This window comes from Psychrobacter sp. 1Y11 (assembly GCF_052259045.1).
Classification (GTDB): Bacteria; Pseudomonadota; Gammaproteobacteria; order Pseudomonadales; family Moraxellaceae; genus Psychrobacter.
Genome location: NZ_JBQQER010000007.1, coordinates 1 through 115,343 on the forward strand (window position 1 = coordinate 1; position 115,343 = coordinate 115,343).

General features: G+C 44.6%; 84 protein-coding genes, 1 tRNA gene and 1 pseudogene. 59 read left to right on the top strand and 27 right to left on the bottom strand.

The genetic code is table 11. The features are described from left to right. Nucleotides 1–386 precede the first annotated feature (386 nt). The 7 genes from ACTXGJ_RS07605 (at nucleotide 387) to ACTXGJ_RS07635 (ending at nucleotide 10,473) form a co-directional block, all read left to right on the top strand. Complete coding sequence (locus tag ACTXGJ_RS07605; protein WP_439243163.1) at nucleotides 387–2,033, top strand: cardiolipin synthase; 1,647 nt, start codon at nucleotides 387–389, stop codon at nucleotides 2,031–2,033. Between the two features lie 36 nt (nucleotides 2,034–2,069). Further along, entirely contained in the window at nucleotides 2,070–3,632 is a 1,563-nt protein-coding gene (locus tag ACTXGJ_RS07610; RefSeq protein ID WP_443565572.1) for a tetratricopeptide repeat protein, read from the top strand. A gap of 76 nt (nucleotides 3,633–3,708) precedes the next feature. After that, complete coding sequence (locus ACTXGJ_RS07615) at nucleotides 3,709–5,160, top strand: 3-deoxy-D-manno-octulosonic acid transferase (protein WP_443565573.1); 1,452 nt, start codon at nucleotides 3,709–3,711, stop codon at nucleotides 5,158–5,160. After that, nucleotides 5,153–5,911: a 16S rRNA (uracil(1498)-N(3))-methyltransferase gene (locus ACTXGJ_RS07620; RefSeq protein ID WP_439243157.1), complete on the top strand. Its 759-nt coding sequence runs from the start codon at nucleotides 5,153–5,155 to the stop codon at nucleotides 5,909–5,911. The genes ACTXGJ_RS07615 and ACTXGJ_RS07620 overlap by 8 nt, the downstream gene beginning before the upstream one ends. Before the next feature lie 178 nt (nucleotides 5,912–6,089). Continuing rightward, entirely contained in the window at nucleotides 6,090–7,205 is a 1,116-nt protein-coding gene (locus ACTXGJ_RS07625; protein ID WP_439243155.1) for an extracellular solute-binding protein, read from the top strand. Nucleotides 7,206–7,254: 49 nt separating this feature from the next. Then, nucleotides 7,255–8,919: an ABC transporter permease gene (locus ACTXGJ_RS07630; RefSeq protein WP_443565574.1), complete on the top strand. Its 1,665-nt coding sequence runs from the start codon at nucleotides 7,255–7,257 to the stop codon at nucleotides 8,917–8,919. Nucleotides 8,920–9,084: 165 nt separating this feature from the next. Continuing rightward, nucleotides 9,085–10,473 (top strand): ABC transporter ATP-binding protein, encoded by a 1,389-nt coding sequence (locus tag ACTXGJ_RS07635; RefSeq protein WP_443565575.1) that lies wholly within the window; start codon nucleotides 9,085–9,087, stop codon nucleotides 10,471–10,473. 26 nt (nucleotides 10,474–10,499) lie between these two features. Here the strand turns inward: ACTXGJ_RS07635 and ACTXGJ_RS07640 are convergent, their stop codons facing one another. Together ACTXGJ_RS07640 and ACTXGJ_RS07645 are read right to left on the bottom strand one after the other, a co-directional pair. Then, a complete protein-coding gene (locus ACTXGJ_RS07640; RefSeq protein WP_443565576.1) occupies nucleotides 10,500–11,363 on the bottom strand; it encodes a methyltransferase in 864 nt (287 codons plus the stop codon). 70 nt (nucleotides 11,364–11,433) lie between these two features. After that, nucleotides 11,434–11,709: a hypothetical protein gene (locus ACTXGJ_RS07645; protein WP_439243147.1), complete on the bottom strand. Its 276-nt coding sequence runs from the start codon at nucleotides 11,707–11,709 to the stop codon at nucleotides 11,434–11,436. Between the two features lie 304 nt (nucleotides 11,710–12,013). Here ACTXGJ_RS07645 and ACTXGJ_RS07650 point away from each other — a divergent pair, with 304 nt between their 5' ends. The 9 genes and pseudogenes from ACTXGJ_RS07650 to ACTXGJ_RS07690 all read left to right on the top strand — a co-directional run bounded on the left by ACTXGJ_RS07650 (nucleotide 12,014) and on the right by ACTXGJ_RS07690 (nucleotide 22,829). Beyond that, nucleotides 12,014–13,657 (top strand): alpha/beta hydrolase family protein, encoded by a 1,644-nt coding sequence (locus tag ACTXGJ_RS07650; protein WP_443565578.1) that lies wholly within the window; start codon nucleotides 12,014–12,016, stop codon nucleotides 13,655–13,657. A 252-nt stretch (nucleotides 13,658–13,909) separates the two neighbouring features. Next, nucleotides 13,910–14,017, top strand: a pseudogene (locus ACTXGJ_RS07655) (DNA gyrase subunit A); the annotation flags it as partial. Between the two features lie 135 nt (nucleotides 14,018–14,152). Beyond that, a complete protein-coding gene (locus ACTXGJ_RS07660) occupies nucleotides 14,153–14,851 on the top strand; it encodes an SDR family NAD(P)-dependent oxidoreductase (RefSeq protein ID WP_439243143.1) in 699 nt (232 codons plus the stop codon). A gap of 463 nt (nucleotides 14,852–15,314) precedes the next feature. Next, nucleotides 15,315–18,140 carry a DNA gyrase subunit A gene (gene gyrA / locus ACTXGJ_RS07665; RefSeq protein WP_443565579.1) on the top strand — a complete coding sequence of 942 codons (2,826 nt, stop codon included), beginning with the start codon at nucleotides 15,315–15,317 and terminating at the stop codon, nucleotides 18,138–18,140. Nucleotides 18,141–18,340: 200 nt separating this feature from the next. After that, nucleotides 18,341–19,009, top strand: a complete 669-nt coding sequence (locus ACTXGJ_RS07670; RefSeq protein WP_443565580.1) for a glutathione S-transferase — start codon at nucleotides 18,341–18,343, stop codon at nucleotides 19,007–19,009. Nucleotides 19,010–19,235: 226 nt separating this feature from the next. Then, complete coding sequence (gene rarD, locus ACTXGJ_RS07675; RefSeq protein WP_439243137.1) at nucleotides 19,236–20,306, top strand: EamA family transporter RarD; 1,071 nt, start codon at nucleotides 19,236–19,238, stop codon at nucleotides 20,304–20,306. A 232-nt stretch (nucleotides 20,307–20,538) separates the two neighbouring features. Then, complete coding sequence (locus tag ACTXGJ_RS07680) at nucleotides 20,539–21,207, top strand: glutathione S-transferase (protein WP_439243135.1); 669 nt, start codon at nucleotides 20,539–20,541, stop codon at nucleotides 21,205–21,207. A gap of 162 nt (nucleotides 21,208–21,369) precedes the next feature. Then, on the top strand, nucleotides 21,370–21,597 hold the full coding sequence (locus ACTXGJ_RS07685; RefSeq protein WP_443565581.1) for a hypothetical protein: 228 nt from the start codon (nucleotides 21,370–21,372) through the stop codon (nucleotides 21,595–21,597). A gap of 29 nt (nucleotides 21,598–21,626) precedes the next feature. Continuing rightward, the gene (locus ACTXGJ_RS07690; RefSeq protein ID WP_443565582.1) at nucleotides 21,627–22,829 is read left to right on the top strand and encodes a ribonuclease Z; all 1,203 of its coding nucleotides are present in this window, start codon (nucleotides 21,627–21,629) and stop codon (nucleotides 22,827–22,829) included. Nucleotides 22,830–22,854: 25 nt separating this feature from the next. On the opposite strand, the gene ACTXGJ_RS07695 is transcribed toward ACTXGJ_RS07690, so the two are convergent. Next, complete coding sequence (locus ACTXGJ_RS07695) at nucleotides 22,855–23,823, bottom strand: ATP-binding protein (protein WP_443565583.1); 969 nt, start codon at nucleotides 23,821–23,823, stop codon at nucleotides 22,855–22,857. 65 nt (nucleotides 23,824–23,888) lie between these two features. Here ACTXGJ_RS07695 and ACTXGJ_RS07700 point away from each other — a divergent pair, with 65 nt between their 5' ends. Then, a complete protein-coding gene (locus tag ACTXGJ_RS07700) occupies nucleotides 23,889–24,845 on the top strand; it encodes a serine/threonine protein kinase (protein WP_439243127.1) in 957 nt (318 codons plus the stop codon). A gap of 79 nt (nucleotides 24,846–24,924) precedes the next feature. Here ACTXGJ_RS07700 and ACTXGJ_RS07705 read toward each other — a convergent pair. From ACTXGJ_RS07705 to ACTXGJ_RS07715, 3 genes are all read right to left on the bottom strand, one after another. Next, a tRNA-Leu gene (locus ACTXGJ_RS07705) sits at nucleotides 24,925–25,009 on the bottom strand. A gap of 206 nt (nucleotides 25,010–25,215) precedes the next feature. Continuing rightward, the gene (locus tag ACTXGJ_RS07710) at nucleotides 25,216–26,937 is read right to left on the bottom strand and encodes a sigma 54-interacting transcriptional regulator (RefSeq protein WP_443565584.1); all 1,722 of its coding nucleotides are present in this window, start codon (nucleotides 26,935–26,937) and stop codon (nucleotides 25,216–25,218) included. A 16-nt stretch (nucleotides 26,938–26,953) separates the two neighbouring features. Then, on the bottom strand, nucleotides 26,954–28,216 hold the full coding sequence (locus ACTXGJ_RS07715; RefSeq protein WP_443565586.1) for a two-component system sensor histidine kinase NtrB: 1,263 nt from the start codon (nucleotides 28,214–28,216) through the stop codon (nucleotides 26,954–26,956). A 373-nt stretch (nucleotides 28,217–28,589) separates the two neighbouring features. Here ACTXGJ_RS07715 and rimO point away from each other — a divergent pair, with 373 nt between their 5' ends. The 12 genes from rimO to ACTXGJ_RS07775 all read left to right on the top strand — a co-directional run bounded on the left by rimO (nucleotide 28,590) and on the right by ACTXGJ_RS07775 (nucleotide 43,293). Next, nucleotides 28,590–29,966: a 30S ribosomal protein S12 methylthiotransferase RimO gene (rimO, locus tag ACTXGJ_RS07720; RefSeq protein WP_443565646.1), complete on the top strand. Its 1,377-nt coding sequence runs from the start codon at nucleotides 28,590–28,592 to the stop codon at nucleotides 29,964–29,966. Between the two features lie 190 nt (nucleotides 29,967–30,156). Beyond that, complete coding sequence (pyrH, locus tag ACTXGJ_RS07725) at nucleotides 30,157–30,882, top strand: UMP kinase (protein WP_439243121.1); 726 nt, start codon at nucleotides 30,157–30,159, stop codon at nucleotides 30,880–30,882. An 82-nt stretch (nucleotides 30,883–30,964) separates the two neighbouring features. Continuing rightward, nucleotides 30,965–31,519 carry a ribosome recycling factor gene (gene frr, locus ACTXGJ_RS07730; RefSeq protein WP_439243119.1) on the top strand — a complete coding sequence of 185 codons (555 nt, stop codon included), beginning with the start codon at nucleotides 30,965–30,967 and terminating at the stop codon, nucleotides 31,517–31,519. Between the two features lie 303 nt (nucleotides 31,520–31,822). Continuing rightward, on the top strand, nucleotides 31,823–32,584 hold the full coding sequence (gene uppS, locus ACTXGJ_RS07735) for a polyprenyl diphosphate synthase (protein WP_443565588.1): 762 nt from the start codon (nucleotides 31,823–31,825) through the stop codon (nucleotides 32,582–32,584). Between the two features lie 133 nt (nucleotides 32,585–32,717). Then, entirely contained in the window at nucleotides 32,718–33,527 is an 810-nt protein-coding gene (locus ACTXGJ_RS07740; protein WP_439243115.1) for a phosphatidate cytidylyltransferase, read from the top strand. Nucleotides 33,528–33,599: 72 nt separating this feature from the next. Then, nucleotides 33,600–34,808: a 1-deoxy-D-xylulose-5-phosphate reductoisomerase gene (gene ispC / locus ACTXGJ_RS07745; protein WP_443565589.1), complete on the top strand. Its 1,209-nt coding sequence runs from the start codon at nucleotides 33,600–33,602 to the stop codon at nucleotides 34,806–34,808. A 37-nt stretch (nucleotides 34,809–34,845) separates the two neighbouring features. After that, the gene (gene rseP / locus ACTXGJ_RS07750; protein WP_443565590.1) at nucleotides 34,846–36,228 is read left to right on the top strand and encodes an RIP metalloprotease RseP; all 1,383 of its coding nucleotides are present in this window, start codon (nucleotides 34,846–34,848) and stop codon (nucleotides 36,226–36,228) included. Nucleotides 36,229–36,489: 261 nt separating this feature from the next. Beyond that, a complete protein-coding gene (bamA, locus tag ACTXGJ_RS07755; RefSeq protein ID WP_443565592.1) occupies nucleotides 36,490–38,955 on the top strand; it encodes an outer membrane protein assembly factor BamA in 2,466 nt (821 codons plus the stop codon). 142 nt (nucleotides 38,956–39,097) lie between these two features. Further along, nucleotides 39,098–40,114, top strand: coding sequence for a UDP-3-O-(3-hydroxymyristoyl)glucosamine N-acyltransferase (gene lpxD / locus ACTXGJ_RS07760; RefSeq protein WP_443565593.1), 1,017 nt, complete (start codon nucleotides 39,098–39,100; stop codon nucleotides 40,112–40,114). A gap of 129 nt (nucleotides 40,115–40,243) precedes the next feature. Next, nucleotides 40,244–40,753 carry a 3-hydroxyacyl-ACP dehydratase FabZ gene (fabZ, locus tag ACTXGJ_RS07765; protein ID WP_443565594.1) on the top strand — a complete coding sequence of 170 codons (510 nt, stop codon included), beginning with the start codon at nucleotides 40,244–40,246 and terminating at the stop codon, nucleotides 40,751–40,753. Between the two features lie 66 nt (nucleotides 40,754–40,819). After that, on the top strand, nucleotides 40,820–41,620 hold the full coding sequence (gene lpxA, locus ACTXGJ_RS07770; protein ID WP_443565595.1) for an acyl-ACP--UDP-N-acetylglucosamine O-acyltransferase: 801 nt from the start codon (nucleotides 40,820–40,822) through the stop codon (nucleotides 41,618–41,620). Nucleotides 41,621–41,940: 320 nt separating this feature from the next. Next, nucleotides 41,941–43,293 carry a sodium-dependent transporter gene (locus ACTXGJ_RS07775; protein WP_439274428.1) on the top strand — a complete coding sequence of 451 codons (1,353 nt, stop codon included), beginning with the start codon at nucleotides 41,941–41,943 and terminating at the stop codon, nucleotides 43,291–43,293. A gap of 135 nt (nucleotides 43,294–43,428) precedes the next feature. On the opposite strand, the gene tgt is transcribed toward ACTXGJ_RS07775, so the two are convergent. Beyond that, nucleotides 43,429–44,580, bottom strand: coding sequence for a tRNA guanosine(34) transglycosylase Tgt (gene tgt, locus ACTXGJ_RS07780; RefSeq protein ID WP_443565596.1), 1,152 nt, complete (start codon nucleotides 44,578–44,580; stop codon nucleotides 43,429–43,431). A 187-nt stretch (nucleotides 44,581–44,767) separates the two neighbouring features. After that, nucleotides 44,768–45,901, bottom strand: coding sequence for an aspartate-semialdehyde dehydrogenase (gene asd / locus ACTXGJ_RS07785; RefSeq protein WP_443565597.1), 1,134 nt, complete (start codon nucleotides 45,899–45,901; stop codon nucleotides 44,768–44,770). 307 nt (nucleotides 45,902–46,208) lie between these two features. Here asd and ACTXGJ_RS07790 point away from each other — a divergent pair, with 307 nt between their 5' ends. Further along, a complete protein-coding gene (locus tag ACTXGJ_RS07790) occupies nucleotides 46,209–47,363 on the top strand; it encodes an endonuclease/exonuclease/phosphatase family protein (RefSeq protein WP_439243093.1) in 1,155 nt (384 codons plus the stop codon). Between the two features lie 476 nt (nucleotides 47,364–47,839). Here ACTXGJ_RS07790 and ACTXGJ_RS07795 read toward each other — a convergent pair whose 3' ends face one another. The 3 genes from ACTXGJ_RS07795 to ACTXGJ_RS07805 all read right to left on the bottom strand — a co-directional run bounded on the left by ACTXGJ_RS07795 (nucleotide 47,840) and on the right by ACTXGJ_RS07805 (nucleotide 53,099). Beyond that, on the bottom strand, nucleotides 47,840–48,112 hold the full coding sequence (locus ACTXGJ_RS07795) for a hypothetical protein (RefSeq protein ID WP_443565599.1): 273 nt from the start codon (nucleotides 48,110–48,112) through the stop codon (nucleotides 47,840–47,842). Between the two features lie 525 nt (nucleotides 48,113–48,637). Continuing rightward, nucleotides 48,638–50,035 carry a peptidylprolyl isomerase gene (locus ACTXGJ_RS07800; RefSeq protein ID WP_439243089.1) on the bottom strand — a complete coding sequence of 466 codons (1,398 nt, stop codon included), beginning with the start codon at nucleotides 50,033–50,035 and terminating at the stop codon, nucleotides 48,638–48,640. Between the two features lie 100 nt (nucleotides 50,036–50,135). Then, complete coding sequence (locus ACTXGJ_RS07805; protein ID WP_443565600.1) at nucleotides 50,136–53,099, bottom strand: LPS-assembly protein LptD; 2,964 nt, start codon at nucleotides 53,097–53,099, stop codon at nucleotides 50,136–50,138. A gap of 468 nt (nucleotides 53,100–53,567) precedes the next feature. Here ACTXGJ_RS07805 and ACTXGJ_RS07810 point away from each other — a divergent pair, with 468 nt between their 5' ends. Then, the gene (locus tag ACTXGJ_RS07810) at nucleotides 53,568–54,731 is read left to right on the top strand and encodes an aminoglycoside phosphotransferase family protein (protein WP_443565601.1); all 1,164 of its coding nucleotides are present in this window, start codon (nucleotides 53,568–53,570) and stop codon (nucleotides 54,729–54,731) included. A gap of 67 nt (nucleotides 54,732–54,798) precedes the next feature. After that, nucleotides 54,799–55,527, top strand: a complete 729-nt coding sequence (gene murU, locus ACTXGJ_RS07815; protein WP_439243083.1) for an N-acetylmuramate alpha-1-phosphate uridylyltransferase MurU — start codon at nucleotides 54,799–54,801, stop codon at nucleotides 55,525–55,527. Nucleotides 55,528–55,618: 91 nt separating this feature from the next. On the opposite strand, the gene ACTXGJ_RS07820 is transcribed toward murU, so the two are convergent. From ACTXGJ_RS07820 to ACTXGJ_RS07850, 7 genes are all read right to left on the bottom strand, one after another. Further along, a complete protein-coding gene (locus ACTXGJ_RS07820; RefSeq protein ID WP_439257462.1) occupies nucleotides 55,619–55,738 on the bottom strand; it encodes a DUF2474 domain-containing protein in 120 nt (39 codons plus the stop codon). A gap of 19 nt (nucleotides 55,739–55,757) precedes the next feature. Then, nucleotides 55,758–56,774 (bottom strand): cytochrome d ubiquinol oxidase subunit II, encoded by a 1,017-nt coding sequence (cydB, locus tag ACTXGJ_RS07825; RefSeq protein WP_439243080.1) that lies wholly within the window; start codon nucleotides 56,772–56,774, stop codon nucleotides 55,758–55,760. Continuing rightward, nucleotides 56,774–58,282 carry a cytochrome ubiquinol oxidase subunit I gene (locus ACTXGJ_RS07830; protein WP_439243078.1) on the bottom strand — a complete coding sequence of 503 codons (1,509 nt, stop codon included), beginning with the start codon at nucleotides 58,280–58,282 and terminating at the stop codon, nucleotides 56,774–56,776. Before ACTXGJ_RS07830 ends, cydB begins: the two co-directional genes overlap by 1 nt. A gap of 400 nt (nucleotides 58,283–58,682) precedes the next feature. Continuing rightward, entirely contained in the window at nucleotides 58,683–61,121 is a 2,439-nt protein-coding gene (locus ACTXGJ_RS07835) for an esterase/lipase family protein (RefSeq protein WP_439243076.1), read from the bottom strand. 250 nt (nucleotides 61,122–61,371) lie between these two features. Further along, nucleotides 61,372–62,424, bottom strand: a complete 1,053-nt coding sequence (locus tag ACTXGJ_RS07840; RefSeq protein ID WP_439243074.1) for a tetratricopeptide repeat protein — start codon at nucleotides 62,422–62,424, stop codon at nucleotides 61,372–61,374. A 279-nt stretch (nucleotides 62,425–62,703) separates the two neighbouring features. After that, nucleotides 62,704–63,348 (bottom strand): 2-polyprenyl-3-methyl-6-methoxy-1,4-benzoquinone monooxygenase, encoded by a 645-nt coding sequence (coq7, locus tag ACTXGJ_RS07845; RefSeq protein WP_439243072.1) that lies wholly within the window; start codon nucleotides 63,346–63,348, stop codon nucleotides 62,704–62,706. A 93-nt stretch (nucleotides 63,349–63,441) separates the two neighbouring features. Further along, nucleotides 63,442–64,770 carry an MFS transporter gene (locus ACTXGJ_RS07850; protein WP_439243070.1) on the bottom strand — a complete coding sequence of 443 codons (1,329 nt, stop codon included), beginning with the start codon at nucleotides 64,768–64,770 and terminating at the stop codon, nucleotides 63,442–63,444. A gap of 441 nt (nucleotides 64,771–65,211) precedes the next feature. Here ACTXGJ_RS07850 and ACTXGJ_RS07855 point away from each other — a divergent pair, with 441 nt between their 5' ends. Both ACTXGJ_RS07855 and ACTXGJ_RS07860 read left to right on the top strand, forming a co-directional pair. After that, complete coding sequence (locus ACTXGJ_RS07855; protein WP_439243068.1) at nucleotides 65,212–68,949, top strand: autotransporter assembly complex protein TamA; 3,738 nt, start codon at nucleotides 65,212–65,214, stop codon at nucleotides 68,947–68,949. A 120-nt stretch (nucleotides 68,950–69,069) separates the two neighbouring features. Then, nucleotides 69,070–74,055: a translocation/assembly module TamB domain-containing protein gene (locus ACTXGJ_RS07860; protein ID WP_443565603.1), complete on the top strand. Its 4,986-nt coding sequence runs from the start codon at nucleotides 69,070–69,072 to the stop codon at nucleotides 74,053–74,055. 191 nt (nucleotides 74,056–74,246) lie between these two features. Here ACTXGJ_RS07860 and hemP read toward each other — a convergent pair whose 3' ends face one another. After that, a complete protein-coding gene (gene hemP / locus ACTXGJ_RS07865) occupies nucleotides 74,247–74,411 on the bottom strand; it encodes a hemin uptake protein HemP (RefSeq protein ID WP_084212668.1) in 165 nt (54 codons plus the stop codon). A 222-nt stretch (nucleotides 74,412–74,633) separates the two neighbouring features. On the opposite strand from hemP, the gene ACTXGJ_RS07870 reads away from it, so the two are divergent. From ACTXGJ_RS07870 to ACTXGJ_RS07960, 19 genes are all read left to right on the top strand, one after another. Beyond that, entirely contained in the window at nucleotides 74,634–75,902 is a 1,269-nt protein-coding gene (locus tag ACTXGJ_RS07870) for an NUDIX domain-containing protein (protein ID WP_439243063.1), read from the top strand. Between the two features lie 232 nt (nucleotides 75,903–76,134). Beyond that, nucleotides 76,135–77,406, top strand: a complete 1,272-nt coding sequence (locus tag ACTXGJ_RS07875) for a lipocalin family protein (protein ID WP_443565604.1) — start codon at nucleotides 76,135–76,137, stop codon at nucleotides 77,404–77,406. A 468-nt stretch (nucleotides 77,407–77,874) separates the two neighbouring features. Next, nucleotides 77,875–79,314 carry a glyceraldehyde-3-phosphate dehydrogenase gene (locus ACTXGJ_RS07880; protein ID WP_443565605.1) on the top strand — a complete coding sequence of 480 codons (1,440 nt, stop codon included), beginning with the start codon at nucleotides 77,875–77,877 and terminating at the stop codon, nucleotides 79,312–79,314. A 258-nt stretch (nucleotides 79,315–79,572) separates the two neighbouring features. Further along, complete coding sequence (gene cgtA / locus ACTXGJ_RS07885; protein WP_439243057.1) at nucleotides 79,573–80,796, top strand: Obg family GTPase CgtA; 1,224 nt, start codon at nucleotides 79,573–79,575, stop codon at nucleotides 80,794–80,796. A gap of 222 nt (nucleotides 80,797–81,018) precedes the next feature. Then, a complete protein-coding gene (gene proB, locus ACTXGJ_RS07890; protein ID WP_439243055.1) occupies nucleotides 81,019–82,191 on the top strand; it encodes a glutamate 5-kinase in 1,173 nt (390 codons plus the stop codon). Between the two features lie 173 nt (nucleotides 82,192–82,364). Next, nucleotides 82,365–83,501, top strand: a complete 1,137-nt coding sequence (gene hemE, locus ACTXGJ_RS07895) for a uroporphyrinogen decarboxylase (RefSeq protein WP_439243053.1) — start codon at nucleotides 82,365–82,367, stop codon at nucleotides 83,499–83,501. A 72-nt stretch (nucleotides 83,502–83,573) separates the two neighbouring features. Then, entirely contained in the window at nucleotides 83,574–84,641 is a 1,068-nt protein-coding gene (argC, locus tag ACTXGJ_RS07900; RefSeq protein ID WP_439243051.1) for an N-acetyl-gamma-glutamyl-phosphate reductase, read from the top strand. Nucleotides 84,642–84,794: 153 nt separating this feature from the next. After that, nucleotides 84,795–85,841: a hypothetical protein gene (locus ACTXGJ_RS07905; RefSeq protein WP_443565606.1), complete on the top strand. Its 1,047-nt coding sequence runs from the start codon at nucleotides 84,795–84,797 to the stop codon at nucleotides 85,839–85,841. Between the two features lie 120 nt (nucleotides 85,842–85,961). Continuing rightward, nucleotides 85,962–86,381 carry an ATP-dependent Clp protease adaptor ClpS gene (locus ACTXGJ_RS07910; RefSeq protein WP_439243047.1) on the top strand — a complete coding sequence of 140 codons (420 nt, stop codon included), beginning with the start codon at nucleotides 85,962–85,964 and terminating at the stop codon, nucleotides 86,379–86,381. Nucleotides 86,382–86,948: 567 nt separating this feature from the next. Next, complete coding sequence (gene clpA / locus ACTXGJ_RS07915; protein WP_443565607.1) at nucleotides 86,949–89,519, top strand: ATP-dependent Clp protease ATP-binding subunit ClpA; 2,571 nt, start codon at nucleotides 86,949–86,951, stop codon at nucleotides 89,517–89,519. A gap of 158 nt (nucleotides 89,520–89,677) precedes the next feature. Next, on the top strand, nucleotides 89,678–90,430 hold the full coding sequence (locus tag ACTXGJ_RS07920) for a uracil-DNA glycosylase (protein WP_439243043.1): 753 nt from the start codon (nucleotides 89,678–89,680) through the stop codon (nucleotides 90,428–90,430). A 12-nt stretch (nucleotides 90,431–90,442) separates the two neighbouring features. Further along, a complete protein-coding gene (gene tadA / locus ACTXGJ_RS07925) occupies nucleotides 90,443–91,072 on the top strand; it encodes a tRNA adenosine(34) deaminase TadA (protein WP_443565608.1) in 630 nt (209 codons plus the stop codon). 229 nt (nucleotides 91,073–91,301) lie between these two features. Then, nucleotides 91,302–92,078, top strand: coding sequence for a (d)CMP kinase (gene cmk / locus ACTXGJ_RS07930; RefSeq protein WP_443565610.1), 777 nt, complete (start codon nucleotides 91,302–91,304; stop codon nucleotides 92,076–92,078). Nucleotides 92,079–92,391: 313 nt separating this feature from the next. Beyond that, nucleotides 92,392–94,080 (top strand): 30S ribosomal protein S1, encoded by a 1,689-nt coding sequence (gene rpsA / locus ACTXGJ_RS07935; protein WP_443565612.1) that lies wholly within the window; start codon nucleotides 92,392–92,394, stop codon nucleotides 94,078–94,080. A 338-nt stretch (nucleotides 94,081–94,418) separates the two neighbouring features. Next, nucleotides 94,419–94,721 carry an integration host factor subunit beta gene (locus ACTXGJ_RS07940; RefSeq protein WP_439243035.1) on the top strand — a complete coding sequence of 101 codons (303 nt, stop codon included), beginning with the start codon at nucleotides 94,419–94,421 and terminating at the stop codon, nucleotides 94,719–94,721. Nucleotides 94,722–94,808: 87 nt separating this feature from the next. Beyond that, complete coding sequence (locus ACTXGJ_RS07945; RefSeq protein WP_439243033.1) at nucleotides 94,809–95,219, top strand: LapA family protein; 411 nt, start codon at nucleotides 94,809–94,811, stop codon at nucleotides 95,217–95,219. Between the two features lie 63 nt (nucleotides 95,220–95,282). Beyond that, nucleotides 95,283–96,017 (top strand): orotidine-5'-phosphate decarboxylase, encoded by a 735-nt coding sequence (pyrF, locus tag ACTXGJ_RS07950; protein ID WP_443565613.1) that lies wholly within the window; start codon nucleotides 95,283–95,285, stop codon nucleotides 96,015–96,017. 184 nt (nucleotides 96,018–96,201) lie between these two features. Then, nucleotides 96,202–96,996 (top strand): metallophosphoesterase, encoded by a 795-nt coding sequence (locus ACTXGJ_RS07955; RefSeq protein WP_439243029.1) that lies wholly within the window; start codon nucleotides 96,202–96,204, stop codon nucleotides 96,994–96,996. An 84-nt stretch (nucleotides 96,997–97,080) separates the two neighbouring features. Continuing rightward, on the top strand, nucleotides 97,081–97,917 hold the full coding sequence (locus ACTXGJ_RS07960; protein WP_443565614.1) for a histidine phosphatase family protein: 837 nt from the start codon (nucleotides 97,081–97,083) through the stop codon (nucleotides 97,915–97,917). A 179-nt stretch (nucleotides 97,918–98,096) separates the two neighbouring features. On the opposite strand, the gene rpsT is transcribed toward ACTXGJ_RS07960, so the two are convergent. Further along, nucleotides 98,097–98,363 (bottom strand): 30S ribosomal protein S20, encoded by a 267-nt coding sequence (gene rpsT, locus ACTXGJ_RS07965; protein ID WP_367103515.1) that lies wholly within the window; start codon nucleotides 98,361–98,363, stop codon nucleotides 98,097–98,099. 536 nt (nucleotides 98,364–98,899) lie between these two features. Between rpsT and ACTXGJ_RS07970 the strand changes: the two genes are divergently transcribed. The 6 genes from ACTXGJ_RS07970 to ACTXGJ_RS07995 all read left to right on the top strand — a co-directional run bounded on the left by ACTXGJ_RS07970 (nucleotide 98,900) and on the right by ACTXGJ_RS07995 (nucleotide 109,061). Beyond that, nucleotides 98,900–99,601 carry an NAD-dependent epimerase/dehydratase family protein gene (locus tag ACTXGJ_RS07970; RefSeq protein WP_439243025.1) on the top strand — a complete coding sequence of 234 codons (702 nt, stop codon included), beginning with the start codon at nucleotides 98,900–98,902 and terminating at the stop codon, nucleotides 99,599–99,601. Between the two features lie 120 nt (nucleotides 99,602–99,721). Then, nucleotides 99,722–100,237, top strand: a complete 516-nt coding sequence (rraA, locus tag ACTXGJ_RS07975) for a ribonuclease E activity regulator RraA (protein WP_443565648.1) — start codon at nucleotides 99,722–99,724, stop codon at nucleotides 100,235–100,237. A gap of 344 nt (nucleotides 100,238–100,581) precedes the next feature. Beyond that, nucleotides 100,582–104,280 (top strand): transcription-repair coupling factor, encoded by a 3,699-nt coding sequence (gene mfd, locus ACTXGJ_RS07980; protein ID WP_443565615.1) that lies wholly within the window; start codon nucleotides 100,582–100,584, stop codon nucleotides 104,278–104,280. Nucleotides 104,281–104,373: 93 nt separating this feature from the next. After that, nucleotides 104,374–104,805: an HIT domain-containing protein gene (locus ACTXGJ_RS07985; RefSeq protein ID WP_439243021.1), complete on the top strand. Its 432-nt coding sequence runs from the start codon at nucleotides 104,374–104,376 to the stop codon at nucleotides 104,803–104,805. Between the two features lie 311 nt (nucleotides 104,806–105,116). Continuing rightward, nucleotides 105,117–107,339: a neutral/alkaline non-lysosomal ceramidase N-terminal domain-containing protein gene (locus tag ACTXGJ_RS07990; protein ID WP_443565616.1), complete on the top strand. Its 2,223-nt coding sequence runs from the start codon at nucleotides 105,117–105,119 to the stop codon at nucleotides 107,337–107,339. Nucleotides 107,340–107,675: 336 nt separating this feature from the next. Further along, on the top strand, nucleotides 107,676–109,061 hold the full coding sequence (locus ACTXGJ_RS07995; RefSeq protein ID WP_439243017.1) for an adenylate/guanylate cyclase domain-containing protein: 1,386 nt from the start codon (nucleotides 107,676–107,678) through the stop codon (nucleotides 109,059–109,061). A gap of 144 nt (nucleotides 109,062–109,205) precedes the next feature. On the opposite strand, the gene fdx is transcribed toward ACTXGJ_RS07995, so the two are convergent. From fdx to ACTXGJ_RS08030, 7 genes are all read right to left on the bottom strand, one after another. Next, the gene (fdx, locus tag ACTXGJ_RS08000) at nucleotides 109,206–109,544 is read right to left on the bottom strand and encodes an ISC system 2Fe-2S type ferredoxin (protein WP_439243015.1); all 339 of its coding nucleotides are present in this window, start codon (nucleotides 109,542–109,544) and stop codon (nucleotides 109,206–109,208) included. Between the two features lie 83 nt (nucleotides 109,545–109,627). Continuing rightward, on the bottom strand, nucleotides 109,628–111,505 hold the full coding sequence (hscA, locus tag ACTXGJ_RS08005; RefSeq protein ID WP_443565617.1) for a Fe-S protein assembly chaperone HscA: 1,878 nt from the start codon (nucleotides 111,503–111,505) through the stop codon (nucleotides 109,628–109,630). A gap of 219 nt (nucleotides 111,506–111,724) precedes the next feature. Further along, nucleotides 111,725–112,315 carry a Fe-S protein assembly co-chaperone HscB gene (gene hscB / locus ACTXGJ_RS08010; RefSeq protein WP_443565619.1) on the bottom strand — a complete coding sequence of 197 codons (591 nt, stop codon included), beginning with the start codon at nucleotides 112,313–112,315 and terminating at the stop codon, nucleotides 111,725–111,727. A gap of 204 nt (nucleotides 112,316–112,519) precedes the next feature. Beyond that, nucleotides 112,520–112,840: an iron-sulfur cluster assembly protein IscA gene (iscA, locus tag ACTXGJ_RS08015; RefSeq protein WP_443565620.1), complete on the bottom strand. Its 321-nt coding sequence runs from the start codon at nucleotides 112,838–112,840 to the stop codon at nucleotides 112,520–112,522. Between the two features lie 183 nt (nucleotides 112,841–113,023). Beyond that, nucleotides 113,024–113,434 (bottom strand): Fe-S cluster assembly scaffold IscU, encoded by a 411-nt coding sequence (iscU, locus tag ACTXGJ_RS08020; protein ID WP_439243008.1) that lies wholly within the window; start codon nucleotides 113,432–113,434, stop codon nucleotides 113,024–113,026. Nucleotides 113,435–113,585: 151 nt separating this feature from the next. Beyond that, nucleotides 113,586–114,812 carry an IscS subfamily cysteine desulfurase gene (locus tag ACTXGJ_RS08025; RefSeq protein WP_439243006.1) on the bottom strand — a complete coding sequence of 409 codons (1,227 nt, stop codon included), beginning with the start codon at nucleotides 114,810–114,812 and terminating at the stop codon, nucleotides 113,586–113,588. Continuing rightward, a complete protein-coding gene (locus tag ACTXGJ_RS08030) occupies nucleotides 114,809–115,318 on the bottom strand; it encodes an Rrf2 family transcriptional regulator (protein ID WP_439243004.1) in 510 nt (169 codons plus the stop codon). Before ACTXGJ_RS08030 ends, ACTXGJ_RS08025 begins: the two co-directional genes overlap by 4 nt. Nucleotides 115,319–115,343 lie beyond the last annotated feature (25 nt).

Here is a 115,343-nt window from a genome sequence, read left to right on the forward strand (position 1 = left end):
ACTGAAATCCTTTAAAGGAAATTTTCTAGAAACTCTGCATCTAAATAAATGCTAATGAATTTCTTAGATCTAGCTAAGAAAGACTGTCACCTCTTAATCAACTTCTAACAACTCAGAACCAATAAAGCTCCTTGCTGTGGGTGTGTATTATATAGATTTAGACATGTCTGTCAAACACTATTTTATAAATCGGTGAAATAAATAATTTCGGTAGTCAAAAGTGCGTAGGAATAGAGTCGCGGCATTATAAAACAGATATAGTAGCACGCTGTAAGGGCTGTACTTTTTTATTTAAAATTGACTATAAAAGTTTATAGATAAATACTATTTGATAAATTATAGGATAGAAGCTTACTATAGCAGTTTGTCTTTTCACGCCCTAATCATTGGAGCCTACCATAGATCCTTTAGCGACACCACAAACGCTTGCACCCTGGTCTTGGATCGACTTAGCCGGTCTAGGCTTAGTATTGCATATTACTTTGATGGTAGTCATGACTTTGCGCATCGTCACAGTACAGCGCAATATTGGCGTATCTATTGCTTGGATTGCTATGCTCTATACGCTGCCTTTGGTGGGGTTTAGCGCTTATCTTTTATTAGGGGAGCCAATGATTGGGCGGCGCTATCGGCAGCGAGTCGATCAAGCGCAGCTATTGACTAACGACATGGCGGCTCGTGAGCGTTTGGTTTTTGATCAAGGCCAAGATCTATTGTCCAATCATTATCGCGGTGTTAGCTTGATCGGAACGCGAAAGACTGGGTTTGGAGTGTTTGCCGGTCATCAAATGCAGCTGCTGACAAGTCCAAGCGCTATTTTTGATCAGCTTATTACCGATATAAATAATGCTGCTCATACTATCTATATGGAATTTTATATTGTCTATCCTAAAGGCCAAGTGCTCGAGGTGTTGCAGGCTTTGATCAGTGCGGCAAAGCGCGGGGTAGAGTGTCACATATTAGCTGACAGCGTCGGTAGTCTAGCTTTTGTTAATCGCAAGCACCATGAAGCATTAGAAAAAGCGGGTGTGTTTGTCCATCAGTCGCTGCCAGTAGGGCTGTTTAAGACCTTATTTAAGCGCTCAGACTTGCGTAATCATCGTAAGATTATTGTCATCGATGAGTATATAGGCTATACCGGCAGCTTTAATTTGGTTGATCCCAATTTTTTTAAACAAGATAAAAACGTCGGACAGTGGATTGATGTGATGATTCGTAGTACTAGCGTGCAACCGATTAGTATCGCTACGGCTATGACTAAAGTGGTGGTCACCGATATCGGCGCTGAGAGTCAAGATAATCTTTATGAGCTTGATAAGCGGGTGAATAATTACACGCGTAAGCTCTATGTGATGCATCCTACTATTAATGATCTCAATAGCCGGGTGCAAGTGCTCGACGAGGAATCAGATGAGCAAGAGAGTGCCGTGCAGCCGCTAGCAGGAACAAGCTTGATAGATATTGCGCCCATGCCTGTAGTAGATAATGTCGTCGCTCAGCTGATTCCATCAGCGCCGCAGCTGACAGGTCATGTGATTTATAATACCTTAGTAACAGTCATTCACCGAGCCAATACCCGTATTCAAATTACTACCCCTTATTTTGTGCCAGACGAAGCCTTATCTGGCGCACTAACTACGGCTGCAAGGCGCGGCGTCGATGTGACTTTGATCGTGCCAAAAAAGGTAGATTCATTCTTAGTGCAGCACGCCTCGCAGGCTTATTATCAAGAGCTGTTGGAGGCGGGCGTTAAGATCGCACGCTTTGAAGGCGGTTTGCTGCATACTAAAACGGTGGTCATTGACGATGATTACTGTCTGTTTGGTACGGTGAATATCGATATGCGTAGCTTTTATCTGAATATGGAAGTGACTTTGGCGATTTATACGCCAGAGATGGTGGCACAAGTTGTGAGCTGCCAAAATGCTTATTTACAGAATTGTCAATTCTTAGAGCTGTCATATTGGCAGCAGCGCCCTCGTTCTAAAAGCTTGTTTGATAATGTGATACGCTTGTTTAGTCCCTTGTTATAATTAGCACGTTCATTCACCTACAGGATACGTTTCGTTATGTCTGCTAGCTCTGATTCTTTTGTAGCCAAAACTTCACTTGATTATATCGCTGAAGGGTACTGGCAAGACTTTTTAGGAGAGCGACCTATCGCCGGTGGTATCGCTTATGAGGCGCAGCTGCAGGCTTGCAAGCTAGATGAGACGCTAGCGAGCTTGCAGCGCGTGGACACGCTGTTATCGCAAATACGCCGAGATAATGCTAAGCATGTCACAGCAGAAGCTGACTTATTGGCTGACGATCGCTTTCGGCATTTATTATGGTTCCTTGCGTTTTATGTCGGACGTATTTTAGCCCGTGAGTGGAAAAGCCTACCGCATTGGTATAGTCAGTCTGAGCTGCGTCGCCGTTATCCTGATCTGAGCTTATCTGTTGCTGATTTTTATCAAGAAATGGCGGTGGCTTATCGAGCAGATAGCCTTGAAGTAGATGGCACTCAAGTAAATAGCCCTGAAGTAAATAACGATCTGAATGATGCGAACCCTCATTTCAGTGCGTTATTTTTTGCTTTAGAGCCAATCGGCTTACGACTTTTCGGTCATATTGATCGGCAGTTTGTCGCCGCTCAAGGTGGGCAAATTGCTAGTGGCCTATATCAGGCGGTTAAAGAGCGCTTGCCTCAGATCCGTTCTCAAACCTCTCAGATGGCTACTACCACAGCAACGATTCAAAGACCTCAGGCGAACACAGAAAACAAGCCAGAATATCAGCAAAAATTAGGGCGAGGTCAATCGGTAGATATAGACACTAAGCCGCCTACTCATACTGTCTTATCGTCAACCACAGCGCAGTTAAAGCCAACTGAAAGTGGTAATAATCCTGCAATGACGGCGGATATTAAGGTTGATAACCATGTTAATAAAAGCCCTAATAGCCAGACCAAAAATCATAAAGCTGCTAATAAAAACTCCCAACCAACTCCTGAGGTTTTTACTCGTCTATTAACTGAGCTGAATGAGATTGAAGTCCCACAAAATGCTGGTATCAAGGAATACGAGCAAGCTTGTCACATACTCGATCAGTTCGAGCGTCATATTGCTAAGCAAAATAAACCGCGCGCGCAAGTCAAGTTCTCTGATACTCATCAGGCTGCTCACCAGCAAGCATTAAGTTTATTACAGAAGTCAGCCAATGCAGGCCATACTGCCGCTATGTTACGACTGGCGATGTATGAGCTATTAGGCGAAGTCATGACTGAGCCGAGTATAGACACTGAGAGTCCGGCCCATAAAGACAAAGCGGCTATAGGCAAAGCTAGCAAAGACAAAGGCATAAGCTTAGTTAAGCAAGCGGCTGATGCCAATGATAGCCGTGCCCAGCGCTTGTTAAGTAAGCTGTATTATCAAGGGTTTGGGCTTACGCAGGATATAGCTATGGGCAAATATTGGCTAGAGCAAGCAGCCGCTAATGGTCATCCTGAGGCGATGATTATCGATAAACAATGGCAGCAAGCACAGCTCTTGATGACGACTAAAGCCCAAGAACAGCATAGCTTAAAACGCTATCAGCTATTGATTGGCATGGTAGTGCTAGTCGCCTTATTATTAATTATTTTTGTCTGACTAATAGCGTTATTCTAATCATTTGCAGTAAAATTACCGCTTTTTATATTATTCATTAACCCAAGCTGAACCTCTCATGTCCTCTTCTTTTGTAGCGCCACCTTGGTATTATCGAGTAGCTATTGCTATTCTCAAGCCCTTATATCGTATGCAAGTTTGGCACCGCTCGCACAAGCGTGATAATTATCAGGAGGAGGTCGCTCAGCGTTTTGGCAAGACGTATCCTGCGCCGCCGCAACCGTCACAGGTAATGACCTCTAAACAAGCGCCAACAGTGATTTGGTGTCACGCGGTATCTCTAGGAGAGACCAATACTGCCGCTCCTTTATTGGACGCTTTGATGGCAAAAGGCTACGCTATTTGGCTGACTAATACCACTCAAACTGGTTTTGCTCGCGGAGCCAAGCGCTTCGCTGATGATATCGCGCAAGGGCGTTTGAGTCACAGTTATGTCCCTGTTGATAGTCCTGTCGTTATTGAGCGTTTTTTGACGCACGTGCAGCCTATTGCCGCTTTATTTATAGAGACTGAGCTGTGGGCTACTATTTTGAGCAAACTATCTGAACGGCGCATTCCGAGTATTTTGGTCAATGGACGCTTATCTTTATCATCCTTTAACAGCTATCAAAAGATCGGCGCGGTAAGCGCTAGCATGATGCAAAACTTAAGCTTAATCATCGCGCAAGATAACCAATCGGCAAAGCGCTTTCGTCAGCTTGGTGCGTCAAGCGCGCAAATTCGAGTAGCTGGTTCGTTGAAATGGGTGATTAATACGCCTACCTCTGCCAAGCAAGCTGAGCCAGACGCAACTAACATTGTAGGGCTTAAAACGTTGAATCGACCGTTATGGGTAGCGGCTAGCACCCACGAAGGCGAGGAGGAGGCTGCCTTATCTATGCAGCAGCGCTTATTAGCGGATACCAAATTAGCCAATACTCTATTGATTATAGTGCCGCGGCATCCTGAGCGTTTTGATGAGGTCGCTGATCTGATCAAAGCTCGCAGTTTAACACTGGCTAGACGTAGCTTAGATGAGCCTGTTAGCGCCCAAACGCAAGTTTATCTAGCGGATACGATGGGCGAGTTGATGCACTGGTATCAGCAAGCCGATGTCGCTCTAGTTGGCGGCTCGTTAGTGGATATTGGCGGTCATAATCCCGTAGAGCCCGCGAGCGTAGCAACGCCTATACTGATGGGCCAATATACGCAGTCTTGTCAAAGCGTAGTGGATAAATTAGCAGAGGTAGGCGCACTATATCAGCCGAACAATGAGCATTATCACTCTGATAAAGGTAGTTTACCCGTTATGGATGCTGCAAATAATTCCATTTCAAACTCTAAAATGCTCAGTGATAATGAACTTATCTATCAGCAGCTAGCGTTTTGGTTGAATCATTTGTCATCTGCCAAGTCAGCTGGGCAAGCAGGAGCGCAGATGACAGCCGAGCAACAATCGGTGCTAGAGCAGCAACTAACGATGATTGAGCAGGTTGTTGAGCAAAGCATCGATAAGGCAGTTTATGAATAGTATTTTATTACCAGAGGCGCAGTTTTCAGGTACTTTTGCCCGCATTGTTTCGCCTCTACAAATCGCTCATATCGATAAAGTATTAGGGCTAAAAGTAGGCGACACTATAAAGATTGGGCAACTGGGTGGCAAGCTCGGTAGCGCTATCATCGATGATATAACACCGACGGTTATTCAACTGCGCGAGGTGGAGCTCGCTCTTGCACCGCCTGCTAAGTTGGATCTAACCGTTATTTTAGCGCTGCCACGCCCAAAGGTGCTGCGCCGTTTGATTATGGATATGACCGCACTTGGAGTGGCAAACATCATCTTAATAAATAGCTATCGCAGCCAAAAAAGCTACTGGCAAAGTCCAACGCTTAGCCGCCTTGATGAGTTTGTGCTCGAAGGTTTGCAGCAAAGTGTCGATACTATCGCGCCGTCTATCACTATAGAGAAACGCTTCAAACCTTTTGTGGAAGACAAGCTGCCAGGTTTGCTCACCGCCGCAAAGGGACAGGCGATTGTGGCTCATCCTTATGGCTCGTTATCGCTGTCAGCATACTTACAGCGAGCTTATATTGATGGCGGCTTACCTGAGAATAATGGCTTACCTAAGATAGTTTGTATCGGTAGCGAGGGCGGTTGGATCGATTATGAGATTGAGCTGCTAGCTACGCAAGGCTGCCAAGCGCTCACTATCGGCCCAAGAATATTGCGTACTGAAGCGGCGGTGAATGTCATTGTCGGACAGTGGATTTTACATCGCTAATAAATGCTGTAAAACCGAGCCTTTAATAGGATATACCTGACAGAGCGAGTCGCATAAAGTTATTGATAATTAATCTCATTTCTATTAGTATGTGGTTTCTAGTTTTAAGCCGTTTATCTCGTTTTATATATTCCTTTATTGATGTTCTTTTATTTATAATCCAGCTTTGGAGAAAGCCATGTCGTTACAAGCGCTCAATGACTCAGTCGCGGTAAGTCAACCCATAAGAACCACGTTATCTGTGGCTATCTTTAGCATGATGTTAGGTTTGGTCGGTTGTAATCAAGCGCAGACGCCTGAACAGACGGCTGAGGGTGAGACGCCAACGACTGAGACTGAGGCAGCAACGGCCAATAGCGATCAAACGGTGACGATTTATTCGTCGCGTAATGAGCAGCTGATTAAGCCATTATTAGATCGCTATACCGAAGAGACTGGGGTTAAGATTGAGCTGGTGACCGATAAAACGGGCCCACTGATGGCGCGTCTGCAAGCAGAAGGAGATAACACGCCAGCCGACATGCTCTTGACCGTTGATGCCGGTAACTTATGGCAAGCAGGGGAGCAGGGTTTATTGCAGCCTGTGGCCTCTACCGTGCTAGAATCTAATGTTCCGGCGAAGTACCGTGATCCAGCGGGCAATTGGACTGGTTTATCACTACGCGCTCGTACTATCTTTTATGATCCTAGCAAGGTTGATGCTGAGGAGCTATCGACGTATGCCGATTTGGCCGATCCAAAATGGAAAGGCAAGCTATGCCTGCGCACCTCAAAAAAGGTCTATAACCAATCATTAGTTGCCAGTATGATTGAGCATTTAGGCCCCGAGAAAACCGAAGAGATCATCCGCGGCTGGGTGGATAATTTAGCTACTGATGTGTTCAGTGATGATACTAGTATGCTGGAAGCCATCGCTGCTGGTCAGTGCGAAGTGGGTATTGCCAATAGCTACTATTATGGACGTATCCTTGATGAAAACCCTGATTTTCCCGTAGAGATATTTTGGGCCAATCAAGACACCACCGGTACGCATGTCAACATCTCTGGCGCTGGCGTGGTAGCGGCATCAGACAATCCAGATGGCGCGCTTAAACTGATGGAATGGTTATCTTCTGATGAAGCGCAAGGCATCTATGCCAGCTCCGATAAAGAATATCCGGTAAAAGAAGGCGTTGATCAGTCAGATATGCTGAGATCTTGGGGCAGCTTTAAACAAGATGACATCAATGTACAAAAATTTGGCTCGCTGCAAACTCAAGCTATCCAAATGATGGATAAAGCTGGCTATAAGTAGGCTTTAATCATTAGAGTCGCTATAAAGGGTACAAGATGGTAGTAAGGTTATGTTAACGATACCAAAAGCGTCCGAACATCAAGACAATATAGGGACTCCGGACCTTGTTGTTGTTAAGGACCGTACCCTTCTTAAGCGTGTTTTATCAAAATCAGTCTTAGGACTGATTTCGTTGTTTATGCTGATACCGATTTTGATCGTCCTACTATCATGGACACAGCCGATGGCTGATATTTGGTCGCATATGGGCGAGTATGTGCTGCCGCAAGTGCTAAAAAACACCGCTATTTTATTAGCGATGGTGACGATCATCTCCGGTAGCCTAGGCACCTCGCTTGCTTGGGTAACCAGTATGTACCGCTTCCCAGGGCAACGGTTTTTTTCTTGGGCGTTGATGCTACCATTAGCGATACCTGCGTATGTCTTCGCCTTTGTGACGGTGGGGATTGTTGATTTTAGTGGGCCTTTGCAGACCAGCTTACGAGAGTTTGGCATTAGCACCGCTATTCCTTCAGTGCGCAACGTTTGGGGCGCAGGCTTTATTTTATCGCTTGCTTTCTATCCTTATGTTTACCTATTAGCTCGGCAAGCTTTTTTGTCGCAAGGTCACCGCGCTATCGAAGCGGGGCAGATGCTTGGGCTCAGTCGTAGCCGCGTGTTTTTTCGTTTAGCACTGCCGCAAGCGCTGCCTTGGATTATTGGCGGCTTACTGCTGGCGAGTATGGAGACTCTAGCGGATTTTGGTGCGGTGTCGGTATTTAATGTCGATACCTTTACCACTGCTATTTACAAGGCATGGTTTGGCTTTTTTAGTTTGACCACCGCAGCGCAACTGGCGGCTTTACTCATTGGCGTAGTATTTATTGTCGTGATATTTGAGCAGTATTGGCAGGCACGTCGCGGCAAAGAAAGCGCGCAAAGTAGCAATAAGCGTCTGACTAGTAATGCAGCAGCTAAATGGGGCATGACGCTGCTCTGTAGTCTTATATTTTTGTTAGCCTTTTTAGTACCGTTCTTGCAGCTACTGTATTGGACGGCGATGAACTACCGCCAAGACTTTGATGCGCGCTATATTGATTTTGTCACCAACAGTCTGCTTATCGCTAGCATGACCACAGTGCTGATTGCTTTTCTCGCTATCATTATTGCTTGGATTAAGCGTCAGTATGCCGATAAAAGCACGAAACTGATGACCACTTTAGCTAATTTAGGCTATGTAGTACCGGGCACAGTGCTAGCGGTTGGGGTGTTTATTCCTATTGCTTGGCTGGACAATCAGCTGATTGCTTTTGGTATTACCTCCAAGCAAGTATTATCGGGTAGCGTGATTGTCATGTTATTAGCGCTTTCAACCCGCTTCATGACCGTAAGCTTTCAGCCGGTCGATCGGCAATTACAGCGCCTAACCGTCAATCAAGAGGCCGCCGCTGAGCTCTTGAGCGCCAGTCCGCTACAGCGCTGGCGGCAAGTGGTGTTACCGGTGCTCAGTCCTGGGGTGCTGACGGCCTTATTAATGGGCTTTGTGGAAGTGATGAAAGAGATGCCGATTACCTTAATGACGCGTCGCCAAGGCTGGGATACGCTTGCAGTAAGAGTGTTTGAGATGACTAGCGAAGGCATGTGGGCGAGAGCGGCGCTACCAAGTTTGCTGATTGTCTTAGTGGGGCTAATACCAGTATGGATATTACTGCGTCAAAGTGAAAAGTATAACTAATCCGCGTAAATGACTATGTTAAATGATTAAAGTTTAGTGTTAGCACTTTCAAATGTGACACTCTTAAATTTAGCACCTTTAAGTTTAGCCTCTTTAAATAGTAGTCATCACCCTTAATATTGATAGTCGCTAGTCTTATTTATTGATAGCTTACGAGTACCTTCTATGTATACTAACTTGACTAATAATGCTCTAGACAAAGAAGATAAGAGTCAAAAAGAGCCTTCTGTAAAAAGCAGTCAAAAATCTGCAAAAGGTCTAGATCCAAAGCTTACAAGAGCCAAAGCCAGACTAGAAGCGAGTAAAAAATCATCTGTGATTCCTCTATCAGTGTTACCTCAAAAAGGCCAATCTATGCAAAATGAGCAAATGCTTGGACAAGTTGATGCTAATAGTGGAAAGCGCGCTTTGGGCAGCAACACTGAGCCTTTTTTAAAGGTAGAGGATTTGATCGTTGGCTATGATAATTTAACTATTGTCAATGGCTTATCGTTGAGCTTACAGCAAGGCGAGATTGGTTGTTTCTTGGGCTATAGCGGCTGCGGTAAAACTACAGCGCTGCGAGCGATAGCCGGTCTTGAACCTACCCGTCAAGGTAGAATTGAGCTCAATCATCAACGCCTAACCGAACAAGATAAACGCCACTCATTTGCAGTAGCTCCTGCCAAACGCAGTATGGGCATGGTATTTCAAGACTATGCGCTATTTGGTCATCTCAGTGTCGCTAAAAACATCGGTTTTGGTCTCAATAAATGGTCTGCAAGCGACAAAAAAGCGCGCGTAGCGGAGATGTTAGAGCTAGTGGGATTGAGTGAGCATGCAGATAAGCGTCCCGCTGAGTTATCGGGTGGTCAACAGCAGCGCGTGGCCTTAGCTCGGGCGCTGGCCCCTAAGCCCAAACTGCTACTACTTGATGAGCCTTTCTCTAATCTCGATGTGGTACTGCGCGAGTCACTAGCGATGAGCGTGCGTGACATCCTAAAACGCACCAATACGACTGCTATCTTAGTGACGCATGATCAAAACGAGGCTTTTGCGATAGCGGATAAAGTCGGGGTGATGCATCAAGGTAAACTCGTACAGTGGGCAACGCCAAGTGAGCTCTATCATGAACCCGTTAGTCCTTTTGTCGCAGAGTTCGTTGGCGAGGGCGCGATGATAGATGGCATCATCAAAGAGGGTCATGTTGAGACGGCACTTGGCGATATCTATCGGCGCATGGAGGTCTATGATGCTTCAGGTCAGCCGCAATACTGTGAGTATGACTATCCTAATGGCACGCCTATTAAAGTCCTCGTCCGTCCTGACGATATTATTCATGACGATGATAGCCCGCAGACTGCTCTAGTGGTTGGACGGGTGTTTCGCGGTGCTAACTATCTGTATCGCTTGCAATTAGAGAATGGTCAAACGGTGTTGTCACTTGTGGCGAGCCACCATAATCATGAGGTTGGCAGCCATATTGGTATTTTGCCATTACTTGAACATGTGGTAGTGTTTGATGAAAAAGACGTCAATGCGACCACGTGGTCAGAATACGATAGATCACACTGAGCGCTGTAGTGGAATTGACTAAAGCTTTAAGTCCCAGCAGTCGCTAAGATATGTAAATATCGTCCTAGCCATTTATAAGGGGTTAGTTGTGAATAGCGTAGCTCCATCTTTATCACCGCTTCTGGGTCATTATGTCCGCCACGCTTGAGCGGTGCATAATCATGAAAAACGCGCAGGCCACTCTCTAGCATGATTTTATAGTGATGGTATTGTAGCCACGCTTGCACCTCTTGCATAGCGACCGGATGATTAGGGGTTAGGCTCTTTTTATTATCGGCAGCATAATCGCCTTCGAGCGTACGATCCAGTAGATTAAAATTACCCATAATTAGATTACGATAGTCAAAGCTTGCAGGGTTATAAAAGCATAGCGATATCGCACCTTGAGGGCTTAGCTGCGCATCAAAAAAGTCCATTATCTCAGCAGGTTTGGCCAGCCACTCAAGTAAGGCATGGCAGAGTATCAGGTCGAATTTATCGCTATGGTCTTCAGCAAATTTAGCGGGTAGCTGCTGATAAGGACAAACCATCCAGGTGATATCAAGCTTGGTGTTATTATCTGCCTCAAAAGTCGCTACTTGCGTCTGCGCCTTTGACAGCATACTAGCTGAGATATCATTGATGACGAGCGTATGACCTTGCGCTGCCAGCTCTATAGCAATCTGCGCCAGTCCTGCGCCCACATCTAAGATACGCAGCGGCCGCCCTAAGCTTTGACTTTTTGTCTGAGCATACTCAAAGATATCTCGGCGCAGTACCGCAAGCCTAATCTTACCTTTTAATCCGCCATAGACCTTTTTTTCGAAATGATCGGCAATCGCCTCAAAGCTGCGATCGGTGCGGGCTTGTGTCGTTATGTCAGCTGAATTATCTTGAGTATGGTCTGTCATATGAGCTTATATTTTATTATTAAGGTAGAGGTGAGAAGTTTGGTAAAGTGGATACGCTTGTGCTTACCCTCTAGCGACGGCGTCTTAGCACCCACTTAAAGACTAGTTTGGCTAACATAATGATGACGAAGACCACAATGACAAAGACCCAAATGCCAGTGCCTTGTAGGTGTTGTTGATAGGCCTGAGCAAGATAGGCCGATAGCGCCATCGCTAGCAATAATGATCCCCAGCGCACAAAGGGTAGGGCGCGGTTATTATGGTTGGGAAAGTACTGCGCGTAGTCACTAGAGAAGCTGTAGAGCACCATTGCCAAAATCCAAACGATAGCTAAAACGATATCCATAAAAATGGCCTGCAAAAATAATAAGTTGAGAATTAGTCTTGATAACTGGTGAGAGAAAATGTGTAGTCAGTTTAGCGACTAAGAATATTTTGTCTATAACTATATTGGTTTGCTTAAAACCAAAAGCTTATCCAAGAGCCTGAATTATAAATTTTAGAGTATCTTTTATGAGCTTTTTACGGTATAAACAGTAAGGTACAAGCAATATTGATTATTAATTATCAAAGTAGTTCAATTGATAAAGTGGCTGTTACAGCTCAATAAGATACTCAAACTCTGTTACTCAATGCTAAGGATAGCGAATATGTCTCTCTCCCATTCTAATTTCTCCAAAAAACCAATCATGAATCGCGGCTTATTATCAGTAGCAGTAGCAAGTAGTTTATTACTAACGGCCTGCGGCGATGATGATAATGACTTCAATAAGCAAGTGTCAACGCCATCCTCAACAACAACTTCTGAGTTTGTAAAGACATTAAGTCAAGAGCAAATCGACACTCTCATTGGAGATACTGCTGACACCCCTGATGCGGAGTGCGGGGTGACTATCGAAAAGGTCAGCTATGCGACAGTCGGCGCTGCGAGAGAGGCAACCAATGCTACCGCAGCTTTGATGATACCGACAGGGGATAGCGATAAGTGCCAAGGTGATCGTCCTGTCCTGCTTTATGCTCATGGTACCACCACCGATAAGGGTTACGACTTTACCCAAGTTGGTAATGCTAGTAACCCTGCGGTAGGCGAGTCTACCTTGATTGCTTCTAACTTTGCGGCGCAAGGCTATATTGTCGTTGCACCCAACTATGCCGGCTACGATGAGTCAAAGCTTGATTATCATCCGTATCTAGTCGCTGAACAACAAGCTCAGGACATGGCAGATGCGTTAGAGAGTGCCCGTGCTGTTATCGATGAGCAAAAGCTTGCGAACAATATCAATTATACCAATATCGATGATTCTGATAAATTATATCTCTCTGGTTACTCACAAGGTGGTCACGTCGCTATGGCGACTGCTAGATTACTTGAGTCACAAAATAAAAAAGTGACGGCAATCGCACCGCTCTCAGGGCCTTATGCGTTGGCAGCCTTTGGCGACGAGATCTTTAAAGGGAACGTTAATATTGGTGCTTCTAGATTTGCGCCACTATTGGGTATCGGGCTACAAGAGAAGTATGGCAATATTTATGAGCAACCCTCAGATATCTTTTTGGATAAGTACGCTGACGTACGACTACCTAGTAATACAGCATTTGGCGATTTAGTAACAGCGGGCGAAGTGCCTAATAATGCCTTGTTCCAAAATAACCCGAGCAATCCGGCGCTGGAAGGATTAGGTAAAGGTGCTATATTTTCAATTTTAGGCGGCTATGATGATAGTAACTATCTGATAAAATCAGATTTTCGCGCCGCTTACGTGACTGACGCTATTAATAATCCTGATGGCCTAAACGTGGCTAATGGTAATCTTTTACCAGCCGCCAACCCGCAAAACAACTTACGTAAAGCGCTAAAAGATAACGATTTACGTGGTTACGTGCCGACTATGCCCACCCTGCTTTGTGGTGGTAATCAAGACCCAACAGTCTATTTTGATACCAATACAGGATCTATAACTAAGTTGCTACAAGCGGCTAGTGCTAACACTCCTAATTCAAACCTTAACATTACTGTCCTAGACGTCGATAGAGATAACGCTGATGCACGCCCAAACAATACGACTTTGACCACCATTGGACAAGCATCGATGAATACGTGGGACATTAACGACGTGGTAGATAGCGTACAAACTAGATTTAGTAATAGCGTGCAAAAAGTCAAAGATGATGCTACCGCACAAGGTGCCAATCCTTTATTAGCATTTTATAGTAACTATCATGGCGTATTAGTGACGGCAGCTTGTACACAAGCGGCTCGCGAATTCTTTGAACAAGACTTCGATCAGTCTTAAGCTAAAAATAGTGATTTGTAATTAGCCAATAACGTAGACAAAAACTGCATTCAAGAGGGTGCAGTTTTTTTGATTGCTTACCGATTTCTTCACGAATAAAGGTCGTTTATGAAGAGCAAATAACCGCAGTTTTTTATTATAAAATAAAGCCTACTAATCAGTTGTTTTGATTGATTTTATTAGTATATAGATATCCCTAAGCAGGCAAATTTTTGCTAAAATAGTCCTCTTTGTTTACTACTAAATGACTACAACAAGCCTTATAAAAAATCGGCACGTGTGGTCGGTGATGTTATCGGTAAATATCACCCACATGGCGACAGTGCTGTTTATGACATTATTGCGCGGATGGCGCAGGAAATCATCGCTGATGTATTCCGCCCCAGCCTTTCTACTCACCTTTTATTACGGGTGTTCTGCTAAGTCCTTGACTGGGAACTATATTTTGGGAAGAACTTTTTTTACTATTATTGTGCACTGTAGGGGGTATTCACAATGACTTCTCTCGCGCTCGTTGTAGGTGCTGGCTCGGGCTTGTCGGCTTCGATTGCTCGTGCGCTTGCTCAGCGCTCCTATCGCTTGATCTTGGTAGCCCGAGATATAAGCAAACTGGATGCTCTCTGCGCCGAGGTTAACGCTACTGCACTGCAGTGTGATGCCAGTAAGCCGGATGACGTTGCTGAGCTATTCAGGACGATCGACGGTATGGATGGCACTCTTGATGTTGCCGTTTACAATCCGAGTCCTTGGATTCGGGGTCCGATCACTGAGCTTGACCCGATTGAAGTGCACAAAGTAATTGAAGTAACGGCGTTTGGGGCATTCCTGATGGCCCAGCAGGCTGCCGCACGGATGCTAAATGATGGCAGCGGCACAATGCTGTTTACCGGTGCCTCCTCTGGGGTGAAGGGCTACGCTAACTCTGCTGCCTATGCGATGGGCAAGTTTGCCTTGAGAGGTCTGTGTCAATCATTGGCACGCGAGCTTCATCCTCAGAATATTCACATCGGGCATGTGGTCATCGATGGCCGTATTGGTAAGGCCGGACAGGAAGAAAACTCAACATCTTCTGACCCAACGTACAGTCCAATGGATCCTGATGAGATCGCCCAGAACTATATACATCTGATCGAGCAGCATCGGTCTTCTTGGAGTTGGGAAATCGAGCTACGACCGTGGGTGAGGCAGTTCTAGTGTGTGTCGCGATCCCGGTCAGCGGACGATTGCCTCTACTGGACGTCGATTGACCCGACATTTAGGTCATATATACACTTGGGACTTAACGTTAGAGTCTAATCTGAATGTCGAATTAATCTGACCCTGTAATACTGTAGTGGTCTAGTCTTTTTGACCACGGGTTTGTAGTATTTAAGATACCAACGTTGACCACCTTAATTTATTGTTGAATTCAGCGATCATAATAGCGCATTTTTGATGGGTCTTATTGGCGCACACAACGCCCTATAAGAGCAGTTTTGTGCTAAAATAGTCCTCTTTGTTTACTACTAAAACGATCATCAGTTTTCCAAGATTTTTCACGCTTTATGGTGTTGTTTTACCGGTTGATTTTTTGATATTTATCACAGTTCGCTTAGACCGGTGAGCTATCTATAAAGCCTGCAAAATTAATGAAGAGAATATGAGTGAAGGAGTGTATATGAGCGAGTCGGTCAGTCCTATTGGCATTGTAGATGAATTAAAACAGTCCTACTTAGATTATGCGATGAGTGTGATTGTCTCGCGCGCGCTACCTGATGTCCGTGACGGCTTCAAGCCAGTACATCGCCGCGTCATGTACGCGATGCATGTGCTCTCTAACGACTACAACAAGCCTTATAAAAAATCGGCGCGTGTGGTCGGTGATGTGATTGGTAAATACCACCCACATGGCGACAGCGCAGTCTATGATGCTATCGTACGTATGGCGCAGGACTTTAGCTTGCGTTATCCTATGGTCGATGGTCAAGGTAACTTTGGCTCGATTGATGATGATCCACCGGCGGCGATGCGTTATACCGAAGTGCGCATGACCAAGCTCACCCATCAGATGCTAGGCGATTTGGACAAAGATACTGTCGATTGGGAAGACAACTACGACGGCTCCGAGCGTATGCCTAGCGTGTTACCCGCTCGTGTGCCCAACCTATTGGTCAATGGCGCGACCGGTATTGCGGTCGGTATGGCGACCAATATGGCGCCGCATAACTTAACTGAGGTCATTAATGCCTGTCTAGCTTATGCTGAGAATCCGCAAATCTCGGGCGAAGAGCTGATGACTCACATCTCAGGCCCTGACTTCCCGACAGGCGGTATCATCTATGGCCGCGCGGGTATTCAAGACGCTTACCGCACGGGCAAAGGCCGCTTACATGTGCGCGGTCGCTATCATATTGAGCCGATGAGCGACACAGGGGTCAACCGTGATCGTGAGCGTATTGTCTTCACCGAGGTGCCTTATCAAGCCAACAAAGCTAAGCTGATTGAGCGTATCGCAGAATTAGTACGCGACAAAAAAATCGAAGGTATCACAGAGATCCGCGATGAGTCTGACAAAGACGGTATGCGTATCGCTATTGACCTGCGCCGCGGCGAAACCGCTGAAGTTATCGTCAATAATTTGTTCTTGCAGACGCCGCTTGAGACTAGCTTTAGTATCAATATGGTGGCCCTCGATAATGGCCAGCCTAAGCTATTAACCTTGCGTCAGCTGATTGCTGCCTTTGTGCGTCATCGTCAAGAAGTGGTGACGCGCCGTACCATTTATGAGCTTAATAAAGCGCGGGTTCGCGGTCATCTGCTCGAGGGCTTGACGGTCGCTTTAGCCAATATTGATGATATTATCGCCGCGATCAAAGCATCTGCTAGCCGCGGTGAAGCGCGTGAGAGCTTGCTTGGTAATACTTGGGGCTCAGGTAGCGTCGTCGCTATGCTAAAGGCAGCCGGTAGTCAATCGGTACGCCCTGAGTATATAGAAGGCGAAGATCCCAAAGCGCCGTTTGGGCTTATCGATGACACGATTAAAGGCGAGCAAAGTTATCGCTTATCGCTTGAGCAGGTCAATGCGATTTTAGAGATGCAATTGCATCGTCTGACCGGCCTTGAGCAAGATAAATTGACCGAAGAATATCAAGACTTGTTACGTGAGATTGCTAATTTAGAATCTATTCTAGGCGATTTTAGTAAGCTGATGACCATTATCTCTAACGAGATGATTGAGATCCGTGAGAACTTTGGCGACGAGCGCCGCACCGATATCATCGATTCGCGTACTGACTTTAGCCGCGAAGATTTGATTCCTGAGCAGACGGTCGTGATGACGGTTTCGCGTACTGGCTATGCCAAGACGCAGCCTATCGACGATTATGTGGCGCAAAAACGTGGCGGCAAAGGCAAGTCAGCGACGGCGATGAAAGAAGATGATGTCATCGATCACCTTTTGGTTACTTCAACGCATGCTACTGTCTTGTGCTTCACGGATACCGGCCGCGTCTTTAGTCTACGTGGCTTTGAAGTGCCGATTGCCAGTCGCGGTTCGCGAGGTCGTCCTTTAGTCAATCTGATTGGCTTAGCAGGTGATGAGTCGGTGACGACGATACTGCCTATTCCGAAAATAGTAGAAGAGTCCTCTGCAAAACATGAACTTACGGTAAACGAGATAGACGAGGATTCATTAGAAGGTAGCACTACTGCCGAGCCGCCTTTTGTCTTCTTTGCGACGGCTAATGGTACGGTGAAGCGCGTAGAACTCAAGCAGTTTGCCAATATTCGCTCCAATGGTTTGATCGCGGTAAATTTAGAGGAAGGCGACAAGTTAGTCAGCGCGCGTATCACTAACGGTAGCCAAGAAGTTATGCTATTTGCCTCCAGTGGTAAAGCCATACGCTTCGATGAAAACGATGCCCGAGCTATGGGCCGTACTGCCAAAGGCGTGCGCGGTATGCGTTTAAAAGATGATGAGTTTATTAAATCTTTAGTGGTTATTGAAGATGATGTTCGCGAGATTCTGATTGCCTGTGAAAACGGTTTTGGTAAGCGTACTTTTATTGAAGAGTTCAATACGCAGAATCGCGGCGGTGGCGGCGTTATCGCTATCAAAACTAGCGAGCGTAATGGCGCTTTGGTTCGTGCAACCAAAGTCGATCCAGAAGATGATATTATCTTGATATCAGATAAGGGCACTTTAGTACGTACGCCTGTCGAGCATGTTGCTAGTGCTGGCCGTAATACTCAAGGGGTGACCTTGATCCGTCTGTCTAAAGATGAGAAGCTAGTCGCTATGGCAAGGGTTGAGCATGAAGAAGACGACAACGAGCTGATTGAAGCCATGCGTGAGGATGGTACTTTTGACGTTGATGGTCAAGAGCAGGCAGATATCGATGCGGCCACCGCTAGCGGCGCAAACGATGATATTAGTGACGCTGTCGATATCGCCAACGACTATTCATTAGAGGATGAGGATAGCGAAGTTAACGACGAAAAATAAACCTCTAGCGCCATCAATGGCACTCTAATTTTAACCTTTTTAAAAAAAAGCCTCTAACCTCATCGTTGGAGGTTTTTGCTTTTAGCAAATTTGATGCCAGAATGAAAGAGGCAAACTACCAGTTAGTATCAAAGTTCAAGAAACTACGCTACTATCAATCAACGATGGCCTTTTATAATTGACTTAAATCAGGATGACTTATGTTACATCTGCATCATTTACAAAACTCTCGCTCTTTTCGTATTGTTTGGCTTTTAGAAGAACTGAAGGCTGATTATGAGTTAACTAGCTATGATCGTACCAAAGCTTACTTAGCGCCGGATAGCCTAAAAAAGGTGCATCCGCTAGGGCATGCGCCGATATTAGAAGTCGATGGTCGACCCTTATTGGAGTCTGGTTTTATTATTGAGTATTTGCTTAAGTATTATGATGACGAGCAAAGTTTGAAACCTGCCGATAGCGATGAGACGGCGTGGGAACATTATACTTTTTGGCTGCATTTTGCCGAAGCTTCAGCGATGCCGCCACTGGTCATGCGTTTGGTGTTTAATAAAGTCGTACAGAGATCACCGCTACTGATAAAGCCTGTCGCTAAAGGCATTCAGAAGCAGGTCGAAAAAAGTATGATAGCGGATAGTATTAGCGCTGTTTTGACCATGATGGAAGCGCATTTGCAAAATAACACTTGGTTTGCAGGTGAGAGTTTTAGCGCCGCTGATATTCAAGTATACTTTGTAGCTATTGCCGCTCAATCTCGTACTGCATTAGCAGAGGGCGGTTACCCTAATATAAGCGCTTGGATTAAGCGCTGTCAACAACGAGAGGCGTTTAAGCAAGCTGAAAATAGAGGGGGCCGTATTGTCATGTAGTGATTAGATATTTGCTAGATTAAGCTCGTTTTAGTCTCCAATTATTTTATATAACCACTCACGCTAAATTACTAGTTTGCTAATCTCACGGCCTCTTATAAAGAGCCTCTGACACCCTTGTTAGAGGCTTTTACTATTTTCATTAACAAGACATTTATTTTTCTATAGTTCTAGACCTTTTTTACCTGCTGCTTTCTGTATCAGCTCATTTTGTAAGGCTGCTGTTATGCTCAAGACCAATCAAACCGTACAAGGAACTATCGCCGGATCGCTTGCGAGCTTTTTATTCTCGCTATTATTCTTATTTGGTTTATTGATGCAGCCTTTAACAGGCACGCAAGTAGCGTCATGGCGGGTCATTATGATGCTTATCAGCCTGACAGTATTGGTCAGCTTAACTAAGCAGTGGCAGCATGTTTTTGATTATCTAAAAACCTTAAAGACTTTAAAAGAGTGGCTAATATTTATTCTACCTACGCCGATTTTGGGCGGACAGATTTGGCTATTTATGTGGGGGCCGGTCAATGGCTTAGGACTCGATGTCACTTTGGGCTATTTTTTATTGCCATTAGTGATGATCATGGTAGGGCGTTTTTTTTATAAAGAGTATATGAGCGCTCTGCAGTGGTTAGCAGCGCTAGTAGCGGCGCTAGGCGTCGCGTATGATATTTATCAATACGGCACGATATCTTGGGCGACTTTATTTGTCTGTTTAGGATATCCGCCGTACTTTTTGATGCGTCGCAAGCTTGCCGTGCCACCGATCACCGGTCTATTGTCTGATCTGACTTTACTGTTGCCGGTGGTGCTTTTTGCGCTGTATAGCAGTGGCGGCTTTAGTGTAGCGCTAAGCGATAACAAGTTTTGGTACTTTTTGCCACTATTAGGAATATTTAGCGCGCTTGCAATGTCGCTGACGATGGTAGCTAGTAGTAAATTGCCGGTGTCATTATTTGGAACTTTGAGCTATTTAGAGCCAATTTTCTTATTTATATTCTCTATTACAGTATTGAGTCAGAGCCTCGATGAGGGTGGCTCGTTATTTATGTATAGCATGATTATAGTGGCTTTAGCGATTATGATTATAGACAGCGCTAGAGGTTATCTATATCGTCGCCGCGAAGATCGGTTGCATGGTTATAATGAGCCCTTAGTACATAGCTTTCCTTCGCGTCAACGTCTCAAAAATCGCCGTATTGAAGGGATATTAGCGGCTAGGCGTTTTCGCAAAATCAGCCGCTATCAACAAAAAATAGCGAAAATGTCGCGTAAGATTGATAAATTAAATACTAAGTAAGTCAACTCTTTCGAGCACATACAGTATTTATAGATAAACTCCAGGGCTGCGAAACTTTGACCGGTTAGATATTATTTTTGGTAACTGTAATAGACTTTGCTGGTGTTAAAGGGGGATTGACTGAGATATGATGATATTAAAGTGGTAAGACTTTAAATCATTGGTATCTATATCATTCACCATCACAATCCATCAGCTGGCTCAATTTATCAAAATATTATTAGGAGAATTTATGTTGCATCTTCATCATCTAGAAAACTCGCGCTCTTTTCGTATTTTATGGCTATTAGAGGAATTGGGGGCTGACTATCAGCTCACTTGTTATAATCGAACCAAAGCTTACCGCGCCCCAGATAGCCTAAAAGAAGTACATCCACTAGGTCATGCGCCAATATTAGAAGTAGATGGACGTCCACTAATAGAGTCAGGATTCATTATTGAATATTTACTCAAGCACTATGATAAAGAGCAGCAGTTTAAGCCTGCAGATGACAACGAAGCCGCTTGGGAGAAATATACCTTTTGGCTGCACTTTGCAGAAGCGTCAGTTATGCCGCCGCTAGTGATGCGTTTGGTATTTACCAAAGTGGTGCAGCAATCACCGATGCTGATCAAACCGGTCAGTAAAAAGATTCAAGCGCAGATCGAAAAAAGCATGATTAAATCAAGCCTAGATCCAATATTTGCGATGATGGAGAAGCATTTAGAAGATAACCAATGGTTTGCGGGTAGTGAATTCAGTGCTGCCGATATTCAAATGCATCTGCCAATATTAGGCGCCAATGCAGGCGAAGGTTTGAATAGAAAAAAATATGCCAACATTCTAAACTGGCTCAAACGCTGTGAAGAGCGTCCGGCCTTTAAGCGCAGCGAAGAGAAGGGCGGTCGTCTGAACTTCTAAGCGGTTAAAAACCAGCAAGATGGCTTTATAGGTATAAGTGAAAAGCGTGTCATTCAATTCGTTGATGATGCGCTTTTTGATTATAATGACTAGCAAATGATTTTCTATTTAGTAGACTTTGTAATAGCAAAATACAATTAAACGCTGCAAAAAGGTAAGATAATGAAAGAGCCAAATAAAACGACTAACGAGCCTTTTGAGGAAGAGATTATCGAGCAGCAGCCAATCTCGCTAAAGTCTTGGGGACAAAAACTACTAGTCGCGCTGCTTTGTATCGCAAGTTTTTATGGTGGCTGGAAGTCTTACGAGTCTAATATGGCGAACGAATGTTACGCTATTGGTGGGCAAATCATTGAAGGAAAACGCACGTTTATTTGTGAATTACCTTAGTTTTGACTTTAAGGAGTAAGCCGTAAGCTATGCTACAACTGACCTTTTTGGGCACTTCAGCGGGAGTACCAACTAAGCAGCGTAATGTCACCGCGCTCGCTATCGAATGCCTAAATCCTTACTTCTCTAGTCAAAATCAGCCACACAAAAAATCACGACCTTGGCTACTTATCGATTGCGGCGAAGGCACTCAGCAGCAACTGCTACAGACTAAACTGTCTTTGCATCAGCTGACGGCTATCTGTATCACTCATGTGCATGGTGATCATTGCTATGGCCTGCCAGGTCTGCTCGCAAGCATCGCTATGTCAGGACGCACTGCGCCGTTGACCATTATTGCGCCCAAAGCCATCGATGCATTTCTTACTGCCATACAATCAACCACTGAGCTGCATTTTACTTTTGCTATCGACTTTATAGCGATAGAAGATATTTTGTCCAATAAAAATATCGCTGCAGATGACAGTAAACAAAGTAGTGATGATACAAATGAGAGAACTGTCAGTAGTCAAATGCAGACTGATAAAATAAAATTGGCTTTAGATAATCAGCATGAGTTAGAGATTGATATCACCAAGCTGTCGCATCGGGTGGCCTCACATGCTTTTGGGGTGACACAAACGATTAGTCAGCGGGTGCTTGATACGGATAAGTTAAAAGCGGCGGGCATCCCTGCTAGCCAGTTATGGGGTCAATTGCAGCAGGGCCATGATGTCTACCTTGCAGATGGGCAGCAGCTACTATCGGCAGAGTATGTGTATAATAACCAACGGCGTACACGAATAGTGGTGGCAGGCGATAACGATAGACCAGAGCTATTGAATACGGCTGTCAAAAACGCGGATTTACTAATACATGAAGCGACTTATACCAACGAGATAAAAGCACGTATTTTAGCCAAAATGTCTAGCAAGGCAGGCTTTGATCCTATGCATAGTAGCGCTCAACAAGTGGCGCAATTTGCGAAGGACAGCGGTCTACAAAATTTAATCTTGACTCATTTTAGCGCTCGTTATCAGAACTTTGATAATCCTAATAGCGATACTGCTAATATGAGTCATCTTCGCTTAGAAGCTGAAGCGTTTTATCAAGGTAATTTATGGTTAGCCGAGGACTTTGCGCAATATTTAGTGGCAGGCCAAGCAGTTACTGCTAAGCCTGATCGTAAATCTGACAGTCATCCTGACAGCACAGTACAGTATTTAGGTCTTATAAAAAAAGCTAGTAAATAAATGAGTCTCTCAAAATTTCCGAAAATTAGCCCTGATTATCAGCCGCAGCCAATTGCGCTTTACCGCTCCAATAGCGGCTGAATTGATAAGCCACTCGGCCTGAGCGTCCGCCGCGCTCGGATGCCCAGCGTAAAGCCGCGGCTCTGATATCATCAGCTAGAGGCTTATCTTCTTTGCTAATGGTATTCGTTTTAGCCTCGCTATTAGTTTCTAAAGCGCCAGATATTATTGCTTGCTCTAAGCTCAGATAATGCTGCACAATTTGAAGATAAGTGTTTTGATCCATCGGATGAAAAGACAACCAGAGACCAAAACGATCCGATAAAGACACGGTCTCATCCACGGTCTCATAAGGGTTGACCTCATCGGTCTGCCCATCATAAATACTGATATTATCTTTCATCAATTGTGGTAATAGATGGCGACGGTTACTGGTCGCATATACCAGTAGCTTGTCTTGCTCAGAGTCAAGCGCACCATCGAGCACGCTTTTGAGCGCTCTATAACTCTCATCTTGCCCATTAAACGCCAAATCATCACAGTACACTACATAACGGCACTGGCTGTCAGCGGGCAGCTTATTGATAGCGGCGCGAATCTTATCGAGCACTTGTAGGTCATCACGCGCAATCTCAATAATACGTAAACCTTCGCTACAATATTCTTGTAGCAGGGCACGAATCAGCGATGATTTACCAGCGCCGCGAGTTCCGGTCATTAATACGTGATTGGCCGGAAAGCCTTTAAGAAATTGACGCGTGTTTTGTACCAGTTTTGCTTTTTGCGTCTCAATACCCTGCAAATCGTCTAAACTTAAAAACAGATTGACCGCTAGCGGCTCAAGGTGCCCTGTACGACCACCGACCCAGCGATAGGCCAACTGTTCGGGGTCAATTTGGATAGTTGGCGTGACCCGCTCTTGTAGATATTGGTTGAGCAATTTCAGCAATGGTTCGGGTAGGGCGTAGTGATCGAACGGCTTTGATTCAGACATAGTTATTCTAATCGTTTAGGTTAAATTTAATGCAGGCAATAGCAATATAAGGGCTTTACTTTACTATGAAAAATCAGGAAAGTCATGGGTCAAAAAAACAAGGGTTGCAGGGACAGGCTGCCAAGCTATTACCTACGATAACTCATGAGCTTGCGCAATTAGGTTATCTTGATATAGTGCATCAAAGGCTTAGCCAACAAAACGATTCTGCAAAAACCTATCAAGGCTTAAGCCGTGCTGTGCATCAGCAGTTTAATGAGGTGATGATAAAATGGCAACTTAGCACTGATATCTTGTTAGATTCAACATCATTAAATCATGAAATAGGAGTTTTAAGAATACTGAACAGTCTGCAAAGTAGCAATGAAACCGCTAATGAAAACGCTATCGCGCCGCCAATTCTAGCCTACGAAATATTGAGTTTAAACATATTACAGCAAAAGCAGTGGTTAACTTTGCTAGCTATGCCTTATTACTTACAAGGCAGTTTAGCGCAACATCTCAAGCAGTCACTAACCCTTCAACAAAAGCACCAGCTGATCGTGCAAGCGGCAAAAACTATCGATAGTTTGCATCAAGCAGGATGGCTGCATAACGATATTAAGCCTAGTAATCTATTAATCAATAATGATGAAGAGCTGAGTTTACTATTAACGGATTTTGCTTTAGCGCAGCCAATTGACAATAGCCCTAAAAACAATATGCAAGCTAAAAATAGCGCAGGCACGCCTGCTTATCTTGCGCCTGAACGCTGGCAAGGTCAGGGCGGGGCAGTGCAAAGTGATATTTATGCTTTTGGGGTTCTGATGTATGAGATTTTAGCGGGCGCGCGACCTTACGCTATTGAGTCGTCGACTAGTGAGCCGCTAAAAGACTGGGCGATTCAGCATTGTCAGCAGTCTGTTCCAAAATTACCTTCTCAGTATAATAATTATCATGATGTTGTTATGAAAGCTATGGCTAAGCGAGTAGGGCAGCGTTACTTCAATATGGATGAGGTTTTGAAAGATTTGGAACTATAAAATAAATCTGCAAACACAAAAAAGCCTGCTAAAAAGCAGGCTTAATGTTAAATACGGTTTGAGAAGAACTATCGAAAAATGGTGGGGCTGGAGAGACTCGAACTCTCACACCTTGCGGCGCCAGAACCTAAATCTGGTGCGTCTACCAATTCCGCCACAGCCCCATTATCGTTACTCTATCATCGTCAGCGCTTAAATTCAAACCTCTGACAGACAGATAACTGATTCGGTAGTGCGTCTCAGTGGTTGGCTATTATATAGAGTTTCGCAGTTTTGGCAACCCCTTTTTGCAAATTAATTTAATTTTTTTGGTGCTGGAGTGGAAATTGTTGATTCTCTTATAGGAAGGCTAAGCTTATCAAAGACTTGCTTAATCCTCTGTAGCAGGGTTAGGCTCTGATACATCGAGCAGTGTGAGCTTGCGTGTCAACGTATTGCGGCCCCAACCTAATAGCTGAGCCGCAGCTACCTTGCGACCACCACTATGGCTAAGCGCGGCTCTCAAGAGTACCCGCTCAAACTCTGGGGTCGCTGCCTGTAGAATATCAGTTTCACCTGCTTGCAAAGACTGCTTAGCCCAGTCTGCTAAGGCTTGCTGCCAGCTAATTGGAGTCTCAGTGACCGCTGTATGGGTATGCGAATGGATAGGCGAAGTATTATCTAAGGTTTGCGCAGACTGAGACGGTTGAGGGGCAAGAGTGGCTTGAAAGCTATCACTAAACGCTGAGTCCGGCGCTCTTTGAGCTAGCAGCTCAGGAGGTAGGTCATGGGTAAGCACCGTATCCCCAGCCGCCATAACCGTCAGCCAAAGACAAACATTTTCTAATTGGCGCACATTACCGCGCCAGTCAAAGTCTTGCATAATTCGCAGAGCATCAGGACTTAACTGTTTGACTGTGGTGTTCATCTGCTCGCCCGCCTGCTGCATAAAATGACTGGCTAAGGCCGGAATGTCTTCACGGCGAGCGCGCAGAGGCGGTAGTGGCAGGCGAATAACATTGAGACGATAGAATAAATCTTCACGAAACTTGCCCTGCTGGACGAGCTGCTCTAGGTTTTGATGGGTGGCAGCGATAATACGCACATCGACTTTGACAGGCTGCTGACCACCGACTCGGTAAAACTCTCCGTTCGCGAGCACGCGCAGTAGTCGCGTCTGGGTGCTAAACGGCATATCACCGATTTCATCTAAGAATAGCGTACCACCATCGGCTTGCTCAAAACGGCCTTGGCGCTGAGTCGTTGCTCCGGTAAAAGCGCCTTTTTCATGCCCAAACAGCTCAGACTCAATCAAATCATGCGGAATAGCCGCCATGTTTAGCGCGATAAAAGGGTGCTTAGCGCGCGGTGAGTGTTGATGTAGGGCGCTTGCCACCAGCTCTTTGCCCGTGCCCGACTCGCCGGTGATAAGCACGGTAATCGGCGAATGTGCCAAACGACCAATAGCACGAAATACCGTCTGCATGGCTTGCGACTGCCCGATGATGCCGCTCGGATTGGTAGTGACGCTTGGCTTAGAAGTAAGCTTGCTCTTGGCCTTGCTAGTAGTCTTAGTCTCTTGCTGTTTGTTGGTGTTCTGAGTAGGGTTTGATTCTATAGGCGCCTCGTCTATAGCCGTATTATTCTCAATTAAGCTTTCTTGATGAATATCGCCACTCGGCTGATAGCTGAGCGCTTTATAAATAATCGCTACGGCATCGTCTAAATCGAAGGGCTTGGCTAGATAATCAAAAGCGCCTGCCTGATAGCTGTTAATTGCTGAGGTTAGATCTGAATGCGCGGTCATAATGACGATAGGTAGCTCAGGAAAGTGCTTATGCACCCAATCGCTGAATGACAGACCATCCATCATCGGCATACGAATGTCGGTCAAGATAACATCAGGTAGCTCAGAGATAGACGCGCGCTTTTGTAACACCTCATTGAGGCGCGTCCATGCCGCTTGCGCTTGTGTAAAGCTGATAACCGTTAGATTGGCTTCGGTGAAAGTATCGGCTAATACCAAGCGTAGCGCGGCATCGTCATCGATAAGCCATAAGGTAGCAAGAGTGGTCATAGTGTTATGTAGCTCATCGTTATTAGCAGTAGACATAATTTATAAAATCAAGTTAGTTCAACGGCTGAGTAAAAGGTAAGTACAGCGTAAAGCAAGTTGAATTGCCCTTCTCATGTTGTTTAGAGCTGACTTCAATCATACCATGATGCCGGCTGAGAATATCTTGCACAATCGATAAACCAAGTCCTGTACCTGCCGCGCGGCTCGTCACCATCGGGAAAAATATCTGTCCGAGCAAGTTTGACTCTATGCCGCCGCCATTATCAGTGATGGAGAGTTGCAGTGCTTGCTTATGCTGCTGCTGACCGATAGTGTGCTGAAAAGCGATACGCGTTTGAATCTCTAGCTGCGCCTGATAGTTAGGATTCCCTTGTCGCTGCGCATGCTCAGTCATCGACTCGCAAGCATTATTAAGCAAGTTTAAAAACACTTGAATCAACTGATCTCTATCGGCTGTCAGCTCTGGCAGAGATAAATCATAATCACGCTGCACCTTCACTTCGGGATATTGACTAAAGACTAAGGCCAAAACATGCTCTAAGGGCTGATGGATGTTAAGCAGTTGCCAATGGGCAGGCTGGTTAGAACCTAACAGCTGACCGATAAGCTGCGTTAAGCGATCAGTCTCGGAGATAATAATATCGGTATAAGCGTGCAGTTTTTCGCTGAGAGCATTACTTTTTGTGTTGTCATCAGTCTCTATAGTATTGCTTTCATTGCGTAGTGAGTCTTTGATGCTTTGAAGCTTATTGAATTGGCGCTCGAGTAGCTGCGCGGCACCGCGGATACCTGCGAGCGGGTTTTTGACTTCGTGAGCAACCGAGCGCAGCATTTGCCGAGCGACTTCGTATTGCTGCTGTTGGCGCTGATCATCCGTGATGCGGCTTTGTCGATCTTTGCCCCACATTTCAATGATAAAGTAGTGTTTATCCTGATAAATCACCGGAGTCACGCTATAGTCTACGAGTAGTGCCGCACGGCTGTTAGAAGAAGAATTTATCGTATGATCATGAGTAACAAAAGGCTGCTGATACTGCTGTGCTTGATAAAAACGCTCAGTCAGTGGGCCATTTGGAGTGTGAACCGTCGTTATAGATGAGCTTGTAGCTGCACGCTCTAACTCTTCGGGCGCAAGTAGTTTGAGTATGGATTGTCCCAGTAACCTACCGCGGCTAATGGCCAGTAGCTGCTCTACCTGAGCATTCACCCACTCAATATCTAATGAGCCATCGACCCAGAAGACGGCGGTGAATAGCTGCTGGGAGATAAAGGCTAAGTCGGGCACAGTCGCTGCGGGTACTGAGTTTGTAGTCATTGATACTGCCTAATAAGTAAAGAGGTGCGATGTTTTGCACCTTTATGGTTTAATCAGCAACATTTAACCATAAATCAACAGCATAGCATGGCAAAACTAGCAGTTATCATAAAAAAAACGTACAATGCGCTCAGCCATTTTATCTCAAGCAAGGTCAGCTATGTCCAAAAATTCTATGCCATCAGATGATACTATTTTAGCCGATTCGGTAACGGTATCGCCAGCTAACGCCGCTCTAAAAAATACCGCGACCCTATTTAATCCTACGCAAGTGCCTAGTAACGAAAGTCTTGACCAAGCGCCTATTACTAATAAGGCTTATCACCACAAGGCCAATCACAACCAAAACCGTAGCATCGAGCAAAGCGGCAGTATGCATTCTGCTGAGGTTAGCGCCAGCTCGCCTGTCACTGCGCCCAAAATCGGTTTTGTATCTTTAGGCTGCCCAAAAGCTTTGGTTGACAGCGAGCGTATTATCACTGAGCTGAGCCGCGATGGCTATCAAGTAGCAAGTGATTACGACGGCGCTGATTTAGTCGTAGTGAACACCTGCGGCTTTATCGAGTCGGCAGTACAAGAGTCGCTCGACGCTATCGGCGAAGCCATCAGTAAAAATGGCAAAGTTATCGTCACCGGCTGCTTGGGCAAAGAAGCGGACAAAATCCGTACCATGCACCCAGCCGTATTGTCGGTGACCGGCGCGCATGCTTATGACGAGGTCATTACTGCTGTTGCCCAGCATGTGCCGCGTCCTAATAGAGAGCAAGATAAAGATTACAATCCCAAAATCGACTTAATCGATGAAGCAGGCATCAAGCTGACGCCAAGCCATTATGCTTATCTTAAAATCTCTGAGGGCTGTAATCATCGCTGCACTTTTTGTATTATTCCAAGTCTGCGCGGTGACTTAGTTTCGCGCTCCATTGATCAGGTGATGAATGAAGCGGTAGCGCTAAAAAACGCAGGCGTCAAAGAGCTGCTTATTATCTCGCAAGATACCTCAGCTTACGGATTAGATCTCAAATACAAGACCAGCTTTTGGAACGGTATGCCGCTCAAATCCAAATTCTACGATATGTGTCAAGCGCTGAATCAGCTAGGCATTTGGGTGCGCTTGCATTACGTTTATCCGTACCCGCACGTCGATAAAGTGGTTGAGCTGATGGGTGAGGGTAAGCTACTGCCTTATCTTGATATCCCGTTCCAGCATGCCAGTCATAAGATTCTAAAGGCTATGAAACGCCCTGCGCATAGCGAAAACACCTTGGCGCGTATCAAAGCGTGGCGTGAGATCTGTCCTGAGATTGTCATTCGCTCAACCTTTGTGGTGGGTTTTCCAGGTGAGACCGAAGAGGACTTTCAATGTCTGCTCGATTGGCTGATTGAAGCCCGTCTAGACCGCGTCGGCGCGTTTACTTATTCAGAAGTTGAAGGCGCTGTCGCTAACGACTTGCCTAACCCCGTTCCTGAGGCGGTTAAACAAGAGCGTTACGAGCGCTTTATGGCACTACAACAAGAAATCTCAGCGCAAAAGCTACAAGAGAGAATCGGTAAGACGCTGCAAGTGTTGGTCGATGAGATTGACGTTGAAGAAAATATCGCTATCTGCCGCAGTTACGCGGACGCGCCAGAAATTGATGGTCACGTCTATGTCGACAATATTGACGCTAGGGTGCAAGTGGGGCAATTTTTGACAGTAACTATCGATGACGCGAGCGAATATGATTTGTTTGCAAGCTTTCAAGGCTAAGGCTAAATAAAAGCGTATAGCTGTCATGAGTAATGACAGAGGCGGTGAATGAAAATTGCCCAATAAGGGATAGTTTTTGCTACAATTAGCGCAATTTAGCTGATTTGCTCTGCTGATCAGGCTATTGGCGACTTGATGACAGTTCTGACGGTAATTTAACGATAATATTTAATGATAAAAAGGTGCTCTTATGTCTGATAAAAATCCCCGTTTTTCGCGTATCTTGCTTAAACTATCAGGCGAGGCCTTAGCGGGCGGCAAAGACATGGGTATCGATACTGAGGTACTCGATAAGATGAGTCTATCCATTGCTCATTTACGTGGCCTTGGGGTGCAAGTCGGTATCGTCGTTGGTGGCGGTAATCTATACCGCGGCGCCCAATTACAAAAAGAGGGTCTTGTGGGCCGAGTCACAGGCGATCAGATGGGGATGCTCGCGACAGTGATGAATGGCCTGGCGATGCGTGATGCGCTTGAGCGCCGCAATATTAAAACGCGTTTGATGTCGGCTTTACCTATTGGCGAAGTCACTGAAAGTTACAGCAGCCGTAATGCCATTCGCTACCTTAAGAACGGCGAGGTTTGTATCTTTGTGGCCGGTACCGGTAATCCTTTTTTCACCACCGATACCGCCGCCTGCTTGCGCGGTATTGAGATCGAAGCCGGTCTCATTTTAAAAGCGACTAAGGTTGATGGGGTTTATAACAAAGACCCAAGTCTGCATAGCGACGCGACTAAATACGATGGCCTCACCTTTGATGAAGTGCTCGAGCAAAAGCTTGGGGTGATGGATCTGACCGCTATTGCCCTATGCCGCGAGCATAATGTACCGCTACAAGTGTTCGATATGACTAAGCCTAACGCATTATTAAATGTCGTCATGGGCGAAAATGAAGGCACTCGTGTCTATCATTAACCGGCAGTCCACTATTTATAACCGTATACCTTCAAAATAAGTAACTATGACCATTGTCGTATAAATAAATTAAGGAAATATGATGATTAAAGAAATCAAACAAGACGGCGAAGAGCGCATGAAAAAAACGCTAGAGGCCCTTGATAATACTTTTAGTAAAGTGCGTACTGGCCGCGCTCACCCTGGTATGCTATCAGGGATTATGGTCAGCTATTATGGGGCGGATACGCCATTGAACCAAGTCGCTAGCGTCAACGTTGAAGACTCTCGTACCTTACTCGTTCAGCCCTTTGACCGTACTATGGTGCAAGCTGTAGACAAGGCCATTCGCGAAGCCGATTTGGGGCTCAACCCAATGAGTGCTGATGTGATTCGTGTGCCTATGCCTGCACTGACTGAAGAGACCCGCCGCGACATGCAAAAGCTGGCTCGTAGCGAAGCGGAAAACAGCCGCGTCTCTATCCGTAACATTCGCCGTGATATGATGAATGACATCAAAGATCTAGCCAAAGAAAAAGAGATCTCAGAGGATGATGAGCGCCGCGCTAATGATGATATCCAAAAAATCACTGATAAGTATATCGAGACCATTGATAGCCGCTTAAGCAAAAAAGAAAGCGATTTGATGGAAGTTTAAATCGATTAGTATCTTTATGTTTTAAGTCTGAATTAGCATCGCTATTAAGCAGCATCTTTAAACTGGCATCTATCAAGCACTAATTGTTAGAGTGCCAGTTTTTTATTACTAACCTGTTTATTAGGCTGTCTTTGATAAAGTCTGTTATAAAGACAGGTGTTATGACGGATGATATGGCTCTATCAGTGACGGCTCTAGTGATTTTAGGCTATAGAAAATTTAGGTAAGCTCAATCGTCAACACCATACTGTTAAGCAGCGCTTTATCACAGTGCTCAAACACTCCAATCAAACTGGCTCCAAAATGTCTAATCATAGCAATCATAGTAACGCAACCTCTATACTTCCTCGTCATATCGCCATTATTATGGATGGCAATAATCGCTATGGCCGGGCCAATGATTTAGGTCAAGGTGAGGGGCATGTCGCCGGTAAAGACGCTTTGGACCCTATCGTCGAGCATTGTCTTGAGGTTGGGGTGGAGGTGCTTAGCGTGTTTGCGTTTTCGAGTGAGAACTGGCAACGTCCTGCAGCTGAGGTGGCATTACTGATGCGTCTATTGACCTCAACTATTCATGAGCAGCTGCCGCGGATGAATAAATACCGTATTCGCTTGCGCTTTATTGGCGATAGAAGCCAGCTTGATGACAATCTGCAGCAATTGATGGGCGATGCTGAGGATAAGACGGCGCATTTTGAGGCTATGACTTTAGTGATTGCCATCAGTTATGGTGGACAATGGGATATCGCTCATGCCGCGCAGCAACTTGCTCGGCAAGTACAAGCTGGACAGCTTAACGCTGATGAAATTAGTGCGGAATTACTGACTCAGCATGTGCAGCTTGCTGATGCTCCAGCTGTTGATATGCTGATACGGACAGGCGGTGAGTATAGACTCTCTAATTTTTTGTTATGGCAGTCCGCCTATGCTGAGCTGTTCTTTACGCCAACACTATGGCCAGATTTTGGCGCAAGTGAGCTTGATGGTATGCTAAGGGAGTTTAGTCAACGTCAACGCCGCTTTGGTAAAACTAGCGAGCAGGTGGCTATGCAAACTAGTCTTTGAAGCTTGAGCTTCAAATAATGTGATAGCTCTCCGTTATCTCGTTATAATTGGCACGCGATAAACCGTGTCTGTCGTCTCTCGGATACCCTATACCCCCTAGAGTACTCTTTAACTAGTATAAGGCTTGATTGGTATGTGGCAACGGATTAGAACAGCAGTCGTCTTAATTATCATTGTAGGTATTGCACTATTTGCAAGCCAAACGCCTATACTCTTTGCGCCGCTACTGGCTATTGGCGTGACGATTGCGGCCCATGAATGGACCAAGCTCATGCCGAAATGGCGTCAACCGACGGTTTTTGTGTTGATCGTTTTAGCACTGACGCTCATCTCACTCGTATTTCCAATGACATGGGTATTATGGTGGACAGCTTCTTTGATAATATGGCTGATGGCCTTATCTTGGGTGAGCAAGTTTCCTACCCATACCAGTTGGTATGGTCGTAGGTTGTCGATTATGGGGATGGTGATATTAGTTGCCTCCATTACTGCCATGTTCTTTTTATGGCAGCAGTCGCCTTGGTGGCTGATGTATGTGTTCTTACTAGTCTGGTGCGCAGATAGCGGCGCTTACTTCGTCGGCCGTAAGCTTGGCAAACGTAAGATGGCGCCAAATGTCTCCCCAAATAAGAGTATGGAAGGATTAGCAGGCGGAGTGGTCACTGGCTTATTGGTTGTTATCGGTATTAGCGTGTTTATGCTGCAATTGACCGGTACAGCACTACTGGCTTTTGTAGCCTTATCTGTAGTGACTATTTTGATATCCGTGTTAGGTGATCTGTTTGAATCGATGCTCAAGCGCCGTGCCAAGGTCAAAGATTCAGGAACTATTCTGCCAGGTCACGGCGGCATACTAGATCGTATCGATTCGTTACTGTCTGCGACGCCTATCTTTGCCTTAGGGTTTTTAGGTCTACAGCAGCTTGGTCTGCTCATCGTTTAGCTAGTTTAGTTCGCTTTTTTGTTCTTACTTATTTTAATAATACTTTTAATAACACTATAGGCACCGCAGCTTATGACTAACAGACAACGCATCGCTGTACTTGGCGCGACTGGCTCTATCGGAGATAGCGCCTTAGCTATCTTAGCGGCGCATGGCGACGACTTTGAAGTCTACGCCTTATCCGGTCATCAGCGCTTAGATAAACTGCTACAGCTGTGCCGACAGTTCAACCCTGCGCGTGTTTGTGTGCCTGTAGATAAGATCGATGAATTTGCCGCGAAGCTTGTGCAGGCAGGACTCAACACTGAGGTTGTTGGCGGCGCTACAGGTCTTGATGATATCGCTGCAGATAGTCAAGTAGATACGGTGGTGGCAGCTATCGTTGGCGCAGCGGGATTGGCCTCGACGCTAGCAGCCGCACGTGCCGGCAAGCGTATTTTATTAGCCAATAAAGAAGCATTAGTCATGGCCGGGCAAGTGATGATCTCGCTGGTTAAAACCCACAATGCCACTTTGCTGCCGATTGACTCAGAGCACAATGCCATATTTCAATGTCTGCCGCCGACTATTCAGCAGGATAGTACTCAGATCCATCAGTCTTATCACGGGGTACGTAAGCTTTGGTTGACGGCTTCTGGCGGACCCTTCTTACATCATTCATTTGAACATATGCAGCAAGCGGGAGTCGCTGAGACGGTTAAACATCCCAATTGGTCGATGGGTCAAAAAATATCTGTCGATTCAGCGACAATGATGAACAAGGGCTTGGAGCTGATTGAAGCCTGTTATTTGTTTGATTTGCCGGAGAGTAAGATAAACGTGGTGATTCATCCGCAAAGTATCATTCACTCAATGGTAGAATATAACGATGGTAGCTACTTGGCCCAGCTGGGTAGCCCGGATATGAAGACGCCCATTGCCCATGCCCTCAGTTACCCTAAGCGTATCGATAGTGGCTCACAGCCGTTAGATTTATTTGCGCTAAATGCCTTGGAGTTTATTGCTCCAGACCTGCAAAAATTTGCTTGTTTGCGCCTGGCACGGCAAGCGATGCAGGCAGGGACTCAGGCGACTATTGTGTTGAATGCGGCTAATGAGATCGCGGTTGCCGCATTTTTAGCAAAGCGGGTGCGCTTGACTGACATAGCGGATATCAATGAGCAAGCGCTCAGCCAAGTCGATGTAGCTACCTTAGCTGCCGATGCTAGTATCGATGATATCTTAGCTATTGATGAGGCTGCTCGTCGCTATACGCAGACGCTTATTGGCCAGATGGTTTGAGTTCGCCTCAAATCTATACCTAAGTTGAGATCCACCTATGACATTTATATTAACGCTGCTTGCCGCTATATTTGTACTAGGACCCTTAATCGCTTTGCACGAGTGGGGGCATTATATCGTCGCGCGTCTGTGCGGCGTCAAAGTGTTGACTTATTCTATTGGTTTTGGGCCCAAGCTTACTGGTTGGACGAGTAAACGTAGCGGCATAGACTACCGAATTTCTGCTTTGCCGCTTGGTGGCTATGTCAAGATGCTTGACGAGCGCGAAGGTAAAGTGGCTGAACATGAGCAGCATTTGGCTTTTAATCGTCAGCATCCCTTAAAGAAAATAGCTATCGTCGCCGCTGGCCCTATCATGAACTTCATCATCGCCATTGCTTTGTTTTGGGTGTTATTTATGACGCCCTCAGAGCAGCTAGCGACTAACATCGGGCAAGTGTTACCCGACACGCCAGCCGCTACGGCGCAGTTACCAGCGGGTGAGAAGATTGTCGCTATCGACGGTCATGAAGTGCAGACTTGGGAAAACATCAACTACCGCTTAGCCAGTCGCATGGGCGAGACCGATAACGTGAGTGTCACGCTACAATCGCAAGCAACAGAGGCGGCAAGCGCTCAGCGAATCATTTATCAAGCGCCAGTGACTAATTTTATGCAAGGGCAAGCGCAAGGCAAAGATGCGCTGACCAGCTTTGGCACGCTACCGTGGCAGCCGACTATTGAACCTGTCATTGGCGCTCTAACTTCTGATGGTGCGGCTAGTTTGCAGGGGATGCAGGTTGGCGATCAGATTACCGCTATCGACGACACAGCTATCAACGATTGGATCAGTGCCACGCGTATCATACGTGATAGCCCAGAGGTATTGCTCAACTTTACGGTACTGCGTGATGGTACTTCGCTGCAGCTACAGATCATGCCGCAAGGTAAAAAAGACAATTTAGGCAATCGCTATGGGCAGATTGGCGCGATGGTTGCTAAGACTGATATCGTCATCCCTGAAGTCTACAAAAACACCGTCGTTTACGGGCCCGGTGAGTCGCTAGTAAAGTCGTTTGAGAAAACCGAACAATTAGCGGTAATGACAGTCAGCTCGATGGGGAAAATGCTCTCAGGTATGATAGGGTTAGATAATTTATCCGGTCCCATCACCATTGCCAAGGTCGCTAAGCAAAGCTTCGATATCAGCTGGGAGATGGTGCTATCTACAGCCGCTTTGATCAGCCTCAGCCTAGCGGTATTGAACTTATTACCCATTCCGATATTGGATGGCGGTCATATCGTTTATTACGTTATCGAGCTAATACGAGGCAAACCTCTACCAGAAGGGGTGCAAATCGCCGGTTTAAATATAGGCCTACTCTTGCTAGCAGGTTTCATGGTGTTAGCGATTGGTAATGATATTAGCCGGCTGTTTTAAGCGAACGCGGCGCGACATGTCGAGCCAAATGCGCTACACTAACGCCTGCGCAGGATTGTACCTAACATTATACAAATAGAAATAAACAATACTCATAATAGCTAAGCTTTATTTAACGTAACTTTTAGTTTATTTTATGATGCGTTTTATATAAAGTGTTCTAATTCTATCTTATCGAGTCGCAGGCAAGGTCTCAATGAGATAGACAAAATATGCTTTTTACCTTAACTTAAGCAAGTTTTTTATTGACGGATAGTATTTATGCGTACGCCTTTACTTATGAGCGCGGCTGGGTTGCCGTTAGTGGTAGCAATGATGAGTGTTTCTGCACAAGCGGCAGATTTTGTGGCAACTGACATTGGTTTCACTGGATTACAACGCCTGACTCCCGCTAGTCTTTATCCAGTGTTGCCGATCAACGTTGGTGATACGGTTACCGATGCCAGTTTAGCGGCTAGTATTAAAGCTTTATATGCTACCGACAATTTCGCAAACATCCAAAGCCGTGTTGAGGGCAATCAGCTGACCTTTGATGTCATTGAACGCCCTGTCATTGCCGAAGTTAATTTTGAGGGTAACCAGCTCATTCCCAAAGAAGGCCTAGAGCAAGGCCTAGAAAATGCTGGCTTATCAGTTGGCGACGTCCTCAAGCAAGCGACGCTGCAAGGTGTCGCTAATGAGCTACAGCAGCAGTATATCTCCCAAGGCTATTACAACAGCAGTATCGAAGTGGATCAGACTTTGCTCGATGGTAATCGGGTCAAGCTTGATGTACGCTTTATCGAAGGCAAAGCTGCCAAAGTGGTCGATATCAATGTTATTGGTAATAAGCACTTTAGTGATGAAGAGATTAAGGATGTATTCGCAGTAAAAGAAACTTCGTGGACGAATATCATCTCTAAGTCAGACCGCTATGCCAAAGAAAAGCTAGCCGCGAGTTTAGAAAACCTAAAAGCGCTGTACCAAAACGATGGTTATGTGCGCTTCAACGTCGACAATGCGATACTCAATATCAGCGAAGATAAAAAAAGTGTTTTTATTGAAGTCAGCTTAACCGAAGGCGATCAGTATCAGTTCGGCGATATTAGCTTCTTAGGTGAGCCCAAATTCGATGTCAATGAGCTAGGTGAGCTTGTAACTTTTAATGCTGATGAGCAGTACTCACAAGCGAAGCTCGATGCGACTACCGCCGCGCTCAAAAATCGCTATGGCAACGAAGGGTATTATCTAGCGCAAATTCGCCCTGTACCGCGTATCAATGACGACACTAAAATCGTTGATGTTGACTATTATATCGATCCGGTAAGACCTATTTATGTGCGCCGTATTAATTTTAACGGCAACATAAAAACCCAAGACGAAGTACTGCGCCGAGAGATGCGTCAGTTAGAAGGCTCACTGGCCTCTAACGAAAAAATTCAGCTATCGCGTACCCGTTTACTGCGTACCGGTTTTTTTAAGACCGTCAACGTTGATGTTAAGTCAGTGCCTAATCAGCCAGATCAGGTCGACGTAAACTATACCGTTGAAGAGCAACCTTCAGGCAGCTCAACTATTGCTGCTGGTTATTCGCAAAGCGGCGGTATTACTTTTCAGTTAGATCTCACTCAAAACAACTTTATGGGTACGGGTAACCGCGTCAATGCCGCGCTCTCACGCTCAGAGACACGCGACTCTTATAGCTTAGGGTATACCGATCCCTATTTCACTGAAAATGGCGTCTCACAAGGGGTCAGTGCTTATTACCGCGAGACCAAATTCGATGATAGAAACGTCAGTAACTATGTTACTGACTCTTACGGCGCTACTTTGAATTATAGTTATCCTGTTGATGAAACCAAGCGCGTGAGCGCCGGTATCAACGTCGATAATACCTCAGTACGCGGCGGACGCTTCCTTGGTGTGTCCAACGTTGATCAAATCCTCGAAAATGGTGGCTCGTTTGAGAACTTCGTCAATGAAGAAAACGAACTTTCTGGGCGTACAGGTTTCAAAAATGACTATACCAGCTATAACCTACTACTTGGCTGGGACTATAGCACGCTAGATCGTCCCGTATTTCCCACGAAGGGCATGAGCCATAGCGTGGATGCGACTATCGGCTTTGGCGATGCCAATTATCAAAAAGCAATTTATCGTGGTAACGTCTATTATCCGGTCTATAAAGATGTGATCGCCCGCGGCTATACTAAGCTTGGTTATGGTAATGACCTGCCTTTTTACGAAAACTTTTATGCTGGCGGCTATGGCTCAGTACGAGGCTATGAGGCTTCAAGCTTAGGCCCTAGATCAAAAGCTTACATCGATGCGATTAACGGTGTGAACCGTGTTAGAGACGAAGAAGTCGGTGGTAATGCGTTAGCAAGTTTTGGTGCTGAACTCATCTTACCTATGCCATTTAAAGGCGATTGGGCAGATCAAGTGCGTCCGGTATTATTCGCAGAAGGCGGACAAGTCTTTGATACTACCGATCGAGAAGATCGCAACTTCGTCAATCCAAATACTGGTTCAGATAATTTGCCTGATCTCAGCGATCCTAATAACCCAGACAAAACTAAAAAAGTGCCATTATTGACGCAAGACAACGATCTACGCTTTAGCGCCGGTGCTGGCGTGACTTGGTACACGCCTATCGGGCCTATCTCTATCAGCTATGCCGTACCTATTGGCGATAAAGAAGGCGATGAGACTGAAAAAGTCCAGTTCCAAATTGGTAGTACCTTTTAAGTCGCTACTATAACTGCTTTATTTAGAGCTGGCTAACATGTCAGCTCTAAAACGAAGGGGTAGGACGGATTATTAAGCTAAACCTTTAGCACATCTTAGCTTAGTGCCTATTTTTAATATATTGTTAGCAGTGTTACTGACTATGACTACGATTGAGCATCTCATTACTCAAATTGAGCAGCGCCAACCAGTCCTGAATAAGGCTGCGCTAAACCCTGAGCAGCTTGATTTTGAAATTAGTGGCGTCGGGAGTTTAGCGACCGCGACCAGCACGCAGCTCAGCTTTTTGGCGGATCCGAAATACCTCTCTTATCTTGCAGCTAGTGAGGCTGGAGTGGTGCTAGTCAGCGAACCGCATGCTGAGGCTGTCACCGCACCGACGATCGCTTTAGTCGTTGCTACCCCTTATTTAGCCTATGCTAGTAGTACTCAGTTATTTGAACCCAAGCCTGCGACTGGGACTATACACCCGACAGCAAGCATTGCTGATAGTGCCATCATCGGTGAAGGGGTGAGTATAGGGCCGTTTTGTGTGGTTGGTGAGCAGGTACAAATAGGCGCGGGTAGTTGTCTTGATGCTCATGTAGTCATTGGGGCACATACTAGTGTTGGCGAGCGCTGTGATTTTAAATCACAAGTAGTCATCGGTCACAACTGTATCATAGGTTGTCACGTCAGAGTACATGCCGGCGCTAGTATAGGAGCAGAGGGTTTTGGCTTTGCCCCAACTAAAGATCCTAGTGACAGTGGCTGGGAGCGTATTGCTCAGCTAGGGCGTGTGATCATTGGGGATCAGGTGCGAATAGGGAGCAATACCTGTATCGATCGCGGCGCTATTGATGATACGGTTATAGGCAATCATGTGATTATCGATAATTTAGTCCAAATAGCGCACAACGTTCATATCGGCGCTGGTTCTGCTATTGCCGCTCATACCGGTATCGCTGGTAGCACTCGTCTTGGTAAGCGCTGTATCGTTGGCGGTGCTGTCGGTATCACCGGTCACATTGAGATTGCTGATGATGTGACTTTATCTGGCATGACTATGGTGACAAAGTCGATTAAAACCTCAGGCTCGTATTCATCTGGTACAGCAGCGATGCCAACAGCCAAATGGCGACGGGCGGCGGTACGTTTTCGCCAGATGGGTAATGATTAAGCGGATATTTTTAACACAACAGTCTAAGCAAAACTGATTATTTCAAAAGTGGTTTTTTAAAAGTAACTATTTTAGAAGTGAACGTTTTTAATTTGTATTTTAATTGCGAGTACCGCAAGGAAGCCCATTATGAGTGCCATTGATTTCGATAAATTAACGGATGAAGATATCGATAAGTTAGCAACAAACGATCTGACTTTACCGCTGACTTATCACGATTTGAAGCATTATTTGCCGCACCGTTATCCCTTTATGTTAGTAGATCGGATTACTGCTTGTAAACCTGGCGAGTGGATCACGGGTATAAAAAATGTCACCATTAACGAAGAGTTTTTTAATGGCCATTTCCCTGATGAGCCTATTATGCCAGGGGTGTTAATGGTAGAGTCTATGGCGCAAGTTTCTGGGGTTTTAGGGTTTATTAGTGCCGGCCTAACCTCTGAAGATGGCTATCTATACTTGTTTGCAGGAGTAGATAAAGTGCGCTTCAAACGCCAAGTGATCCCAGGAGATCAGCTTATTATTCGCTCTAAATTGACCATGCAAAAGCAAGGCATCTATAAGTTTGATTGTACGGTTCACGTTGAGCAGCAGCTAGCCGTTAGTGCGCAGATTATGATTGCTCGTCAAGAGAAATAACCCTGATAAACCAGCGCTAGCTATTTTTATTATTCCATTGAATTAGATGATACTAAGGCCTGTACTATGAGCCAGATTCACCCTACAGCGAGCCAGATTCACCCTACAGCACTCATCTCACCTTCTGCGACTATTGATGAAACGGCGGTTATAGGACCGTATTGTATCGTTGGTGATGAGGTGTCTATCGGCGCTCACACGATCTTGCATCGTCATGTGGTAGTGGCTAAGTTGACGCGTATAGGGCAGCATAATCAGTTTTATCAGTTTGCTAGTATAGGCGAAGATCCCCAAGATCTAAAGTATGCCGGTGAGCGTACTTGGCTTGAGATTGGCGATCATAATACTATTCGAGAGGCTTGTAGTTTGCACCGCGGTACCGCGCAAGACGCTACTATCACTAAGATTGGCAGTCACAACTTACTGATGGTCAATACCCATATTGCTCATGACTGTACCATTGGTAGCCACAATGTCTTAGCAAATAACGTTGGCATTGCCGGACACGTGACCATCGGCGATCATACTATCATTGGTGGCAATTCTGGTATTCACCAGTTCTGCCGCGTTGATGACTACAGCTTAGTCGGTGGAGCGAGCCTTATTCTAAAAGATGTGGCGGCTTTTACTATGGTATCGGGCAATCCGGCAGGCGCTCATGGTCTAAATATAGAAGGCATGCGCCGAAAAGACTGGTCGAAACAGACTATCGACGTCTTACGTCAAGCTTACCGTGTCGTTTTTAGGTCTGGTCTGACCACTGTCCAAGCGCTTGAGGTTTTACAAAATGAGCTGCTACCCAAAGAGCCAAAAATCCAGCTACTCATTGATTCTTTAGAGCACAGCAAACGCGGTGTCGTCCGCTAAGTGGTTAGTAGACAATTGATTAGGCTTAGCCACAATTTATGATAAAAAGGATTGTTGATAGTCCAAACTCTTGTTAGTTATAGGTAAAATGATAAAAAGCCATAACCAATTGTTATGGCTTTTTATATTTATGGGCACTTGACTTTTTTGGTTGCTTAGCAGAAACTGAGCGTTTACGGTATTGTAAACAATTTTTTCTTAATGTTACTGGACGCTTCATATCGGGGCGTTTAATAATTCGCTTAAGCATTATGATGGGCGGCTTATGATAATCAAGGAAGGTTATCAGTAGTATTAATTGAAGCAAGAGGACGGAAAAGATGGCTATGAATAAACAACAACACGCACAATGGAGCTCAAGCTTTGGCTTCGTGCTAGCAGCGGTAGGGTCGGCAGTTGGGTTGGGAAATATATGGAAATTTCCATATATGGTCGGTGAAAGTGGGGGTTCCGCTTTTGTTATCGCTTATTTATTCTGTATCGCGTTAGTAGGTTTTCCGATTCTAGTCGCTGAGTGGTTGATCGGTCGCCGCGGACAAAAAAACCCAGTCAATACCTTTGCTGATGTGGCCGCCAGCCAAGGCAAGTCACGCAGCTGGGGTATCGTAGGTGCGTCAGGTATTTTGGGCGGTTTCTTAATTTTATCGTTTTATAGTGTCATCGGTGGCTGGGCGCTAAACTATATCACCAAAATCGCCTCAGGTGAGTTTGTTGGCCAAGATGGCGACGCAGTTGGTGCGACATTTGATGCTATGCTGGCCTCAGCCGGTACATTGACCATTTGGCACACTGTGTTTATGGTGCTGACGGCTATCATCGTCGGTATAGGGGTGACAAGTGGTATCGAAAAAACCGCCAAGGTGTTAATGCCATTATTGGGTCTTATCTTGTTTGTCATCGTCGGTTATAACGTCATGAATGGAGGATTTGGTGAAGCGGTTGCTTACCTATTTGCTCCAGACCTTAGCAAGCTGACTGCAGACGTGATGCTTGCTGCGCTTGGTCATGCGTTCTTTACTCTATCTATCGGTATGGGCATTATGATTGCGTATGGCTCTTATTTGGGCCGTGAAGTTAACTTACTCAAGACCGCCCGTACAGTGGTTATCTTGGATACCGTGATTGCTTTGGCCGCTGGTCTGGCGATCTTCCCGATTATCTTTAGCAATGGCTTAGATCCTGCCTCAGGCCCTGGTCTTATCTTTGTCAGCTTGCCAATTGCCTTTGGTAGCATGGGCGCAGGTACGATAATCGGTACTTTGTTTTTCTTATTGATTACCTTTGCCGCTATCACTTCATCGATTTCGCTACTTGAGCCGACGGTGGAGTTTTTAGAAGAGCGTACTTCGATGAGCCGTACAGTATCGACCATCGTGGCGAGTATTGTGATTTGGCTACTTGGTATCGCAGCCTTGTTGTCGTTTAACCTATGGGCTGATTTTACGATCATGGGCAACGGTATCTTTGATGCTTTAGATAAGCTCACCAGTAAGTTTATCCTACCACTTACGGGTCTGGCGGCGATTATCTTCCTTGGCTGGCAGATGGATCAGCGCAGTGTTCAGCAAGAGCTTGGTCTGTCTAATGGTACGTGGACGCTATGGCAGATTATCTCCAAGTTTGTAGCGCCAATCGCAGTGGTTATCGTGTTTGTGACCACATTAATGGGTTAAAACGTTTGGCCATTAGCCTTTTTGAATGGCGCATACATCAGTCAAGCAGCAAAAAGGGCTTAAGAATTTTCTTAAGCCCTTTTTTGATCTGAATGATAGATAAAGATGCAGAGAGATAGATGAGCGTTTAAAGAGTTAGCGTAGGTTTAGCTCAGGCACCGTTTGACCACGCTTGGCATAAAACTCACTGACAAAGGCATCAAAGGTATCTTGCTCGATGGCGTCTCTGATGCCTTGCATTAAGCGCTGATAATAACGCAGGTTATGAATGGTAGCCAGCTGCGCGCCTAGCATCTCTTTACATTTATTGAGATGGTAAAGATAAGCGCGGCTAAAGTTCTGACAGGTATAGCAGTCACATTCAGGATCTAGTGGGCCTGTATCCGTACGATATTGGCTATTACGAATGCGTACCACTCCAGTGTTATCAGCATCACCAGTGACGAAGTAATGACCATTACGTGCATTACGAGTCGGCATGACGCAGTCAAACATATCGACGCCGCGGCGCACGCCTTCGACTAGATCTTCAGGTTTACCCACGCCCATCAGATAGCGCGGTTTGTTTGCTGGCATATCATCAGGTAGGTAATCTAACACCGCCATCATCTCTTCTTTAGGTTCCCCTACAGAGAGACCGCCGATAGCATAACCATCAAAGCCAATCTCAAGTAAGCCCTTAAGCGACTGCTGACGCAAATCGGCGTACATACTGCCTTGCACGATACCAAAGAGCGCATTAGTACTGCCAAGTTTTTGATGCTCATCAAGACAGCGCTGACCCCAACGCAGCGAGAGCTCTAGAGACTTTTTAGCTTCAGCGTGAGTCGCCGGATAAGGCGTACACTCATCGAACTGCATAACGATGTCAGAATTCAAGCTATACTGAATTTGCATCGACTTTTCAGGAGACAAGAATACTTTAGCACCATCAATAGGCGACTTAAAATTTACCCCTTCTTCGGTAATCTTGCGCATTGCGCCAAGGCTAAAGACCTGAAAGCCACCAGAATCGGTCAAGATAGGCTTATCCCAATGCATAAATTTATGCAGACCGCCAAACTGATCGATGATATCAGTACCCGGACGTAACCAGAGGTGAAAGGTATTGCCTAATATGATATCTGCGCCAATGGCCTCAATATCGCGCGGTAGCATACCTTTGACCGTACCGTAAGTGCCAACAGGCATAAAGGCAGGAGTTTGTACCTCGCCATGATTAAGATGAACGGTACCGCGACGAGCACGAGTCTCGCCGCTAGCAGTTTTGTGTAAAGTAAATTGCATATGATAATCGCTATCTGAGCTATGAAAATGGCGCTAATTATATCATTATTAGCGATTTTTTGTGCGATCGTTATTTCTATACGCTTAAGAGAAGCCTCGTTGCCAAATACACGGGGCAATAAAAAAGACAGCAAATGCTGTCTTTTTTATTCTACAAATAAATGTAATTGAAATACTCGTTTTTAAGTTAGCTGTTTTGCTCACGAATGATGTTAAGCATCCGGCGTAAAGGCTCTGCTGCGCCCCATAATAGCTGATCGCCGACGGTAAAGGCACCTAAGTATTCAGGACCCATGTTCAGTTTGCGCAGGCGTCCTAAGGCCACTGTTAAAGTCCCTGTCACGGCTACCGGCGTTAGACGCTCAACGGTGGCTTCTTTGGTATCTTCGACCACATCTAGCCATTTATTATCGCTATTTTTTAGTGCTTCTTCGATCTCATTTAGCGGGATGTCTTTTTTAAGTTTAATAGTCAAGCCTTGAGCATGGCAGCGCATAGCACCAATACGAACACACATCCCATCGATAGGGATATTGCTCTGTACATCGTTACCAAGGATTTTATTGGTTTCAACGCCGCCTTTCCACTCTTCTCTTGATTGTTTATTTTCCATTTGCGCATCGATATAAGGAATCAAACTACCAGCTAGTGGTACACCAAAATACTGCTGAGGAAAATCAGCTGAGCGCTGAGTCTCGGCGATCTTTTTATCGATATCTAAAATGGCACTAGCAGGATCAGAGAGCTCAGCTTTGACCGCATCTTGTAATATACCCATACCATTGATAAGTTCGCGCATATTGTTAGCGCCAGAGCCGCTTGCCGCTTGATAAGTCATCGCGCTGACCCATTCCACCCAGCCTCTATTGAACAGCTCACCGATAGCCATTAGCATAAGTGATACCGTACAGTTACCACCGATAAAGTCTTTTTTGCCATTAGCTAAAGCATTGTCAATGACGTTACGATTAACCGGATCTAAAATAATGATGCTATCCTCATCCATACGCAGGGTGCTCGCGGCATCAATCCAATAACCCTCCCAGCCGCTATCACGCAGGGGCTGGTGCACCTTTTGGGTATAGTCGCCGCCTTGGCAGGTAATAATCACGTCGCAGTCCGCTAAGGAATTAATATCATGAGCATCTTTGAGTTTACTTGGGCTAATACCATCAAAGCTTGGCGCATCGCCGCCGCTATTACTGGTTGAGAAAAACACTGGGGTGATACCAGTGAAGTCTTTTTCTTCGCGCATACGCTCAATCAGCACTGAGCCGACCATACCGCGCCAGCCTACTAAACCTACTGTTAAATTACTCATGAAATGCCTTCCTCTTGTACGATGGTTTGTGACATAGTTTGTGACAAGGACAACCCGTAACAATGCCGGGAATAGAACAAAAAAGCAAGATTTTTCGATAAATTTCTTCTACTTCAACATCTCTATTATTAATGAGCTTTAAACAGTAACGTTTTATAATATTTATCCGCTTAACGAGATGCTAAAGTAAGCTTGAAAAATGACTATGATAACTTTGAATAATTATAAGCACTAATCATAAGTATTGTTTCTAAATCAGACTTTACTCCTGGCTTAGCCCTCATTTTAATAAATGGTTACCTATATTATGGATATCTCTTTACTGTATTACGGCGCGCAATGGTTAGCAGGGTTTATCACCTTTGTAACCATTTGGGGCTGGATGCCCCTTGATAATTGGTGGGTCCGAGTAGTCGAGTTTCCGCGCATCCAGATTATGGTGTTAGGAGTCGTCGCTTGGGCGGCGATGATTTTATTCTACTCCGAGTGGCAGATAGGTCAGTGGCTATTGTTTTTGGCCTTGAGTCTGACTTTAGCTTATCAGCTAAGAATGGTGCTTCCTTATACGCAGTTATGGAAAAAAGAAGTACAAAACGCCACCGATGACCCAGAGCTCGCTGAGCATCAGATCAAAATCATGGTCTCCAATGTATTAACGCCTAATGAGCAAAAGCAAGATTTAGTCGATTTGGTAAACGACAAAACCCCCGATATTCTGATCGCCTTAGAGACAGATAAGCAGTGGGAGCGAGCGCTTGAGCAGATAGAGCCTGACTATCCTTATACGGTCAAAGTTCCCTTAGACAACTTATATGGCATGCACTTGTACTCAAAGCTTGAGCTGATAGATCCTGAAGTTAAGTATCTGATTATCGATGATATTCCCTCTATCCATAGCCAATTACGCTTACCAAGTGGTCGGGTTATTTGGCTATATTGTTTACATCCCATGCCACCAAGTCCTACCGAAGCGGATAAATCGACCACGCGCGATGCGGAGCTGCTGATGGTTGGCAAGCATATCAAAGAGCATGAGCAAACTGCTATATTAGCAGGAGATCTCAACGATGTAGCATGGTCAAAAACCACGCGCCGTTTTCAGCGTATCTCAGGCTTACTTGATCCGCGTATTGGTCGTCACTTTATCAATACCTTTCACGTCAAATATCCCTTTTTGCGTTGGGCGCTAGATCATATTTTTCATAGTGCTTGTTTTACGCTAGTTGATATCAGTCGAATGCCATCTATTGGCTCCGACCATTTTCCAGTGATGACGACCCTACAATATGAACCGCAGGAAGCTAGTAAACAGGAACAAAACGCGCCTACTACCGATGCAGAAGACATTCAAGAGACCAATCATAAGATCGAAGAAGGTAAAGAAGAGGGACAAAAAGTCTCGCAACAACACGCTGAAGAAAACAATAAAACGCTAGAAGATCGAGCGGCAAAACCGGTATAAGCATTTTCAGATTATATAAATAGATGACTCAAATCCTCTGTAAGCATAAGCGTACAGAAAATAGGGCTTTTGGCGTCTAGTTAGCGCTGCTAAGCCAGTATATAATAGGCTCATCAACACAAGGATAGTCAAGGATGCAGTGTTGAGGCTTATAGCATTGAGTCAGCTCAAGTGTTATGAGTCGGTGTGAAGTGGCTTAGAGAGGACTTAATATAAGTCATCAGGGATATAATAATAATAAAATGAAATATCAATAACCCGAACCTATTGCCCAAGGTTCGGGTTTTTTCTTGTCCATGGTTTTTACTAATAAGAGTTTCTATTAATAAAAATTGCTACTAACAAAGGATACTACTAGCAACCATCAAATACTTTGCAGTTTTCATAAATACCACTTGTTAACAGAATTATCCTCAAAACTATTTAAAGTTAATTAAAGCCATTTAAGGTCAATACAGCATAGCGCTTAGTAGGTTCTAGGCATGATCTAAGGTACTATAAACATTTAACCAGTCATCATTTTTATCTTCAGTAACCGCAAACCAAGCATCATCGCATTCTTCGGTAAGACAATCAAAACTGACATATATGCCTTTCTCATCGATGGTGGCATACCAGTGCTCATCGTTATGGCCGGTAGATAGTACAAAGTATTTGTCATTCACAAATTCGCCAACGGTATATAGCTCGTCTTTTTTATAGAAATAATTTCCGCTTATGCAGATTAGTTTATCACCGGTATTTATCATCGTCTCTCCTGTCAATATCAATCATTACTTTATTATAAATAACGACAGCTTTAGCTTGTATTATCACTGCTGATAATTGAGTAAAACTTGCGTAATTATCTATAATTATTAGCAACTATTTTATCAGTAGCAAGTAAGACAACAAAGAATGCTTGAGTATCAAAAGACAGTTTTTTGTAGCTAAGTGTTTGTTTTTATTGCTATTTAAAACTGTTTATATCTAGATGATTGTTGATAATTGAAGCTTGTAAAATGAGCTTATTATTAGAATCGCAAATTTTGAGTACCATAACAAAATAATTGTTTAATCGTTAGTCATAATAAGCTGAAGTAAAACAGAAATAAAATAGAAATAAAGTAATGCCAGTGACAAGATTATCGATAACTGCTAATGATCAGGCGCTAGTAATCATCAGTGTAAAGCTATAGTAGCTCGATAACATTTTGTTTGTCTAATAAAAAGGGGATATGACTTAGCATATCCCCTTTTTATTAGCAGTAAGCAGAGCACGCGCTAGAGCATAACTACTCAATCACTTGAATGTAGGCACCCGCTCGTAGCTCTTGTAACCAGTCTTCTGTCGCTTGTGGTGCTAAGCGTTGAAATAGGGCTTGGCGGGCCATATCACGACGATATTCATCACTGATGTCTTGTTGACGCTTATCATCGACTTTGAGTATGTGCCAGCCAAACTGGCTCTTGAAGGGCGCGGAATAGTCGCCGACGGTAGTGTTTTTCATGACTGCTTCGAACTCTCCAACCATCTCACCTTCGCCGACCCAGTTCAAATCGCCGCCACGTCCAGCAGAGCCCGGATCATCAGAATAAGTAGAAGCTAAGCTGGCAAAATCTGCGCCTTGACGCAGCTGCTCATAGAGGTCATTGATTTTTTGCTGCGCTAGGCTATCGGTCTGTAATTCATCGATTTTGACCAGGATATGTCGAACATCCCATTGTGGCACAATCATTTTGTCACTAACGGTTTTGTTGGCTAGTTTGACGATATCGATTCCTTCTGGAGTGACTAAAGGCGCGCTGACTTCCCCAACTGCAAGCTTGGTAATCTGACTTGATAGCTCAGTCGGTAGCGCAGCAGCTCTATGAAAACCCATATCGCCACCTTGTAGTGGAATAGGGTAGCCACCTTGCACTGCAGCTATCGCTGCCGCAACGTCGACATTCGGTTCTAATAAACGAGTGCGCAGGGTCTTTGCTACTGCGAGCGCTTGCTCACGCTGAGCGGCTGAGAGACGGCTGTAGTCATCGATGTAAGGCACACGTACATGAATGGTCTGGTATTCGTTTTGGTTGAGACGCTTAGCTTCAGGGGAAGACAAGAAGGCATCAACATCTTGCTCGCTGATACGGACTCGGCTACTGACTTGGCGTTGCTGTAAGGCTTGAATAGTCGCATCTTCAAACAACTTCGCGCGCAAGGCAGCATAGCTACCCGGCTGGCTGGCATCTAGTTTTTGTTGTAGACCGGCTAAGCTATTAACGCCTTCTCCTTGAGCAATCTGCGCTAAACGCTGATTGATGGCTGCATCATCAGGTTGTAAGCCAAGTCTATTGGCAAGAGACAGCTGTAACTCGCGTTGAATCAAGCCATTCAGGACTTCAGACTGCAGTTGTGGTGAGTTGGCGATAGGTTGGCCTGCGGCTTGCGCTCTTGCTTGGGTCTGAACGACAGCATTAATCAGTTCGCTTTTTAGAATGGCATTATCATTGACTAGGGCAATAATGCCATCGGTACTGGTTGCAGGCGTTAGACGGCTAGTGTTTTGATTCTCAACACCGGCTGCCTGATTATTAGTAGATTCAGCAGTAGCCGCTTGAGCATTAAATGCAAGTATAAGACCTAGACTGACGCCCATACTCGTTAGTATGGCTCGGTTAGTCTGGCGTAAAGAAAAAAGTCTCATGATAATCCTTATTGATGTCATCATATCGGTTATGGGTTGATCAGCGGCATGCACTTGTAGGCAAAATCCAACTTAATATAGCGATAGGGTAGTTCGTTTGTTAGTCCTTCCAGGCGGTTTGTGTCGGCTCAAACCCTAATACTTTATCTGATAATAAGCGAGTCAAGCGGCCACTGCCACTGCCTAAACCATTAAGCCTAATTTCAGCCATGATCGCTTGATTAGGCTTATCGTTGATATTCAAATCATTATAGTAACGACGACCATAAACGGCAAAGCCAAAACAGCAATCTTCGTAATCTATTCCGACTAAAGCGTCGAGGGTTTGGTTGCGCCGATAATCATACTGGCCTTGTGCTAGAACTCGCCAGTTACTGTTTATCGGAAAAATAGCTGACGCCGTGAGGGCTGAAATAGGGAGCTGATTGGTATTTTCATCTTCTTGACGTTTGACAAAGCCGACGTTGAATAAGCTATTATTAGCAGGCTGATAGCGCAGCTCAGTGGTAATGTAATTGAGATCATAGCTACTGTTTAGTGCCCCACTGACATCTACCCAAACGTTGTTATAGGGTTGGGTGCTGGCATTCCAGACCATTCCTGACGAATCCGTATTAAATACTGGCGTCTGATCCTCTAAAGTCACCCGTCCATCACCATAATAAAACTGCTCTGCAATGCTACCATCAAAACGTGTCACACCCGTTGCGTCGATGTAACGATAATTGATGCCAGGGGTGATGGCATGCAAGTCTTGCAGGCGATCATACCCTAAGAACCAACTGTCTGAGAAGAGCTGCTCGTAGTTGATAGAGGCGATACGCGTGTTGAAGTTAGGAATATCGTTTTGATCTTCAAAAGGGGAGTAGGTATATTTCAGACGCGGACTCAGCAGCTGATAGCCGCCCATGGTGTCATCGAAAGCGCCAAAAGGTGAGCCTGCTTGATAAAAGTTCAGACCCGCATCAATGCTCGCTTGCGGGACAAATACGGACTGATTACCATCTTCCTCATCAAGATTATTAGCGTCTAAACTGTCTTGATCGTATGAAGTATACAAATGCTGCAAGCTCAGCTTAGGGTTGATATACCCCCACGCGGCCTCGATAGGATAAGCGGCGCTTAGCTTGTTATAGACTCTAACGCCGCTTTTTTCGGCCTCAGAGCCATCGTCAATTGACTTCTTAAAGTAGGCTGAGTCATGAACCCCTGTGAAGTTTATATTATCTGACCAAGGTAAGCGATAGTTGAGCGACAGCTGCGGTAAGCGCGAGTAAGGCTTATCTTTATCTTGTAGCAACTCGCCAGTATTGGTGATAGCGTCTAAGGTTTGATAGGTTTCAACTTTGAGTTCACCATTGACATAGTCATTATAATAATTCAGCCGAGCTCGCCGCGGCAGGTTGAGCGTATTATTAGATAAGCCTAAGGTATCAAAATCATTAATATAATCCGCGTCAGAGACATAACTGTATTTAGCATCACCGCTTAAGCGTGGAATACTGTTAGAGGACCAGTAGTGATCATAAAACAGACTGCTACGATCTTCATCATCATATTCTCTATCATTAGGTAAATAAGAGCCATTAAGTATACCTTCGCCATAATCTTCGGTTAGATAGCGAAATTCTCCTGAAAGCATCGGGTTACGATTGGTATAAAGATGGGTATTAAGTGTGGCATCATAATTAGGTGCTAGATTGAAATAATAGGGAACATCAATTTCTAAACCGTTTTCACTACCGATGCTGGCATTGGGTAATAAAAAGCCACTGCTACGACGTGAGTCAATAGGGAAGTTGAAATAAGGCAAATAAAGCACTGGCACATCGGCGATTTTGAAGGTCGTGTTATAAGCTTCGCCGCGGCCAGTATCGGTATCTAAGTCGATATTTTTAGCTTCAAGCTGCCACTTACGGTCAGTAGGCGGACAAGTAGTGAACATCACGCCATCAAGCTCGTACTGGCTCTCATTAGGGCGGTTGAGCTGTTTGGCATAACCATGCGCTTGCAGAGGGACGCTGGCAAAAGCGACATCGCGGGCCGTCGACTGCTGATTCTTTGTATTATAAGCTAGGCTATCAGCGACGCCAATCAAACCGCCTTGTGTGACTCTGTCATTAACAGTAGCAGTCGCGCGTTCGTTCCCGGTACTGAGTCTTGTATCGCGGTTTGGCGTATTGCCGATCGCTTGGTCGGTGAACATCACTTGCCCTTGTGCTGCTGCCACGCCACTGCTGAGATTCAAAACTACTTTTTGAGCCTCGATATGCTGCTCACCTTGATCGATAATTACGTTCCCTGACAGCTCAGCATAGTCGACATTGTCATAATAACCATAGTCAGATTCAGCATAGATAGAGTCTCGATTATTTAGAGGTGCATCTGCGTCGCTATTGGCTTCGTTTATCGCCCTTTGGTAATTTGGATTGCTATCAGGATAGACCCATTGACCTTCACAGCGAGGCGCATTATCGACAGTAATAGGAACAACATTCAGATCGGTTCCTAGCTTTGGCAAGGTTTGCTTTGCTGCTAAAGAACGATCTAGCTCAGCGTTAGGTAGGTCGTTATTGACTAGGCTCGTAGCATTATTTGGTGGTACCGTAGTTTTATTAGTAACATCGCTATCGGGTCTTAATTCATAAAATTCCGCCAAGCGCATTAAGCTATCTTGGATAGTTTCGTCATTAAGATTTAGATTTTTAGGGTCAGTATCAGTAATGCCCGTATCAGAGTCTATAATGGAGTCAGTGATCGCGATTGGCTCTATAGTTGTGCTAGTCGCTATTTGAGAGTCGTCGTTATTTTCTAGCGCAGAAGCATTATCTATAGCGGCGCCTGAGCTTATAGTAGCACTCTCATTCATGGACGCCATAGGAGCTAAATCATTGTCGCTAGTAGTATCGATATCTGCCAATGCGCGCTCAGTTCCTTCAGCCGCCAAAGGCTTGCGCATCTGCTGATCGTCATCGGTGATAGCGGCACTGACCGTTAAGCTAGATATACTTAACGCACCGAATAGAATCATGCGAATGCTTTGGTAGAGCGGAGAATATAACAAGGGCACACCTATGATTGTAGAGCCTATTAGCCATTTGGGTTACGATGGAGACAGATAGTCAATGGATTTTAAAAGCGAGTATCAAACCAGAAGCTAACCACTCGATATACATTTTATAAGTATCACTTACTGTTATTGATTTAATCTCAATTATTTAACAATAGGATCTGTTTGGTCGTTTGCTACAGTAGCTTTATACCGCTGTAAAGACTAGTTTAACCTTTATTAAATCATTCAATAATGAGCAGAGCGACAATTATTTTGACTTATGATAGTCAAAAAAAACCAAATCAGCTACACTAATCAGCAAATTTTATAATACAGCAAGGTATTTCTTTATTGGTAAGCTGGCTAATAGTAAGTAGCGAGTCAATAAGACTGATAAAAATACTGAGCACTCTCAGATGGTTCGTTATTTTAGCAAGTATTTGCCCGACTTATCACTCTATTTAACCGGCGATTTTCTTTATGACTACTAGCGCTATGACAGACAAAATGATTATGAACACTGATTCTACAATCAGCACCCAAACACCAACTCAAATAGTGAGTAATACCGAAGCCGCTGATGAGCGTCAGCAGCAGCTAATTCATTGGTTGCAGCAAGTATTTGCCGGTCAAGAGTTTAAACTCGACAGCCTACCAGGTGATGCCAGTAGCCGCCAGTACCATCGTCTACAATGGTTAAACCAATCAGATAATAATAATTCTGAGCATTACATGGTGATGGACTCTGCTGATGAGCAGCAAGCGATGCAGCAGTTTATAAACGTCACAGCTTTAATGGCGCCAGCGATTAATGTGCCGACCCTTATCGCCCAAGATACTGAGCAAGGGTTTCTAGTTCTGCAAGACTTTGGTACGGTGGAGTTTGCACACTTACTGGTTGGTGCAACCCCAGCGCAAGTCGATACTTATTATCAAGCCGCTATGCAGACTTTGACTGCGCTGCAGCAAGTACCGGTAGAGACTGCCAAAACCCAGCACCAGTTGCCAGATTATGATGACGAACTTCTTGACCGCGAGATGGACTTATTTAGTGACTGGTTTATCCCGCACATTGAGATAAGTTTAGACACTAGACTTTGGGAGGCTGTCAAAAAAGCGTTAATCACTGAAATTTTGCGCCAGCCACAAGTCATCGTCCATCGCGATTATCACAGTCGTAATCTGATGCAAGACCAAGCCGACCCCAAGCGCTTAGGAGTGATCGACTTTCAAGACGCAGTTGTCGGCGCTTATAGTTATGATTTGGTGTCATTAGTCCGTGATGCTTATGTCGATTGGCCTGAGGCACAAATCTCTAGCTGGATTAAGGACTTTTGGCAATTGCAGCAGCAAGCTGAACTCACTACTACTAGTGTTGAGCAGTTTGAAAACGATGTCAATGTGATGGGGGTTCAGCGTCATTTGAAGGTGCTTGGCATCTTTATTCGTTTGTTTGAACGCGATGGCAAAAACCGTTATTTAGCCGATATTCCAAAAGTAATGAGTGATTTACTCTTTGAGCTTGACTGGCTTGCCAAGCAAGGTAGTGAGGAGATAAAGCAGGCAATCATCCCTTTTAATCAGTGGGTGGTAGAGACAGTACTGCCTGCTTATCAAACTAAGTTTGTGCAGCAGTATATTTAGTCATAACATTTAATCAGAACAACACTTTTAGTCATCTCAAAAGTTATCTTTTGATCCAGGAGTAAATATGGCGAGCATAACCCAAGCGATGATACTAGCGGCAGGCAAAGGCACACGCTTACGCCCGTTAACCCTTGAGACGCCTAAACCTTTAGTTGAAGTGGGTAGTCAGCCCCTCATTGTTTGGCACATAAAAGCGCTGCAAGCAGCCGGTATCACTGACATCACTATCAATGCCTCATGGCTCGCTGATAAGCTCATGGCGGCGCTAGGCGATGGCTCGCAATATGGCGTTAACCTGCATTGGTCAGTAGAAGATGAGGAGCCTTTAGAAACTGCTGGCGGGATTTTTCAGGCTCTGCAAACCAACAAGCTGCGAGATGAGCCGTTTATTTTAGTGAATTCTGATGTGTGGACGACTTATAATTTTGTGCAATTACAAGACTATAAGCTCAGCGCCGATCAGCGCGCGCACTTGCTGTTAATTGATAATCCGGAGCATAATAATAGTGGTGATTTTGCGCTCAATAACGGCTTAGCGAGCGAGGAGTCGATTGCTGAAGCAGACAAGTATACCTTCGCAGGTATCAGTGTAATGTCACCAAGACTCCTAGATGGTTTAGTCAGTGGTCAGCCAGCAGCGTTAGCGCCATTGCTTAAGCAAGCGATGCTTAAGTTTCAGATTACCGCTGAAGTTATTACTGATAACTGGATAGATGTAGGCACGCCTGAGCGCTTAGCCCAAGTAAATACCTTTATTAATGAGAAAGGTGCTAGTAATCATAAAGGCGCTTAAGAGGTAATTTTAAACACGGCCTAATATAAATAAAAAGGTGGCGCTGACTGGGTCAGCGCCACCTTTTTATGACCAGTTGTTAATCATTTTTTTATACGCCCATCGCTAGTCTAATTAGCTGAGCGATAGTAAAGACAACTAGAAACCCGGCTAGATATAGACCGACAAACCATGCCCATTGCGATTGTTTTTTACTGAGCTTCTTCATCATGACCTCCTTACCGTCCTACTTAATACATGTGTTCATGACTCGTTTTACCTTTGAAGGTGTAGTAACCAAAAGCGGTATAACTTAAGATGATTGGAATCATGACCCCAGCACCAATTAACAAGAATGATAGCGTAGTATCAGCGGCGGCGGCCTCATAAATCGTCATCTGATACGGTACGATATATGGAAATATCGCAAAACAAACACCAATATAACCCATTAAAAATAAAGCAACAGTCAATAAAAAGGGACGATATTCACGCTCAGTTTTGAGATCTTTACGCATTAAAAAGAACAATAACAGCACGATAATAGGCATAGGTGCAAGATATAATAATCCTGGGAAACTAAACCAACCTTCAAGGGCGTCAATATCAGAAAAGTACATCGAAACAGTGACAGCAACCATCATTAATATCAATGCAGAGAGTACCCAGTTAGAAACTTTTCGTGCCCATACTTGTAGCGTATGCTCTGTTTTAATAATCAGCCAAGTAGAACCAAGCAAAGCATAACCAATGATTAAGGCAATACCGCACATAATAGAGAAGGTTGAGAACCAATCAAAAGGACCACCGGTATACAGACGATTGCTGGCCTCTAAACCATGTACTAAGGCCCCTAGCATAACCCCTTGAAAAAAAGCTGCGACGTAAGAGCCAAAGGAAAAGAAAAAATTCCATAAATACTGATGCTTGGTTGCCTTAAAGCGAAACTCAAAGGCAACCCCGCGCATGATCAGACCGAACAGCATAAAAATAACGGGCAAATAAAGACCGGACATAATAATGCCGTAAGCTACTGGGAAAGCGGCAAATAAACCGCCACCGCCCAATACTAACCAAGTTTCATTACCATCCCAAAAAGGGGCGATTGAGTTCATCATGCGACTGCGGTTTTTCTCAGAGCCGGCAAACGGGAATAAGATACCGCACCCAAGATCAAAGCCATCGAGTAGGACATAGACAAAGACGGAAAAAGCAATCAAGCCGCCCCAAATCAAAGGTAAATCTAATACATCACCATAGTTAAACATTAGCGTAGCCCTCCATCATCCACATCGTCCGCAGGCTTATCGACGCCTTCAGAGGTATCTTCTCTAGTGCTCTCATCAGGATTACTATCACCACTTAAGGCACGGCCCTGACTTTCAGTTACCGAGTGTTCGTAGAAATTATCTTCCGCAGGATCTTCATACGGCTGCGGTCCTTTTAAAATAAGATTTACGATATAAAAGGTGCCAGCACCAAAGATAAAAGTGTACAGCACAATAAAGCCAATAAGCGTAGTGGCCACTTGTTGAGCGGCAACCGGTGACATACTCTCAGCAGTACGAATGACTTCATATACTGTCCAAGGCTGGCGTCCGGTTTCGGTGACAAACCACCCGGCCAATATCGCCACAAACCCAAGCGGCATCATCATCATCCAACCGCGGTGGAACCAGACGCTTTTAGGGTCGAACTGCTGCTTTTTGAAGTATTTATAGAGACTAAAAACCCCCATAAGTATCATAAGCATACCAATGCCTACCATTACCCTGAAGGACCAAAATACAATAGGCACATAAGGCTGATCCTCGGGTGCCCAGTTATTAAGTCCTTTGATCTCTCCATCTAACGAATGCGTTAAGATGATACTCGATAAATAGGGGATTTTAACCTCGTAGTGATTTTTCTGCGCCTCTTGATCAGGAATGGCAAACAGAACCAAAGGTACGGCACTATCATCTTCCCATAATCCTTCCATCGCCGCGACTTTGGCTGGCTGATGCTCTAAGGTATTTAAGCCATGCATATCGCCAATTAATGCTTGTGCTGGCGCGACAAAGATAGCCATGACCATCGCCATACCTAACATCACGCGGCCATGCTGACGATGGTCTTGATGTTTTTTGGATTGTAGATAATAAGCACCGACCCCGCCAACCGCAAAAGCAGTGGCCAAGAAAGCGGCAGTCATCATATGCGCGAAGCGATAAGGAAAGGAGGGGTTAAAAATAATCTCAAGCCAATTGGTGGGATACAGTAGACCATCCGCGCCCATCATAAAGCCTTGCGGCGTCTGCATAAAGCTATTAGAAGCCAAGATCCAAAAGCCTGAGATCAGCGTACCGATAGCGACAATCGCTGTCGAGGCAAAGTGCATGCGTTTGCTCACGCGGCCCCAACCAAACAGCATAATACCTAAAAAAGAAGCTTCTAAGAAGAAGGCGGTCAGTACCTCATAAGCGAGTAGCGGGCCTATAATATTTCCCGCCCTATCGGAGAAGACAGCCCAGTTGGTACCGAACTGGTAGGACATAACCACACCTGAGACCACGCCTAGACCGAAGACCACTGCAAATATTTTTACCCAGTACTTATAGACTTCGGCATAGATAGGTTTGTCTGTTTTGAGCCAGCGAAATTCAAGCACCGTCAAAAAGCTGGCAAGCCCAATGGAGAAGGCCGGAAAGACAATGTGGAAGGAGATCACAAAAGCGAATTGGATGCGCGCAAGCATGAGCGCGTCCATCTGGTCTATCATAAAAGAGGCAAACATAAGGGTTACCTATATTGGTTAGCTGATTGGCGTAAATGTCCCTGGTACGCTCAAGTAACTGTCCGCAACATATAAACCTTTATCACGGGCAATAGCCAAAAATAATTTGGCTGATGTGGAATCTATGTCCTTATAAACTATATTTCATTTTCAAATCGACTAAGAAATAGTCTCTGTCAGTGCCAAGGTCGAATTATTAAACAGACCCTCATCAATCGATCACTTTCACTAGATACGACGAAAGATGATATTGGAGTCATTATGCGCTTGCAGTGCAGCGGGTGCAAGTCATGCCATGTTACCAAAGCATACCTAACAGTCATAACGAGATTATTAATGACCAAAATGTTAAAACCAAAAGCGCTACATCAGTTTTTAGGTAACTCAAAACGGCATAGGCTTATTCTTGTAGCTGCTTATACAAGATACGGCGCAAAGTCAAAATTGTTTGCGGGTTTTGTTGAATACTATGTCCACCATTAATAACAGTCTCAGAAGCCGCGCCTTCAAGGTGGGCGCTAGTATAAGGTACAATGCCGTCAGATAAGCGCTCAGTGATGGCCTGACTGATGTCCCCCTCGACGGTAACGGCTGCGACTAAAGGCTCTCGGCGCACATCACTATCATTGTTATTGGCAGCTGCAGAGTCGCTGTTTTCTTCCTGCGCTTGTGATAAATCTATCTTGCCACCACCTGGCTGCATTTGTGCCAGACCTTTGGTGATATCGGCATCATTATTAGCGATGATGGAGTGATAGGTAATACGATCGTTGATAGTGATATCTTTGGTCAATTGGATAAAAGAGGACTTATTGCTCAATTGGCTCGCCCCATTTTGTAAGTATAAAGCGCCTAAAGGGTTGTTGGCTATATCTCCTTGAATCGCTAGCGTGGCTAAATTATCAGTGATTGTTTTTACCAGTCCGACAGGCAAGTAGACAATACGGCGTAACGCTCGAGTGAACCAGCGATCAGCATAATCGGTACCGCGAAAAGGCGTCGATAAAAACACGGCAGTATCCACCTGTGGCAGAGCCTGTAATTTAAAACGTTTCTGTAACTGCTCTTCACCAAAAGACTGTTTAAGCGCGTCACGTATTTTTCGTTTTTCACTAGCGGAGAGCGCGCCTTGTTCATCCAGTCTATCTAAATCATCTATCAGATTATCATCAGATAACATCATGCGCGCGATGATACCGCCCATACTATGGCTGATAATGACGCTGTTTTGGCTGGCTATATTTTGACCGCTAGGATCTGTTTGCTGATAAGTCGTTTCAATCAGTTGCTGAATTTGATAACGGTTTTCTAATATGGGCAAGTTAGTAGGATAAAATATCTGCCAAACCTGATAATTCTCACGTAATTTATCATCATTTAAAATATCGTTAGTTAAATTGACCCAAGCGGCAGGGCTCGAAGCCAAACCATGCAACATAATCAATACCCGCTTGTCAGGGTCATAAGGCTCAAGCATAAATAGCTTAGGTAAATTGGCTTCTTGTTGACGAGTGATTAAGTTTAGATATCCTACGCCGTCTAGCTGATTCTCCGCCAGCCACATGCCATAACCTGCCGAAAAATTCGCTGCTAACGGATACGCTTCGCCTAAAATAGTGGTGCTCTCACTGCGGTAAGGGTTATACAAATGAATATCGAGCTGCTGGCTACTTAGTACATCTAAGACACTCTCCCCTTTAGGTTTAATCAAACCGGTCATCAGCAGATGGCCGGTGGGGTAAATGCGGCTACTAGGATCCTCATCGGTTGCGCTTTTATTAACACTGCTATCAGCGTTATTTTCTTGAGCCAATCTGCCTGATAAAGAGGAGACGAGCAGCTGGCGAATAGTCGTCGTATACCGATCATTGAGAGACGCCACGAAGCTCACACCTAGTCCTGGGCGTTTGCTTATCGAGTTTAGTCCCGTGAGGCGCAGCTCATAAGTAGAGGTTAGGTCTGCCAAGGCAGAAGTCTGCTCACGAGCGTTTTGCAGATAGTTATTTTCATTGGGTAGATGGACATTGAGGCCATAATCACCAACTTGCATAGTCATGACTTTGACTTGGTCGGTGGCGCGGCTATTGAGTGCAACCTGATTAGGGATAGCGGTTCGAGCTAAGTTGCTGACCGCTGTTGTTGGCAGGTACTCAATATTAGTATCGTCCATCAATCTATTTGAGCGAGCTTCTGACTGATACAGCTGAGTAATGATGTCATTGCTTGCCGCGTTATAGATATCTTGAGTTTGAATATCGACATCGTTTGGAATGCGGTTTTGTAGACGTGGTTTTTTTTCTGCTTCAGCTGCGCTTTCAAAGTCATGTTCTAATCTGTCATAGAAAAGATAAGCATAGCTAGATTTGACCGCATCAAACAGCCGTTCCTGGTAATCCATAAGACAAGCGGACGTTCTCTGTTGTTTATTTTTTGCTTGTTCATCATCAAGTGGGGCGTTAGCAAAATAAGGGTCAATCGGTGGCCGAGATAAAGCAGCAAGGCAGTCTGTCGATTTTGCTAATTGCCGCGCTTTGGCATAATGTAGCTCAGCGAAGATAGCAAGCTCCGGTCGATAGTTATCATCGAGTAGGCTATCAGATAGCTGTCCTAAGCATAGCTCAAAATGCTGCAAACAGGCTTTTTCATTGAGACCGGCAGAGAGCAAGGTCGAAGCAGTATTACTACTGAGTTTGTCATCTGAGACAATATTGCCGCGTTGACTACTAATGACTTTGGACTTGGTTTGCTGGCTGACTGATACAGTGTTACAACCGCTAGTAACTAACGTAGTGGCGATGATGGCTATACCTAAAAGCGCTTGTTTGTGAGCGTTTGTCATAGCGATTATGGCGTTACTTGTAACTGTCATAGCGAGTCTCAGTAGGTAATAATAAAGGCAGATTCGATAAGATAAACTCAAACAGTATAGCGCTAAAACAAAAAAAGCGCGCCTGCTTTATAGACGATGGTGAGTCACTACAAAGCAGACGCGCTTAAATGAGAGCGAAGCCATAATCGACTGGTTTGATCACTAAAATCAACCTAAGCGATTAACGCTGTTATTAACTAACACTATCTTTAACCGCCGATTAACTAGTCTGATTGATACTATTTGGACTGATATCGATATCAGGAGCTGGTATATCCCAAATATAGTACTTTCCGTCCTCAATGAGCTTAATTTGCTGACGGATCATTTGATTATCTGGTGTTTTTTGCTCAAGGCGACGCAAGCGCGAGAGTGCTTCACTACGGCGATCACTAAGCAGATCAGACTGTGCCAAGCTTTGTTCCGCTTCGGTATAGCCTAAGCTGACCGCTTTATCAAGATACTTTTGACCTTCCTTAAAGCCGCCACCTTCTGAGAGCATCATCCCGTACAAAAAGTTAGCTTCACCGCTGTCAGGTTTAGCTTTGATCGCGCGATCTATATACTTACCGCCGCGTACTGCATAATCAGAGCCTAAGTCTAAATTGCGGCCCATACCGTTGAGCTTGGCGGCGCGGACTAACACCTCATAAGAAGCATCTGGCGCACTGGCGAAAGGGTCGATCCAATCTGCCAATACTTTAATCTTCTCACGCGTGTAGTAGCGCTGTGAGCGATTTGGGAAGTTTGGTGGATAGTGACGCGCATTGGGAGAGACGTCTTCGATGAAATGATCAATTAAGCTAACATCTAGCTTATCGGCGCCCACACCTTGCTTGGTTGGAATGAGTACTGTTGAGATGAAGCTGATATCAGAGATTTTGGCTTGCGGCGCTGGAATATTACGGAGCTGACCTTGACTGATATCGATGCCAGTACTAGTAATAGGGCCACGCTGGTATACGCGCGTCGCTAGCCCTGATTCACTTGGTACGTTATTAGCCGTAGCGGTTGCTGGAGTCGCTACATTCGATTGCGCCGGGTTAGGTTGAGCGCTAGCTTGAGCGTCAGGTTGAGCATTGGCCGGCTGCGCGGAATTGATAGCTGCATTAGGCTGTGCACGGCGGATAATGCGCTGACTTGAGTCCTTAGCACTAGGCACATTAGCAGCAACGCTATCAGGTGCAGCAAGAGCGGGGACGGTAAGCAGCATAGTACAAGCGGCTGCCAGAGCGGTTAAGGTCGCAAATTTTTGAGTAGCGTTGTGTTTCATAAAAAGGGTTGCCTTCTAGTAGTCTCAAGGAAAAAGGAATATTTTTGCTCATCTTGTAAAGATTAAAGTCACAAGTATCAAAGTCAACAATATCAAAGCAGTTTATTTTTTATACCCTAGCAATTAGTATCCGCGCTCGCAACGGTAGGATTGTTAATAATAATACTGAATGCTATCCAACTGAATATATCGATGAGTCATCGGTAATAAAGTACGAGTAACTGACTCCGTCATTAGATTTGCTTATTTAGATTTACTGATCTAGTTTTGTTTATATCGTTAGATATGATAAGCAGCGCTCTTCATACAATTCGCCATAAAACGCATACTGCGGCGTATCGGTGGTGCTAGCGCCGCACCGCCATTATCAAGTGCTAACTGACGATGGTGCAGCTCTTCGATATCCATTTGCGCAAGTATCTCGCGAGTACGCTGATCTTGCACTGGCAGCTGAGTGATATGATCTTGTAGGTGCTCACTGACCTGCGCTTCGGTCTCGGCGACAAACCCTAAGCTAAACTCATTAGAGATAGCCCCTGCAACCGCCCCTAAACCAAATGACATACCGTACCATAGCGGAGTAAACACGCTAGGATGGCTACCAAGCTCATCAAGGCGAGTCTCACACCAGACGAGATGATCGACCTCCTCAATGGCGGATTGGTGCATGGCTTGTTTGACAGTCTCATCTTTTGCTGCAAATGCTTGACCATGATAGAGGCCTTGCGCGCAGACCTCACCGGTATGGTTAATACGCATCAGTCCTGCGACATGGCGAGATTCGGTGATACTGAGCTTAGGAATCTCATCGTTGCTAACGGGCAGGGGCCGAGAGCTTGGGTTTGAGTGTGGAACAACGGCTCGTAGCGCTTTATCAACGCTCAATAGTAAATGATCAATCTTAGATAGAGGACGCGCTGTCATAAAGAACTCCTGATAAAACACGATTTTTCTAATTGCATATGGTTTTTTTAATTTCATATTATGAATAGCAAACACTGGTAATGACTCAAGAAGCTATGCAATATCATCTTTGGTTTGTATTACCGCTTGTTGTTGATGCTTTTTTAGCTTTAAGTACAAAAAGGCGCCATAGCCAATATTAAGTATTCCAGTGACCAAAAACAACTGTGGTAGCGTTAGCTGCAAGCTATTTAATAATACAATAGCAAAAATAGCAGAGCCGACCATAAAGATTGCATTAAAAATATTATTAGCACCGACTATACGGGCGCGATGACTCTTTGGCGCATAGGCCTGCATAGAAGCATAAAGCGGTACGATATATAAACCGCCACTAAAGCCTAAGAAGAATAAGTCTATAAACACCCGCCAAGTGCCCGAAATTCCAAATAGGTCGCTAATTCCTAATAAAGTCTCGCTGGCAACCTCGATACTCAGTCCGGATAATGAGAGATATAAATCAATAGCAAAAATACTCAGACCGGCAATACCAAAAGGCAATAGACGCAAACTTACCTCATTTTTGGTTAGTCTCTTGCATAGCAGTGAACCGATAGAGACGCCTACAGAAAACAAGGTCAGTAAAAATATCACTACCGACTCATCACCTTGCAAAATAACTTTGCTAAATTCTGGCGTTTGCGTCAGAAAAGTCGCACCATAAAACCAAAACCAGCTGTTGCCTAAGATAATAAAAAATAAATAAGGCAGCGAGTACAAGTAGCGTACCGTGGATAAGCTAGTAGTGAAGATATTCCAGTTAATATTTAGGTTCGGCTGCATGGCAGGCATGTTCGGAATACCGCGAGCAGCTAGATAGCCTAGTACTGAAACTAAGAGTACGGTCGCGCTGATCCAGTACAGCGACTGCGGTAGCTGGGTTAATACCCCTGCGATAATCATCCCCAGTAAGATCGCCAAAGACGTACCCATCTGGAATAAGCCGTTAGCGCCAACCAGCTCATCTTCTCGCATGGCCTGCGGTAGATAAGCGTATTTAATAGGACCAAAAAAGGTAGAATGAGTGCCCATCAAAAATAACGCGACAAACAGCAGCACATACCACTCAAACACGAAGCCAATAGCAGCTACCGTCATAATGACGATCTCAAGCACCTTGACCAAACGCGTCAGTTTGGATTTTTCAAACTTATCGGCGATTTGTCCGGCGAGCGCAGAAAATAAAAAGTACGGCAAAATAAATAGCATCGCGGCTAAATTATTGAGAATACTAACTTCGGCGCCAAGCTGGCTTGCAGCAGTATAAGTCAGTACTAGTATCAGCGCCTGCTTAAAAATATTATCATTGAAAGCGCCCAAAAACTGGGTAAAAAACATGGCACTAAAACGACGCCGCTTGAATAACTGAAACTGATTTGCCATTAGGCTTCCTATGAGCGAATATTCTCTAATATTTAAACGAGCGTAAGCGCAAGATAAAAAGGGTTGATCGGATAGCAGCACCACTATAATGCAATAGCTATTATGGGAGTGCCAAAATCGTAATTATCAATAGTATCAATAACTTATTAAAATATATGATAGGTTTTATGATTATAACCTCGTATAATAGCAAGGCTGTGGGGCAAATACATGTGTTAAATGCTATGATTTGCCTGTTAACTCAGTTATGATTTGTAAATTTTATGAGTGATGATTCGCAGTAGTCATTCCTTAATGATGATAAGCCTCTGCATCATTAAGTTTGCATCGTTTTCGCTATATCAACAGGTCAGCTTTAGAAGACTATAAACGATAGTTTTTAGAGGGTTTGTCGACCGTTACGCTAGGCTTAAATGGCCATATGATAGGATAGTATTAGTCATGAGAAGTAACCCCTCATTGCACCGCGCTTCAATACCAGTGTCGGACCTTCATTTGTCCAGCACCATTCCGTCATCTCCCTCTAGTCGGTTGGCGGTAATAAACACGCGTGCTCAGCACTCAAGCGTTGGTGCACGTCACTATTTTGCCCGAACCGCCTTATTTAGCGCCGTCGCTAGTGTTTTGGTTGGTTTTGGGATGGCTTCTGCCAGTGCCGCTGAGACCGCTCCTCGAAAAGAAATGGCTGAAAATCCTACAGCGACTAACACGCAAACTAAAGTTCAAAGCAACTCTCAGAATAATGTAACACAAGACGATTCAGAGGATATCCTTATTGATTTTGACTCAGAAGCGGATCTTGATGCTACTTTAGAAGCTTTGCGACTAAGAAGAGATTTTGAGCAGGGCGAAATCGATAAATCGGTACTCGATGAGTTCAGCGAACAAAGAAAGCAAGATAAGGAGAGTCGTGCTAGTGATAGTAACTCTAGTATGAGAGACAACACGGGCAATGATGCTGAAAGTGACACTATTAGCGCTAATGACAACTCTACTACTAATAGTGCAGCCAACGATAATAACAATACCAATGATAATGAAATAGATTTATCGCAAACGAATAACGAAGATTTCGATAGCGATGCGGAGTTGCAACGACAGGCAACGGCCATACAGCAGCAAGGTTATCAGATGATGACCCCCGAGCAAATTGACCGGGAGCTTGCGGCTTTGGACGCTGAGAATGACTCTTTTATGGAGAGTTTCAATAATGGCGATACTGATGGTTTAGGTGGTATTTTCGACGCGGGTTTCAGTAGCGATCAAAATAGCTCCAACAGTAATAACTTAGAGAGCCGGTTTGATAATTTTGATAACAATGAAGGCTTTAATGCGCCTGTTGCTCGACTAGATAGTCAGCAATTACCCTTAGGCTTAGACCCAAAAATCGATTCTGCGGCTTTGCCTGCGCCCAACAATCTTGAAACCTTAAACCGCGCACAAAGCGTTGAAGAGCAGGCGCAAACTGCAGAGATTATGGCGCGTCCTATTGAGGTTAGCGACTCTGTTAGTAGTGGCCGAGTCGATGATGGTGCTGACATTACCGAACAAAATAACCCTGAGCAAGTACTGACTCAGCAAGATAACCGTTCAGTGACAGGTGCTGATGACACCATTGCTGAGGCGCAAATCGAGGCTAGCGATGGTGAGGTGACGGTTGCTCAAAATGGCGATCAGAGTGGCGATCTTAATCCTGATGACTATCTGCCAGATTATCAAGCAGAAGACAATGCGGATGCCGTCACTGAAGGTGTTATTCAAGCGAATAAATCTAAGCCATTAGCTCGTAATGAAGGCGGTATCGTAAAACGGTTGTATAATCGCTTATTCAACGGCGGCGTAGCAGCGTTGCCGCGCGTCGAGACCACTGTGTATCTGCAGCAAGAAGCAGCTACTGGCTCTAATAATGCTACCAGTGCTACGCCAAGACTGATCAAAGCTGATGAAGACATTCAGCCGATTAATAATATCAAAGCCGCTATCGATGATACTACCGTTCAGTCGGTAACCGATTTTACCGCAGCCCTGCCGCGCTTGCGTGAGACCGCTTTAAATGCGGCAAAAGCAGTAGGCTATTACGATGTTACTCTCAAACTGCGCCAGCCGGACGCCAATAGTATCGATGTGATTATCGAAAAACTTGGTGAGCCGGTGACCGTCGATAGTCGCATCGTGAACATCCGCGGTGAAGGGAGCGAGCAAGCTGAATTCAAAACTCTAGAAGAAACGGCGCTACCGGCAGAGGGCGATGTCTTTAACCATAGAGTTTATAAAAATAGCAAGGCAGCTCTTGAAGCTTTAAGCCGTACTTATGGCTACTTTGATGAGTATTGGTTGAATAAATCGGTTGACATTATTTTGCCAGATAATAAAGCCGATATATCACTAGTTTATGATACCGGAGTGCGTTATGACTTCGATGAAGTGGTGTTTTTTACTTACGATGAGGCCACAGGTACACTTACCCGCGACCCTGATAAGCTACCCGTAGAGTTGCCTTTATTGCGTCAGCTGCTACACTTTGAAGCCGGCGATCCTTTTTATCGTCCTGATGTGACTAAATTAAGCAATGATCTAGCGGCAACTCGCTACTTCAATACGATCAACGTTGAGAGCTTACTGCCACCCGATGAGCGTAGCGCCGGCAGCACGCTGGCTTTTGATAATGTCCCTAATCAGTCAGGCAATGCAGAGGATGGCGAGTTAGACAATGATGTGAGTGATGGTGACGGAGCTAATGGTGAAGGCGTAGTCGCTAGCGATACTGATCTCATTGGCGAGAGTCGTGATAACCGCGCTAATAATACTGATAGCAATGAGGTTGTTACTGAAAGTATCGATGCTAATAGTGGCGCCACCGTTGATGCCGCTGACATCGCTCCTATTGAGTTCACAGTCGATGAACAAACACAAAATAAATTACAAGAGATCAAAGCCAAAGCCAATCGTTTAAGTAGCCTACCCAATGATCGAGTATTGGATGAAAAAGACGAAGAAGCTGAGAACTTCTTAGGAAAAATCAGCGATTCAATCAGTAATATTGCCGAGAAGATATTCCCCGAAGAAGAGTCCATTATCGATGAGGATTTTGTACCGCCCACTTTAGCCAATCGTCTGACCCCTGAAGAAGTCTTTAACAATAAAAAAATTCCATTGTACGTGTTTGTGTCTGCTGATAAGCCGCGTGATGCGCAAGTCGGTCTAGGTTATGGTACCGATACCGATGTGCGTGCTACCGCAAAAATTGATTATAATCTCGTCAATCGCAAGGGTTATCAAGCCGGTGCGGAAGTAGAAGCCTCACGCATCAGTAAAAATGTGACCGTTTATGGTAGTCGCCCTTGGAAGCATCCGCTTAACGATAAGTTAGAGGCGCGTCTGACCTACGAAGAGGAAGTCATCGATCAAGGAGAAGGGAACTTTGATCTATCGACTAACACTGTAAAGGCCGCTTTGGCTAGAAATATCCGCAAAGAGAGTGGCTGGAATAGGAGCTATTCAGTACGTTATCGTTTGGACGAGCTCGAAACGGGTGTTGACGATACCCAGTTAGAAGATCTGCCGGTACGTTTCACTTCCTCCAAACCCACCCAGCAAGCTTTGCTATTTGGTTACGGTATTAATAAAACCGACGTCAATAATGCGATTAATCCCACTAGCGGCTACCGTCAATATTATGGTGTTGAAGCCGGCGCAGAGAATGTGCTTAGCGATACTGATCTAGCGATTGTTCGCGCTGGTGTCAGCGGGATTTATAGTTTTGGTGAGGATGATAAGCATCAAGTGCTAGGCAGCTTCAATACGGGTTATATTTGGGCAGATGACTTCTTTGAAGTGCCATATAAGCTGCGCTTCTTCGCCGGCGGTGATCAGAGCATTCGTGGTTATGACTACGAGAGCCTATCACCGTTAGAAAACGGCTATTTGACTGGTGGACAGGTTCTTGCCGTCGGTAGCGCTGAGTATAACTATGAATTTAGACCTGGCTTTCGTGGGGCGTTATTTACCGATGTCGGTAATGCTTATGATAAAGACTTCAAGACTGATACTAAAGTGGGGGTCGGCGTTGGTATTCGCTGGGCGTCCCCTGTCGGTGTGGTTCGAGTCGATGTGGCAGCAGGGGTAACAGAAGATAGTATACCAGTACGCCTGCATTTCTTTATCGGCTCGCCGTTATAATCTGTCAGCCAAGACCTTCCAACTAAACCATAATGAAGCGATTGTTGCTATAAGCTGAATGAAAGCCGAAGCAAGGCGCGCTTTTTAAGAGCTGATAAATTTTTTACTTGATTGAGTATCATGTTGAATAATAAAACCCCACTTAACGACCCGTCGTCTGAAGATCCTGCGCAAAAAGATGCCCATGCGGTGCGTCGGTGGTATCCATTATCATTTTTGCTAAAGCTGCTAGCACTGATCGCTATCGTCTTAGTTGTGATGTTCGCAGTGTTTTTTTATGCAGCAGGTACGGATGCAGGCACTAAGTTTTTATTAGAAAAAGTCGGTAGCGAAACGGGCGTCAAGCTCAAATATGGTAGTGGTAACCTGCGTGACGGTATCATGGTTACTGATATCGATATTAAGGCTAACGAAGATCTTGAGATTAAAGTAGATAAAGCTTACGTGAAAATAGGCTGGCGCGCTGTGTTTGCCAAAGAAGTGCACTTGCGTGATGCTGATATTCAGCGTATCGAGATTATCAATACTAAACCACCTACCGGTGAGCCGTTCGATTATAAGACCCTTAAGCTGCCAGTAAATCTGCGTTTTGATCAAGCTAGAATCAAAACCATTGTCTACAAGCAAGTGACCAAAGAACCCGTCATTGTTAAGGATATTAATGCGCGAGATTTGACTTGGGTCGGCAGTCAGGTCACTGTTGGTAACGGTAATCTATCTTATAGTGATATTGTTAAAGTTAGCGCTTTGCAAGGTGAGATCGATCTACAAGGCGATTACCCTTTAGATCTGAGCGCTATTGTTGAAGTCAGTGCCCTTGAAAAAGCTTACATAGATCCACTCAATGTCAAAGCGACCGGTACCTTAAAGCGTACGATAGGCGAAGTTCGTAGCCGCTATAATGATAGTGATGTCAGCGGCGAGTTCGTCGCGCAGGGCTTAGATGAAGGTTCACCATTTGAAGCCAAACTGCGCTGGGATGATGTGCTAATTCCCTATGCTGACTCACAAAATATTCATCTAAAAAATGGTATGGCAACCGCTTCTGGCGTGGTTTCAGACATTCAACTACGCATCAATACTGAGCTGACCGCTGAAGACATTCCTTCAGGCCGTTATAAAGGCCGTGCTGTGATTGCTAATAGTCAGCTACGTATCGATCGTTTAGATGCGGATGTGCCCGCAGGTCGCCTAACCTTACAAGGGATATTGGACTGGAGTGAAAGCTTCGATGCCAAGATCCGTGCTGTCGGTAATGGCTTTGATATCCGTCAAGCGATTCCAGATGAGTATAGCGACTATAAAGCTTATGCGCCGCAGACGCTTAATGGTCGACTATCGCTACATTATCAACAAAAAAATAGCGCTAGCAACCTGCAAGTCGATGCCGATTTACGTCAGCGTGATGGCGAGCATCTCAACGCCAAGATTGTCCGCGGCAAAACGTCGGCGAAATCTACGCAACCAGCGCCTATCTATGTTGATGCTATGTGGCAGAATTTAACGCGCCGTGATGTGCCAAGTATTGGTAATATCGATAGCCCAAGCGGCCGTGCCGATGTCATTGTGCGCGGCTCAAACTTATCTGTCGATGCCAATGCTGTCATCAATGAGCTCAATGCAGCACCAAAAGGTAATTATGACGTTCGTATTCGCAAAAACGCTAACGTCATCGATATCAATCGTCTCAATTATCAGGGTATCGTCGGCGACTTATCGGGCACCGGGCAAATACAATTAGCCACCAATCAGCGCCCACTGACTTGGCAGATTGATGCGCGTACCAAGGGTTTATTGCCGAAACAATATCGTAGTGATCTGCCGCTTGAGCGCTTAACAGGTAACCTGAGCGCGCGCGGACGTTTGCTAAATATCAGCAAAAACGGGGTCAAAGGCCAGCGGCATATTGTCAACATTACTAGTAGCGATCTACAAGCACAGCTAGACGCTAGTCAAAATCAGCGCGCTATCGGTGTTACTGGTAATGGCGCCGCCGAGATAGACCTTATCGGTGGTGAACTGTCGGTGTTTGACGCGCGCTTCGATGGACGCGTCGATACCCAAGATGTGCCCAACGGCCTCTTGTCGATAAGCGCAGCAGGTACACCAAAATTGATCAGCATACGCAAATTGAACTACAGTGGTGAAGCTGGCGCAGTTAATGCAAAAGGCGTTATCGATCTGCGTAACAATATTGGCTGGAGCGTCACAGGGCGCTTCGATAACTTTGATGTTGGCTATTTCCTTCCTGATAATCCGGCGATCTTGACCGGTGATCTGGTCACTAGTGGCGAGTGGCAACAGCCCACAAGCAAGGCTGCTAGTAGCCAAGGTAAGCTGCAGCGCTTTGCTATCAATTTCGATGGCGTATTAGATGCTGAGCAGCTGCCAGCAGGTAAGCTGACGATTGATGCTAGTGGCAATGCGCAGCTGATTCGTATCAGGCGCTTTCGTCATGTTGGCGCGGCAGGCAGTATCGATGCCAAAGGCAGCGTAGACGTGCGCCAAGGCATTGCTTGGGATATCAATGCCACTATGGATCGCTTCAATTTAGGGTACTTCTTAAAGGACACCCCAAGTACCATCACAGGTAGTATAAAAACCGATGGACGCTGGGGCGATAACCAGCAGATTATCAACTTGCAGCAGATTAATCTGCGCGGTATGCTCAAGGGTCAACCGCTAAGTGCCAAAGGCAGTTTGTCTGCTAAGCTCAGCTTACCAAAGGATTTGGGTAGCTACTTTGAACGCCTGCAAGCTCAAGATAGCGAAACTCAATACAAACAAGTAAACGCTTTAATTGATAGCCTTAATGCTAATGATTTGGTGCTACGTTGGGGCGATAACTACTTAACCGCTAATGGTAATGCTAAGCAATTACAAGCCAAAATCAACATTACTAGCTTAGATCAGCTATCCGAGCAGTTAGCCGGAAAGGTAAGCGGCGGGGCGACACTATCCCAGCCAGCAGGCCAAGCTTTGCCAACGATTTATATTGACTTAGTGGGTGAGCGCATTGCCTTGCCAGGGTTTATTTTACGCCAAGGGCGCGTGCGCGGTAAGCTGGTTAATCTCGCCAACAGTCCAAGTCAGCTGATAGTTAGCGCCCAAGGCCTAGATGTCGCTGGTCAAAGCTTCCAAAAAGTAAAAGCGACCTTTAATGGTACTGAGCAGGCGCATGTGGTCAATCTCGATGTGGCCAATAACGAGCTTAACGTCTTGGCACGGCTCAAAGGCGGCTTTAACCGCGACGAGCTGATATGGCGCGGCGCTATAGGAAATGGTAGCGTCAAATCTAAATATGCCACGCTCAACCAGCTACAGCCTGCGCAGCTTATCCTAAATCTGCCACAAGGCGAGAGTAAGCCACTAAAAGTACAACTGGCGGCGCATTGCTGGCAGGCCGCTGATCAAAGCGGCAAGCTATGCTTACGGGAGAACCTAATCGCTTCCGCCGACGCCGGTCAAGTCAATTTAGCGATCCAAAATGTCGATACGTCGCTGTTTTCGGTATTCTTGCCTAAAGATATCGATTGGCAAGCGAAGATAAATGGTAAGGCTATAGTGGGCTGGCAACAAGGCCGTGCTCCTACTATTAATACCACTTTATATTCGGACAACGGCAAAATTGGTCTGATTCAGGATGGTGATTTGAACCCTGTTAGTTTGCCTTATAAACGCGTCTCGCTGATTGCGTTATCGGTTCCTGAGGGTATCAAGCTGCGTACAGATATCAACACCGGTCGCGGCGCCCGTGGCTATGCGGAGGTTGTCGTAGATCCATACAAAGACCCTAAACCTATCTCCGGCGCTTTAGTACTGAATGAGCTAAACTTAGCGATATTCAAACCTTTCTTTCCGGGTATGCGCGTGCTTGAGGGTAATATCACGATGGCAGGTGGCCTTGGCGGTACCCTAGACAAACCGCAGTTCTATGGCGATGTAAAACTGGCTAATGGCCGTATCGCTATGCTTGGGTTACCGGTGAATCTCACCAAAGTAAATACCACTGCCAAAATACGTGGTACCCAAGCGGTGATAGACGGTAGTTTTAATAGTGGCACTGGCACAGGTGAGCTCACAGGGACGGTCAATTGGCAACAAAAATTACAGGCGAAGCTCAGTATCATCGGTGAGCGTCTAGTGCTGACCCAGCCGCCGCTACTCTCGGCAGAGGTCAATCCAGACATCGATATCATCGTGCGCCCAAGCGATAAGTACGTTAATATTCAAGGCGCTATAAGTGTGCCTACCGCGACGATTCGTCCTCCTGAGGCTAGCGAAGATATCATCACCCAAACCGAAGATGCTGTGGTGCTCGACAGGCGTCTGATCGGTAACATTGACGAGGTTCTTGCAGTTTCTAAGCCTTGGTCAATTAATGCTGATATTGGTGTCGATTTGGGCGATGATATTAATTTCCGTGGTTTTGGTGCCGTTATACCACTAGCAGGAGCGATCAATATCACTCAAAGTGGCAGCGGCGTGATGCGTGCTAAAGGCGTAGTGCAAGTCTCGAAGCGTACTAGTATCGATGCTTTTGGCCAAAGCTTAGAGCTTAATTACGGACAGATTCGCTTCAATGGTGATGTCATGAAGCCTGATCTCAGTATCGAAGCGGTCAAAATCATTGATGATAATATCGTCGGCGTACGCGTCAAAGGCAATACTGAAAATCCAAATATTATTGTCTTTAATAATGCGGGACTCACACAGCAACAAGCGATGAATGCATTGGTGACAGGACGTATCAATGACGGTAGCCCTAGTCAAATCAGTGAGCAAGGCTTTAAATCGCAAGTGACCAATAACTTGGCAGCAGCCGGTCTTAACTTTGGCTTGAGTGGTACGCGTAGTTTGACCAATCAGATTGGACAAGCTTTCGGTTTCCAAAGCTTAACCGTTGATGCTTCGGGCAATAGTGATGACACCAATGTCAATGTTACCGGTTATATCTCACCTGACTTATATATTCGTTACGGGGTAGGGGTGTTTAATGCCGAAAACAGTCTCTCGGTGCGTTATCAGTTGACTCGCCGTGTCTACTTAGAAGCGACCTCCGCTGCTGAAAATGCGGTGGATGTGGTCTATAGTTGGCAGTTCTAATACGTATAAAAAACGCCTTTAAATAAAGGCGTTTTTTATGGATTTAACAGTCGCAAGTGTCACTACCTTTTTTGGATTTAGCGAGATAGATATTTACTTGCAAAGATACTTATTTAAACGGATGCTTACTGAAAAAGATATTTAGTTGAAAAGAAACTAAGTATCGCCCAGCCCAAAAATCATCTTAGTAGCTACTTGGTCAAAATCAAACGATTATTTCGAGTCAAGCGTAGACGATATTCTTCCCCTTCATGCTCTATACGAACTTCTTTGGTTAAAGCAAATAAATGCTGCGACTGCAGGGTGGGCAGACGATTGTCGCGGTTGTTTAGATAGCGAGAGATGACCAGACTCATAATAAATTCCTTTTGATAGTAAAATAAACCGTCAATAAATAAATCAACTTAACGATAATAATTATCATTTACATTAGAAGCTTTTGCAAGTGCTTTTATGAATTAAATCATTTTAGGCTTGATGATTAGCTCAATCATAGACGGTGCTTCATTTCAATGATGACTGTCTCTAAATAATAGCCTTTTAATAGTTGTGAACACTTTGAATATCAGGGGGCCATCATGCCACATAATTCCGATTCTACTTTCAATAAACCCTTAGTCGAACCCCTAAAAGATGTCGTCAATGTCGCGGTAGCTGTTATTTATTATCAGGATCAATATCTACTCGGCTATCGCAAGCGGGCGCAGCATCAAGGCGACCGTTATGAGTTTGTCGGTGGTAAAATAGAGGCTAAGGAGACCCCAGTTGCCGCTTTGTTGCGCGAAGTCAAGGAAGAGACCGGCTTTGATATTAGCCACAATATCGCGCTCAAGCTTGGGCGGTTGCATCATGACTATGGTGATAAACAGGTCGCTTTGCATATTTACAAAATTGAGCTAAGCGCTGAGCAGTATCAGCACTACAGGCAGCAAGAGTATGGCCTAGAGGAACAAATGCTGACATGGGTCAATAAAGATCAATTACTCAACAATCATTATCCGCTGCCCGCTGCCAACCAGACTATTTTGGCTTGGCTCAAGCTGCCTGAGCATATCAGCATTACTTATCCATTAGCGCATTTTATGCCGCCAGAAGATGTTGCTCAGGATTTAGGTAATGATTCAGCCCAAAAATGGCTAGAGTATCATCAGCAGCAGCTCTCACATCAAGGCTGGAGTTATTTACGTCTTAAGCTTGCTCAAGAAGAAGATAATACTTATAAAGAGGCCAAAATCATTACGCAATTACTTGCGGCTAGAAGCGATATTAGCGCCATTATTCCTTACCGCTTACGTAGTGCTATAGATTTAGATAATTTGGAAAATAATGGTATAAGTGCAAACACTAACAAGCCGATTTTAAACCAAGATTACTTGCAAATATCTGCCTATCACATCACGCAATCGGAGCTGATGATGTGGTTTAACCAATATCAAAAGCAGCATAATAGCCAAGATAGCCACACAAAAAATAATACCGATTTTAGCTCTGATGGTGTTACTGATAAGATAGGCTGTGACTTTGTCTTAGACTTACTTAATTCTACTGATCAGGGCACTACTGGGCTGATTATTAGCTGTCATGACGCTGAGAGTATAGCTGCCGCCAATCAACTGGCCAATTTGCGCCTAACACTGTCATTAACGCCGGTTATCGCTATTTTTCTATCCCCCGTATTAGCGACGCAAACACACCCAGAGCAGACTCCGCTAGGTTGGCAACAATGGTCCTTAATGGCCACGTTTGCCGATGTACCGGTCATTGCTTTGGGCGGTTTATCACCGGCTATGAGCGATTTGGCGGCTACATACGGCGCGCACACTGTCGCAGGTATTCGCAGCTTTTAAAGAGGGAATTTAACACTACGGCTAAAACATTACCTATATTTAATAAATGGCAACTATCTGGTTACTATGTATTTGATAGCGTTAATAATTTCAGAGTATTTTACAAACCGTAGCTTTTTCATACATAGCGTCACTACTTATTTTGCCTACTCGTCCTTATCATTAATAGCATAAATATCAAAGGAGTGTCTTATTTGATAGACCTCAATAAATGAATAAACACGGTAACCTTATGAAAGCCAATACATTACCTAAGTCCGACCCGTATGACAGCTCATACGACAGGCAGGCGAACGGTCATCAGGCTAAAAATACTCAAAAATTGCTCGCTACGCAAAAATCAGCAAATGATAGCTATTCCTCTTTGTTGCAGTCTGGCCTATCACAATCGAGTGCAAATAATTCAATTGCGAGTAATGATGCAAGTTATGCTTATGAGCAAAATATCCTGCAAGCCAATAAACTTAGTGAACAAGTCAGTGCTCCTAGTTGCACTAGTGATGTCAGTTGTGGCTACAAAAAAGCCACGCCTGCTGCTGGCAATGCTTTAGTATCTGATGAAGAAGAAATGCTATTGCACTATATGGAGAATGATACTGAGATGCAAAATGATGCTGAGCAAACTAATAATCAGCAAAATATTTATAGCGCTATAGAGCAAAAGAGCTTAGGGCAAAGTAGCCAAGACATAATAAAAGAAGAAGTAAAAAAACCCTCTACTAATAATGAGTTAGGGACTACTGTAGCGCTAGATAATCCTGATTTGGCCAATAAAAAGCTGCACAATAATCAAAGTACTATAACCACTACTATTGAAGTTTCGGAGAGAGTCTTTATGACCAGTCTTCTTAAGCACACTGGCATTGCTTTAGCTATTATTATTCCACTAGCAGCGTTTTCAGCTTATGCGGCGACTCCTACGCAGATAATAAATGCTACCAACGAAACTAAGGATCAAACAGCAGAGATAAGTATTGATCCCGAGGCTATTATTCATAAGTCAGCTACTGAGCCTACGACAGTAGACAGCGTTGATTTGGATAAATATGTGGGCACTTGGTATGAGATAGGACGCCTGCCTATGTACTTTCAGCGCAATTGCGCAAGCGATGTAACCGCTAACTATACCGAAAAGACAGATGGTTCTGGCATTATTGTGACGAATAAATGTTTGGATAAAGACGGCTCACAAATCGTCGCTGAAGGCTTAGCTAAGCCGGATGATGGTACCGGCAGTAAATTAAAAGTGACTTTCCTTCCTACTTGGATTCGCTGGTTGCCTGTTGGTCGCGCTGATTATTGGGTATTAGCGCGTGACGCCGATTATAAAACGGCGCTAGTCGGCACCCCAGATAAAGAATATCTGTGGTTACTAGCTCGCTCGCCTAATGTGACTCAGCAGACCTATGCCAAATATCGTCAGATTGCACAGGGTCAAGGGTATGATCTCAAGGAGTTCACTCTGACACCGCATGCTGAGCAAACAGTTACCTTAATCCCATAAGATTTAGAGATCTTGAGTGAATGATATAATAACAGGTGCAGTGTCACTTAGATTAAGCACTATGGAGTAGGTTATACTTTTTGGCAGTATTAAACTAAAAACGTTAATGGTTATAAGAATTAAGCCTAATAGTTCAAACACCAGATGATATGGATTTAGGGTTGAACCTGACGCTGTGAACCCTCAGATACTAACACTAGGATTCGACATGTAGTATATAAGATAGAGGCAGGCGAAAAGCGATAAAAGCTTTTTTTATCGTATAGCTGCCGAGAGCGCTATAGAGTGGCGATAAGGTGATATTATTTCAAGCAAAGCGGTTAGTACTGGCAAAATAAAGCGTTTTGAGCTAAAATCTACGCCATTTATTGCCTTTGAGTCCTCTATTGTTTGTAGCGGTCATCAAGGGATAATCAACTAACACACTCTTCCTCTCTTTTATTGTTTCTTCATTTACTGACTATAAGGATGCTTCCTGTGAGCAATGCTGATACCTTACGCCAATTACATCAAGACCAGTTAAGCCAATATAATAACCAAGAGCAACAAGCTATTGAGCTGATGGGTTTACTCAATACCCTCTATAATGAGCAAGATGTACAAGTCACTTTATTTGGTGAGACATTAGATACTAGCTCGGTAGGGCAAATATTGGCTCTGCATCAAAAGTCAGCAACTCGCAATCATGGCGATAAAGCAATCGCTATTGCTGATACGCTAGCCATCGTAAAAACGCTAGGACAAAGCGATGTTACCGCAGCAAGCGTAGATGTCGGTCAGCTCATTGCAAACGACAGCGATGTACAGCAAGCGCTACAAGCTGCTAACGCTAATGGCGCTACTAACGACGCTACTGACGTGGTGCTCTACGGTTTTGGTCGTATTGGTCGTATTCTCACTCGCTTATTATTAGCACAGGCTTCAAGTGCTAAGGGCTTACAGCTAAAAGCTATCGTTGTCCGTCCTGCGCCTGCAGGCGATCTAGCTAAGCGTGCTTCACTGCTTGAGCGTGACTCCATCCACGGCGGTTTCACCGGTAGTGTTAGCGTTGATGAAGCGAACAACGGCATCTTAATCAATGGTCGTTTCGTCCAAGTTATCTATGCCAAAGACCCAAGTGAGATCGATTACACCGCTTATGGTATCGACAACGCGCTTGTTATTGATAATACTGGTATTTGGAAAGACGAAGACGGCTTAGGTAAGCATTTACAATCTAAAGGCGTACAAAAGGTGCTGTTAACGGCTCCTGCTGGCGGCGATATCAAAAACGTCGTTTATGCAGTGAACAGCGACACTATCGGTGATGATAAAATCGTTAGCGCCGCAAGCTGTACGACTAATGCCATTACCCCGACGCTCAAAGTGTTAAACGATGAGTACGGTATCGAAAACGGTCATGTTGAGACTATTCACTCCTTTACTAATGATCAAAATTTGATTGATAACTATCATAAAGCGGATCGCCGTGGCCGCAGTGCGGTGTTGAACATGGTGATTACAAGTACTGGCGCGGCTAAAGCAGTGGGTAAAGCTTTGCCAGAGCTCAGTGGTAAATTGACCGGTAACGCCATTCGTGTACCGACGCCGAATGTCAGCTTAGCTATCTTAAATCTCAATCTAAAAACTGCGCCAAAAGGTGCCGATGCTCTTAACGATTTCCTACGTGACATGGCAAATAGTAGCACTTGGCAATCTCAAATTGCTTATACTGATTCTACAGAAGCGGTATCTACTGATTTTGTAGGAACTAAACATGTCGGTATCGTTGATGCGCAAGCAACTATCGTCACTGATAATCATGCCACGGTTTATATTTGGTACGATAATGAAGTAGGCTACAGCACTCAAGTCTTACGGGTAGCGACGCAAATGGCTGGTATCAGCTATACGCAAATCCCTGCGTAATGTTTGCTTGCGCGCGCGTAGAGTAGACCGGTCAGGTTGTCACTATATAGCCAATCATAGCGAATAAACACTGCTTTTAAGCTGTATAATGTCGCCTATAAGACACCCGATAGTCGCATTGGTTATCGGGTGTTGTTGGTATTATGGTCTATAACCTTATTGTGTATAAGTAAACGTTACTAATAGACCGTAAATGCCCAAATTATTTAGCAGTATTTATATTTAGCAGTACTTGAATAGTAAATTAAGGAACGTAGCATGCGATTTATTGATGAAGCCGTCGTAACGGTAAAGGCAGGTGACGGTGGTAACGGAATCGCCAGTTTCCGCCGAGAAAAATACGTCCCTCGCGGTGGTCCTGATGGTGGTGATGGTGGTAAAGGGGGAGATGTCTATGTCATCGCCAACGACAATACTAACACCTTAGTGGATTATCGTTATACTCGTCGCCATGATGCCAAGCGCGGTGAGAACGGCCATAGCAAGAACTGCGCCGGTAAAGGCTCTGACGATATCTACTTGCCAGTCCCTATTGGGACGACTATTATTGATACCGAGACCGATGAAGTCATCGGTGATTTGACTGAGATTGATCAAACCTTACTGATCGCTAAAGGTGGTGATGGTGGCTTGGGTAATACCCATTTTAAAAGCTCAACCAACCAAGCTCCGCGTAAGGCGACCTCAGGTTTTGAAGGTGAGCTAAAGGTGCTCAAGTTTGAGCTAAAAGTTGTGGCTGATGTAGGCCTGGTAGGGCTACCTAATGCCGGCAAGTCTACCTTTATTCGCCAAGTCTCTGCCGCTACCCCGAAGGTGGCTGATTATCCTTTCACTACTTTAGTTCCTAATTTAGGGGTGGTCGATATTGGTAAGCATCGCTCATTTGTAATGGCGGATATCCCAGGCCTCATTGAAGGTGCTTCAGAAGGGGCAGGGCTTGGTATTCGCTTTTTAAAACATGTGGCCCGCACGCGCCGCTTATTACATATAGTGGATATACAGCCGCTTGATGGTAGTGATCCTGTTGAGAATGCCAATGTCATCTTAAATGAGCTTGAGCGTTTTTCACCAGAGTTAGCTAATCTACCACAAATTTTAGTGCTCAATAAAGTCGATCAAATCGTTGACGAGACAGAGCTTAATGAGCTGTGTACGCACATTGTCGCTGAGCTTGGTTGGACCGGTATTGTGTTTCGTACTTCTACCCTTACCGGTGAAGGTGTCGATGCGGTCAAATACCATCTGATGAATGAGATCGAGCGTGAGCGTGAGCGCGAACTTGAAGATCCTATTTTCGCCGAAGATCAAAAAGAGCGGTTTGAGCGTCTAGAGATCGAGGTGCGCCGTAATACGGAAGCTCAGCGTGAAGCTTATCGTGCTGCTCGTAAAGCGCAGCGTGAAGGTACTGAGATTGCTGATGAAAATCTAACGGACTTCGATGATGACGACGATGACGGCGTAGAAGTGGTTTATGTGCCATAGTCATAAATACAATAGCCATAAATGCAACGATAATCATATATCGGTTCACTAACTGGCGAGTTGATAGATTCTGATACAACATTGCTCAACACTAAGAAGTAAACGTGTTAGATTTAGCGCTTAAGGTTTTGAGTGGTATCTTCCCCCAAAATTTTAACAGCGCATTATAGATATTAATCTAAGCACCAATCCCTAAGCACCATTCATAGAAAGGAGTTTTTTATGGCAGTTGACAACGAACAAACGACGGAAGAAGCAAGGTTTATTGAGCAATCCCGCAACTTTGATATTCAGCGCGTTATTGTCAAGATCGGCTCATCATTATTGACCAATAACGGTCGCGGGCTCGATCGAACTGCTATTTATGGCTGGGCGAAACAGATTGCCAAATTGCATAACCAAGGCATGGAAGTGTTGCTCGTTTCATCAGGTGCCGTCGCTGAAGGCGTAGTACGGATGAATCTAGAGGAGCGTCCCAAAAAGCTTATGGCGCTACAAGCTTGCGCCTCTATCGGTCAGATGGGATTGATCGAAACTTGGTGGTCAGCGCTGATTCAACATGGCGTCCAAAGCGCGCAGCTGCTACTGACTCATGATGACTTATCCAATCGTAGCCGTTATTTAAATACTGGCGGCGCCTTGACTCAGTTACTTGAATGGCGTGTATTACCAGTCATTAATGAGAATGATACGATCACTATTGATGAGATCAAATTCGGTGATAACGATACCTTAGGGGCTATGTCAGCGACCTTAGTCAATGCTGATTTATACATTATCTTAACCGATCAAGAAGGGGTGTTTACCGATAACCCGCGCGACAATCCTGATGCTCAGATGATCCGTCAAGAACGTGCTATGGCAGATTATTTGTTCGACATAGCCGGTGATGGCGGTAAGCTTGGCCGCGGCGGTATGTTAACGAAGATTCGCGCTGGGCGTCTTGCGGCCATGGGCGGTTGCCCAACCGTGATTGTGAGTGGTGCTATTGATGACGTGATTACTCGTGTGGTCTCAGGCGAGGCTTTAGGTACTTTATTGACCACCAATGAAGCGGACAAAATCATTGCTCGTAAACAGTGGCTAGCGGCTCATCTGCGTATGGCAGGTAGTTTGATCGTTGATGCTGGGGCGGCTAAAGCTCTTGTTGAGCAAAATCGTAGCTTATTACCGGTTGGGGTAGTAGAAGTGCGTGGTGGTTTTGATGAGGGCGACGTCGTTGAAATCGTGCATCAAGACACTAATGAGCGTTTGGCTGTCGGTCAAGTAAACTTCTCTTCTACCGAGGCGCGCCGTGTGGCACGTGAGCGCACTGAGCAGTTCGATAAAATTCTTGGTAATAAAGATGAGCGTATAGTGATGGTGCACCGCGATAACTTAGCTTTGACATCTTGATGCTTAATTGATACGCCACTTTCAACTTAATCTTGTAGGGTGGGTTAGCGACAGCGTAACTTGCCCTAGCTGAACGTCTTTGTTGAGCTAGCTGTTATTCAGCTTACAACAAATATTTGGCCTATAACAAAATTTTTTATAATAATACCTATTTCTACTTTGGAGATTTGTCAATGAGTGTTTCAGACAGTAGCCGTTCGCCTAAGCACGAATTTGCTCCCCTAAAAAATGATAGATTGCTGCGAGCCATGCGTTTTGAGCCAATTGATACCACTCCGGTATGGATGATGCGTCAAGCAGGTCGTTATTTGCCAGAGTATAAAGTGACGCGAGCGGAAGCGGGCGACTTTATGAGCTTATGTAGAGATACGGCGCGCGCGACTGAAGTCACTATGCAGCCACTTCGTCGCTATGATTTGGACGCTGCTATTTTATTCAGTGACATCTTGACGATTCCTGATGCTATGGGCTTAGGTCTCTATTTTGAAACTGGTGAAGGTCCTAAATTCAAGCATCCTATTCGTACTAAGGCCGATCTTGAGCGGCTACCAACCTTAGATGTCAATGACTCTTTGGATTACGTGATGCGTGCAGTGACTAGTATCCGTAAAGAGCTTAATGGACAAGTACCGTTGTTTGGTTTTTCAGGTAGCCCTTGGACCTTGGCCACTTATATGATTGAGGGCGGTAGCTCAAAAGATTATCGCTATACCAAAGGCTTTTTGTATAGCAATCCTGATTTTTTACATCAGTTATTAGATAAGCTCGCGATTGCGGTTATTGATTACTTAGATGCGCAGGTCATCGCTGGCGCGCAAATCTTGCAGATATTTGATAGTTGGGGCGGGGCGCTAGGCCATCGTCAATTTATCGACTTCTCGCATGCTTATAATAAGCGCATTGTCGCTGAGTTAAAACAGCGCCATCCAGACGTACCTGTGGTGCTCTTTACTAAGGGCGGCGGTTTGTGGCTCGATGTGCAGGCCGATAGTGCCGCGGATGCGTTAGGGCTAGATTGGACCATGCCATTGGACCGTGCTCGCCAAATATTGACTGAAAGCCAGCGTGATCTGACGAAGCGTCATAAGACCTTGCAGGGCAGTAAAGCTATACAAGGAAATCTGGATCCAGCAACTTTATACGGTTCCCCAGAGACCATTCGCAGCGAGGTCAAGCTGATGCTAGATGGTGCTTATGCGGGTGGTGACAAAACAGGTTATATTGCTAATTTAGGCCATGGTATTACTCAGTGGGTCAACCCTGATAACGCCAAAGTCTTTATTGATGCCGTGCATGACTATCAGATTTAAACACTCGATTTAAACGGTAGAGATATCAGTTGGGTGTTAAGGATAGAATTAAGTTTTAGAAAAGGATAAGTTATGATTTCAGCAGCGATTGTCGGTGGTACAGGGTATACAGGTATTGAGCTTATCCGCTTATTATCTGCTCATCCTAACGTGTCTATTGATCTATTGACCTCACGAAGTGAGGCGGGCACTCGCGCTGATGAGATTTTTCCAAGCTTGCGCGGGATTTCTGATATCGTCTTTAGCGATCTAGGTGAGGATACGCTTGCGGCGCTGCAAAAGTGTGACGTAGTGTTTTTTGCCACACCGCATGGCGTGGCTATGCAGCAGGCTGAGGCTTTGACTGAGTCTGGCGTTAAAGTAATTGACTTAGCCGCTGACTTTCGTTTGCAGTCTTTAGCGGAGTTTGAAAAATGGTATAAGCAATCACATGCCTGCCCTGATCTGCTCAAAAGCGCAGTTTATGGCCTGCCTGAGATCAACCGTGATAAATTAGCCGATGCTATGTTAGTAGGTAATCCAGGCTGCTATCCGACAACTGCTATTTTGGGCCTAAAGCCGATTATCGCTTTGCAAAATCAGCAAAATGAGCGGCTGATAGAATCTCGTATCATAATCGATGCAAAGTCTGGAGTCTCAGGCGCTGGACGCCAAGCTAGTCTAGCGCTTAACTATGCAGAAACTACTGATAATTTTAAGGCTTATGGGGTGACAGGACATCGTCATTTACCCGAGATTGAGCAAGGGGTGGAGCAGCTATTAGAGAGTCAATTCACTCAGCGTATTCGCTTTTTGCCGCATTTAGTACCGATGATTCGCGGCATGTTCAGCTCTATTCATGTAGAGCTGACAGAGGCAGGTGCGGCTATTGATTGGCAGCAGGAGTTTGAGAATAGTTATGCCGGCGAAACCTTTATTGATGTATTGCCGAGTGGTCTATATCCTGACACGCGTAGTGTTCGTGCGAGCAATCGTTTGCGTATTGCTATCTATCAAGACAGTGAGCGCCGTGAGCTGACGGTCTTGGTAGTACAAGATAATTTGGTTAAAGGTGCAGCAGGACAGGCTGTGCAGAACATGAATGTGATGTTTGGTTTTGAGGAATCAATGGGTTTGAACGCGGCACCGATTGTACCTTGATAGTTTTTTTATCACCGCAATCAAGCCAAAAAAATCAGTATAATTCTTGATTGCTGATGCTAATTACTGACGCTATAAGTTAGGGATAAACTTGCTTTTACTGAGTCTAATAATGATTAAGGCTGACAATAATTTAATCAAGGATGTTGACTATTGATTCATTTGGCTTACGGAGCGATGCTAGGTATTGCTCATAAATTCCGTTATAATGTCTCGCCTTTCCTCTTAAGAGATACTGTCCAGATGCGTGTTAAGACTGACCTTCGCTTACGCTTGCCGCCAGTACCTTTGTCCTATCAGGCTGATTTACCGTCTTTTAAGTCAGTATTGACAGAGCAACAGAGAGCTAGCAATAACGGCGATCAGTCAGCAAAGAGCGGAGCACGTCAGATAAAAAATGCTCATCATCAGTTTAAGATTAGTGTTATAAAAGCTTCGAGTATCAAGCAAATTCACAGTACTAGCTTTAAAAGCAGACAGACAGGTGCAGCCTCTTGGATACTAGCATTGTTCGCGGCAGCGATAATGCTTACGGTAATAGTAGGGCTTATTCTCGGTCATAACTTAGGTTACAAGCGTGGCTACCATGCTCTAGAAGCTGAGAATAAACAAGCGCTCAACAGTAGTCAGATGACGGTGCAAGAATTAGAGGAAATGCGGGCGAGTTATAAAGCGCTGAGCAATCAAGTTGCGGTAGCCAAGCAAGAGCTTACCATCAGCCTAAATAACTTAGATGAATTACGTGAGAAACAAAAAGAGCTCAGTATCGAAAACAAACAGCTCAACCAGCTTAATGAAGTTTATGCTGAAGCTCTCAGTGAAGAAGGTGGTCTGCCGCTACAAGTACTAGGGGCTAAAATTGAGCCACTACCTGAGAACTCTTTTGAGTTTGGCTTCGATATTGCCATGTTGAGCAAAGACGGTCAGGCCAAACGGTTGAATGCCACTTTGACGTTGCTGAACGATGATGATTTTGTAGAAGTTCCCTTAGATTCGGCTAGTTATTTGCTCAAAGGGATTACGCGTATTCGTGGCCGCTTTGTTATGCCTAACAATTTTAAGCCATTACAAGTCAAGCTCGTACTAACAGCTAACGGTCAAGAAGTTGAGCAGCTATATGACTGGACGCTAGGGGATCGAGTAGATAGTATGCCGCTGTCTCTTATAGATCTGCCAGAAGTTGATCAATCTCCCATATAGGTGCACGCCTTAACTCCTTGGCGCTTTAACCTATTCAATACGGCTACCAGTCTAGTTACGATCGGTTACTGGTAGCTTATCTTTACTTTTTTATTTTAATATTATTATTACGAAGTTATTATGATGACATCCCAATTATCGACCGCTAAAAACAGTGAACCTATGGTGATGGATTGGCATCTGCCCAGTATGCCTGCAGGTATCCGCGCGCAAGATGACGACCCAGATACAGAAAGCGCGCCGCAAGCCGACGTACTAGTGGCTGAGCCTGAGGTTGCTAAGCCGCCTATGTATGCGGTGGTGATGTACAATGACAACTATACGCCTATGGAGTTTGTCGTCTATGTGCTGCAATCAGAGTTTAAGCATAATGTCGATTCTGCGGTACAAATCATGTTAACGATTCATAATACTAGCAAAGGTATTGCGGGTATCTATCCTAAAGATATTGCTGAAACGAAAGCCAAAAAGGTAAATAGCTTAGCGCATCGTGAAGGCTATCCGCTATTAACCCAAATTGAACCACATCAAGGTGAATAATAAATAACCGAGTCTAAATTCTCTCTCTAATAAATGCTTAATCAACTCATCTTCCTCTATTTTTCACGGATTCATTCTAGGGTCTGTTTCGTATTATCTCCTTGTTTTATCCCTTGATTTCTATGATATAAAGCCCTATATAGTTTATAAGGGCTAGACTCATATAGTCAGTCTTATTTATAAAATTATTCTCATTACAGCACTTCTTTTATTCAGCTATAGCTGCCACAGCTTTTGTAACTTATTATCTTCTTTAAACTTTCATCGTCTTCAATATATTATTATTTTTATTAGTCAATGTTTAAGTGGCTGATTATCGCTTGCTTACTTACTCGTTTACCCTATAGCTAATATGCCTTGATACATTTTAGTAGCCGTTAAAAGATTGACTATCTATTGCTATCATGTTGATATGAATAAACGCTAATGAAAATTTCAATCAGCAACAAATAACAGCTATTATCTATTGATAACCCTGTTATTTGAGCTTGAACATTCATCATATCGCCCTAATTTACCAGTTAAGCTATTAAATTATAAAGAGTTATACAACCGTAGGAATTCGTTATGTTAAGTCGTCATCTTGAAGTTTCTTTACGTTTAGCAATGACGCTTGCGCGCCAAAAATCGCATGAGTATCTCACTGTTGAGCACTTACTACTAGCGCTGCTTGAGAACACTCATGCGGCCAACACGCTGACTGCCTGCAATGCTAATATCTCAAGTTTGCGTACAGAGCTTGAAACTTATATCAATAAGCATACGCCAACGGTAGATGTCGATTTAGAGCAGTCTCCGCAGCCGACTCAAAGCTTCGATCGTATCTTGCAGCGCGCTATTTTTCATGTGCAGTCTATCGGTGGTGGCCGTCTGGTTGAAGGCTCGGATATCTTAGTTTCTATGTTCTCAGAGCATGATACTTACGCGGTTTATTTGCTCAAAAAACAAGGTATCAGCCGCTTAGAGTTGACCCAGTATCTCTCGCATGGTCAAGACAAAGACGAGCCTGCTGAGTCGCGTTCTTCTATGACTGGTGAGCGCCGTAGTTCTTCTGAGAAGACCAGTAAAGATCCTCTAGTGGAGTTTGCCACTAACCTTAATCAGCGCGCCGCTGAAGGCAAGACTGATCCACTAATCGGCCGTGCTCCTGAGATTGAGCGCACCGCACAAGTATTATGCCGCCGCCGCAAAAACAATCCGTTATTAGTCGGTGAGCCAGGCGTAGGTAAGACCTCCATTGCTGAAGGTTTAGCTTGGTTAATTATTAATGATAAAGCGCCAAAACCACTCAACGGCTGCGTGATTTATAGCCTTGATATCGGCTCTCTGATTGCGGGTACTAAGTATCGCGGCGACTTTGAAAAACGCATGAAATCACTGCTTGATGCGCTCAAGAAAAAGCCCAATGCAATCTTGTTTATCGATGAGATTCATATGATTATCGGTGCTGGCTCCTCTATGAGTAGCAACATGGACGTCTCTAATCTGATTAAGCCGGCATTGGCGAATGGTGAGCTACGCTGCGTTGGTTCCACGACCTTCACAGAATACCGTCAAGTGTTCGAAAAGGATCATGCACTATCACGTCGTTTCCAAAAAATCGACGTCAAAGAGCCCAGTGTAAACGATAGTATTGATATCCTGCGTGGTCTAAAGCCTCGCTATGAAGAGTTCCATAATGTCGAATATACCGATGAGGCTTTAGTTAGCGCAGTAGAGCTGTCCTCTAAGCATATTCATGAACGTTTCTTGCCAGACAAGGCGATCGATGTTATTGATGAAGCTGGCGCGTATAAGCGTTTGGGTGTAATTCCTGATGCCGAAGATATTCAAGCAGAAGAGAGCTTTATCGCTGATCTTGAGCAGGACATCGATGAGACAGATTATGATGATATTGACGCCAGTCTTGACGATGACACTGATAATGAGATGAGTGAGCAAGCAGCATTAGCGAAATCGGATGATAAATCGCAGACCACTAAAAATACTCAGCAAGCTACCGATTTTGACTATGCCGGCTCTGATAAAGCGCAAAAAGCACCCATCAAAATCGATGTGGCTGATATCGAAGCGATTGTCGCAAAATTAGCTCGTATTCCGCCTAAGTCCGTCTCTACCGATGATAAGAGCATTCTTGAGCATTTAGACCGTGATCTTAAGCACTTGGTTTTCGGTCAAAATGAAGCGATTGAAAATCTAGCAGATGCGATCAAGCTATCGCGTGCTGGTCTTAAAGCGCCAGATAAACCTATTGGCTCCTTTATGTTTGCAGGCCCCACTGGCGTAGGTAAGACTGAGGTATCGCGTCAGCTTGCAAACTTGTTAGGTGTTGAGCTGATCCGTTTCGATATGTCAGAGTATATGGAAGCGCATACAGCCTCTCGTCTGATCGGTGCGCCTCCTGGTTATGTTGGCTTTGATCAAGGCGGCCTGCTTACTGAAAAAATCAACCAGCATCCGCACTGTGTATTATTGCTTGATGAGATCGAAAAAGCCCACCCTGATGTCTTCAATCTACTATTGCAAGTGATGGATCATGGTACTTTGACGGATAATAATGGCCGTGTTGCGGTCTTTAAACAAGTTATTATCATTATGACTACCAACGTGGGTGCCGACAGTATTAGTCGCTCATCGATGGGTTTTACCGAGCAAGATCATAGCCGCGATAATACCGAAGCGCTCAAGCGCGTGTTTACTCCTGAATTCCGTAACCGCTTAGATGCGATTATTCAGTTCAACGCCTTAGAGCCTTCAGTAGTCACCTCAGTGGTTGATAAGTTTTTAGTTGAGCTACAAGTTCAGCTCGATGACAAGCAAGTCACCCTTGAGATTGATGATGAAGTGCGTGACTACTTAGCGGATAAAGGCTATGATCGTCTAATGGGCGCGCGTCCGATGCAGCGTCTGATTCAAGATGAGATCAAAAAGCCGCTTGCCAGTATGATTTTATTTGGCGATTTGGTGAATGGCGGAGTTGTGCATCTCACTTTAGCGCCTGAAGAGGAGCAAACGACAGAGTCGGTAGATCTTGATAAGAGCAGCCACAAAGCAAAAGGTTCAGATGATAGTCGTATCATTTTGACAGTCGTTGAGACTCATGAGCCGCGCTCAGATTCTGAATCTGTCGCCAGCTAAAACTTGATAATGAGTTAATAGAACGGCTATCTCTACTTATAGAGGTAGTCGTTTTTTTTAGTTTGCTAAACTTATTTTAAAAGCTTAATGAAAAGCAACAGTTATTTTTGTTACCCTTGCTAGTGAGATTTACTGATAATTAATAAGGCTTGATAACCATGAATTTATTTGATGATCTATCGGATGATGACTCTAACACCAAAACCGCCGCCGAAAAAAAAGAGATTTTAGATAAAGTAAAGCTACCAGAAGACTGGAAGCGCGCACTAGAAGAAGAGCTGACCTCAGAGAACATGGATGAATTGCGCGAATTTCTAAAACAAGCTTATCAATCAGGTGATAGCATTTATCCTCCGGCCCCTTTAATGTTTAATGCTTTAAACTTGACTCCTTTATCGCGTGTCAAAGTCGTCATTTTAGGACAAGATCCTTATCATGGCGCAGGTCAAGCGATGGGTTTATCGTTCTCAGTCCCTAAAACCATCCCTAAACCGCCATCACTCAATAACGTACTAAAAGAGATGGCGACGGATATTGGTACAACGCCTTCCAAGCATGGGGATCTGACGCACTGGGCGCAGCAAGGAGTACTATTACTAAATAGCTCTTTGACGGTCCGCGAAGGCGAGCCCAATAGCCATCAAAACGCAGGTTGGGAGCAGTTTACAGATAAAGTCATCGATGTGGTAAACGAGCAAACCGAGCATACTGTATTTATCTTATGGGGCAGTAAAGCGCAAAAAAAGGGCAAATATATCGATACCGATAAGCACTTAATTTTGACTGCGGTTCATCCTTCGCCACTAGCCGCCAACCGTGGTGGCTTTTTTGGCACTAAACCCTTCTCCAAGACCAACGATTACTTAAAGCAGCATGGTCAAACCCCGATCGATTGGCAATTACCGCAGTAGCTTACTATGCAAATGAGCAGTCAATATTTACCGTTATCGCCATTATGGCGTTCCTTAAGAGCTTTGCAGCCTTTACGGTCTGACAATGAGCTATTTGAAGCAGCCACTGGTTATGAGCTAGCTAGTTATCATTTTTGGTCATTTACAGATTACTACTGGATGCACTATGCTTTGGCGCTTGCTCGGCAAGGGTCTGAGCATGGAGAGGTACCTGTAGGCGCCGTATTAGTCCATGAACATAGCGTTATCGGTGAAGGCTTTAACGAGCCGATAGGTCGTCACGATGCGACCGCGCATGCGGAGATGATTGCCATAAGAGCGGCTTGCCAGAGTCTAGATAATTATCGCTTGCCGGCGGATACAACTTTATATGTCACCTTAGAGCCTTGTACTATGTGCATCGGCGCGCTTATTCACGCTCGAGTGGGCAGGCTAGTATATGCGGCTAATGAGCCGCGTGCTGGTATGGTCGGTAGTCAGATGAATCTGAGTACTCAGCCTTTTTATAATCATCATATACAAGTGCAACAAGGCTTATGCCGGGAGCATAGCAGTCAACTTTTAAAAGCGTTTTTTCGGCAGCGCCGACAAGCGTTAAAAGCTAGTAAAATTCAGCAAGCACAGTACCAGCAAGTACTGTAAGAGTAGACATGGCACCTAAAGGCTAATAAAAGCGATGCCATCGTCAGATAATGGTATCCATCTAGTGCTAGTGGCAGCCGCGTTATTTTGCTATAATATGACGCTATTTAATTGTGCAAATACTCTTTATTTGTTGATCAAAGTGGTTTCTCTTGCTAGCCACTAGAGCTATTTCTTGAGTTGATAATTACTCCAACTAGTATTGCTAACTAATGATGACTGAGCCATTATGACTGCACCTGAGCTATCTAATCAATTTACTAACAAGACTGAATTTGCAAATAAAGATAGTCAAGTGTCGCCAGTGCGCTATCCTGTGATCTGTATTGATGGTCCTAGCGGTGCTGGCAAAGGCACGGTGGCATGGCGACTGGCGCAAAGCTTAGACTATCAGCTGTTAGATTCTGGAGCGTTATATCGGATTGTCGGTCTAAAAGCTTTTGAAGCCGGATTGATCGATGCCGACGGCAGCAAGGCTATCGATGCAGCTGCTCTTTTACAGCTGACTCAAAGCTTAAATATTGCTTTTGAGCTGAATAACACCTCAGGGCGCATCGATATCATTGTCAACGATGAGCGAGTAGGTGAGCAAGTTCGCAATGAGACCGTTGGTGGCTATGCTTCGCAAGTGGCGGTATTCCCTGAAGTGCGTCAAGCTTTATTGCAGCTACAGCAGGATATGGCCACGCGTTCAGGGTTGGTGGCTGATGGCCGTGATATGGGTACGGTTGTGTTTCCTGATGCTGATGTCAAAGTGTACCTGACAGCCAGCCCAGAGGCGCGAGCTGAGCGCCGAGTGATTCAGCTAGAGCAGGCCGGACAAGTCGCCGACTACCAAGCTATCTTAACGACGATCAAAGCGCGTGACGATCGCGACGAAAACCGGAGTACCGCGCCATCAAAGCCTGCCCCTGATGCTTTATTGCTAGATAGCTCTGCATTGGATGCTAATTTGGTTTATGAGCAGATAAAAAGTTATTGTCAAAAGCGAGGTATATGTTTTTGACAGAAATATAACGATTAATGAGTCGTAAATGACTCTGTTTTAGGGTAAAATTGTAAGATTAAATCATTAAGCCGTATTAGTGTCATTTTTATACGCTTTTACTGACCATTGATAACGATAGAGCACTAATTTTTGATTGATTCCCTATTTTAGACTGTTGTTACTAGTGAGTTGATATAATGACATGCTTATTAGCAACAACCGTTTTTTTTATATGATTTTATAAGATATAAAACCAGCATAACGTTTTATAAAATCATAAATTTGATCCGTACTGTGCTGGACAGGCTACGGCTATACAAAGGTAGACATAATGGAATCATTTGCTGAACTATTTGAAGCGAGCATCGAAGAAACAGGCCTAGATATCGAGCGTGGCTCGGTCATCACTGGTGCTGTTGTCGCCATCGATAACGACTGGATCACTGTAGATACAGGTCTTAAATCAGAAGGTATCGTCGCTCGTGAAGAGTTTTTAAGCGAAGAAGGCGAACTTGAGGTTGAAGTTGGCGATAGTGTTGATGTTGTCGTTGAAGCTGTTGACAACGGTATGGGTCAAACCCTACTGTCACGCGAAAAAGCGAAGCGTGTTGAGACTTGGAACTTCTTAGAGAAGATCGCTGATAATGATGAGATTGTCAAAGGTATCATCTCAAGCAAAGTTAAGGGCGGTTTCACCGTTGATATCGGTTCAGTACGCGCGTTCCTGCCAGGTTCATTGGTTGACGTCCGTCCTATCCGTGATACTACGCATCTTGAAGGTAAAGAGCTAGAATTTAAAGTTATCAAGCTTGACCAAAAGCGTAACAACGTTGTGGTTAGCCGCCGTGCGGTTATGGAAGCTGAAAACTCAGCTGAGCGCGAAGAGCTATTGAATAAGCTTGAAGAAGGTATCGAGATCGAAGGTATCGTGAAGAACCTAACTGATTACGGTGCGTTCGTTGACCTTGGTGGTATCGATGGTCTTCTGCATATCACTGACATGGCATGGCGCCGTATCAAGCACCCATCTGAGGTGGTTGAAGTGGGTCAAGATCTTAAAGTTAAAGTATTGAAGTTTGACCGTGAGCGTAATCGCGTCAGCTTAGGTCTTAAGCAATTAGGTACAGATCCTTGGGATAATGTTGGCGGTACTTATCCAGTAGGCAGTATTGTTAAGGCTCGCGTAACCAACCTAACTGATTATGGTTGTTTCGCTGAGATCTCTGAGGGCATCGAAGGTCTAGTCCACGTATCAGAGATGGATCACACCAATAAGAACATCCATCCTTCAAAAGTCGTACAAGTTGGCGATGATATTGATGTGATGATCCTTGATATCGACGAAGAACGTCGCCGTATCAGCTTAGGTATCAAACAGACTCTAGCGAATCCATGGGATGAGTTTGATAAGAAGCATGAGCGCGGTGATAAGATCACAGGCACCATCAAATCTATCACTGACTTTGGTATCTTTATTGGTCTGGACGGTGGTATCGACGGTCTGGTTCATCTATCTGACATCTCTTGGAATGAGACTGGCGAAGATGCTATCCGTAACTACAACAAAGGCGACACCGTTGAAGCAATGGTCTTGTCAGTAGATGCAGAAGCGAACCGTATCAGCCTAGGCGTGAAGCAGTTAAGCTCTGATCCATTCAACGAATATCTAGTCGCCAATGACCGCGGTGCTATCGTCAATGGTAAAGTGAAAGAAGTTGACGCTAAAGGCGCAACTGTTGAGCTTGCTGACGAAGTTGAAGCTTACTTACGTGCCTCTGAGATTCAACGTGACCGTGTAGAAGATGCTACTAAGCATTTATCTGTAGGTGATGATGTTGAAGCGAAAATCATCAGTGTCGATCGTAAAACTCGCAACATCAGCTTGTCTATCAAAGCTAAAGACGAAGCTGAAGAGCGTCAAGCGATTAAAGATCTTGGCGGCGCAGGAGCGACTCCAGCGGCAGGTTCTGATGCTCAGCCTAAGACTATTGGTGACTTGATCAAAGAGCAAATGCAGTAAGCTTTAGATCATAATAACGCTACAGTAAATACTCTAAAGCATGACTAAAAAAAGCGACTTCGGTCGCTTTTTTTTATGTTTAACTTTTTGCGATATATGTTTCTACGGTAGATGTGACTATTACCGTTAAATATCATATTATCTGATGATAAAACCAATTTTTATTAAAAATAAAAAAATTTTAGCTAAAATGAGCAAACTTTGATTTCTATTTGTTTTTATTTGAGATATCATTTGTCACCATGAGTTTTGAGACGTAAACTCATATTAAGTGCTTGAACAAGTAAAGGTTTTTCTTTTTAATCTGACAAATCTAAATCAATAAGGCAAGTGTGACAATGCAGCAAGCGATAAATAAATCTGATTTTATTAATAATTTGAGTGTCAGCTGTGACACGATGGCTGAGAGCGTCGTTGATGACGCAGTGCGTGAAATACTCAACCTTATGGTGGACACCTTAGCAAATGATGGCCGTGTTGAAGTACGCGGTTTTGGCAGCTTTTGTTTGCATCACAGACGTGCACGTATAGGGCGCAATCCTAAAACGGGAGAAAGTGTTCCTGTCCCTGCAAAAGCTATTCCGCACTTTAAGCCGGGTAAAGCGCTGCGTGAAGCGGTCAATGATAAAGTAGCGGTATAGTTACTTTTGGCTTTATACTGCAGTTGAAGCTTTGCTCAAGATTAGGCTCTACCAACAGATGACTACTGACTAAAAGGTAACCCCATTATGCGCTTTATACTATTTGTCCTACTATTTCTGAGCTTTGCCTACGCGCTTGGTTTAGTACTAGCGAATAATTCTGATATTGGCGTGAACTTGTTATTCTCACAAGCGCCTGCTATGAATTTAGGGTTGTTACTAATTTTGAGTATGACTCTTGGTATTGTGATTGGTCTGCTTCTATCATTATTGTTGTTTCGAGTATTTCAGAATAAATGGGAGATTTCCCGTTTGCAAAAAAACAATGCTCATCTACAAGAGCAGCTCAATCAAGCCAATATTGCTATTGATCGTCAAGCTAATGCGCCAACAGCCGAACAAGCCGTCTATGGCACGCCCGCTCAGCCTGGAGTAGTCGCTGATGAGATTGACCATACCATTGCTGCTGAGACCATTAGCAAAAGTCCTCGTCGTTGATGGGATATTTGCTTCATATAATACCAACTCATCAATTGTTATCTTAAATAAAGCGGTAAACTAATGACTGATACTTTAGCGCCTCTCGAAGCAGCCTCCACAACCCTGACGTCTCCTATTATTGTGGCTTTGGATAATACCTCCTTAGATGCTGCTCTTGTGTTAGCAGATAAACTAGACCCTGCGCTATGCCGTCTTAAAGTAGGTAAAGAGCTATTTACGCGCTCAGGACCTGCTATCGTACAGGCGCTACAAAAGCGAGGCTTTGAGGTATTTTTAGACTTAAAATTCCATGATATTCCTAATACCACTGCTCAAGCCGTCATGGCTGCTGCTGATTTGGGAGTATGGATGGTCAACGTTCACGCTAGCTGTGGCCACGATGCTATGAATCTAGCCAAACAGCGTTTGCTTGATGGTCATTATGAAACGCTACTAATTGCAGTGACCGTACTGACCTCGATGAATCAACAGAATTTAGCGCAAATCGGAGTCAATAATGAGCTTGAGACCCAAGTCAGTAAGCTTGCACAATTGACGCAAAGTGCAGGTCTTGATGGGGTGGTTTGCTCTGCGCAAGAGGCGAAAAGGCTCAAAACATTATGCGGTAATGGTTTTAAACTGATTACGCCAGGTATCCGCTTGCCAGAAGATAATAGTGATGATCAGCAGCGCATTTGTACGCCTAAACAAGCCTTAGATGATGGCGCCGACTATCTAGTCATTGGGCGCTCCATTACCAACTCGCCTGATCCTACTGCTAAATTACAGACTATCCTACGCAGTATTGATATCTAAGGTATAGCTATTTGTATAAGATATCATTAAAGCCGCCTCATGCTATTATAAAAAGACAACCTAGCCGTTGTCTTTTTTACTCTCTAACGCCATATAAATAAATGCTACACTAGATGAGCGTCTTAGCCTCACCGCTAAAACGGTTCAAAATCTACAGTTTTAACCATTTATTATATTGAGTTGTATGAAATTCCAGATATTAAGCGATCTTCATATCGATAGCTATGCTAGACAATCGCACCCCATAGGACATATTCCAAAGACTGATGCTGATATTGTGTTAGTAGCAGGCGATACTGCTAACAGTGATAGCGGTATGCCTTGGCTACAGGAGCAAGCTGCACGGCTACAAGTCCCTTTGCTAACGATTGCTGGTAATCATGAATATTTCAACGAAGATATTTTGCATTTTGATAAAAAGCTAGCGACTTGGGATAATTACGATGCGACTCAGAATTTAGGTTTACGTTTTTTACAGTGTCAGCATATCGATATCGGTGAGGTACGGATATTAGGCTGTACTTTATGGACGGACTATCAATATCAGGCTGATGGCGATACTATAGATATTGCCAAGCGCTTTATGCGCGACTATAAGCAAATATACGCGGGTCATGAGCTCTTTTCACCGGAAGTCTCCATGCAGATTCATGATGAGCAGCGTCGATGGCTCAAGCAAGCGCTTATAGCCTCCAAACAGTTGGGGAAAAAGACGGTAGTGATGACCCATCATAGTATCAGTCCTCTGTCAGTGTCCCAGAAGTATGCCACTCTACCGAGTAACGCCGCTTTTGTCACCGACTTATCTGCTTGGATGTTTGAGGACTGGGCGCCAACGCTTTGGGTGCATGGTCATACTCATGAAGCGTTCGATTATCGTATCAATGATACTCGCGTTATCGTCAACCCGCGTGCTTATCCGAACGAAGTGAGCAGTACTGCTCTTGAGTTCGCTTGGGATAAAGTTATTGAGGTGTAGACCAGTTAAAAGTGGACTAGTCAAAGTTGTTACTAAAATTGTATTTTTACCCCTATAAATAAAGAGCTCGTTACACTATCTTTTATGACTAATACTACTGACCCTAATCGTGCTAGCTCTTTCTTGGATGTGCACTCAAGACATAGCCCAAGCACACCAGCTCCAGCGCATCTGCCCGATAGTATGATGTCTTCTGTTGGGGTGTTACCTGATGACAAGCGGCTAATATTATTTACTCGGCACTCTTTGCGTGAGCGCTCAGACGGTAACGGTTTTGCCAGCTACCAGTTGCCTTTGACCCCTAGAGGGCGCGTCTTGGCCAAAGCTTGGGGACGATGGCTATCCGGGCATCTACCGTACTCCTTAGATGTCGATAGCCTCTCAAGTCCGATAGGTCGCTGCATAGACACGGCCATGCTCATGCAACAAGGCGCAGGCCTCAGCCGTAGTATTATCCATCAGTCGCTATTGGTGGAGCCGGGTAGCTTAGTCACCGATCCCGACATTGCCAATCCAATATTTAAAGAGATCGGTGTACTGAACTTTATCAATCGTTTTTTGCAAAATAATCTTGATGGTACCAAGAACCCTTATCAAGGCGGCTTAGATATTCTCTCGCTGTTTTATCAACATCAGCCGCAGCCAGGTCATATGCTGTTAGCGGTAAGTCATGATACTTTGTTATCAGCTTTTTTGGCGGTGATGCTAGACTTTGTAGAGATTGATTGGAATGATTGGCCCAAGATGATGGAAGGGGTGTTTTTATGGTTCGATGACGGCGATTTTGAAAGTGTGAACGCTAATCTGATATGGCGAGGTGAGCATTATATCCGCCCAGTGAGTCGATTATTAGAGAACTATAGTGCGACAGGCTTTGATAGTGACAAACTTCTGCTACCGCCAGAGGTGAAGTGGGATTAAGGTTGTAGCGGTTTTTTTAACCTAATAACTTTGCGAGCTTGATAACTAATAACTATCTGATAGCGCCGATAGCTTTGACGATTTAACACCCATAAAAAAACCTTGTCTCAGCATTTTAGTCTGTGACAAGGTTTTTTCGGTTTAAACCTAGCAATCTAAATAAGAGAATACTCTTATTATTAAGCTTGTAAGCCTTTGATTGCTTTGTTCAAACGGCTCTTACGGCGAGCTGCTTTATTCTTATGAATAATGCCTTTGTCAGCCATACGGTCTAGAACCGGTACCGCTTTTTTGTAAGCTTCAGTTGCCGCATCATAGTCTTTTGACTCGATAGCTGCGTCAACACGCTTAAGGTAAGTACGAACCATAGAACGCTGTGAAGCAGAGTTTTGGCGACGTTTGGTGTTTTGACGGGCGCGTTTACGAGCTTGTGCAGTATTAGCCACGCGTATCTCCTTGATAAAGACAGATAAAAATATGAATGTTGAATACAGTAATAGTTTTAACCATCATCGGTGACGAGCAGCCGTCTCGCCAAACATGATGTTGATGCCAAATGTATAGTAAGTCATCAAATGCGTCAAAGCCGTTTGGAATAATTAAATAGCTTCAACGTGTAAAGCCGGTCATTTTAACAAATTATTGATCTAAGAACAATATGTTTGAACGAAGAAGCACAAAGAAGTGTGTATTTAAGTATCAGCAATATTATATCAATTTTTTTAACTTAGGGTGTTAGACATTGTTAGGAGACAAAATTTCTGCTTTATCGATATTCACTTTTACCATCGATTTTTTGATAAAATCTCTTACAATTAATGATAAGCAATAATAGAGGTAATGGGTTAACTTATAAGAGTTGTTGTCGATAAGAACTAGGGTCTATTGAACATTCGACCTTGGCACTGACAGACCCTAAAGTATCTGAGACGATGACAAAAAGATTGACCACAAAATACTTGACTATGATGATGGATAGGCTATGCAGCGAAAAGCAATTGTAATTGGCGCCACAGGCTTGGTAGGACAATACTTAGTAAAGCAATTAAGCGAGATTTATGACACTCTAATCGTGATTGCAAGACGACCGCTGCGCTATATCAATGCCAGCATTCATTTTTATCAAGTTAATGATTTTGATAACTTAACTGAAATATGTAGTAGTGTTGGTGCCGATCAAAATACCGATGCCTTTAGCTGCTTAGGTACGACTCGCAAGCTAGCCGGTAGTGATGAAGCATTTCGTAAAGTCGATCACGATTATAACGTCAGCTTTGCAACGTTATGCCGAGAAAAAGGCGTAGAAAATTTCTTTTTATTATCCGCAATGAATAATGATATTGACAGTCGCTTCTTATATAACCGTGTAAAAGCAGAAACGGAGCAGTCCATTAGAGCTTTGGGGTTTAAGCAACTGCTTATTTTTCGGCCCTCGTTATTACTAGGTAAACACAAAGGGCGAACACTTGAAAATATGAGTCAAAACGTCTTTAAAGTCCTCTCGCCTTTAGTACCAGAGTCATTAGCTATTCATCCTATTAGCGCTAGGCGAGTCGCTAGCGCGATGACTATGAGCGCTAATAATCTTTATGAGCGCCGCAAATTTCAGTCCGCTGATTTGCCTAGTACGACAAGTATTATTGAAAATAAGCAGATGCTTGCGATGACGCGAGTAAAACACTAGTATTGAAGACTCAAGAACCAAACATCTTGAGTTTGATAGACTAAATGGTCTAAGTAAAAATACTAAAAACATTACCGATAATGCTCAAAAAGGAAGAGAACTATGCCAGATATTAACGAGATGACCAAAGAAGACTTTGTGACTTGTGACTTGTTGGACGCCAATCCTGAATCACAAGTTTGTCTGCCAAATATCGAAGGCAAATCGTTTTATAGCTTCGGCGGCAAAGATAAATTCTGCGGCGAGATTGTGACGGTGAAGTGCTTTGAAGATAATAGCCGCGTTAAAGCGCTATTAAATAGCAATGGCAAAGACACTGATGGTAACGGTAAAGTCTTAGTCGTCGATGGCGGTGGCTCCATGCGCTGCGCGTTACTTGGTGATATGATAGCGCAGGCGGCTATTGATAATGGCTGGGCAGGCGTTGTGGTCTACGGCTGCGTCCGTGATGTCGATGATATGGCACAGATGGAAGTAGGGGTAATGGCATTAGGCTGTATCCCTCGCAAATCTACGCGCCGTGACGAAGGACAAACGGATATTGAGATCAGTTTTGGTGATCTGACGCTAAACTCAGGTATGTATCTCTATGCTGACAATAACGGTATGATCGCTAGTGATAAAGCGTTACTTTAACAGTTAGGCTTCTTAACCATTAGTTTTGTACACCAGTCAAATGACTACAATAAGTACAACACTTAATAAGTACCATGATTGTACTAAGCAAAATAATGACAAAATGATAATAAGATAAATAGAGAGCTAAGCGTTGACTTCATACTGCAAGTTAGCGTTTAGCTCATTTTATAATGCTTGGTTTGACCATTCGTCCATATCTTTAAAATCGAAAACGTCAGACAAATAGGCCGTTAAACTGACAAACCGTTACCGCATAGCTTTTGGTCTATGGCTAAAAAATTCGTATAATATTCCTTTGTTTTATAACTTCCCTTGATCTCTTAACCTCGATACTACTCTTTATGCCTATCACTGCTTTGACTGACGCTTTTTTTCCTATTAACCAGCAACTTTTTCCTATCAAGGATCAGCAACGACGTTGGCTGGCTCCCGTGCATGGCGCGGTGGGTAGCCTTTGGCTTGCAAGCTTAGTCAACACTGAATTATGGCAAGTGGCTGATCGGCTAAAGATTATGGTGGCGCGCGATCAAAACCAGCTCAATCAGATTGAGACTGAACTGGCGTTTTGCGGCGTCGATGCTTATGTGTTTCCTGATTGGGAGACCTTAACTTATGATGAGCTATCTCCGCATCAAGATATTGTCAGTGAGCGTATCAACCTGTTGACTGACATGCCGACGATAGGGGTGTTGCTAATATCCGTACAGACACTAATGCAGCGCGTGGCACCGCCAAGCTGGCTGATAGGTCAGCATTTTGACTTGAGTGTGGGTGATGTTTTCGATATCAATACTCAGCGCGAGCTATTGGCAAAAGCGGGGTACCGAGCAGTAGAAAACGTTTTTGAGCCTGGTGAGTTTGCCGTACGCGGTAGTATCATCGATATTTTTGCTATGGGTCAGCCATTTCCACTGCGTTTAGATCTGTTTGATGATGAGATTGAGACTATTCGCTTCTTTCACCCGCAGACGCAGCGCACCTTAACTGAAGATGATCTGCGGTCCATGTTGTCGGGCAATGACAGTAGCATGGGCGCAGAGTCGCTATCGCTATTACACAAGCTCCCTGACATCTCAAAACCGATCAAAAAATTTCAAATCCTGCCTGCTAAAGAATTTCCGCTGGATGAAGGCCGTGAGACATTCCGCACTAATTTTGCGACTATGTTCCCTAATGCGAGTAGCCGCAAGTTTGAGCTACATAAAGATGTGATGGCGGGTATTGCTAGTAGCGGCCTAGAGTATTATCAGCCGTTATTCTTTGACGCTGATGACTGGCAAGAAGAGAGTAGCTTATTCAATTATCTACCTAGTGACGCGCTATTTATAACCGATGAGCTCATTGGCGAGCGGCAAGTCGATTACTGGTCACAGATTCAGCGCCGGTATGAAGAGCGTCGCCATGATATCGATAAGCCCGTGCTTGCGCCTGAGTTGTTATATTTGCCTGCTAATCGCTTTAACGAGCAGCTCAATCGCTATCCGCGTGTGATTGTTAGCGCGCGCGGCGAGCTTGTGACTAGCCAGACTCAGGCGGTAGCAGAGGAGAGCAGCTCAGATAATCAAAAGATACAGGGGCTAGTCACCTTAAGCGCCCAAGAGCCGCCTCAGTTGTCTGTGAATCACCAAAAAGCTGAGCCTTTAGCTGATTTATTAGCTTTTCTAGAGACGCAGAATCAGACGGCGACGCCCGTACTTATTGTGGCTGAAACCGCAGGTCGCCGTGAAATCCTCATTGAGCTATTTAAAGGTAAAATCGAGACTAAAGCTTACGATAGTTTCAGAGGCTTTTTAGCCATTGATCATAGCGCCTCTGATAATAGCAGTAAGGATAATAACCTACCGCACGTAGGCTTGACCGTCGCACCGATTGAGCGCGGCGTTTATGTGCCCGAGCGCTTAGTAGTCATTAGCGAGACACAATTGTTTGGTCGGCAAGTGCTACAAACCCGTCGTCGTCGCCAAAGCGGCGTGTCTGAAGAGTTCTTAGTTAAGAGTGTCACTGAACTGACCCAAGGCAGTCCAGTGGTGCATATCGAGCACGGTATAGGGCGTTATAATGGCCTAATCATTCTAGATGTCGGCGATGGCGAGCAAGAGTTTATTCATCTGAAATACGCTGACGATGCTAGTATTTATGTGCCAGTAGCTAACCTGCAAATGATCAGCCGCTACAGTGGCGGCGATCCGGCGTTAGCACCTTTGCATAAGATTGGTAGCGGTAAATGGGACAAAGCCAAGCAAAAAGCCTTACAGCAAATCCATGATGTGGCGGCTGAGCTGTTAAACATGCAGGCAAGGCGCGAGGCTAAAGTCGGCATTCACTTTAAGATAGAGTTTTCGCAATATGAGCTGTTCGCTAGCCAGTTCGCCTTTGAAGAAACGCCTGATCAAGCCAATGCCATTCATGCAGTAATGGAAGACATGCGCCAAAATCAGCCGATGGATCGTCTCATTTGCGGCGATGTCGGCTTTGGTAAGACAGAAGTCGCTATGCGGGCGGCATTTATTGCGGTCAGTGCTGGCTACCAAGTCGCGGTGTTAGTACCGACCACTTTGCTCGCAGGTCAGCATGAGGATAACTTTCGCGACCGGTTTGCCGATTGGCCGGTGCGTATTGAGACTTTATCGCGCTTTGGCGGCAAAAAGCATCAAGATACGGTACTTGCTGATCTTGCAGCCGGTAAAGTCGACATCGTCATTGGTACGCATAAACTGCTACAAAAAGACGTCAAATTCGCCAATCTAGGCTTAATGATTGTCGACGAAGAGCACCGTTTTGGTGTACGCCATAAAGAGCGTATCAAGGCCATTCAGACTGACGTCGATAGCTTATCAATGACTGCCACACCGATTCCGCGTACGCTTAATATGGCGCTCTCAGGGATGCGCGATATGTCGATTATTGCTACGCCGCCCGCGCGCCGCCTAGCGATTAAGACTTTCGTCATGCAAAAGACCGACTCGCTGATGAAAGAAGCCATCTTGCGAGAGCTGTTACGCGGCGGGCAAGTCTATCTGCTGCACAATGATGTCGCTAGTATTGAGCGCATGGCAGAGACCATTCGTGAGCTGGTACCAGAGGCGCGAGTAGGGGTCGCGCATGGCCAGATGCAAGAGCGGCAACTTGAGCAAATTATGCAGCAGTTCTATCATAAAAAGTTCAATGTACTGATTTGTTCAACTATTATTGAAACCGGCATCGATGTGCCTAATGCTAATACTATTATCATTGAGCGCGCTGATAAGTTCGGTCTAGCGCAGCTGCATCAGCTGCGTGGCCGCGTGGGTCGTAGCCATCATCAAGCGTATTGTTACTTACTGGTGCCATCGCTCAAAGGTCTAAAAGGCGATGCTAAGCGCCGACTGCGTGCTATCGAACGTGCTAATACTCTTGGCGCTGGTTTCATGCTAGCAAGCGAAGATTTAGAGATTCGCGGAGCAGGCGAAATACTGGGTAAGCAGCAAAGCGGTAATATGCAAGCGATAGGGTTTAGCTTGTATATGGATATGCTAGAGCGTGCGACTAAGGCGATCAAAGCGGGCAAAGAGCCTGATCTCAATACGCCATTGTCGCTGACTAGTGAAATTAACTTGCATAGCTCAGCGCTGATTCCAGAGGAATATGTGCACGATGTGCATCAGCGTTTGCTCTTTTATAAGCGTATCAGCAATGCTGATAATTTCGAGGCGCTTACCGATATTCGCACAGAGATAATCGATCGTTTCGGGGTTTTGCCTGATCAGACCAAGCAGCTGTTTGCGGTACATAGTCTGCGTCTGCAAGCCGAACCCTTGATGATTAACAAAATTGATGCCAATAGCAGCAGTGTCAGTTTAGAGTTCGCTCCAGATACGCCAGTAGATGCTCTGGCTATTATTAAACTCATTCAATCGAATGGACAAAAGTATCGGATGAATGGCGCCTCGGGTATCCGCTACAGCGATGCTGATAAGCTTGAAAGTGGTGAGCAAAGAGCCAAGGCTGTACAAGAGCTACTAAAGTACTTTAGCGAGCATATGGCAGCAGAGCCAGCTTGAGGGAATTGCTAACACGCTTAAGCTGATAACTGCTAAAATAGCCCTAATGACTTTTACTTTTTCATTATATTTATTATTAGAGAAATAATTCTTATGTTTCAATTACATCCTAAGCTTGCCGCGGATAGTTTTTTGGTTGGTGACTTTCCTTTATCCACTTGTCGTTTAATCAATGATTGTCAGTTTCCTTGGCTGATATTAGTGCCACGAGTAACAGGAATAAAAGAGCTATATGAGCTCTCAGAAGCGGATCAAAACCAGTTTTTGCGCGAGTCAAGCTGGTTATCGAGTCAGCTGGCCAAGACCTTTCAAGCCGATAAGATGAATGTCGCAGCACTAGGTAATCAAGTACCGCAGCTGCATTTTCATCATATCGTACGCTATCAGAATGATATCAAATGGCCAAACCCAGTATGGGGCACACCTGCTATTCCTTATACGCAAGAAGTATTGGCGCAAATGCAGCAACCGCTAATGATGGCGCTACGTGGACATCACCAAATGCCGTTTGATTGGCAAATGTAATCAAACTATAAGTGTTATAAACAAAACTGAGTGCTTCTCAAACAACTTTATGGTGACATAAGCTAAAGCTGGATTTAGTTTATGTCACCATAAAGTGTTTTACATTTGTCTGTTATTCGTTATATTAGAGAAGGTTGGCTAAAGGATATAGTCAATCTGCACGCTTAAAACCATTTTCAAGTCGTCATCGTCATTGATTGAGTGCTTTGAAAGTGGTTCGAGCTATTTGATCTCAGCGAACTTATAGTGCTTGTAAATATTTATTAGCGAATATAAGTAGCTGTGATTCTACTCTATGTTAAGGATAACAGATGACGACTTCTTTTATTTCGCCCCTATTACTGCGACCGACTATGTTGCTTGTCTCTATTTGTACCGCCGTACTCGGTCTAACGTCCTGTGAGACAGATTCGGCTGACACTACCTCAGCCCAGTCCGCCAGCATACAAACGCCTGCTACAAACACACCCTCCGCAGCAGCCAGTTCCAGGACCTTGAATTATAGCGCTAATGCATCGACAAGCGCGCAGCCGATGAGCCAATATCTCGTGGGTAGCGGCAAAGCAGATATCACGGGCGCCGCTGCCGAAACCGGCATGTTTGGCTATGCTTCCGGTCAAGTGGTGCAAGGCATTAACGATCGTCTATACGCTCATGCCTTTATCATCGGTGAAGAAGATAGTAGCCAAAGCAATAACTCGGGTCAACGAGTCGTTTATGTATCGGCAGATATGGGCGCGATGTTTACTGCAGTAAAGCTCGAGGTCATCAAACGCTTGCAAGCTGATTATGGCGACTTATATGACGATGATAATGTGATGCTCACCGCCACCCATACTCATGTGAGCAATGCTGGATACTCGCATCAGCAGCTGTATCAAATTGCCAGTACTGACGATACGCTAGCAGGCTATAGCAGCCAAAACTTCAATGCCATCGTTGGCGGTATTGTCACCTCGATCAAGCGCGCTCACGATACTTTGACACTAGGGTCGCTCTCTTTGGCACAAGGCGAGCTAAAAGGGGCGACTGTCAACCGCTCAGAGTTTGCTTATAACAACAATGTGGATGCGCAAGACTTCGATACTAATGTCAATGAGACCATGACCCAGCTGCGCCTCAATGCTGCCGACGGCACGCCAGTGGGACTGATTAATTGGTTTGCGCTGCATCCAACCAGCTTTAGTAATCAATTTATGCATCTGAGCGCGGATAATAAAGGCTACGCTCAGATCGGCGCTGAAAAGATTTTTGCTAAAGATTCAAACGATAGTTTTGTCGCCGCTTTTGCCAATGCTGACGAGGGCGATGTTTTGACTGCTGGCGGCAATGCCAACTCCAAACCTGGCTATCAGGGCAGTAGTAATGAGTGGGAAAATGTCAAGCGTGATGGCCAACTACAGCTTGATAAAGCGGTCGAGCTTTGGGATCAAGGCTCGCCTGTCGCGGGTCCCGTCGACGTACGCGCCCGCTGGGTTGACTTAAAAGGCTATCAAGTCGATGGTAAATTTACTAATGGCGCAGGCAATAAAGTTTTATGTACGCCTGCGCGCGGATATTCCTTCGCTGCTGGCGGCGAGAATGGCCCATCAAACATACCTGGCGTGTATGAGGGCATGACGCGCGAGAACTTCCGTATCAATGACGATATTAATAAAATCGATCAATCCTTTTTGGGTAGCTTGACTCGCGGCGCGTTTGGTATTGTCTCAACGGTTAATCAAGATGACTGCCAAGCAGAAAAACAAGTGCTGCTACCCACCGGCAATTGGGGTTGGATCAATACTGAGCAGCCCGTACAGCTAATGCGTATCGGTAATATTGTGTTAGTCGCCATCCCCGGTGAGCCGACGACTATGGTTGGACGACGCATGCGCGCAGCGGTGTTAGAGCAGCTCAAAGACTCGGGCGTCGATACCGTTATTGTGAATGGTTTAGCCAATAACTATAGCGGCTATCTAAGCACACGCGAAGAGTTTGCTACTCAGCACTACGAAGGCGCCTCCACTGAATATGGTCCTTATCAGACTAGCGCTTACATTCAAGAATATACCCAATTGGCGCAAGCCATGCGCGATAACATAGACGTTTATGATAGGGTGACGCCGCCTGATCGCTCAAATAGGTCATTTAATGAGCGTCCAAGTGTGATATTTGATGATAAACCTATCCACCAAAGCTGGGGACAAACCCTTACGCAGCCAAACTCAAACTATCAAAAAGGCGAGGTCGCTACGGCGGTATTCCGTGCTGCGCATCCCAAAAATAACCTCCGTACCGAAGACAGTTTTTTAATTGTGCAACGCTATGAGAACGGTCAGTGGATTGACTATCTAAGCGATAGCGACTTTGAGACCACTTATACGTGGCAGCGTCAAGGCGTGGCATATAGTAAGGCGATTATCGATTGGCGAATAGCAGATGATACCCCCGCTGGTACCTATCGCTTGACCCATCAAGGTGACTGGAAGAATGGTTGGACGCGCAAGATAAAACCGTATTCAGGCGCTTCTAATAGCTTTACGGTTCAGTAAGTAGAGTACATTTCGAGCCACTTTAAGCTTATAAACGCCGAATATAAATATCTAATTCATTGTGACTATTGAATATTGCTCAGCTAGTGTTATCTAATCGTTTAAGGACCTTAGGATCATTTAACTGAGCATCATTTACCTAAGTCGCCATTTAAATGACAAGTGGTGTTTTTTTGGTTATCATTGCCGTGGGCTTAGCAGGCTTAAAATATTATAATGGATTAGACCCTTTATCACGTTTCAATAATCATAAGTTTCCGGTTATCTGAAATATTATGATTATCCCTTCTTCTGTAAGAATATTTTTTACGGTTACTCAATAAAGCGAATAAAAGCATGTCAATTTTAGAGATGTTAAAACCGAGATTTTCACTAAAAACCAGTGAAGGTTTTAATTTTAACTATCCTGAGGTTTATGTGTTGCTACTGAGCGTAGCTCTAATTGCCTTACATTTTGAGTTCAGCCCAACTTCGATGGCACTATTTGTCATTATCTCTTTACCTAGCTTGATGATTCTTATTTATAACTACCGGCGTCTCTCAAACTTTTGGACTTCGAATGCGGTTGTTGTTTTATTAGCGACAGTGATTGGGGTAATGCAATTTTGCATAGTGATTGCTTTGAGTTTAGCCCTTTTGATTGCTGTGCGCATCATTATTAGCGCAGCAGAGAACCGCGCTAAGCTTTTGATGGCAGCTACTATCACTATGGTTATTTTTTATTATGTTAGTATCACTTTAAGTGGTTCTAACATAGATTGTGACCAAGGCTTCGTACCGCCTACAATTCTTTTTGCTAGTATATTGGTTGTACTCGGGCAGTTTTGGTTTTTTTATAATAAGTACATCAACTATAGTATGGCAATAGAGCAGTCTAAAGGCAGACTTAGCACAATGGTGTCAGTGATCAGTAAGTTGACGCGCTTTGTACCGCCGCAGATATGGCAACCTATTGTTAAGTCGAATAGCGAGGTTCAAGTCGCTAATAAACGCGCTAAGCTGTCCATTATGTTCTCAGATATTGTCGGCTTTACTGAACTATCAGATAGCCTAAGCGCTGATAATTTAGCCGATATTTTGAATACTTATATGGAGGTGATGACTAGTATCGCTAATAAGCACGGAGCGGTATTAGATAAGTTTATTGGCGATGGTATGGTTTGCTTCTTCGGTGAGCCCAATAGTCGCGGAGTACGTCAAGACGCGCTAGATTGTGTGGCGATGGCGATAGATATGCGCCGTGAGATGCGCTCGCTGAGACAAAAATGGCGATTGATGGGTTTTGATGGTTTATACGTACGTATTGGTATTACTACCGGCTACTGCCATGTCGGTAATTTTGGTAGTAGTAGTCGTTTAAATTATACTATTATCGGTAGAGAAGCCAATCGGGCAGCGCGTTTAGAGCAAGCCGCTGGCAACGATGAGATTTTAATAAGCCAAGCGACTTATGACTATATTTGCCATGATTATCAGTGTAAGTATGCTGTCAGCTATAAATTAAAAGGTTTTGATGATGTGATTCGTGCTTGGCAGGTTCTGGATCCCGACGTCGATAAGGATGAGTCGTCCAAATGGGTCGATCATACTCTGCCTGGTTTTAATCTACATCTCAACTTCAAGGATATGAAAAACTATGATTATCAAGAGATTAGAAATCGTCTAAACTTCGCCCTAGAGCGCCTCGAAAAAGAAGAGAGTGATTCAGTGTCAGGTCAATAAATATATCAACCCCTATTTTAAAGCTTTACTGGTAAGAACTTTAAAGTAAAAAACCCAACGATTCTAATAGAATCGCTGGATTGTTGTATTTACTTCTTCTAATGTAAGACAATCTCATCATTAATAGATGGATAGTAGAATGGTTTAATGGTTTTCTTTGGCATGGTTCAAAGTATATTTGGGTATCTCGATAGTTAAGTCGTCATCTTCGACAGTGACTTGGCAAGATAGACGAGAATCAGGCTCAAGCCCCCAAGCGCGATCTAATAAATCAGCTTCAATATCGTCCATCTCATCTAAACCATTGAAGCCTTTGCGTACGACGACGTGACAAGTGGTACAGGCTTTGGACATCTCGCAAGCATGTTCAATTTTGATGCCTTTTTCGAGTAACGCTTTACATAAGTTACTACCAGTCTCAAGCTCAACTTCAGTGCCTTCAGGACAAATCTCGTGATGGGGAAGTACAGTAATCTTTGGCATAAATAATCTATCCACGATTTATTAATTAAAAGTGTATGGGGTAATATAGTTAAAAGTCTCTGTCGCAAGCGCTCGTTTTCTGGCTACCAGTCAGTTGCACTAGTGCCCGCCATATTAGTCTTGACGCTTTGATTCATGATGCTAGCAGCAAAAGCATCGCTTAGAGGTTTGAGCTTAGCTTGTTGTGCCTCGATATGGGCTAAATCATCAGTGGTAAGCGCCTGTTGTAGGTCTTGCATTTGTGTCGTTAATGCCTGTTTAGCGTCTGCAGTGAGTAAATTGTCAAAATCACCCAGCGCTGATTGTAGCGCTAATAGCTCGCGTTCAGCTTCGACTTTTGTTTCAATCAAAGAGCGCGCGTTCTTGTCTTCTTCAGCGTGCTTAAAACCTGCTACTAAAAGCTGCTCTTTTTGCTCATCAGATAAGCCGTAGGATGGGGTGATCTCGATCTGGCTTTCAGTACCCGTACTTGTTTCCTGCGCGCTCACAGTCAGCTGTCCGTTAGCATCGATGCTAAAGGTCACTTCGATACGGGCAAAGCCAGCTTTCATCGGCGGAATACCGTAGAGCTCAAAGCGCCCTAATGAGCGGCAATTTTCCACCGTTTCACGCTCACCTTGAACCACATGGACCACTAAGCCTGTCTGCCCATCTTGATAGGTGGTAAAAGTTTGTCGTTTTTTAACAGGAATGGGCGTATTACGCGGAATGAGCACTTCAACTAAGCCGCCCATCGTCTCAAGCCCAAGCGATAATGGCGTAACGTCAAGCAAAAGTAGATTATTATCGCTATTACCGTTGACAAGCTGATGCGCTGTTTGCGCGGCGCCTAAAGCGACTACTTCATCAGGATTAAGACGAGATAGCGGCTGCTTGGCAAAAAAGTCAGCTACCGTATTCTGAATAGTCGGCATACGCGTAGAGCCACCAACCAAAACCACTTCGTCTAAGTCTTTGACTGATAATTGCGCATCGCGTAGCACTTGCTCGCAGACTGTTAAAGTCCGGCGGCTAACAGGCTGTGCAATAGCAAGTAAATCTTCGTGAGTTAATAGGCCTTGAAAAGTTTGCTCATTGATAGTGATATCAACATCTACTTGCGGGCTATCCGTTAGCGCCTGCTTATAGGCTTTAGCCTGCTGAGCTAAGATAGATTTATCATGGCGACTAACCTCAGCAGGATCTATACTGAGCTGCTTGATCAACCAATTAACCAATAAGCGGTCAATGTCATCGCCGCCTAACGCACTATTGCCGCCGGTAGCTAAAACTTCAAACACGCCATCGGTAAGTTTCAAAATAGACACATCAAAAGTACCACCACCCAAATCATATATCAGGTAGTAGCTTTCAGTATCATCCTGATTAGGCTTATCGAGACCATAGGCAACTGCAGCGGCAGTCGGCTCATTGAGTAGTCTTAATACCTTAATACCGGCCGCTTGAGCAGCATCTTTGGTAGCTTGACGCTGAGCTTCATCAAAATAGGCCGGTACGGTAATGACAGCGCCTTCAATACTATCGGCAGGCAGAGCCTCGATTGCGCGCTCATTTAGCGCAGCTAGTATACGTGCTGATACTTCTACTGGTGAGACATCCCCTTGCGCAGTCACAAATGCCGGCATAGCGTTTTCACTACCGCTGAGCTCATAAGGGTGTGAAAACTTTATGTCTGCTTGACTGCGACCCATAAAGCGCTTAGCGGAGATAATAGTATTCTTAGGCTCATCTGCAAGATGAGCTAACGCCTCAGAGCCAACTAAAGGCGTCCCAGTAACAGGGTAGTAAACCACAGAAGGAAGGAGCGTATCCGTATTTTGCTGTGCTGGCAGGACTTGCGCTTTGCCTGAACGGACGACTGCTGCTAATGAACGCGTGGTTCCTAGATCAATACCAAGGCCAAAACGATGTTGGTGAGGCTGGGCACTTTGATTGGGTTCAGCAATTTGCAATAAAGACATAAGACGGCTCAAAAGTAAAAGTGAAAAATAAGAGAGTAATAATGACAGCAGCTATAAAGGTCTATTGTTATTACATCCTCTAAGACCAGACTAAGTCATGCAGATTATACGTCATTACTGCCATTACCGTAACTCCGGCAACGGTTATATAGGTATAAAGGCTAAAGACGATTTATAACAGTAAAATATGAATAGAGAATATATGTCTAACTCTTAATCTTAAACATACAGGTCGTCGTCGTCTGCTTGTTCAGCGTTAGCGAGTTCATCAAGCGCTATAGTGATATCGGCATTGAGCTTGACTAAGAACTTTAGCTTTTGGGTCGCATCGATTGCTGTTTGCCACTGCTGCTGCTGATAGGCGTTTATGAAGCGAGTTGACTGCTCATCTAGGCGGCTAGTAATCTGCGGATGGAGTTGCTGTAGACTTGAGCGTTCTTTGTCCTCAATAGCGGTCTCTAAATCAATACGTAGATCCATTGCATCATCAAGGAACTCTAAATCAGCAATAGAATGCTCTAAGGTCTGTGCTTGCCCAGCCATGTCTAACAGATAAGCGGCTCGGCTATCTGGATGACTCAAAATTTGATAGGCCTGATTGATAACGGCTGACGCTTGTCCAGACTGCTGTAAATTATCACTATCAGTAGCTTGAGTTTTGGTGATATTGTCAGGATGATAGCGCTTTTGTAGCAAGCGCAGACGCTGATCCAACGCTTGCTGAGATAATTCAAACTGTACAGGCTGCTCAAATAAAGCAAAAAAATTGTCGAACTGAGCGTCTGACTGCGTATTGTTATCTGAAGTCATATTTTGACCTTTATGAAAAGTTATACTCATTTATTATTATATTTTAGAATTAGTTGCTATTAAAAGACGAGCTACTATAACCCGCCGGTTTTTCAATCAAGAGTCAAGTATTAGTCACACTATTACTCAAAAAAAAAGCGAATCATTTTAAGTTTATTCAACTGTAGGACTGTGCTTGTACACTCTAGCAAACAAGCTAAACCATCATACGGTAAATGATTCACCGCAGCCACATTCGCCTTTTTGATTAGGGTTAGTGAACTTAAAGCCCTCATTCAACCCTTCTTTTTCGTAGTCCATCAACAGACCATCGAGATAGACCAAGCTTTTTGGATCGATGAAAATACTAACACCGCGACTATCATAACGCGTATCGTTATCGTCGGGAGTATCTACAAACTCCAAAACATAGGCCAAACCTGAGCACCCTGCAGTACGAATACCGACACGGATACCTTCACCTGTGCCGCGATTGTCTAAAAACTCTCGAACATGCTGAGCGGCGCGTTCTGTCATTTTAATCATGCCAACTCCTATTGTTTATCAATAACTGATACTGTTAATAATCGATATTATGATAAGTAAACTCATCAGTAAGGTATAAAATAAAGGTGACAATGGCATAAGCTTTATTGTCACCTCCAAAGTCTAGAGAGCTAAGCGCTCTATAGACTCATTATAAAGATAGTATGCCTTGAACTAAGCAGCTTAGTGCGCGACTTCTTCTTGTACATCGCTGGTGCCATGCTTACCTTTATAGTCACTAATCGCTGCTTTAATAGCATCTTCTGCTAATACTGAGCAATGCACTTTGACTGGTGGCAGAGCTAGCTCTTGAGCGATATCATTGTTTTTTATCTCACTCGCTTGATCTAAGCTTTTGCCTTTTAGCCACTCAGTTACCAGCGAGCTTGAAGCAATAGCGGAGCCGCAACCATAAGTTTTAAAACGGGCATCTTCAATGATACCGTTATCGCCAACCTGAATCTGTAAGCGCATAACGTCACCACAGGCTGGAGCACCAACCATACCGGTACCAACATTTTCGGCATTTTTATCAAGGTTGCCGACATTGCGAGGGTTTTCGTAATGATCAATAACTTGGTCACTATAAGCCATGGGTTTTCTCCTGGTTAGACGATGAGTTATGAAGCATTCTAGTGTTACTGCTTCGATGACTCATCTGTAATTGGGGTCAAACGTATTAATAATCTGTATTTTTATTTACTCATTGTGCTTAATATTCATCGTACTTGAACTTGCGGCTATCTTAGTGCTCAGCCCATTCAACTGAGTCTAAGTCTACGCCGTCTTGATACATATCCCAAAGTGGCGATAGAGCACGTAATTTATCAACAGCGCTATGCATTTGCGAGAGTACTGTATCGATATCTTCTTCAGTAGTATAGCGGCCAAAGCTGAAACGAATAGAGCTATGCGCTAATTCATCAGAGCGGCCAATAGCGCGCAATACGTAAGAAGGTTCAAGCGTTGCTGAAGTACAAGCAGAACCTGAAGAGACCGCTAAATCTTTTAGTGACATCATTAAAGATTCCCCTTCAACAAAATTGAAGCTAATATTAACGATATTAGGAACACTGTGTTCAAGATCACCGTTCAAATAGATCTCTTCAATATCTTGCAAGCCATCCCATAACTTCTGACGCAGCTTGGCAACGTGCGCATGATCTTCTTCGCGCTTTTCTTCAGCTAAGCTAAAGGCCGCGCCTAAACCAACAATCTGATGCGTTGGCAGAGTACCTGAACGCATACCGCGCTCGTGGCCACCACCGTGTTGCTCAGCTTTTAGACGTACACGTGGTTTACGGCGAACAAATAAAGCGCCGATACCTTTAGGGCCATAAGCTTTATGACCTGAAAAACTCATTAAGTCAACTTTGGTCGTCTCGACATCAACTTTTATTTTGCCTATGGCTTGAGCGGCATCAACATGGAAGATAACGCCTGCTTCGCGAGTGATTTCACCGATAGCGGTGATGTCAGTAATCGTGCCAAGCTCATTATTGACCGCCATTAGTGAGACTAAAATAGTGTCCTCACGTAACGCTTCTTTAACTTGCTCTGGTAGTATCAGCCCTGTACCTTTTTGCGGCTCAAGATAAGTAATTTCAAAGCCTTCTTGTTCAAGCTCACGGCAAGTATCTAGTACCGCTTTGTGCTCAATTTTACTCGTGATAATGTGCTTACCACGCGAATGATAGAAGTGAGCCGCGCCTTTAATGGCTAAGTTATCAGATTCGGTTGCGCCTGAGGTAAAGACAATCTCACGCGGATCAGCGTTGATCACTTCTGCAACTTGTCCGCGCGCTGTTTCCACGGCTTCCTCTGCTTGCCAACCGTAACCATGCGAGCGTGAAGCTGGGTTACCAAAGATACCATCTACCGTTAAATATTCGCTCATTTTTGCAGCAACGGGCTGAGCAACAGGGGTAGTAGCGGCGTAGTCTAAGTATATTAAATTATTATGTTGGCTCATGCTGGGTTTGCCTCGCTAGTCGATAAAGTAATGGTATTGATGTCTTTTAATGAAATCTCTTTAGAGGAGCTGTGCTGGCGTTCTGAAATCGATTGCACATTTTCCATATCTAATAGTTGTGCTAAAGTTATATTTTTCAAGTACTGCTCAATATGATTTGACAAAGCGCACCATAAATCATGAGTCAGACACATAGTGCCGCCTTGGCAGTCGCCTCGCCCTTCGCATTGCATAGCATTAACGGATTCATCTACGGCTGAGATGATGCTCATGACATCAATCTCGTTTAGAGGCTTTGATAAATAGTAACCTCCAGCAGCACCGCGAATACTAGTGACCAATCCTCGTTTACGTAACTTAGAGAACAGCTGCTCAAGATAGGAGATCGATATTGATTGTCGCTTAGCGATGTCAGATAAAGATACTGCACTATCTTGTTGACTGGTCTGCAGTGCCAAATCTAGCAGTGCAGTGACGGCATATCTGCCTCGGGTAGTTAAACGCATGAAAGATCTCCAAACTGATTAGTAG

What these genes read in the sequence shown, in the direction of transcription:
- ACTXGJ_RS07610 (WP_443565572.1), top strand. Translation starts at nt 2,070, where the DNA reads ATGTCTGCTAGCTCTGATTCTTTTGTAGCCAAAACTTCACTTGATTAT.
- ACTXGJ_RS07615 (WP_443565573.1), top strand. Translation starts at nt 3,709, where the DNA reads ATGTCCTCTTCTTTTGTAGCGCCACCTTGGTATTATCGAGTAGCTATT.
- ACTXGJ_RS07620 (WP_439243157.1), top strand. Translation starts at nt 5,153, where the DNA reads ATGAATAGTATTTTATTACCAGAGGCGCAGTTTTCAGGTACTTTTGCC.
- ACTXGJ_RS07625 (WP_439243155.1), top strand. Translation starts at nt 6,090, where the DNA reads ATGTCGTTACAAGCGCTCAATGACTCAGTCGCGGTAAGTCAACCCATA.
- ACTXGJ_RS07630 (WP_443565574.1), top strand. Translation starts at nt 7,255, where the DNA reads ATGTTAACGATACCAAAAGCGTCCGAACATCAAGACAATATAGGGACT.
- ACTXGJ_RS07635 (WP_443565575.1), top strand. Translation starts at nt 9,085, where the DNA reads ATGTATACTAACTTGACTAATAATGCTCTAGACAAAGAAGATAAGAGT.
- ACTXGJ_RS07640 (WP_443565576.1), bottom strand. Translation starts at nt 11,363, where the DNA reads ATGACAGACCATACTCAAGATAATTCAGCTGACATAACGACACAAGCC.
- ACTXGJ_RS07645 (WP_439243147.1), bottom strand. Translation starts at nt 11,709, where the DNA reads ATGGATATCGTTTTAGCTATCGTTTGGATTTTGGCAATGGTGCTCTAC.
- ACTXGJ_RS07650 (WP_443565578.1), top strand. Translation starts at nt 12,014, where the DNA reads ATGTCTCTCTCCCATTCTAATTTCTCCAAAAAACCAATCATGAATCGC.
- ACTXGJ_RS07660 (WP_439243143.1), top strand. Translation starts at nt 14,153, where the DNA reads ATGACTTCTCTCGCGCTCGTTGTAGGTGCTGGCTCGGGCTTGTCGGCT.
- gyrA (WP_443565579.1), top strand. Translation starts at nt 15,315, where the DNA reads ATGAGCGAGTCGGTCAGTCCTATTGGCATTGTAGATGAATTAAAACAG.
- ACTXGJ_RS07670 (WP_443565580.1), top strand. Translation starts at nt 18,341, where the DNA reads ATGTTACATCTGCATCATTTACAAAACTCTCGCTCTTTTCGTATTGTT.
- rarD (WP_439243137.1), top strand. Translation starts at nt 19,236, where the DNA reads ATGCTCAAGACCAATCAAACCGTACAAGGAACTATCGCCGGATCGCTT.
- ACTXGJ_RS07680 (WP_439243135.1), top strand. Translation starts at nt 20,539, where the DNA reads ATGTTGCATCTTCATCATCTAGAAAACTCGCGCTCTTTTCGTATTTTA.
- ACTXGJ_RS07685 (WP_443565581.1), top strand. Translation starts at nt 21,370, where the DNA reads ATGAAAGAGCCAAATAAAACGACTAACGAGCCTTTTGAGGAAGAGATT.
- ACTXGJ_RS07690 (WP_443565582.1), top strand. Translation starts at nt 21,627, where the DNA reads ATGCTACAACTGACCTTTTTGGGCACTTCAGCGGGAGTACCAACTAAG.
- ACTXGJ_RS07695 (WP_443565583.1), bottom strand. Translation starts at nt 23,823, where the DNA reads ATGTCTGAATCAAAGCCGTTCGATCACTACGCCCTACCCGAACCATTG.
- ACTXGJ_RS07700 (WP_439243127.1), top strand. Translation starts at nt 23,889, where the DNA reads ATGAAAAATCAGGAAAGTCATGGGTCAAAAAAACAAGGGTTGCAGGGA.
- ACTXGJ_RS07710 (WP_443565584.1), bottom strand. Translation starts at nt 26,937, where the DNA reads ATGTCTACTGCTAATAACGATGAGCTACATAACACTATGACCACTCTT.
- ACTXGJ_RS07715 (WP_443565586.1), bottom strand. Translation starts at nt 28,216, where the DNA reads ATGACTACAAACTCAGTACCCGCAGCGACTGTGCCCGACTTAGCCTTT.
- rimO (WP_443565646.1), top strand. Translation starts at nt 28,590, where the DNA reads ATGCATTCTGCTGAGGTTAGCGCCAGCTCGCCTGTCACTGCGCCCAAA.
- pyrH (WP_439243121.1), top strand. Translation starts at nt 30,157, where the DNA reads ATGTCTGATAAAAATCCCCGTTTTTCGCGTATCTTGCTTAAACTATCA.
- frr (WP_439243119.1), top strand. Translation starts at nt 30,965, where the DNA reads ATGATTAAAGAAATCAAACAAGACGGCGAAGAGCGCATGAAAAAAACG.
- uppS (WP_443565588.1), top strand. Translation starts at nt 31,823, where the DNA reads ATGTCTAATCATAGCAATCATAGTAACGCAACCTCTATACTTCCTCGT.
- ACTXGJ_RS07740 (WP_439243115.1), top strand. Translation starts at nt 32,718, where the DNA reads ATGTGGCAACGGATTAGAACAGCAGTCGTCTTAATTATCATTGTAGGT.
- ispC (WP_443565589.1), top strand. Translation starts at nt 33,600, where the DNA reads ATGACTAACAGACAACGCATCGCTGTACTTGGCGCGACTGGCTCTATC.
- rseP (WP_443565590.1), top strand. Translation starts at nt 34,846, where the DNA reads ATGACATTTATATTAACGCTGCTTGCCGCTATATTTGTACTAGGACCC.
- bamA (WP_443565592.1), top strand. Translation starts at nt 36,490, where the DNA reads ATGCGTACGCCTTTACTTATGAGCGCGGCTGGGTTGCCGTTAGTGGTA.
- lpxD (WP_443565593.1), top strand. Translation starts at nt 39,098, where the DNA reads ATGACTACGATTGAGCATCTCATTACTCAAATTGAGCAGCGCCAACCA.
- fabZ (WP_443565594.1), top strand. Translation starts at nt 40,244, where the DNA reads ATGAGTGCCATTGATTTCGATAAATTAACGGATGAAGATATCGATAAG.
- lpxA (WP_443565595.1), top strand. Translation starts at nt 40,820, where the DNA reads ATGAGCCAGATTCACCCTACAGCGAGCCAGATTCACCCTACAGCACTC.
- ACTXGJ_RS07775 (WP_439274428.1), top strand. Translation starts at nt 41,941, where the DNA reads ATGGCTATGAATAAACAACAACACGCACAATGGAGCTCAAGCTTTGGC.
- tgt (WP_443565596.1), bottom strand. Translation starts at nt 44,580, where the DNA reads ATGCAATTTACTTTACACAAAACTGCTAGCGGCGAGACTCGTGCTCGT.
- asd (WP_443565597.1), bottom strand. Translation starts at nt 45,901, where the DNA reads ATGAGTAATTTAACAGTAGGTTTAGTAGGCTGGCGCGGTATGGTCGGC.
- ACTXGJ_RS07790 (WP_439243093.1), top strand. Translation starts at nt 46,209, where the DNA reads ATGGATATCTCTTTACTGTATTACGGCGCGCAATGGTTAGCAGGGTTT.
- ACTXGJ_RS07795 (WP_443565599.1), bottom strand. Translation starts at nt 48,112, where the DNA reads ATGATAAATACCGGTGATAAACTAATCTGCATAAGCGGAAATTATTTC.
- ACTXGJ_RS07800 (WP_439243089.1), bottom strand. Translation starts at nt 50,035, where the DNA reads ATGAGACTTTTTTCTTTACGCCAGACTAACCGAGCCATACTAACGAGT.
- ACTXGJ_RS07810 (WP_443565601.1), top strand. Translation starts at nt 53,568, where the DNA reads ATGACTACTAGCGCTATGACAGACAAAATGATTATGAACACTGATTCT.
- murU (WP_439243083.1), top strand. Translation starts at nt 54,799, where the DNA reads ATGGCGAGCATAACCCAAGCGATGATACTAGCGGCAGGCAAAGGCACA.
- ACTXGJ_RS07820 (WP_439257462.1), bottom strand. Translation starts at nt 55,738, where the DNA reads ATGATGAAGAAGCTCAGTAAAAAACAATCGCAATGGGCATGGTTTGTC.
- cydB (WP_439243080.1), bottom strand. Translation starts at nt 56,774, where the DNA reads ATGTTTAACTATGGTGATGTATTAGATTTACCTTTGATTTGGGGCGGC.
- ACTXGJ_RS07830 (WP_439243078.1), bottom strand. Translation starts at nt 58,282, where the DNA reads ATGTTTGCCTCTTTTATGATAGACCAGATGGACGCGCTCATGCTTGCG.
- ACTXGJ_RS07835 (WP_439243076.1), bottom strand. Translation starts at nt 61,121, where the DNA reads ATGACAAACGCTCACAAACAAGCGCTTTTAGGTATAGCCATCATCGCC.
- ACTXGJ_RS07840 (WP_439243074.1), bottom strand. Translation starts at nt 62,424, where the DNA reads ATGAAACACAACGCTACTCAAAAATTTGCGACCTTAACCGCTCTGGCA.
- coq7 (WP_439243072.1), bottom strand. Translation starts at nt 63,348, where the DNA reads ATGACAGCGCGTCCTCTATCTAAGATTGATCATTTACTATTGAGCGTT.
- ACTXGJ_RS07850 (WP_439243070.1), bottom strand. Translation starts at nt 64,770, where the DNA reads ATGGCAAATCAGTTTCAGTTATTCAAGCGGCGTCGTTTTAGTGCCATG.
- ACTXGJ_RS07855 (WP_439243068.1), top strand. Translation starts at nt 65,212, where the DNA reads ATGAGAAGTAACCCCTCATTGCACCGCGCTTCAATACCAGTGTCGGAC.
- ACTXGJ_RS07860 (WP_443565603.1), top strand. Translation starts at nt 69,070, where the DNA reads ATGTTGAATAATAAAACCCCACTTAACGACCCGTCGTCTGAAGATCCT.
- hemP (WP_084212668.1), bottom strand. Translation starts at nt 74,411, where the DNA reads ATGAGTCTGGTCATCTCTCGCTATCTAAACAACCGCGACAATCGTCTG.
- ACTXGJ_RS07870 (WP_439243063.1), top strand. Translation starts at nt 74,634, where the DNA reads ATGCCACATAATTCCGATTCTACTTTCAATAAACCCTTAGTCGAACCC.
- ACTXGJ_RS07875 (WP_443565604.1), top strand. Translation starts at nt 76,135, where the DNA reads ATGAAAGCCAATACATTACCTAAGTCCGACCCGTATGACAGCTCATAC.
- ACTXGJ_RS07880 (WP_443565605.1), top strand. Translation starts at nt 77,875, where the DNA reads ATGCTTCCTGTGAGCAATGCTGATACCTTACGCCAATTACATCAAGAC.
- cgtA (WP_439243057.1), top strand. Translation starts at nt 79,573, where the DNA reads ATGCGATTTATTGATGAAGCCGTCGTAACGGTAAAGGCAGGTGACGGT.
- proB (WP_439243055.1), top strand. Translation starts at nt 81,019, where the DNA reads ATGGCAGTTGACAACGAACAAACGACGGAAGAAGCAAGGTTTATTGAG.
- hemE (WP_439243053.1), top strand. Translation starts at nt 82,365, where the DNA reads ATGAGTGTTTCAGACAGTAGCCGTTCGCCTAAGCACGAATTTGCTCCC.
- argC (WP_439243051.1), top strand. Translation starts at nt 83,574, where the DNA reads ATGATTTCAGCAGCGATTGTCGGTGGTACAGGGTATACAGGTATTGAG.
- ACTXGJ_RS07910 (WP_439243047.1), top strand. Translation starts at nt 85,962, where the DNA reads ATGATGACATCCCAATTATCGACCGCTAAAAACAGTGAACCTATGGTG.
- clpA (WP_443565607.1), top strand. Translation starts at nt 86,949, where the DNA reads ATGTTAAGTCGTCATCTTGAAGTTTCTTTACGTTTAGCAATGACGCTT.
- ACTXGJ_RS07920 (WP_439243043.1), top strand. Translation starts at nt 89,678, where the DNA reads ATGAATTTATTTGATGATCTATCGGATGATGACTCTAACACCAAAACC.
- tadA (WP_443565608.1), top strand. Translation starts at nt 90,443, where the DNA reads ATGAGCAGTCAATATTTACCGTTATCGCCATTATGGCGTTCCTTAAGA.
- cmk (WP_443565610.1), top strand. Translation starts at nt 91,302, where the DNA reads ATGACTGCACCTGAGCTATCTAATCAATTTACTAACAAGACTGAATTT.
- rpsA (WP_443565612.1), top strand. Translation starts at nt 92,392, where the DNA reads ATGGAATCATTTGCTGAACTATTTGAAGCGAGCATCGAAGAAACAGGC.
- ACTXGJ_RS07940 (WP_439243035.1), top strand. Translation starts at nt 94,419, where the DNA reads ATGCAGCAAGCGATAAATAAATCTGATTTTATTAATAATTTGAGTGTC.
- ACTXGJ_RS07945 (WP_439243033.1), top strand. Translation starts at nt 94,809, where the DNA reads ATGCGCTTTATACTATTTGTCCTACTATTTCTGAGCTTTGCCTACGCG.
- pyrF (WP_443565613.1), top strand. Translation starts at nt 95,283, where the DNA reads ATGACTGATACTTTAGCGCCTCTCGAAGCAGCCTCCACAACCCTGACG.
- ACTXGJ_RS07955 (WP_439243029.1), top strand. Translation starts at nt 96,202, where the DNA reads ATGAAATTCCAGATATTAAGCGATCTTCATATCGATAGCTATGCTAGA.
- ACTXGJ_RS07960 (WP_443565614.1), top strand. Translation starts at nt 97,081, where the DNA reads ATGACTAATACTACTGACCCTAATCGTGCTAGCTCTTTCTTGGATGTG.
- ACTXGJ_RS07970 (WP_439243025.1), top strand. Translation starts at nt 98,900, where the DNA reads ATGCAGCGAAAAGCAATTGTAATTGGCGCCACAGGCTTGGTAGGACAA.
- rraA (WP_443565648.1), top strand. Translation starts at nt 99,722, where the DNA reads ATGACCAAAGAAGACTTTGTGACTTGTGACTTGTTGGACGCCAATCCT.
- mfd (WP_443565615.1), top strand. Translation starts at nt 100,582, where the DNA reads ATGCCTATCACTGCTTTGACTGACGCTTTTTTTCCTATTAACCAGCAA.
- ACTXGJ_RS07985 (WP_439243021.1), top strand. Translation starts at nt 104,374, where the DNA reads ATGTTTCAATTACATCCTAAGCTTGCCGCGGATAGTTTTTTGGTTGGT.
- ACTXGJ_RS07990 (WP_443565616.1), top strand. Translation starts at nt 105,117, where the DNA reads ATGACGACTTCTTTTATTTCGCCCCTATTACTGCGACCGACTATGTTG.
- ACTXGJ_RS07995 (WP_439243017.1), top strand. Translation starts at nt 107,676, where the DNA reads ATGTCAATTTTAGAGATGTTAAAACCGAGATTTTCACTAAAAACCAGT.
- fdx (WP_439243015.1), bottom strand. Translation starts at nt 109,544, where the DNA reads ATGCCAAAGATTACTGTACTTCCCCATCACGAGATTTGTCCTGAAGGC.
- hscA (WP_443565617.1), bottom strand. Translation starts at nt 111,505, where the DNA reads ATGTCTTTATTGCAAATTGCTGAACCCAATCAAAGTGCCCAGCCTCAC.
- hscB (WP_443565619.1), bottom strand. Translation starts at nt 112,315, where the DNA reads ATGACTTCAGATAACAATACGCAGTCAGACGCTCAGTTCGACAATTTT.
- iscA (WP_443565620.1), bottom strand. Translation starts at nt 112,840, where the DNA reads ATGATTAAAATGACAGAACGCGCCGCTCAGCATGTTCGAGAGTTTTTA.
- iscU (WP_439243008.1), bottom strand. Translation starts at nt 113,434, where the DNA reads ATGGCTTATAGTGACCAAGTTATTGATCATTACGAAAACCCTCGCAAT.
- ACTXGJ_RS08025 (WP_439243006.1), bottom strand. Translation starts at nt 114,812, where the DNA reads ATGAGCCAACATAATAATTTAATATACTTAGACTACGCCGCTACTACC.
- ACTXGJ_RS08030 (WP_439243004.1), bottom strand. Translation starts at nt 115,318, where the DNA reads ATGCGTTTAACTACCCGAGGCAGATATGCCGTCACTGCACTGCTAGAT.